General features: G+C 67.1%; 98 protein-coding genes, 1 pseudogene and 1 riboswitch (1 of these 100 cut by a window edge). Of the genes and pseudogenes, 54 read left to right on the top strand and 45 right to left on the bottom strand.

Going from position 1 to position 111820, the window contains the following annotated elements:
• On the top strand, positions 1-1091 hold the 3' portion of the coding sequence (gene prpF / locus AC5P7S_RS12180; RefSeq protein ID WP_095378351.1) for a 2-methylaconitate cis-trans isomerase PrpF. Its footprint begins 88 nt before the window's first position; 1091 of the gene's 1179 nt are visible here — the last part of the coding sequence; the start codon falls outside the window, past its left edge; its stop codon occupies positions 1089-1091.
• Positions 1092-1215: 124 nt separating this feature from the next.
• Complete coding sequence (locus AC5P7S_RS12175) at positions 1216-2676, top strand: bifunctional 2-methylcitrate dehydratase/aconitate hydratase (RefSeq protein ID WP_095378352.1); 1461 nt, start codon at positions 1216-1218, stop codon at positions 2674-2676.
• A 196-nt stretch (positions 2677-2872) separates the two neighbouring features.
• Here the strand turns inward: AC5P7S_RS12175 and AC5P7S_RS12170 are convergent, their stop codons facing one another.
• Positions 2873-3895, bottom strand: a complete 1023-nt coding sequence (locus AC5P7S_RS12170) for a WD40 repeat domain-containing protein (protein WP_141239381.1) — start codon at positions 3893-3895, stop codon at positions 2873-2875.
• 502 nt (positions 3896-4397) lie between these two features.
• Between AC5P7S_RS12170 and AC5P7S_RS12165 the strand changes: the two genes are divergently transcribed.
• Positions 4398-9305, top strand: coding sequence for an alpha-2-macroglobulin family protein (locus AC5P7S_RS12165; RefSeq protein ID WP_095378354.1), 4908 nt, complete (start codon positions 4398-4400; stop codon positions 9303-9305).
• A 49-nt stretch (positions 9306-9354) separates the two neighbouring features.
• Positions 9355-11736 (top strand): penicillin-binding protein 1C, encoded by a 2382-nt coding sequence (pbpC, locus tag AC5P7S_RS12160; RefSeq protein ID WP_095378355.1) that lies wholly within the window; start codon positions 9355-9357, stop codon positions 11734-11736.
• Positions 11737-11851: 115 nt separating this feature from the next.
• Here the strand turns inward: pbpC and AC5P7S_RS12155 are convergent, their stop codons facing one another.
• Entirely contained in the window at positions 11852-12427 is a 576-nt protein-coding gene (locus AC5P7S_RS12155) for a ferritin-like domain-containing protein (protein WP_005418343.1), read from the bottom strand.
• Positions 12428-12456: 29 nt separating this feature from the next.
• On the bottom strand, positions 12457-12939 hold the full coding sequence (locus AC5P7S_RS12150) for a peroxiredoxin (protein WP_005418341.1): 483 nt from the start codon (positions 12937-12939) through the stop codon (positions 12457-12459).
• A gap of 261 nt (positions 12940-13200) precedes the next feature.
• Between AC5P7S_RS12150 and AC5P7S_RS12145 the strand changes: the two genes are divergently transcribed.
• A complete protein-coding gene (locus tag AC5P7S_RS12145; protein WP_005418339.1) occupies positions 13201-14088 on the top strand; it encodes a DnaJ C-terminal domain-containing protein in 888 nt (295 codons plus the stop codon).
• A gap of 80 nt (positions 14089-14168) precedes the next feature.
• Here the strand turns inward: AC5P7S_RS12145 and pilH are convergent, their stop codons facing one another.
• Both pilH and AC5P7S_RS12135 read right to left on the bottom strand, forming a co-directional pair.
• On the bottom strand, positions 14169-14540 hold the full coding sequence (pilH, locus tag AC5P7S_RS12140) for a twitching motility response regulator PilH (protein WP_005410644.1): 372 nt from the start codon (positions 14538-14540) through the stop codon (positions 14169-14171).
• A gap of 88 nt (positions 14541-14628) precedes the next feature.
• Positions 14629-15624 carry a YhdH/YhfP family quinone oxidoreductase gene (locus tag AC5P7S_RS12135; RefSeq protein WP_053498913.1) on the bottom strand — a complete coding sequence of 332 codons (996 nt, stop codon included), beginning with the start codon at positions 15622-15624 and terminating at the stop codon, positions 14629-14631.
• Positions 15625-15777: 153 nt separating this feature from the next.
• Here AC5P7S_RS12135 and hflK point away from each other — a divergent pair, with 153 nt between their 5' ends.
• From hflK to AC5P7S_RS12110, 5 genes are all read left to right on the top strand, one after another.
• Positions 15778-16911, top strand: coding sequence for an FtsH protease activity modulator HflK (gene hflK / locus AC5P7S_RS12130; protein ID WP_005418335.1), 1134 nt, complete (start codon positions 15778-15780; stop codon positions 16909-16911).
• A complete protein-coding gene (hflC, locus tag AC5P7S_RS12125) occupies positions 16908-17771 on the top strand; it encodes a protease modulator HflC (RefSeq protein ID WP_005414169.1) in 864 nt (287 codons plus the stop codon). Before hflK ends, hflC begins: the two co-directional genes overlap by 4 nt.
• A gap of 67 nt (positions 17772-17838) precedes the next feature.
• Positions 17839-18024: a DUF2065 domain-containing protein gene (locus tag AC5P7S_RS12120; protein WP_005418333.1), complete on the top strand. Its 186-nt coding sequence runs from the start codon at positions 17839-17841 to the stop codon at positions 18022-18024.
• Positions 18025-18298: 274 nt separating this feature from the next.
• Positions 18299-19591 (top strand): adenylosuccinate synthase, encoded by a 1293-nt coding sequence (locus tag AC5P7S_RS12115; protein ID WP_005418326.1) that lies wholly within the window; start codon positions 18299-18301, stop codon positions 19589-19591.
• 132 nt (positions 19592-19723) lie between these two features.
• A complete protein-coding gene (locus AC5P7S_RS12110) occupies positions 19724-20392 on the top strand; it encodes a hypothetical protein (RefSeq protein ID WP_095378356.1) in 669 nt (222 codons plus the stop codon).
• On the opposite strand, the gene AC5P7S_RS12105 is transcribed toward AC5P7S_RS12110, so the two are convergent.
• A complete protein-coding gene (locus tag AC5P7S_RS12105; RefSeq protein ID WP_095378357.1) occupies positions 20322-21002 on the bottom strand; it encodes a M23 family metallopeptidase in 681 nt (226 codons plus the stop codon). The genes AC5P7S_RS12110 and AC5P7S_RS12105 overlap by 71 nt on opposite strands.
• Positions 21003-21006: 4 nt before the next feature.
• Positions 21007-21969, bottom strand: coding sequence for a L,D-transpeptidase family protein (locus AC5P7S_RS12100; RefSeq protein ID WP_005418319.1), 963 nt, complete (start codon positions 21967-21969; stop codon positions 21007-21009).
• Between the two features lie 233 nt (positions 21970-22202).
• On the opposite strand from AC5P7S_RS12100, the gene AC5P7S_RS12095 reads away from it, so the two are divergent.
• Positions 22203-24329, top strand: coding sequence for a methyl-accepting chemotaxis protein (locus AC5P7S_RS12095; protein ID WP_095378358.1), 2127 nt, complete (start codon positions 22203-22205; stop codon positions 24327-24329).
• Positions 24330-24417: 88 nt separating this feature from the next.
• On the opposite strand, the gene AC5P7S_RS12090 is transcribed toward AC5P7S_RS12095, so the two are convergent.
• Both AC5P7S_RS12090 and AC5P7S_RS12085 read right to left on the bottom strand, forming a co-directional pair.
• The gene (locus AC5P7S_RS12090; RefSeq protein WP_032954416.1) at positions 24418-24708 is read right to left on the bottom strand and encodes a hypothetical protein; all 291 of its coding nucleotides are present in this window, start codon (positions 24706-24708) and stop codon (positions 24418-24420) included.
• A gap of 14 nt (positions 24709-24722) precedes the next feature.
• Complete coding sequence (locus tag AC5P7S_RS12085; RefSeq protein WP_231111973.1) at positions 24723-25235, bottom strand: hypothetical protein; 513 nt, start codon at positions 25233-25235, stop codon at positions 24723-24725.
• Positions 25236-25402: 167 nt separating this feature from the next.
• On the opposite strand from AC5P7S_RS12085, the gene AC5P7S_RS12080 reads away from it, so the two are divergent.
• A complete protein-coding gene (locus AC5P7S_RS12080; RefSeq protein ID WP_095378359.1) occupies positions 25403-26143 on the top strand; it encodes an alpha/beta fold hydrolase in 741 nt (246 codons plus the stop codon).
• Positions 26144-26152: 9 nt separating this feature from the next.
• On the opposite strand, the gene AC5P7S_RS12075 is transcribed toward AC5P7S_RS12080, so the two are convergent.
• Positions 26153-26557, bottom strand: coding sequence for a hypothetical protein (locus AC5P7S_RS12075; RefSeq protein ID WP_095378360.1), 405 nt, complete (start codon positions 26555-26557; stop codon positions 26153-26155).
• Between the two features lie 22 nt (positions 26558-26579).
• A pseudogene (locus tag AC5P7S_RS12070) lies at positions 26580-28613 on the bottom strand (catalase); the annotation flags it as partial.
• Positions 28614-28771: 158 nt separating this feature from the next.
• Here AC5P7S_RS12070 and AC5P7S_RS12065 point away from each other — a divergent pair.
• The 3 genes from AC5P7S_RS12065 to AC5P7S_RS12055 all read left to right on the top strand — a co-directional run bounded on the left by AC5P7S_RS12065 (position 28772) and on the right by AC5P7S_RS12055 (position 31541).
• Positions 28772-29494, top strand: coding sequence for a helix-turn-helix transcriptional regulator (locus AC5P7S_RS12065; RefSeq protein WP_005418296.1), 723 nt, complete (start codon positions 28772-28774; stop codon positions 29492-29494).
• Between the two features lie 82 nt (positions 29495-29576).
• A complete protein-coding gene (locus tag AC5P7S_RS12060; protein WP_053500677.1) occupies positions 29577-30944 on the top strand; it encodes an amino acid permease in 1368 nt (455 codons plus the stop codon).
• 186 nt (positions 30945-31130) lie between these two features.
• Positions 31131-31541, top strand: a complete 411-nt coding sequence (locus AC5P7S_RS12055; protein WP_005418291.1) for a VOC family protein — start codon at positions 31131-31133, stop codon at positions 31539-31541.
• A gap of 92 nt (positions 31542-31633) precedes the next feature.
• Here AC5P7S_RS12055 and gcvP read toward each other — a convergent pair whose 3' ends face one another.
• Positions 31634-34501: an aminomethyl-transferring glycine dehydrogenase gene (gene gcvP / locus AC5P7S_RS12050; RefSeq protein ID WP_095378362.1), complete on the bottom strand. Its 2868-nt coding sequence runs from the start codon at positions 34499-34501 to the stop codon at positions 31634-31636.
• A 62-nt stretch (positions 34502-34563) separates the two neighbouring features.
• Positions 34564-34666, bottom strand: a riboswitch (glycine riboswitch).
• A 299-nt stretch (positions 34667-34965) separates the two neighbouring features.
• On the opposite strand from gcvP, the gene AC5P7S_RS12045 reads away from it, so the two are divergent.
• The 3 genes from AC5P7S_RS12045 (at position 34966) to AC5P7S_RS12035 (ending at position 37694) form a co-directional block, all read left to right on the top strand.
• Positions 34966-36192 (top strand): multidrug effflux MFS transporter, encoded by a 1227-nt coding sequence (locus AC5P7S_RS12045; RefSeq protein ID WP_053500685.1) that lies wholly within the window; start codon positions 34966-34968, stop codon positions 36190-36192.
• A 144-nt stretch (positions 36193-36336) separates the two neighbouring features.
• Positions 36337-37233 (top strand): siderophore-interacting protein, encoded by an 897-nt coding sequence (locus AC5P7S_RS12040; protein WP_005418287.1) that lies wholly within the window; start codon positions 36337-36339, stop codon positions 37231-37233.
• 68 nt (positions 37234-37301) lie between these two features.
• Positions 37302-37694 carry a hypothetical protein gene (locus AC5P7S_RS12035; RefSeq protein WP_095378363.1) on the top strand — a complete coding sequence of 131 codons (393 nt, stop codon included), beginning with the start codon at positions 37302-37304 and terminating at the stop codon, positions 37692-37694.
• A gap of 114 nt (positions 37695-37808) precedes the next feature.
• Here AC5P7S_RS12035 and AC5P7S_RS12030 read toward each other — a convergent pair whose 3' ends face one another.
• The 4 genes from AC5P7S_RS12030 to AC5P7S_RS12015 form a co-directional block, all read right to left on the bottom strand.
• Entirely contained in the window at positions 37809-39773 is a 1965-nt protein-coding gene (locus AC5P7S_RS12030; protein WP_262232995.1) for a M2 family metallopeptidase, read from the bottom strand.
• Between the two features lie 681 nt (positions 39774-40454).
• A complete protein-coding gene (locus AC5P7S_RS12025; RefSeq protein ID WP_095378365.1) occupies positions 40455-42104 on the bottom strand; it encodes a phosphoethanolamine transferase in 1650 nt (549 codons plus the stop codon).
• Entirely contained in the window at positions 42101-42868 is a 768-nt protein-coding gene (locus AC5P7S_RS12020; RefSeq protein ID WP_032954399.1) for a phosphatase PAP2 family protein, read from the bottom strand. The genes AC5P7S_RS12025 and AC5P7S_RS12020 overlap by 4 nt, the downstream gene beginning before the upstream one ends.
• Positions 42869-42979: 111 nt before the next feature.
• Positions 42980-44683 (bottom strand): ArnT family glycosyltransferase, encoded by a 1704-nt coding sequence (locus tag AC5P7S_RS12015; RefSeq protein WP_005418279.1) that lies wholly within the window; start codon positions 44681-44683, stop codon positions 42980-42982.
• Between the two features lie 130 nt (positions 44684-44813).
• Here AC5P7S_RS12015 and AC5P7S_RS12010 point away from each other — a divergent pair, with 130 nt between their 5' ends.
• The 3 genes from AC5P7S_RS12010 to AC5P7S_RS12000 all read left to right on the top strand — a co-directional run bounded on the left by AC5P7S_RS12010 (position 44814) and on the right by AC5P7S_RS12000 (position 48171).
• Entirely contained in the window at positions 44814-45527 is a 714-nt protein-coding gene (locus AC5P7S_RS12010; RefSeq protein ID WP_005418278.1) for a response regulator transcription factor, read from the top strand.
• The gene (locus tag AC5P7S_RS12005; RefSeq protein ID WP_005418277.1) at positions 45514-46800 is read left to right on the top strand and encodes a sensor histidine kinase; all 1287 of its coding nucleotides are present in this window, start codon (positions 45514-45516) and stop codon (positions 46798-46800) included. Before AC5P7S_RS12010 ends, AC5P7S_RS12005 begins: the two co-directional genes overlap by 14 nt.
• A 120-nt stretch (positions 46801-46920) precedes the next feature.
• Complete coding sequence (locus tag AC5P7S_RS12000; protein ID WP_005418276.1) at positions 46921-48171, top strand: DUF819 family protein; 1251 nt, start codon at positions 46921-46923, stop codon at positions 48169-48171.
• Between the two features lie 221 nt (positions 48172-48392).
• Here AC5P7S_RS12000 and AC5P7S_RS11995 read toward each other — a convergent pair whose 3' ends face one another.
• Positions 48393-48617, bottom strand: a complete 225-nt coding sequence (locus AC5P7S_RS11995; RefSeq protein WP_005410613.1) for a YbdD/YjiX family protein — start codon at positions 48615-48617, stop codon at positions 48393-48395.
• Complete coding sequence (locus AC5P7S_RS11990) at positions 48617-50698, bottom strand: carbon starvation CstA family protein (RefSeq protein ID WP_005418274.1); 2082 nt, start codon at positions 50696-50698, stop codon at positions 48617-48619. Before AC5P7S_RS11990 ends, AC5P7S_RS11995 begins: the two co-directional genes overlap by 1 nt.
• Before the next feature lie 215 nt (positions 50699-50913).
• On the opposite strand from AC5P7S_RS11990, the gene AC5P7S_RS11985 reads away from it, so the two are divergent.
• Positions 50914-51765 (top strand): pirin family protein, encoded by an 852-nt coding sequence (locus AC5P7S_RS11985; RefSeq protein ID WP_095378366.1) that lies wholly within the window; start codon positions 50914-50916, stop codon positions 51763-51765.
• Positions 51766-51893: 128 nt separating this feature from the next.
• Here AC5P7S_RS11985 and AC5P7S_RS11980 read toward each other — a convergent pair whose 3' ends face one another.
• The 4 genes from AC5P7S_RS11980 to AC5P7S_RS11965 form a co-directional block, all read right to left on the bottom strand.
• On the bottom strand, positions 51894-52352 hold the full coding sequence (locus AC5P7S_RS11980; protein ID WP_032954397.1) for a hypothetical protein: 459 nt from the start codon (positions 52350-52352) through the stop codon (positions 51894-51896).
• 196 nt (positions 52353-52548) lie between these two features.
• Positions 52549-53268, bottom strand: coding sequence for an aquaporin Z (gene aqpZ / locus AC5P7S_RS11975; protein WP_032954396.1), 720 nt, complete (start codon positions 53266-53268; stop codon positions 52549-52551).
• A 121-nt stretch (positions 53269-53389) separates the two neighbouring features.
• Positions 53390-54253, bottom strand: coding sequence for a pirin family protein (locus AC5P7S_RS11970; RefSeq protein WP_005418267.1), 864 nt, complete (start codon positions 54251-54253; stop codon positions 53390-53392).
• Between the two features lie 660 nt (positions 54254-54913).
• Positions 54914-56977 carry a 3-hydroxyacyl-CoA dehydrogenase NAD-binding domain-containing protein gene (locus AC5P7S_RS11965; RefSeq protein WP_095378367.1) on the bottom strand — a complete coding sequence of 688 codons (2064 nt, stop codon included), beginning with the start codon at positions 56975-56977 and terminating at the stop codon, positions 54914-54916.
• Positions 56978-57212: 235 nt separating this feature from the next.
• On the opposite strand from AC5P7S_RS11965, the gene rpoE reads away from it, so the two are divergent.
• The 9 genes from rpoE to recO all read left to right on the top strand — a co-directional run bounded on the left by rpoE (position 57213) and on the right by recO (position 65865).
• Positions 57213-57833 (top strand): RNA polymerase sigma factor RpoE, encoded by a 621-nt coding sequence (rpoE, locus tag AC5P7S_RS11960; RefSeq protein WP_005418256.1) that lies wholly within the window; start codon positions 57213-57215, stop codon positions 57831-57833.
• Entirely contained in the window at positions 57830-58711 is an 882-nt protein-coding gene (locus tag AC5P7S_RS11955; RefSeq protein WP_065179471.1) for a sigma-E factor negative regulatory protein, read from the top strand. The genes rpoE and AC5P7S_RS11955 overlap by 4 nt, the downstream gene beginning before the upstream one ends.
• A gap of 74 nt (positions 58712-58785) precedes the next feature.
• Positions 58786-60318: a DegQ family serine endoprotease gene (locus AC5P7S_RS11950; protein ID WP_065185459.1), complete on the top strand. Its 1533-nt coding sequence runs from the start codon at positions 58786-58788 to the stop codon at positions 60316-60318.
• A 182-nt stretch (positions 60319-60500) separates the two neighbouring features.
• The gene (gene lepA / locus AC5P7S_RS11945) at positions 60501-62294 is read left to right on the top strand and encodes a translation elongation factor 4 (protein WP_005418237.1); all 1794 of its coding nucleotides are present in this window, start codon (positions 60501-60503) and stop codon (positions 62292-62294) included.
• A 54-nt stretch (positions 62295-62348) separates the two neighbouring features.
• A complete protein-coding gene (gene lepB, locus AC5P7S_RS11940; RefSeq protein WP_095378368.1) occupies positions 62349-63143 on the top strand; it encodes a signal peptidase I in 795 nt (264 codons plus the stop codon).
• A gap of 37 nt (positions 63144-63180) precedes the next feature.
• Entirely contained in the window at positions 63181-63564 is a 384-nt protein-coding gene (locus tag AC5P7S_RS11935) for a DUF4845 domain-containing protein (RefSeq protein WP_014038086.1), read from the top strand.
• Complete coding sequence (rnc, locus tag AC5P7S_RS11930; RefSeq protein WP_005418230.1) at positions 63554-64234, top strand: ribonuclease III; 681 nt, start codon at positions 63554-63556, stop codon at positions 64232-64234. Before AC5P7S_RS11935 ends, rnc begins: the two co-directional genes overlap by 11 nt.
• Positions 64231-65127, top strand: a complete 897-nt coding sequence (era, locus tag AC5P7S_RS11925) for a GTPase Era (RefSeq protein WP_005410599.1) — start codon at positions 64231-64233, stop codon at positions 65125-65127. Before rnc ends, era begins: the two co-directional genes overlap by 4 nt.
• A gap of 18 nt (positions 65128-65145) precedes the next feature.
• Positions 65146-65865, top strand: coding sequence for a DNA repair protein RecO (recO, locus tag AC5P7S_RS11920; RefSeq protein ID WP_095378369.1), 720 nt, complete (start codon positions 65146-65148; stop codon positions 65863-65865).
• Between the two features lie 539 nt (positions 65866-66404).
• Here the strand turns inward: recO and AC5P7S_RS11915 are convergent.
• A complete protein-coding gene (locus AC5P7S_RS11915) occupies positions 66405-67133 on the bottom strand; it encodes a response regulator (protein ID WP_005418228.1) in 729 nt (242 codons plus the stop codon).
• A 127-nt stretch (positions 67134-67260) separates the two neighbouring features.
• Here AC5P7S_RS11915 and rlmD point away from each other — a divergent pair, with 127 nt between their 5' ends.
• The 9 genes from rlmD (at position 67261) to AC5P7S_RS11870 (ending at position 74617) form a co-directional block, all read left to right on the top strand.
• Positions 67261-68595 carry a 23S rRNA (uracil(1939)-C(5))-methyltransferase RlmD gene (gene rlmD, locus AC5P7S_RS11910; RefSeq protein ID WP_005418227.1) on the top strand — a complete coding sequence of 445 codons (1335 nt, stop codon included), beginning with the start codon at positions 67261-67263 and terminating at the stop codon, positions 68593-68595.
• 34 nt (positions 68596-68629) lie between these two features.
• The gene (locus AC5P7S_RS11905) at positions 68630-69115 is read left to right on the top strand and encodes a CYTH domain-containing protein (RefSeq protein ID WP_005418226.1); all 486 of its coding nucleotides are present in this window, start codon (positions 68630-68632) and stop codon (positions 69113-69115) included.
• Positions 69116-69228: 113 nt separating this feature from the next.
• A complete protein-coding gene (locus AC5P7S_RS11900) occupies positions 69229-69924 on the top strand; it encodes a DsbA family oxidoreductase (RefSeq protein ID WP_005418225.1) in 696 nt (231 codons plus the stop codon).
• 164 nt (positions 69925-70088) lie between these two features.
• Positions 70089-71096, top strand: coding sequence for a beta-N-acetylhexosaminidase (gene nagZ / locus AC5P7S_RS11895; protein ID WP_005418224.1), 1008 nt, complete (start codon positions 70089-70091; stop codon positions 71094-71096).
• Positions 71096-71650 carry a hypoxanthine-guanine phosphoribosyltransferase gene (locus AC5P7S_RS11890; RefSeq protein ID WP_005418223.1) on the top strand — a complete coding sequence of 185 codons (555 nt, stop codon included), beginning with the start codon at positions 71096-71098 and terminating at the stop codon, positions 71648-71650. Before nagZ ends, AC5P7S_RS11890 begins: the two co-directional genes overlap by 1 nt.
• An 81-nt stretch (positions 71651-71731) precedes the next feature.
• Positions 71732-72478: an S-methyl-5'-thioinosine phosphorylase gene (locus AC5P7S_RS11885; protein WP_005418222.1), complete on the top strand. Its 747-nt coding sequence runs from the start codon at positions 71732-71734 to the stop codon at positions 72476-72478.
• 88 nt (positions 72479-72566) lie between these two features.
• Entirely contained in the window at positions 72567-72773 is a 207-nt protein-coding gene (locus tag AC5P7S_RS11880; protein ID WP_005410590.1) for a cold-shock protein, read from the top strand.
• Positions 72774-72898: 125 nt separating this feature from the next.
• Entirely contained in the window at positions 72899-74167 is a 1269-nt protein-coding gene (locus AC5P7S_RS11875; protein WP_095378370.1) for an FAD-dependent oxidoreductase, read from the top strand.
• Positions 74168-74347: 180 nt separating this feature from the next.
• Positions 74348-74617: a hypothetical protein gene (locus AC5P7S_RS11870; RefSeq protein ID WP_005418216.1), complete on the top strand. Its 270-nt coding sequence runs from the start codon at positions 74348-74350 to the stop codon at positions 74615-74617.
• Position 74618: 1 nt separating this feature from the next.
• Here AC5P7S_RS11870 and pdeM read toward each other — a convergent pair whose 3' ends face one another.
• The 4 genes from pdeM to AC5P7S_RS11850 are packed head-to-tail and all read right to left on the bottom strand — an operon-like array spanning position 74619 to position 80308.
• The gene (gene pdeM / locus AC5P7S_RS11865) at positions 74619-75260 is read right to left on the bottom strand and encodes a ligase-associated DNA damage response endonuclease PdeM (RefSeq protein ID WP_095378371.1); all 642 of its coding nucleotides are present in this window, start codon (positions 75258-75260) and stop codon (positions 74619-74621) included.
• Complete coding sequence (locus AC5P7S_RS11860) at positions 75250-77709, bottom strand: ligase-associated DNA damage response DEXH box helicase (protein ID WP_095378372.1); 2460 nt, start codon at positions 77707-77709, stop codon at positions 75250-75252. Before AC5P7S_RS11860 ends, pdeM begins: the two co-directional genes overlap by 11 nt.
• Complete coding sequence (locus AC5P7S_RS11855; protein WP_095378373.1) at positions 77706-79313, bottom strand: ATP-dependent DNA ligase; 1608 nt, start codon at positions 79311-79313, stop codon at positions 77706-77708. The genes AC5P7S_RS11860 and AC5P7S_RS11855 overlap by 4 nt, the downstream gene beginning before the upstream one ends.
• Positions 79310-80308: a ligase-associated DNA damage response exonuclease gene (locus tag AC5P7S_RS11850; RefSeq protein ID WP_095378374.1), complete on the bottom strand. Its 999-nt coding sequence runs from the start codon at positions 80306-80308 to the stop codon at positions 79310-79312. The genes AC5P7S_RS11855 and AC5P7S_RS11850 overlap by 4 nt, the downstream gene beginning before the upstream one ends.
• A 113-nt stretch (positions 80309-80421) precedes the next feature.
• On the opposite strand from AC5P7S_RS11850, the gene AC5P7S_RS11845 reads away from it, so the two are divergent.
• A complete protein-coding gene (locus AC5P7S_RS11845) occupies positions 80422-82059 on the top strand; it encodes an acyl-CoA dehydrogenase family protein (protein ID WP_095378375.1) in 1638 nt (545 codons plus the stop codon).
• A 180-nt stretch (positions 82060-82239) separates the two neighbouring features.
• Here the strand turns inward: AC5P7S_RS11845 and AC5P7S_RS11840 are convergent, their stop codons facing one another.
• The 3 genes from AC5P7S_RS11840 to AC5P7S_RS11830 form a co-directional block, all read right to left on the bottom strand.
• Positions 82240-82650, bottom strand: a complete 411-nt coding sequence (locus AC5P7S_RS11840; RefSeq protein WP_005418205.1) for a hypothetical protein — start codon at positions 82648-82650, stop codon at positions 82240-82242.
• A 154-nt stretch (positions 82651-82804) separates the two neighbouring features.
• Positions 82805-83146: a hypothetical protein gene (locus AC5P7S_RS11835; protein WP_005418203.1), complete on the bottom strand. Its 342-nt coding sequence runs from the start codon at positions 83144-83146 to the stop codon at positions 82805-82807.
• Positions 83147-83270: 124 nt separating this feature from the next.
• A complete protein-coding gene (locus AC5P7S_RS11830) occupies positions 83271-84446 on the bottom strand; it encodes a thiolase family protein (RefSeq protein ID WP_005418201.1) in 1176 nt (391 codons plus the stop codon).
• Positions 84447-84628: 182 nt separating this feature from the next.
• Between AC5P7S_RS11830 and AC5P7S_RS11825 the strand changes: the two genes are divergently transcribed.
• Positions 84629-87472: a S8 family serine peptidase gene (locus AC5P7S_RS11825; RefSeq protein WP_495213633.1), complete on the top strand. Its 2844-nt coding sequence runs from the start codon at positions 84629-84631 to the stop codon at positions 87470-87472.
• Between the two features lie 47 nt (positions 87473-87519).
• Here the strand turns inward: AC5P7S_RS11825 and AC5P7S_RS11820 are convergent, their stop codons facing one another.
• Positions 87520-88617, bottom strand: a complete 1098-nt coding sequence (locus tag AC5P7S_RS11820) for a Glu/Leu/Phe/Val dehydrogenase dimerization domain-containing protein (RefSeq protein ID WP_004153019.1) — start codon at positions 88615-88617, stop codon at positions 87520-87522.
• A gap of 277 nt (positions 88618-88894) precedes the next feature.
• Between AC5P7S_RS11820 and AC5P7S_RS11815 the strand changes: the two genes are divergently transcribed.
• Entirely contained in the window at positions 88895-89971 is a 1077-nt protein-coding gene (locus AC5P7S_RS11815; protein WP_095377663.1) for an HDOD domain-containing protein, read from the top strand.
• Between the two features lie 3 nt (positions 89972-89974).
• Here AC5P7S_RS11815 and AC5P7S_RS11810 read toward each other — a convergent pair whose 3' ends face one another.
• The 3 genes from AC5P7S_RS11810 to AC5P7S_RS11800 form a co-directional block, all read right to left on the bottom strand.
• Positions 89975-91531, bottom strand: a complete 1557-nt coding sequence (locus AC5P7S_RS11810) for a phospholipase D family protein (RefSeq protein ID WP_242441338.1) — start codon at positions 91529-91531, stop codon at positions 89975-89977.
• Positions 91532-91693: 162 nt separating this feature from the next.
• Complete coding sequence (locus tag AC5P7S_RS11805; RefSeq protein WP_005418190.1) at positions 91694-92392, bottom strand: RNA pseudouridine synthase; 699 nt, start codon at positions 92390-92392, stop codon at positions 91694-91696.
• Positions 92393-92439: 47 nt separating this feature from the next.
• Positions 92440-92940, bottom strand: coding sequence for a M48 metallopeptidase family protein (locus AC5P7S_RS11800; protein WP_053499398.1), 501 nt, complete (start codon positions 92938-92940; stop codon positions 92440-92442).
• A gap of 63 nt (positions 92941-93003) precedes the next feature.
• Between AC5P7S_RS11800 and AC5P7S_RS11795 the strand changes: the two genes are divergently transcribed.
• Positions 93004-93561 (top strand): DUF2058 domain-containing protein, encoded by a 558-nt coding sequence (locus AC5P7S_RS11795; RefSeq protein WP_095377661.1) that lies wholly within the window; start codon positions 93004-93006, stop codon positions 93559-93561.
• A 170-nt stretch (positions 93562-93731) separates the two neighbouring features.
• On the top strand, positions 93732-93998 hold the full coding sequence (locus AC5P7S_RS11790; RefSeq protein ID WP_005418184.1) for a DksA/TraR family C4-type zinc finger protein: 267 nt from the start codon (positions 93732-93734) through the stop codon (positions 93996-93998).
• A 522-nt stretch (positions 93999-94520) separates the two neighbouring features.
• Here the strand turns inward: AC5P7S_RS11790 and AC5P7S_RS11785 are convergent.
• On the bottom strand, positions 94521-95114 hold the full coding sequence (locus tag AC5P7S_RS11785) for a mechanosensitive ion channel family protein (RefSeq protein WP_095377660.1): 594 nt from the start codon (positions 95112-95114) through the stop codon (positions 94521-94523).
• A gap of 35 nt (positions 95115-95149) precedes the next feature.
• Positions 95150-95329 (bottom strand): hypothetical protein, encoded by a 180-nt coding sequence (locus tag AC5P7S_RS11780; protein ID WP_005418175.1) that lies wholly within the window; start codon positions 95327-95329, stop codon positions 95150-95152.
• 126 nt (positions 95330-95455) lie between these two features.
• Between AC5P7S_RS11780 and AC5P7S_RS11775 the strand changes: the two genes are divergently transcribed.
• Genes AC5P7S_RS11775 through AC5P7S_RS11765 form a run of 3 tightly spaced genes read left to right on the top strand, consistent with a single transcriptional unit; the run spans position 95456 to position 97457 of the window.
• Positions 95456-96034, top strand: a complete 579-nt coding sequence (locus tag AC5P7S_RS11775; RefSeq protein WP_005418173.1) for an RNA polymerase sigma factor — start codon at positions 95456-95458, stop codon at positions 96032-96034.
• A complete protein-coding gene (locus AC5P7S_RS11770) occupies positions 96031-96564 on the top strand; it encodes a hypothetical protein (protein ID WP_095377659.1) in 534 nt (177 codons plus the stop codon). Before AC5P7S_RS11775 ends, AC5P7S_RS11770 begins: the two co-directional genes overlap by 4 nt.
• A gap of 11 nt (positions 96565-96575) precedes the next feature.
• On the top strand, positions 96576-97457 hold the full coding sequence (locus AC5P7S_RS11765; protein ID WP_095377658.1) for a DUF4097 family beta strand repeat-containing protein: 882 nt from the start codon (positions 96576-96578) through the stop codon (positions 97455-97457).
• 49 nt (positions 97458-97506) lie between these two features.
• Here the strand turns inward: AC5P7S_RS11765 and AC5P7S_RS11760 are convergent, their stop codons facing one another.
• The 3 genes from AC5P7S_RS11760 to AC5P7S_RS11750 all read right to left on the bottom strand — a co-directional run bounded on the left by AC5P7S_RS11760 (position 97507) and on the right by AC5P7S_RS11750 (position 99585).
• Positions 97507-97689: a hypothetical protein gene (locus AC5P7S_RS11760; RefSeq protein ID WP_005410566.1), complete on the bottom strand. Its 183-nt coding sequence runs from the start codon at positions 97687-97689 to the stop codon at positions 97507-97509.
• Positions 97690-97700: 11 nt separating this feature from the next.
• Positions 97701-97994 carry a YkgJ family cysteine cluster protein gene (locus AC5P7S_RS11755; protein ID WP_080104338.1) on the bottom strand — a complete coding sequence of 98 codons (294 nt, stop codon included), beginning with the start codon at positions 97992-97994 and terminating at the stop codon, positions 97701-97703.
• Positions 97995-98223: 229 nt separating this feature from the next.
• Positions 98224-99585: an Hsp70 family protein gene (locus tag AC5P7S_RS11750; RefSeq protein ID WP_005418167.1), complete on the bottom strand. Its 1362-nt coding sequence runs from the start codon at positions 99583-99585 to the stop codon at positions 98224-98226.
• A gap of 179 nt (positions 99586-99764) precedes the next feature.
• Between AC5P7S_RS11750 and AC5P7S_RS11745 the strand changes: the two genes are divergently transcribed.
• Entirely contained in the window at positions 99765-100100 is a 336-nt protein-coding gene (locus tag AC5P7S_RS11745) for a zinc ribbon domain-containing protein YjdM (protein ID WP_005414225.1), read from the top strand.
• A 7-nt stretch (positions 100101-100107) separates the two neighbouring features.
• Here the strand turns inward: AC5P7S_RS11745 and AC5P7S_RS11740 are convergent, their stop codons facing one another.
• Complete coding sequence (locus AC5P7S_RS11740; protein WP_095377657.1) at positions 100108-101259, bottom strand: transglutaminase-like domain-containing protein; 1152 nt, start codon at positions 101257-101259, stop codon at positions 100108-100110.
• A gap of 229 nt (positions 101260-101488) precedes the next feature.
• Here AC5P7S_RS11740 and AC5P7S_RS11735 point away from each other — a divergent pair, with 229 nt between their 5' ends.
• From AC5P7S_RS11735 to AC5P7S_RS11720, 4 genes are all read left to right on the top strand, one after another.
• The gene (locus tag AC5P7S_RS11735) at positions 101489-102091 is read left to right on the top strand and encodes an HD domain-containing protein (protein ID WP_095377656.1); all 603 of its coding nucleotides are present in this window, start codon (positions 101489-101491) and stop codon (positions 102089-102091) included.
• Positions 102092-102140: 49 nt separating this feature from the next.
• The gene (locus tag AC5P7S_RS11730; protein WP_049415754.1) at positions 102141-102314 is read left to right on the top strand and encodes an oxidoreductase-like domain-containing protein; all 174 of its coding nucleotides are present in this window, start codon (positions 102141-102143) and stop codon (positions 102312-102314) included.
• A complete protein-coding gene (locus AC5P7S_RS11725) occupies positions 102311-102928 on the top strand; it encodes a DUF998 domain-containing protein (RefSeq protein WP_005418159.1) in 618 nt (205 codons plus the stop codon). The genes AC5P7S_RS11730 and AC5P7S_RS11725 overlap by 4 nt, the downstream gene beginning before the upstream one ends.
• A 78-nt stretch (positions 102929-103006) precedes the next feature.
• A complete protein-coding gene (locus AC5P7S_RS11720; protein WP_170944908.1) occupies positions 103007-104353 on the top strand; it encodes a virulence factor family protein in 1347 nt (448 codons plus the stop codon).
• Between the two features lie 71 nt (positions 104354-104424).
• Here AC5P7S_RS11720 and mprF read toward each other — a convergent pair whose 3' ends face one another.
• On the bottom strand, positions 104425-106989 hold the full coding sequence (mprF, locus tag AC5P7S_RS11715; RefSeq protein ID WP_005418156.1) for a bifunctional lysylphosphatidylglycerol flippase/synthetase MprF: 2565 nt from the start codon (positions 106987-106989) through the stop codon (positions 104425-104427).
• Between the two features lie 193 nt (positions 106990-107182).
• On the opposite strand from mprF, the gene AC5P7S_RS11710 reads away from it, so the two are divergent.
• On the top strand, positions 107183-107530 hold the full coding sequence (locus AC5P7S_RS11710) for a RidA family protein (protein WP_005418155.1): 348 nt from the start codon (positions 107183-107185) through the stop codon (positions 107528-107530).
• Positions 107531-107580: 50 nt separating this feature from the next.
• Here AC5P7S_RS11710 and rnfB read toward each other — a convergent pair whose 3' ends face one another.
• From rnfB to AC5P7S_RS11690, 4 genes are all read right to left on the bottom strand, one after another.
• Positions 107581-107994, bottom strand: coding sequence for an Rnf electron transport complex subunit RnfB (rnfB, locus tag AC5P7S_RS11705; RefSeq protein ID WP_005418154.1), 414 nt, complete (start codon positions 107992-107994; stop codon positions 107581-107583).
• A 24-nt stretch (positions 107995-108018) separates the two neighbouring features.
• On the bottom strand, positions 108019-108609 hold the full coding sequence (locus AC5P7S_RS11700) for an HAD family hydrolase (protein WP_005418147.1): 591 nt from the start codon (positions 108607-108609) through the stop codon (positions 108019-108021).
• A gap of 78 nt (positions 108610-108687) precedes the next feature.
• Positions 108688-110760 (bottom strand): methionine--tRNA ligase, encoded by a 2073-nt coding sequence (metG, locus tag AC5P7S_RS11695; protein WP_095377654.1) that lies wholly within the window; start codon positions 110758-110760, stop codon positions 108688-108690.
• Positions 110761-110859: 99 nt separating this feature from the next.
• Positions 110860-111303 carry a DUF2147 domain-containing protein gene (locus tag AC5P7S_RS11690; protein ID WP_065179246.1) on the bottom strand — a complete coding sequence of 148 codons (444 nt, stop codon included), beginning with the start codon at positions 111301-111303 and terminating at the stop codon, positions 110860-110862.
• Between the last annotated feature and the right edge of the window lie 517 nt (positions 111304-111820).

Raw genomic sequence — 111820 nt, 5'->3', positions numbered from 1 at the left:
CCGACGCCGCGCAGGTGCCGGGCGCCGCACGCGATGCGCTGCTGATGCGCGTGATCGGCTCGCCCGATCCGTATGGCAAGCAGACCGACGGCATGGGCGGCGCCACCTCCAGCACCAGTAAATGCGTGATCATTTCCACCGCGTCGGTGCCGGACCACGATGTGGACTACCTGTACGGCCAGGTCTCGATCGACACCGCCTTCGTCGACTGGAGCGGCAACTGCGGCAACCTCAGCACTGCGGTGGGTCCGTTCGCGATCGCCAACGGCCTGATCGATCCGTCCCGCGTGCCACGCGACGGCCTGTGCACCGTGCGCATCTGGCAGGCCAACATCGGCAAGACCATCATCGCCCACGTGCCGATGCGCGATGGCGAAGTGCAGGAGACCGGTGATTTCGAGCTGGATGGCGTGACCTTCCCGGCCGCCGAGATCCAGCTGGAGTTCATCGATCCGTCCGATGACGGCGATGCGGGCGCGATGTTCCCGACCGGCAACCTGGTCGACACCCTGGACGTGCCGGGCGTGGGCAGTTTCGAGGTGACCATGATCACCGCCGGCATTCCGACCATCTTCCTCAATGCGGCCGACCTGGGCTACACCGGCACCGAACTGCAGCCTGCGGTCAACGAGGACAAGGGGGCGCTGGAGCGCTTCGAGAAGATCCGCGCCTACGGCGCCTTGCGCATGGGGCTGATCAAGAACCTGGAAGATGCGGCGACCCGCCAGCACACGCCGAAGGTGGCCTTCGTGGCACCGGCGCAGGACTACGTGTCGTCCAGTGGCAAGGTCATTCCGGCCTCGGCGATCGACCTGCATGCGCGTGCGTTGTCGATGGGAAAGCTGCACCACGCGATGATGGGTACCGCTGCCGTGGCGATCGGCACCGCGGCAGCGATTCCGGGCACGCTGGTCAATCGCGCTGCTGGAGGCGGCGAACGCGAAGCGGTGACCTTCGGCCATCCCTCCGGCACGTTGCGCGTGGGTGCGCAGGCCGGTCTCGTTGACGGCCAATGGACGGTGACCAAGGCCATCATGAGCCGCAGCGCCCGCGTGCTGATGGAAGGCAAGGTGCGGGTACCGGTCGAGTGATGCGTTGGTGAACGCCAACCAAGGTTGGCGACTACCGGGCCGCAGAGACAGATTGCTTTGGTAGATGCCAACCTTGGTTGGCATGGTGCACGGGCGACCGTGCACCGCAACGAGGAGATCGATAATGTCCGACAGCCACACCCCATCCAACGAGCGTGCAGCGTGGGATGCGCTGCTGGTGGGCATCGTCGACTACGTGCGCGACGCGCGCATCGACTCACCCCTGGCGTTCCAGATCGCGCACCACTGCCTGCTCGACACGCTGGGCTGCGGCCTGGAAGCGCTGTCGTTCCCGGCCTGCAGCAAACTGCTTGGTCCACTGGTGCCGGGCATCAGCGTGGTCAACGGCGCGCGCGTTCCGGGTACGCATTACGTGCTGGACCCGGTGCAGGCCGCCTTCAACATCGGCGCGATGGTGCGCTGGCTGGATTTCAACGATACCTGGCTGGCGGCCGAATGGGGGCACCCTTCGGACAACCTGGGTGGCATCCTTGCCGTCTGCGATTGGCTGGGGCGCAACGCGGAGGCTCTGCGGCGCCCACCGCCGACCGTGCGCGACGTGCTGCTGGCAATGATCAAGGCGCACGAGATCCAGGGCGTGCTGGCGCTGGAGAATTCCTTCAACCGGGTCGGGCTGGACCACGTGGTGCTGGTCAAAGTGGCCACCACCGCTGTGGTTGCGCAGCTGCTCGGCCTGGATCGCGAGCGCATGCTCAATGCGTTGTCGCTGGCCTGGGTCGATGGTCAGTCCCTGCGCACCTACCGGCACGCACCCAACACCGGCTCGCGCAAGAGCTGGGCAGCTGGCGATGCGACCAGCCGTGGCGTGCGCCTGGCGCTGATGGCGGCCAGTGGCGAGATGGGCTACCCCAGCGTGCTCAGCGCGCCGACCTGGGGCTTTGAAGCGGTGTCGATGCATGGCAAGGCACTGACGCTGGGGCGACCGCTGGGCAGCTACGTGATGGAGAACGTGCTGTTCAAGATCAGCTACCCGGCCGAGTTCCATGGCCAGACCGCAGTGGAGGCGGCCATCATGCTGCACCAGCAGTTGCGTGCGATGGGGCGGCGGGTCGAGGACATCGCGCATATCGCGATCCGGACCCAGGAAGCCTGCATCCGCATCATTGACAAGCAGGGCCCGCTGCATAACCCGGCCGACCGCGACCATTGCGTGCAGTACATGGTCGCCATCGCGCTGCTGCACGGGCGGCTGGTGGCCGAGGATTACGAGGACGACGTTGCCGCTGATCCACGCATCGATGCCCTGCGGGCGAAGATGGCCTGCCATGAGGATCCGCAACTCAGCGCCGACTACCTGGACCCGGACAAGCGCAGCATCGCCAACGGCCTGGGCGTGCGCTTCAGCGACGGTACTGAGCTGCCCGAGGTACTGGTGGAATACCCGCTCGGCCATGCCCGACGCCGGGAGGAAGGCATTCCGCTGCTGATGGACAAGTTCCGCCGGCACCTGGCCCACCGCTTCCCGACAGTCCAGCAGCAGCGCATCCTGGCGGCATCACTGGATCCGGTGGCGCTGGCGGCAATGCCGGTGACCGACTATGTGGACCTGTACCTGCCGGGGTAGCAACGCTTTGGTGGATCTGACACCACGCCTGCTTGCCGGGCATGTGGCTCGACCCGCTTTGGTAGGTGCCAACCTCGGTTGGCACGGCCGACGCCAACCAAGGTTGGCATCTACCGGGATGCTTTGGTCCGCGCTGCAGTCCGCTGAGGTTCCGCAGAGATAGTGTAATCCCGCGATAGCGATAGGCTCAGCCGGATCAGATCACATATGTGGAAAGGCATCCGTAGTCGGTTCGCACCGAGATGGCATTGTCTCCTGTCCATGCAATATGCGCGGTACGCACCACATGATCGACGGGAAAGCGTCGAATTTCCCTCATGTCTGCAAAGTCATAAAGTGCAATATGACCGCGGTGCATGACGGCCAATCGCTTGCTATCGCAGTCCAGTGCAAAGTCAGTTCGTGTCATATCAGTGAACTCCGGCCACCCGGGGCGGGATTCGCCTGTTGCCGCGTCCAGGCACAGTAGGCGCCACCGTCCATACTGTTCCAAGGCCAACAACCAGCGTCCATCCGCGCTCCACTCCATCTTGACGATCATTTCAAAATCAGCCTGATGTCGGCGCACAGTCTTGGCCTGGGCGACATCGATGTACTCGATCTCCCCCGGATTGGCACAGCAGGCAAGCATCGTGGCATCCGCTGAGAGCGTGCTCATCATCTGCTCGGAATGCCCGCCAACCATCGCAGGGGAGCGCACCAGCTGCATGATGTGCCTTCCATCGTCGAGTCTCATTACCGTTAGCTGCTCACCGTCATACCATGCGGCATGCCCGTTGGACCTTGTCAGGAAGGGCGATGACAGTATGGATGCATCGCTGATCCGCTGGGGAGGACTGCCATCTGAAGTCCAAAGGTAAATTCCAGAGTCGAATCGAATCAGGAATCCTGTCCGGTCATCCGTAGGTAGTGCCGACCAGGCAAGGTCCGTCTTGCTTGATCGCCAACCATGGATGATCTCAGTGTCTTCACCAATGAGCAGCAACATGTCGGTTGCCGCACCATGCGTGTCTTCGTCCTGGTGCTGATTGGTCGCCAGCTTCCCATTGCAACCCGCAATCATCAGGGCTCCCGTGTAGCCCCCGCCAATGTAACGATGCATGCAGGGTTCGCCTGCGGCAGCAGCAGGGTTCACGAGTACGAAGCCCTTTTTCAGCCGCGACCACTCCTGTTTGATGGCCCATTTCAGTGCCTCGTCGGGACTCGGGAAGTCTTTCAACTGTGACTTCAGCTTCCCCGGGTTTCCGGAGGTGACTTCGACGGTACCTCGGTCACATCGCGTACCCCAGACCTTACCGGTCGCTGGATCCTGAATCATACGTACTCGTGTCATTGCAATGTTCACTGCTGTCCAGAAGGCCTGATGCCGATGCTACAGCGGCGACTGAAGGCCGATTGGGAAGTCGCTCAATCGAGGGTTGAACCCGTCACTTTGGGGCGGCTTAGCCTTCTCTCCGCCGGGACATTGCGCGCCACGATTGGGGGGCGCCTGATCCCAAGCCAGACAGGTTGCCGGCATCGGCCTGTGCCTGGCGCAGCGGGGGAGGGGCGCTTGGGTAGGTGCCAACCTTGGTTGCCACGGCTATCGCCAACCAAGGTTGGCGGCTACCGGTCCAGCCGGCCGGCGGCCGGCACTACCCGCGCCCGGGCAATTGCCGAATCCGCGCCAACGCCTTGACGCGGCCTGCCTATAATGGCCACCTCGATCAAGGAGTGACGACATGAGCGGTCCGGCACGGCGGAAGCGGTGGGGATGGGCGGCGGCGGTACTGGCAGGAGGCCTGTTGCTGGGCCTGGCCGGCTGCCGCAACGACAGCGGGCAGTTGCCCAAGGCCAGTGGCGAGGCGATCACCACCAAGGCCGAGCAGGTGAAGGAATTCACCCTGCTGCGGGCCTACCCGGACCAGAAGAATGACGGCCTGTCGCTGGCGCTGGAGTTCTCGCGCCCGCTGGTCGGCACCCAGGATTTCGACACGCTGGTGCGCTTCGAGGAGAAGGTCGGCACCGAAGACAGCAGCTGGACGCTGTCCGATGACGGCCTGACCCTGCGCTACCCGTTCGTCGAGGCCGGCAAGGAGTTCAGCCTGGTGGTCTCGCCGGACCTGCTGGCCGCTGATGGCAGCCGCCTGGGCAAGGAACTGAAGCAGAAGGTCTTCAGCGGCGAGCTGAAGCCGGTGGTCGGCTTCGCCTCGCAGGGCAGCGTGCTGCCGGCCAAGGACAGCCGTGGCCTGCCGGTGGTCTCGGTGAACGTTCCGGAAGTCGACGTCGAATTCCTGCGCGTGCGCGAGAAGGATCTTCCGACCTTCTTCAGCCAGTACCAGCGCGGCGGCCGCCGTGGCAGCTGGGAGCTGAGCAGCGACTACGAGCGCAGCCCGATCAACAAGCTGGCCGAGCCGGTCTACGTCAACCGCTTCATCCTTGGCGGCAAGCAGAACGAGCGGGTGCTGACCTACCTGCCCACCCAGGACATCAAGGAACTGCAGGAGCCGGGCCTGTACTTCGCCCTGCTCAAGCGTACCGGTGACTACGAAGGCGAGTTCGACACCGCGTTCTTCTCGGTCAGCGACATCGGCCTGCATACCCGCGCCTACAAGGACAAGCTGTTCGTGCACACCGCCGGCCTCAAGGACGGCGCGCCGCTGAAGGGCATCGACCTGCGCGTGCTCGACGCCAAGGGCGAGGTGGTGCTGAAGGGCAGCACCGACGGCAATGGTAATGCGCTGCTGAACTACACCCTGGATGCCACCCACGTGCTGGTCGCCAGCAGTGGCAAGGACACCAGCTTCCTGCCGTTCAACCAGCCGGCGCTGGACCTGAGCGAATTCGCCGTGGCTGGCCGTGACAACGCCTGGTTCGACGTCTATGCCTGGTCCGGGCGCGACCTGTACCGGCCGGGCGAGACCGTGCGCCTGTCCGCGCTGCTGCGTGACAACGACGGCAAACCGGTCAAGGCCCAGCCCGTGTTCCTGCGCCTGAAGCAGCCCGATGGCAAGACGTTCCGCGAGACCCGCCTGCAGCCAGGCGACCAGGGCTACATCAATTTCGAGCAGGTGATCCCCGCCGAGGCGCCGACCGGCCGCTGGCAGATCGAGTTCCGCACCGACCCGGCCAGCAAGGAAGCGATCCAGGGCATGACCCTGCGCATCGAGGAGTTCCTGCCCGAGCGCATGAAACTGGACCTGGACAGCGCGCAGAAGACGCTGAAGCCGGGTGAGGACCTGCGCCTGCAGGCCAATGGCGCCTACCTGTATGGCGCACCGGCCGATGGCAACCGCTTCACCGCACGCATGGCGGTGGCCGCCGAACAGAAGCCGGTGGAAGGCCTGCCGGGCTATTTCTTCGGTGACCCGACCCTGCAGCTGCCGCGCGAGGCCAAGGACGTGATCGATACCACGCTGCCGGGCAATGGCCAGCTGCGTGAGGATGTGGCGTTGCCGGAAGAGGCGGCCAAGGCCAAGGCGCCGATCGCCGTGGTGCTGTCCGGCAGCCTGTATGAAACCGGCGGCCGCACAGTCACCCGCACCCTGAAGCGGGTGATGTGGCCGGCCAATGCGCTGGTCGGCGTGCGACCGCTGTTCAACCCGGACGATGGCGCCGATTCCAACGGCAACGCGCGCTTCGAGCTGATGCGCGTGGATGCCGCTGGTACGCCGCAGCCGGCCAAGGGCCTGAAGATCACCCTGGTGCGCGAGCTGCGCGACTACCACTGGACCTTCAACGACAACCGCTGGGACTACGACTTCACCCGCCGTTTCGAGAACAAGGAAACCCGCACCGTCGATGCCGGCAACAGCGCGGTCGCCTTTGATTTCCCGGTGGAGTGGGGCGAGTACCGGGTGGACGTGTTCGATCCGTCCACCGGCCTGACCAGCCGCTATCCGTTCCGTGCCGGCTGGAGCTGGGGCGATGACAACCGTGGCCTGGATGCGCGCCCGGACAAGGTCAAGCTGGGCCTGGACAAGACCGGTTACAAGGCCGGTGACACCCTGGAGGTGACGGTGACCCCGCCGCACGCCGGCAAGGGCATCCTGATGGTCGAGACCGACCGCATGCTGTATGTGCAGGACATCGAGGCCAAGCCGGGTTCGACCTTCAAGATCCCGGTCACCGCCGACTGGGAGCGCCACGACGTCTACATCACCGCGCTGGTGTTCCGTGGCGGCAGTGCGCCGAGCAAGATCACCCCGGCCCGCGCGGTAGGCGTGGTGCATGTGCCGATGGACCGCAAGGGCCGCACGGTGGCCGTAGGCCTGGTCGCGCCCAAGCAGATGCGCCCGGAGCAGGACCTGCCGGTAACCGTCAGTGCGCCGCAGCTGGCCGGCAAGACCGCGCACGTCACCGTTTCGGCGGTGGACGTGGGCATCCTCAACATCACCCGCTTCCCGGTGCCCGATGCCGGTGCACACTTCTTTGCCCAGCGTCGCCTCGGTATCGATGCCTACGACATCTACAGCCGGGTGATCGAGAGCTTCGATGGTGGCAGCGGCAAGCTGAAGTTCGGCGGCGACATGGCGCTGCAGGCATTGCCGCAGGCCAAGCGCCCGACCGCGCGCGTGCAGACCGTGGACCTGTTCTCCGGCCCGGTACAGCTCGATGCCAAGGGCAATGCCCGCATCCGGCTGAAAGTGCCGGACTTCAACGGCACCCTGCGCGTGTCGGCGCTGGTCTACAGCGATGACCAGTACGGCAAGCGTGACGTGGAAACCATTGTGCGCGCCCCGATCCTGGCCGAAGCCAGCATGCCGCGCGTGCTGGCCCCGGGCGACCGCAGCACCGTGACCCTGGACGTGCAGAACTTCACCGGCAAGCCGGGGCAGTTCAACGTGAAGGTGGAGAGCGAAGGCCCGTTGAACCTGGGCGAGGGCAGCCGCAGCGTGCAGTTGAATGCCGACGCCAAGACCACGCTGAGCTTCCCATTGTCGGCTCGCGAGGGCCACAGCGTGGCCAAGGTGCGGGTGCGGGTGGACGGCAACGGCTTCAAGGCTGATCGCCGCTACGACCTGCCGGTGCGTGCGGCGTGGCCGCAGGTGCTGCGTTCGCAGGTGCGCACGCTCGATCCGCTGGCCGCGGTCAGCCTCGACAACAGCCTGACCGAGGGCCTGATGTCCGAGTCGGTGAATGCCCGCCTGCTGGTCAGCCCGCTGCCGCCGATCCCGTTCGCCAGTGCACTGCAGGGCGCGCTGAACTATCCATATGGCTGCGCCGAGCAGACCACCAGCAAGGGTTACGCCGCGCTGATCCTGGACCAGGCCACCTCGTCGATGCTCGGCGCCGATGGCCTGGATGCCAAGACCCGTAGAGAGCGCATGGAAGGTGCGTTCGGACGCCTGGCGTCGATGCAGGTGGCCAACGGCAACTTCTCGATGTGGGGTGACGACGGCTACGTGAACCCGTGGCTGACGCCGTACATCACCGAGTTCCTGCTCGACGCCAAGGACGCCGGTTTTGCGGTGCCCGACAACGTGCTGCAGAAGGCGCTCAACCGGCTCAGCGAGGATCTGCTGTCCGGCGGCAATCAGTTCTATGGCCAGGAGGATCGCGAGAAGCTGAAGTTCGCCAACCAGGCGTATTCGGGCTACGTGCTGGCCCGGGTCAATCGTGCACCGCTGGGTACCCTGCGCACGCTGTACGACAACGAACGCAGCAAGGCGGTCGGTGGCCTGTCGCTGGTCCACCTGGGCGTGGCGCTGTCGCTGCAGGGTGATGCCAAGCGTGGCCAGGCCGCGCTGGCGGCGGCCTTCGCCAAGTCCAGCAGCGAACGTCCGTCGTACTTCGGCGACTACGGCAGTGCGATCCGCGATGATGCACTGATGATCGCGCTGACCCACGAGAACAAGCTGGCCAAGCCCGCCTGGGATGCGCGTGCGGTGGATCTTGGCCGTGGCCTGGATGCGCGCCGCAATGCCGGCTGGATGTGGCTGAGCACGCAGGAACAGGTGGCGATTGCCCGCCTCGGCAAGGCCCTGGCCGCCAACCAGAAGGCGCTGGTGGCCGGTGAGCTGGTGATCGGTGGCAGCACCGAAGCCATCGGCGAGCGCAAGCTGTTCGGCCGCAACTTCAGCGCCAGCGAGCTGGCCAGCGGCGTGCGCTTCACCCCGCAGGGGCAGCCGCCGATGTTCGCCAGCATTGATGTGGCCGGCATCCCGCGCAGTGCGCACGCACCGGACAACAGCGTAGTGGGTATTGAACGTAGCTACTTTGGTACCGATGGCAAGCCGTGGTCGCCGCGCCCGCTGAAGGAAGGCGAAGCGCTGATCGTGCGCGTCACCGTCACCGCCGACACCACGATGCCCGATGCACTGCTGACCGACCTGCTGCCGGCGGGCCTGGAGATCGAGAACTTCAACCTGGGCGATGCCAAGCAGTGGGCCGACGTGGTGGTCGATGGCATCACCATCAGCGACCGTGGTGAGGCCGCCGATACCAAGCACGAGGAGTTCCGCGACGACCGCTACGTGGCCGCGCTGAAGCTCTCGCGTGGCAGCAAGGCCAACGTGTTCTACCTGGTCCGCGCGGTGACGCCGGGAACCTACTCGGTGCCGCCGCCGCTGGTGGAGGACATGTACCGGCCGCAGCTGCGCGGCGTCGGCCGCAGCAACCCGACCACGATCACGGTGGTACAGCCGTGACCGCGCGGACGGGCCGCGACGGCGCGGCCCGTCCTGCTGGCAACCCGCAATGAAGAACACGATGACGAACCGGCTGGCAGCCCTGCGCCGCCGGCTGCGGCCACTGTGGCCGTGGCTGCGCTGGGGCACGGCCGCCACGCTGGCGCTGCTGCTGGTGCTGGATTTCGCCTTCCCGCCGCCGCTGCCGAAGCAGCGTGATACCAGCACCCTGGTGGTGGCTGCCGACGGCACGCCATTGCGCGCGTTTGCCGATGCCGAGGGCGTGTGGCGCTATCCGGCCTCGATCGACAGCGTCTCACCGCTGTACCTGCAGGCGTTGCTGACCTATGAAGACCGCTGGTTCTGGCGCCATCCGGGCATCAACCCGCTGGCGATCCTGCGGGCCAGCGGCCAGCTGCTGCGCGGCGGCCGCATCGTGTCCGGCGGTTCGACCCTGACCATGCAGGTCGCGCGCATTCTCGATCCGCACTCACGCACCCCGTGGGGCAAGCTGAAGCAGATGCTGCGTGCGGTGCAGCTTGAGGTGCACCTGAGCAAGCAGCAGATCCTGGCCCTGTACCTGGAGCGTGCACCCTACGGCGGCACCATCGAAGGCGTGGAAGCGGCCAGCTGGGCCTATCTGGGCAAGCCGGCGGCGCAGCTGTCGCATGCCGAGGCTGCGCTGCTGGCGGTGCTGCCACAGGCGCCCAGCCGGCTGCGCCCGGACCGCCATCCGGAAGCTGCGCAGAAGGCGCGCGACAAGGTGCTGTCACGCATGGCCGAGCTGGGCGCGTGGACACCGGAAGAAGTGGAGGATGCGCGCGTCGAGAACGTGGTGGCGCGTTCGCTGCGCCCTCCCTTGCACGCCGCGCTGCTGGCGCAGCGCCTGCACTCGGCGCATCCGGGCCAGGCACGCATCCAGAGCAGCATCGACATCGGCCTGCAGCGCACGCTGGAAGAGCGCGTGGCCAGCTATTTCTCGACGCTGCCCGAGCGTACCTCGGCGGCCCTGCTGGTGGTCGACAACCGGACCCTGCAGGCACGCGCCTATGTCGGTACATTGTCCTTCGGTGACCGCCAGCGGCTGGGTCACGTGGACATGGTGCAGGCCTGGCGTTCGCCAGGCTCCACGCTCAAGCCGTTCCTGTACGCGATGGCGCTGGACGATGGCCTGATCCATTCGGAAAGCCTGCTGGTCGATGCACCGCAGAGTTTCGGCAGCTACCGCCCCGGCAACTTCGACATGGCCTTCAATGGGCCCATCGGTGCCTCCAGCGCATTGCGGCTGTCGCTCAACGTGCCGTCGGTGGATCTGCTGCAGCGGGTCGGCGCGGCGCGCTTCGCTGCCCGCCTGTCGCACGCCGGGATCCAGCTGCGCTTCCCGCCGGGCAGTTCGCCCAACCTGTCGCTGATCCTGGGCGGCACCGGCGCGCGTCTGGAAGACCTGGTCGGCGCGTTCGCCGCCTTCAACCGGAGCGGTATCGCCGGCCGCGTGCGTTACACCGACGACGAGCCGATGATCGAGCGGCGCCTGGCCTCGCCGGGCGCCAGCTGGATCGTGCGCGAGATGCTCGAATCAAACCCGCGCCCGGGATACAGCGCCGGGACGTTCGATGTCGGTGGCCGCCCGCGCGTGGCGTGGAAGACCGGCACCAGTTACGGGTACCGCGATGCATGGGCGATCGGCAGTACCCGCCACTACACGGTGGGCGTGTGGGTGGGCCGGCCGGACGGTACTCCGTTGCCGGGCCAGTACGGCGCGGTCACCGCGCTGCCGCTGATGTTCGAAGTGGTGGACAGCCTGCCGCGCCAGCGTGGTGATTCGGCGGCCGCGCCGATGCCGGCCAGTGTCAGCCAGGAAGACATCTGCTGGCCCACTGGCGAACGTGCCGAGGGACTGCCGGCCGCACTGTGCCAGCGGCGGATGCCAGCCTACCTGCTCGATGGCGCCGCACCGCCGACCTTCCCCGAACGCGAGGCGCGGCGCTGGCAGCCGGGCCGGCAGCGTTACCTGGCCGATGCCCGCAGCGGACTGCGCGTGTCTGCCGATTGCCGCTTGCCGCACGAAGAAGTCGCCCGCGAGATCGCGCGCTGGCCGGCGTTGCTGTCACCGTGGCTGCCCAAGGCCACGCGCGAGGCTTCGCAGTTGCCGGGACTGTCGCCAGACTGCCGCGACGACGGGCGCGAGGCCAGCGTCGCGCTGCATGTGGACGGGCTCAATGACGGCGCCACGCTGGCGCGCGCGCCTAATTCGGAACACGGCGTGCGCCTGCAGCTGCGCGCGCTGGGCAGCGAGCAGGCGGTGGACTGGTTGCTGGACGGCCGCTGGATCGCGCAGACCCACGGCGCGCAGTTGATGCAGCGCGAGTTCGCCGATCCCGGTGCGCATACCCTGACCGCCTTGGCCGCAGACGGCGCGTGGACGCATGTACGGTTCACTGTCCTCCGGTAGGCGCCGGGCCATGCGCGGCGCGCGGTCCAGCGCCAACGACACCGCCGTGCTCTGGTAGGTGCCAACCTTGGTTGGCACGCGGCAAAGGCGCCCACCAGGGTGGGCATCTACCGGATCACTCCCCGATCCACCCATCCAGCAGATCGGCGAACTCGTCGGCGTGTTCCTCTTCCTGTGCCAGGATCTCTTCGAGGATGCGCTTGGTGGTGGTATCGCGGTCGCCGATGAAGTTGATCATCTCGCGGTAGCTGTCGATGGCGATGCGTTCGGCCACCAGGTTCTCGCGGACCATGTCGCGCAGGTCGCTGCCTTCCTTGTATTCGGCATGCGAGCGCGCGGTCAGCGTATCCGGGTTGAAGTCGGGCTCGCCGCCGAGCTGCACGATGCGCTCGGCCAGCTTGCCGGCATGCGCCTGTTCCTGCTGTGCATGTTCAAGGAATTCAGCTTTCACCGCGTCGGCCAGCATGCCCTTGGCCATGAAGTAGTGCCGGTAGTAGCGCAGCACGCACACGTACTCGGTGGCCAGTGCGTCGTTGAGCAGCTTGATCACCACCTTGCGGTCGGCGCTGTAGCTGTCGGTGATCGCACCGTCCTCGATGTTGCGCCGGGCACGCTCGCGCAGGGCCGTGCGCTCGCTGATGCCGGGAATCTGCGCAGTGGGCTTGGGGGCTTTGGCTGGCTTGCTGGACATGGCTGGCCGTTTCCTCTTGCGGTGGGAGATCAGGTGGGCAGGTGCTCCAGCACGTAGTCGGCCGAAGACACTTCGAATTGACCGGGCTGTTCAACCCAGGCGGCGCGGACCACGCCGTCGACCACGAACAGGGCGAAACGGCGCGAGCGGATGCCCATGCCCGAGGCACTGGCGTCGAGCTCCAGGCCGAGCGCACGGGTCAGTTCGGCATTGCCGTCGGACAGCATCAGCAGGCCGTCGGGCACGTGCTGATCGGCGGCCCAGGCCTTCATCACGAACGGGTCGTTGACGGCCATGCAGTAGACATCGATGCCGCGCTGGCGGAAGGCCTCGAATTTCTCGACGTAGCCGGGCAGGTGGCGGGCCGAGCACGTCGGCGTGAACGCGCCGGGCACAGCGAACAGCACCACCTTGCGCGCGTCGAACAGCGAATGCGTATCGAGCGTTTCAATGCCCTCGCGGATGCGCTTGAGGGTGACTTCCGGAATGCGGTCGCCGACATGGATGGTCATGGGGAACTCCTTGCTGGGGCAGCGTAGTGGGCCGGATGGGACAGGGACGTCAAGACATTGGAAAACCGGCGTGCAGGGCCCATCTTCAGGCTTTGCGGAGCGGGCTTCCAGCCATAGCCTGGGGCAGGGCGATGGCAACCGCATTGCGCAGGATCAGTCGGCCTCACCGGGGCCGCACGAGCGACGGCGTAGCATCGCCGGCGCGTAGAATGAACCCGGGGCGGCGCCACCGGCGCGGCCGAAGCAGATCGAGGTAGCTGGATGGAATTCAAGGATTACTACGCCACCCTGGGGGTGGAACCGAGCGCGGGCGAGGCGGAGATCAAGACCGCCTACCGCCGGCTGGCACGCAAGTACCACCCGGACGTCAGCAAGGAGGCCGGGGCCGAAGACAAGTTCAAGGCGGTCAACGAGGCCTATGAGGCGCTGCGCGACCCGGAAAAGCGTGCAGCCTACGACCAGCTGCGCGCGCAGGGCTATCGCCCGGGCGAGGAGTTCAACGTGCCGCCGAACTACGGCGGCGCCGGTGGTTTCAACTTCGAGGAAGTGTTCGGGGGTGGTGGCGCCAACGGCGGCTTCAGCGACTTCTTCGAAAGCCTGTTCGCGCGCCAGCGCGGCGGTGCCGGCCCTGGCCCGGGATTCAGCAGCCAGGGCCATGCGCCCAACCGCGACACCCGCGCCAAGCTGTCGGTACCGCTGGAAGCGGCCTACAGCGGCGACAGCCTGCGCATCACCGTCAACGGCAAGCAGCTGGACGTGCGCGTGCCCAAGGGCATCCGTCCGGGCCAGGTGATCCGCCTGGCGGGGCAGGGCAACCATGGCGGCAACCTGCTGCTGGAAGTGGAGTACGCCGCACACCCGCAGTTCGAGGTCGATGGCCGCAACATCCTCTACACCCTGCCGGTCACGCCGTGGCAGGCCGCGCTGGGCACCAGCATCAGCGTGCCGACCCTGGGCGGCGCGGTGGAACTGAAGATTCCGGCCGACTCCGATGCCGGGCGCAAGCTGCGCCTGCGCGGGCGTGGCCTGCCGGGCAATCCGGATGGCGACCAGATCGTCGAGATCGAGATCGTGGCCCCGGCCGCGACCGACGAGGCGCAGAAGAAGGCCTACCGGAACCTGGCCAAGGCGTTTGGCGAGACGATCTGAGCACGCCTTCCGGTAGTGCCGGCCGCTGGCCGGCAATCACACATCATTGCCGGCCAGCGGCCGGCACTACCGCGCGCGTCTCAGCCCTGCCCGGCGAACACGCGCTCCAGCACTTCGGACAGCTCATCTTCCGAGAACGGCTTGGTGATGTAGGCCTTGGCGCCTTGGCGCATGCCCCACATGCGGTCGGTATCCTGGTCCTTGGTGGTCACCAGGATCACTGGAATATGCCGGGTTGCCTCGTCGCGGGCGAGGGTGCGGGTGGCCTGGAAGCCGTTGAGATTGGGCATCACCACGTCCATCAGGACCAGGTCGGGCAGCTCGGCCTTGGCGGTTTCGACCCCGGCGGCGCCATCGGTGGCGGTCAGGATCTGGTGCCCGAGCTTCTCGACGATGCGCTGTATCCCCAACAGCTGCGACGGTGAGTCGTCGACGATCAGAATGCGTGCCATGTTGTTCCCCATGTAATGCCCGCAGTGTAGTGCGGGCTCATTACCGGCGGGAGGGGCGCATCTGCCGTCCGTCGCCTGCCTGCTACGTTCAGTCGATCCGCACCACGGTGCGGCCCAGCGAGCCGCCCGCCAGCATCCGCTCGAACACGGCCGGCAGGCCATCAAGGCCAACCTCGGCGGTACAGATGCGGTCCAGGTGCTGCGGTTTCCATTCGTTGCCCAGCCGCGCCCAGACATCCTCGCGCAGCCCGCGTGGCGCATTGGCCGAGGACACGCCCAGCAGCGACACGCCACGCAGGATGAACGGCATCACGGTCATGTCCAGCGCCGGGCTGGCCGCCAGGCCGGCACTGACCACGCTGCCGTAGGGCGCGGTCTGCGCCAGCAGGCTGGCGAGCATGGCGCCGCCGGCATTGTCCAGGCCCCCACCGAAACGCGCCGATTGCAGTGGGCCGGTGTCGGCCAGGGCCTCACGCGGCAGCACCTCGGTGGCGCCGATGGCGTGCAGGAAACCGGTCTGGTCGGGTTTGCCGCTGATCGCATGCACCGTGTAGCCGGCGCGGCTGAAGATCGACAGTGCCAGCGCGCCGACGCCGCCACTGGCGCCGGTGACCGCCAGCGGTCCAAGTTCCGGGCTCTGCCGGTTGTCCTGCATGCGCAGCAGCGCCAACGCCGCGGTGAAGCCGGCGGTGCCCAGCACCATCGCCTCGCGTGGGCTCAGCCCGGCCGGCTGGGCGATCACCGCACGCGATTCCAGCCGCACATACTGGCTGTAGCCGCCGTCGCGGGTCTCGCTGAGGCCGCAGCCGGTGGCCAGCACCGCGTCGCCTTCACGCCATTCCGGATCGGTGCTGGCGACCACGGTGCCGGCTACGTCGATGCCCCCCACCAGCGGGAAGCGGCGCAGGATCTTTCCCTTGCCGGTGCCGGCCAGGGCGTCCTTGTAGTTGACCGAGGACCAGTTGGCGCGGATCAGAACCTGGCCGGGGCTGAGGTCTTCGACCTTGAGCTGGGCCAGGCCGCTGCGGTAACCGGCGTCGTCGTTTTCGATGCGGAAGGCGGTGAACGGGGTGGTGGGGGCCATCGGCATTGCCTGACTTCGAGGAAAACGCCACCTTACCCCGTTGCCCCCCTTTCGATCCTGCCGATCCGCCCCATCTTGTATGATCGGTAATGGTTTCACGGCTGGCGCCGCGGGAAGGGCCCGCGCCGCAGCCCACATCTTGATGGAGCGTGCATGGCCTGGAATACACCCGGCGGCAACAAGGGCGGACAAGGCCCCGAGGACAATCGACGCGGGCCGTTCGGGTCACGCGGCGGTGGCAATGGTGGTGGCTGGGGCGGTTTGCCCGGGCCGCTGAAGGACCTGTTCGACGGCGGCATCGTGCGTTGGGTGGTGGCGGCCGTGGTGCTGCTGGTGCTGTTCTCCAGCTTCCAGTTGATCGGCGAACAGCAGCGTGGCGTGGTCCTGCGCTTCGGCCAGTTCTCGCGCATCCTGCAGCCCGGTCCGAACTTCAAGCTGCCGTGGCCGATCGAATCGGTCACCAAGGTCAACGCCACCGAGATCAAGACGTTCTCGATCCAGGTACCGGTGCTGACCCGCGACGAGAACATCGTCAACGTCTCGCTGAACGTCCAGTACCGCATCGACGACCCGCAGCAGTACCTGTTCGGCACCGTCGATGCCAACCAGGTGCTGGAGCAGTCGGCGCAGAGCGCGGTGCGCGAGGAAGTCGGCCGTGCCGACCTCAACGCCGTGCTGAACAACCGTGGCCCGCTGGCCGTGGCCGCCGAGGAGCGCCTGCAGGCGCTGCTGAAGGCGTTCAAGACCGGCCTGACCGTGACCGGCCTGACCCTGCAGGACGCCCGTCCGCCGGAAGAAGTGAAGCCGGCCTTTGACGAGGTCAACGGTGCCCAGCAGGTCAAGGAACGCCTGATCAACGAGGCCCAGGCCTACGCTGCCAAGGTCGTGCCGGAAGCCCGGGGCCAGGCCTCGCGCGCCCGTACCACCGCCGAAGGCTACAAGCAGGCCGTGGTGTCCAAGGCCGAGGGTGACGCGCAGCGCTTCAGCCTGTTGCAGGCCCAGTACAAGGACGCCCCGGAAGTGACCCGCAAGCGCCTGTGGCTGGAGACCGTGCAGCAGGTGCTGAGCGAGAACCGCAAGGTGATCGGCGGCGATGGCCGCCAGCTGATCTACGTGCCGATGACTGGCGATACCCGTCCCACCACCTCGGCCCCGGCCGCAGTGGCGAACCCGGACGTGGTGATGCCGTCGCTGCCGGGTGCAGCGGTGGAAGCTTCCCGTGATCCGGGCCGGCCGGTGGGCCGCCCGACCGGGCGACCGAGCGGCCGTGAGGAGGGCAGCCGATGAAGAGTCCTATCTGGATCGCCGTGATCGTGGCGGTGGTGCTGGGCCTGCTCGGCTCGGTGTACGTGGTCCGTGAGGACCAGACCGCCATGGTGCTGAACCTGGGCAAGGTGGTGCGTTCGGACATCAAGCCGGGCCTGCATTTCAAGGTGCCGGTGGTGGAAACGGTGAAGGTCTTCGACCGCCGCTTCCAGGTGCTCGACACCGCGCCGGCGCGCTACTTCACCGCCGAGCAGAAGGACGTCAGCGTCGACTTCTTCGCCATCGGCTACATCTCCAACGTAGGTGACTACTTCCGTGCCACCGGCGGCGATCCGCGCATCGCCAATGCCCGCCTGGCACCGATCATCACCGACTCGCTGCGCAACCAGATCAACTCGCGCACCCTGCAGCAGCTGGTGTCCGGCGACCGCAGCGAGCTGATCGCCGAGCAGCTGAAGGGGATCAACGAGGCGGTGGCCGGCCTCGGCATGCAGATGATCGACCTGCGCATCAAGCAGGTGGACCTGCCGACTGACAGCCAGGTGATCAACGACGTGTACGAGCGCATGCGCGCCCAGCGCAAGCAGGAAGCGGCCAAGCTGCGTGCGGAGGGCGAGGAGCAGTCGCTGACCATCCGTGCCCAGGCCGACCGCGACAGCACCGTGCTGATCGCCGAGGCCGAGCGTGATGCACAGCGCCTGCGCGGTGAAGGCGATGCCGAGGCGGCCCGCATCTACGGCAAGGCTGGCTCGGCTGATCCGTCGTTCTATGCGTTCTACCGCAGCCTGGAGGCCTACCGTGGCTCCATGACCGACGGCAATGGCGTGATCGTGCTCGACAAGAACGACCCGTTCCTGCAGTACCTGAAGAACGACCGCTGAGGTCGCAGGGCACTACCCCACGGGGCCCGGCCAGACGCCGGGCCCCGTGCTTTTTCCGGAGTCCCCCATGAAAGATCTGTTCGCCGCCGTCTGCCTGGTCGCGGTGCTGGAAGGCCTGTTCCTGTTCGTGGCGCCGTTCGCCTGGAAGCGCATGGCCGAGCGCCTGCTGGACCTGCCCAGCCCGGCCCTGCGCAGCTTCGGCGGGCTGGTGCTGCTGGCCGGCCTGGGCCTGCTGTGGTGGGTGAGGCATTAGCAGGGGTCAGATCCCTTTCCGCAGGAAAGGGATCTGACCCCATTTCGGTCCCCTGACCGGCCGGTGAAGCCGTCCGTCGGAAAGGTGGCAGCGGACCCCGGAAACCCGGATAATGCACAAAAGCCGGACGGGCCTCCCCGTTCGGCTTTTTCCGTGTCTGGGCCTTCCATCGCCGGCCGCTCCCCGTCTGGAGCCGCCCTCCAGGTGCTGGCCAGCCCCGCCACGGTTTACCCGTCCGCGGCCCCGATGGCCGCAACAAATCGAGGAGCCCGTCATGGGTCAGTCTGTCGTAGTGTTGGGTGCCCAGTGGGGCGATGAAGGCAAGGGCAAGATCGTCGATCTGCTCACTGAGGAAATCGGCGCCGTCGTGCGCTTCCAGGGTGGCCACAATGCCGGCCACACCCTGGTCATCAACGGCAAGAAGACCGTCCTGCACCTGATCCCGTCGGGCATCCTGCGTGACGACGCGCTGTGCCTGATCGGCAACGGCGTGGTGATCTCGCCGGCCGCGCTGCAGAAGGAAATCGCCGAGCTGGAAGCCTCCGGCGTGGAAGTACGTTCGCGCCTGAAGATCTCCCCGGCCGCGCCGCTGATCATGCCGTACCACATCGCCCTGGACCAGGCGCGCGAACGCGCTGCCGGTGGCAAGGCGATCGGCACCACTGGCCGTGGCATCGGCCCGGCCTACGAAGACAAGGTGGCGCGTCGCGGCATCCGCATCGCCGACCTGCATTACCCGAAGCAGCTGGAAGAACTGCTGCGCACCGCGCTGGATTACCACAACTTCGTGCTGACCAAGTATCTGAACACCGATGCGGTCGACTTCCAGAAGACCTTCGACGAGGCGCTGGCCTTCGGCGAATACGTGCAGCCGATGAAGTCCGACGTGGCCGGCATCCTGCACGACCTGCGCAAGCAGGGTAAGCGCGTGCTGTTCGAAGGCGCGCAGGGCGCGCTGCTGGACATCGACCACGGCACCTACCCGTACGTCACCAGCTCCAACACCACCGTCGGTGGCGCGCTGGCCGGTTCCGGCGTTGGCGCCGATTCGATCGACTACGTGCTGGGCATCGCCAAGGCCTACGCCACCCGCGTCGGCGGTGGCCCGTTCCCGACCGAACTGGACGACGAAGTCGGCCAGGGCATCCGTGACCGCGGCGCCGAATACGGCGCATCGACCGGCCGCCCGCGTCGTTGCGGCTGGATGGACATCGTCGCACTGAAGCGCGCCGTGGCCATCAACGGCATCAGCGGCCTGTGCATCACCAAGCTGGACGTGCTCGATGGCATGGAAAAGCTGAAGGTCTGCATCGCCTACGAATACAACGGCAAGCGCACCGAATATGCTCCGCTGGATGCGCAGGGCTGGGAAGAGTGCACCCCGGTGTACCTGGAGTTCCCGGGCTGGAGCGAGAACACCCACGGCATCACCCAGTGGGACGAGCTGCCGCCGGCGGCACGCGCTTACCTGCGTTCGCTGGAAGAACTGGCCGGCTGCCCGATCAGCATCGTTTCGACCGGCCCGGACCGCGACCACACCATGGTCCTGCAGGATCCGTTTGCCTGAGTGAGAGACCGGTAGCGCTGGGCCCTGCCTGGTGTTGCTGAAGGAAAAGCCCCGCGCAAGCGGGGCTTTTTCGTTTTCGGTACTGTGGCGGCACAGCCGGCAGGGCAGCGCAGCGATGACGGAGACTTCGGTATGAAGGGCGAGACGGTCGCACGGGTGACTCTGTGGCTGCTGTGGAGCCTGTGGACGCTGGCCTGCATCGTGCTGGTGCTGGGCGCGCTCGCCAATTACCTGGCTTCGCGCACGCAGACCCTGCCGCTGGTGCTGCAGCCGGGCGCGACCGCCGAGATCACGGTGTACCGCTTCATCGACGACCCGCTGCGACTGCGTCTGCGTTATGCGGATGACGGCGCCGATCCGGCGGTCGATCCCGAGCTGCGCCTGCGCGCGGAAACCCCAACCGATCGCACCGAGTTCCGCGCGGAGAGCCGCTCGGCGGTGACCGATCCGGAGATCCATCGCGCACTGGAATCGGTCGAGCGAGACCGGTTCGCCGCCTCGTACTTCGGCTACGGCCGCAGTGACGCACTGCCGCGAGGCCGTTCCTCGCTGCGGCTGACCGTGCTGGAGGTCGATCCGGCGTTGGCCGGCCGTGCGGCCTCGGTGGACCTGCTGCCGCCGATGGACGTGCTGAAGCTGACCGACCTCGACTACCTCTGGCTGTGGCCGTTCTTCTTCTGGAAGATGGCGGCGCTGTTGCTGATGATTCCAGGAGCTGCGTTGGCCGTCTTTACTGTGGCATTGCGACGCTGGCAGCGCCGGGCATCATCGCTGCCGACTTCAGCAGCGGATAGGGATTGATCGACTCCCCCTTCCACCACTGCCTCTCCGGCCCCAGCACGTGTACCTCAAAATGCAGATGCGGCGCGTCGGCACTGGCGTTGCCGGTGCTGCCTACATAACCGATCACCTCGCCGCGCTTGATCACCTGCTTCTCGGCCAGGCCATCGGCGTAGCGCTGCAGGTGCGCGTAGTAGTAGCACCAATGCCCGCTGGGCTCGAACTGGTAGATCGTCAGTCCACCGCGCTCGCTGTCGAACAGTTTTTCCACCGTGCCATCGGCCACCGCCAGTACCGGCGTACCTGCATCGGCCATGATGTCGATGGCATCGTGTACGCGGCCCTCGCTGCGTGCATCGGTGAAGGTATCGCGCAGCTGCGAGGGCAGGATGCCCTGCACGGGCAGCAGCAGGCCGGACGGTGCACCGGCAGCCTGCGCGGCCGGCGGCGCGGTGGAGGCGGGTGGGGCTGTTGCGCCTGGCGCTAACGGTTCCGTCACCGGCGCGGCGGCCACCGTCGATGGCGCTTCCGGCAGCGCGTCGGTCACCGGCTCATCCATTTCGCGGTGCAGCCACCAACCTGCACCCAATCCCAGCAGAACACCCAGCACGATCAGTTGCGAAAGACGCATCGACTCACTCCTGCATCACGACAGGCACCGAGGTGTCCACTGCGTCGGCCACGCGCAGTGCATCCCAGTTGGTCATGCGTACGCAGCCATGCGACTCGGTCTTGCCCACGTGGCCGGGTTCAGGCGTGCCATGCAAGCCGTAATGCGGCTTGGACAGATCGATCCAGACCCGGCCGACCGGATTGTTCGGGCCGGGCGGCAGCGTGGCTTTCTTTTCCCCCTTGCGGGCATCCCAGAACAGCTTGGGGTTGTAGTGGAACGGCGGGTCGCGGTAAACGCCCAGGATCTTCCATTCGCCGATCGGCAGCGGGTCGTGCTGGCTGCCGGATGACACCGGCACCTGCGCGATCAGCTTGCCCTGCGCGTCCAGTAGCTGCAGCGTGGAGTCGGATTTGTCGACCACGATCCTGGCGGCCTTCGGCAATGCGGCCGGGGCGATGTTGGGGACCTGGATGCGGCTGCCAGCCCTGGTCAGATCCACGCCGGGATTGAGCATCTTCATCAGCTCTGGGGACGCGTGGAAGCGCTCGCCCAGGGCTTCTTCCACATTGCTGTAGCCCAGCGATTTCAGCTTGGCCTGGGCGGCGGGTCCTTTCGGTATCGGCTGGAACGGGCCGGCGACATCCTCAGCAGTCAGCGTGTAGCTGGCCAGCGGCGTGATCGTATCGGCCTGCAGAGCCTTCCAGGTGGCGTCGTCCAGCTCACCCGTTACGGTCAGGCCGTGTGCCGTCTGGAAGCCTGACACCGCCCGCCGCTGGTTGCTGCCTACCTCACCATCAATCTGGCCCGGAGAGAAGTTCGCACGATCCAGCAGCACCTGGGCATGCAGTGCGGAGCGCACTGCGGTGTCCGGGCCAGCCTTCTCGGCAATGGGGGCGGGCAGGTTGGGCGGCGGCGCCTGCGCGAAGGCCGGCGACGCCAGCAGCGAGATTGCGAGCAGGGTGGATCGAGACACAGATGAGCGCATTGGGATCTCCAGCAGGTACGCCGCCACCTTGCCCGCAGGCGGCGCCGAGCCGCCGTGAAAGGGATCTGATGCCCGCATGAGCAGGCATGTCATTGCGGCCGGTTGCCAGCGGCAGGTGTCGCTGGGACGGGGGCTCACCAAGGTGAACGGTGGCCGACGCCGTCGATGGGCGGCGATCAAGATTGCCTGCCGTGCCGCCGATAAGGCCACATCCCCCCGTTTTGGATACCCCCATGAACTACTTGAGGAACGTCAGGGTTGCCTGGCGTCTTGGGCTGGGCTTTGGCCTGTTGCTGCTGCTGGTTGCCGCCGTAGTGGCCACCGGCGCCACCGCCAGCGTCGTGCAGAAGCGCGCGATGCAGCAGGTGGTCGACGTCAGCGTGGCCAAGGTGCGCCTGTTGTCGCAGATGCTCGACGCCAACAACCAGATGATGGTGGTGCGGCGCGAGATGCTGATCCGCCAGGGCGAAGACCGCGGCAGCGATGAGAAGCGCATTGCCGATCTGGTCAAGCGCTATGAGGCCAGCTGGACCGCCTACCAGGCACTGCCAGGCGATGCGGAGGGCAAGGCCATCGCGGAAACCATCGCGGCCAAGCGTGCCATCGCGCGCCCGCTCAACAAGCAGACCAGCGAACTGATGGAGCAGGGCGACTACCCGGGCGCCGTGGCGCTGACCCTGGGTCCGGTGCAGGAAGCCGCCAACGGCTGGAACAAGGCGCTGTCCGATGGCGTGGACTTCGAGGAGAAGGAAAGCCGTGAGGCTGCCGCCGAGGCGATCCGCCTGGGCGAGCGCAGCCTGCTGCAGCTGCTGGTGCTGGGCGGCGTCGCGCTGCTGGTGGGCATCGGTGCCTCGGTGATGATCGGCCGCAGCCTGACCGGTCCGCTGGCGCGCGCGGTGAACCTGGCCGAGCGCCTGTCCAAGGGACAGCTGGACCAGGAGTTCCGCCTCGGTGGCCGCGACGAGCTGACCCAGCTGGGCGAGGCGATGGCCAGCGTGCGCCAGAGTGTGCAGGCGGCGATCGGCGCGCAGTTGCAGATGGCCGAGCAGCACGAGGCCGGTGCAATCCGCTATCGCATGGACGCCAGTGCGTTCCCCGGTGATTTCGGCCGCATGGTGCAGGCCACCAACAGCCTGGTCGAATCGCACGTGCAGGTGGAACTGCTGATGGCCGAGGTGATGCAGCGTTACGCCATGGGTGACCTCAGCCGCGACCTGCCGGACTACCCGGGTGAGAAGGGCACGCTGACCCGCACCCTGGCGGCGGTGAAGCAGAGCCTGATGGCGATCAACGCGCAGATCGATGAACTGGCCCGTGCCGCACGCGCCGGCGATTTCAGCATGCGTGGCGATGCCGCTGCGTTCCAGTACCAGTTCAAGACGATGGTCGAGCACCTCAACGGCATGATGGCCAGTTCGCAGGCCAGCATCGCCGATGTTTCCGACGTGCTGCGCGCGATCTCGCATGGCGACCTGACCGCACGCATGGAGGGCGAGTACGACGGCGTGTTTGCGCGCATGCGCGACGATGCCAACACCACCACCGCGCAGCTGACCGGCATTGTCCGCGGCATCCAGGTGGCTGCCGACAGCATCAACAACGCGGCCCAGGAACTGGCCGCCGGCAACAACGACCTGTCGCGCCGCACCGAGCAGCAGGCCGCGAATCTGGAAGAAGCGGCCGCGTCGATGGAGGAGCTGACCTCCACCGTACGCCAGAACGCCGAACTGGCGCGTCAGGCCGACAGCGAAGCGCATGCCGCCGGTGCCGCCGTGCGCGAGACCGAGCAGGCGATGGCACAGATGGCATCGGTGATGGGCGAAATCGATCAATCCTCGGCGCGCATCTCGGAAATCTCCACGGTGATCGACGGCATCGCGTTCCAGACCAACATCCTGGCGCTGAATGCCGCAGTGGAAGCTGCGCGTGCAGGCGAGCAGGGCCGTGGCTTTGCCGTGGTCGCCAGCGAAGTGCGCACGCTCGCACAGCGTGCCGGTGTCGCCGCCAAGGAGATCAAGGAACTGATCGAGGACGCCGCTTCCAAGGTGAAGAGTGGCCTGGCGGTGACCGTTGAATCGGAAGCCGCGATCGCACGCGTGGCGCAGGCCAGTTCGCGCACCACCCAGCTGATGAGCGACATCGCAGCGGCCAGCAAGGAGCAGGCCGCCGGCATCGAGCAGGTCAACCAGGTGGTGGTGCAGATGGACCAGGTGACCCAGCAGAACGCCGCGCTTGTGGAAGAAGCCACTGCCGCGAGCCGCGCGCTGGAAGAACAGGCGCATGCACTGACCACGTCAGTGGCGGTATTCCAGCTGGAGCAGGGGCCGCGCATGCCGGTCATGCCGGCGCGGGCGGCGTAAGCGACCTGTAACTGGATACTGGATGGCGCCCTGCCTGCGATGTCCCGCATGCAGGGCGTCGATGCGCCCACCGGAACGATGCCGCGGGCTAGCGCCCGCGGGCTGAGCGTTCGATCAGCCAGCCGGCTGCGTACAGCAACAGCAGTGTTGGCGGAACCAGCACTGCATATGCGGTCGACCAGGGCTTGCCACGCAGCAGGCCGCCTGCGCCGATGGCATCGAGTGCGGCAGACTGCAGGGTGATGGGGAGCGCCATCAGGATATAGGTACCCTTCGGGTCCCCCTCCGACTGCGCGCCGTGAACCAGCCATGCGGTCAACAGCAGGTAGACCACGCAAAGCGCTAGACCGGTCCAGCTCAGGAGTCGCCGCATCTTCATCCGCATGCCCCGGTTCAACGGACGTCGAAGCGGGCCTGCAGCGGCAGGCTCACCTTCCGCAGCAGATCCCGGACCACCACCTGCGCAGTCCACGTGCCTTTGGGATCACCGGCCTCAGCGACGAACTTCAGGTGCAGGTTGGTCATGTACAGCAGGTTTGGCGGGCCGGTCAGGGCGGCGGTGAAACAGGGAACATCGCGTTCGTCGATACTGGTACTGCCGTCCGGGCGCAGCATGCGCAGATCGCAGTGCACCTTGGGTACGCGGTTCTCGTCCAGTTGCGGGTTGGAGAGGAATGTCAGCAGGAACAACTCACCGCCCAGGTGGACTTCGTTGGCCTCGTTGAAGCCGGGAGTGGTCTCCGGCGGGGTCTCCCACTTGGCCCGCCAGTCGGCATCGGAAGTGACCAGCAGCGATGCCGCGAAGCCGCCGCTGGATTTCATGGCATCGGTCTCCGTCAACGCCTTGCCATCCCCATTTATCCAACCATCGCTGGCGGAGCTGTTCAGTGGCAGCATCATGGCCATCATGGCCAGCGCGCAGGTCCATCGCATCAACGGCTCTCCCAGGTAGCCGCGTCCCGCGGCAGAGCGGGTAGTATTGCCCAACATTGGCCGGCAAAGCAGCAGGACAGCCGGAGCAGGGGTTCCGTTGCCTGCCGATGTGGGTGATGCTTGCCGGCAAAGGAGGTGGCATGGGAATCGGGAGCGAGGAAACGCCGATCTGTATCCCTGCATCGGCCGCGCCGCAGCACGTGCTGATGCTGCCCGGTCTGGATGGCTCCAGCAGGCTGTCGCCCCCGTTCCTGTCGGCACTCCAGGCTTACGGTCTGACAACGCAGGCGATCACGCTGCCCGCGCAGGGACCGCAGGATCACGCCACGCTTGCCCAACGGCTGTGGTCGCAGCTGCCCAGTCGTCCCTTCATCCTGCTCGCCGAGTCTTTCTCGGGCCCGTTGGCTGTTGAACTGGCCACGCGGCATCCCACCGGGCTGCGCGGACTGGTGCTTGCAGCGACCTTTGCGCGTCGGCCGGTGCCACTGCCGGCAGCCAGCGCAGCCCTGCTGTCGCCGGCCTGGCCGCTGCCTCCCGTGGCATTGCTGGCGCGCCTGTTGCTGGGGCCGTGGTACACCCGCGGGCACACGTCGATGCTGCGCGAAGCGTTGGCCAGGACTCCGACGAGCACGTTGCGGCAACGCGCCGCAGCGACCCTGCGGGTCGACGTGCGTGCATTGCTGCCAGCAATCCAGGTGCCGACGCTGTGCCTGCACGCGTGCCACGACCGCCTGCTGTGGCCGCCCAGCGTGGCCGAGCTGCAGGCCCTGTTGCCCGATGCCCGCCATGTGTCGTTGGAGGGGCCACATCTGCTGCTGCAGGCGCGTGCCGACGCAGCTGCAGCCGAAGTGGCCGCGTGGATGAGGACGTTGCCGCGTTGAACGATGCGCTCAGCTGCGGGCGCGGGTACGTGCCGCTTTCCTGGCCGCCACCTTGCGCACGGTCTTCTTCGCCGCACGGGTCTTGGCCGCCTTCTTCGCTGCAGCACTGCGCGAGGCGGCTGTACCGGCCTTCTTGACCGCTGTCTTCTTTGCGGCCTTCTTGGTGGCGGTCTTACGAGCCGGTGCCTTCTTTGCCGCCGCCTTCTTCGCAGGCGCCTTCTTGCTCGCCGCCTTCTTCGTGCCCTTGCGTGCGCTGCCGCTACGTTTGCCGCCACCGTCCTGCTTGTTCACGGTGGCCCAGGCGATGCGCTCGGCGGTGCCTTCACTCGCGCCGCGCTCGCGCTCGCTGTCCTCGATGTGCTCGGCCTGGCGCTTCTGTTTCTCGGTATATGCGGATTTGTCACCACGGGGCATGACGGATCTCCTGTCGTAGTAGTCAGGCCAGCAGGCGCAGCTTCGGTTCACGCGCCCATTGGCGGGTGGCGGCCGCCGCCAGGAAGGCCTTGGCGTCTTCCGCTTCGACGATGCCGGCATCGTTGCCGACCCGCGCCGCCTTCAGCAGCGTCTGGCCGCCTGCGTCGCTGGCGATGGCCTTCAGGTGCGCCCACGCCTGGCTGACGAATTCGACGGCTGCACTCTCTTTCGACAAGGCCTTCGCGGCTTCCGGGCTGAGCACCACGGCCACCGCATCGAACACAGCCGATGGCGTGCCCGCCAGTTGCCCATCCGCCGCCTGCATCGCCCCATCGCTCAGCGTGGCGCCTCCCACTTTTGGTGCCACCAGCTTCACCTCCGCACCTGCCTTCCGAGCGGCCTTGCTCAGGCTGGCGATCACGCGGGCATCGGAGCCCTCATCGAACAGGACGCCGATGCAGCGACCCTGCAGGATGGGCTTGTTGCGCCCGATCACGCGCACCTCGGGAGCGGGGGGCATGTCCCGCACCGGGGTAGCAGTCGGCGCCGCGTCGGGCAGTGCAGGCAACGCCAGACCATCGGCCACGCGCCGGGCCAGCGATTCGTCGATGTTGCGCAGGTGGCTGACGGTGCGCACCCGCACCTTCAGCGTTTCCACCTTGGACAACTCGAATACCAGCGCCGATGCCAGGTGCGCCTGCTCCGGCTTTTCAAGGCTGCGGAAGAACATCCGGGCCTGGCTGTAGTGGTCGGCGAAACTCTCCGCACGCGTGCGGCCCTTGCGGCCATCGTCGGCGCTGGCGTGGCTGCGGAAACCTGCGGGCGTCTCGCGCGGCGAGTCCTCCTGCAGCGAGCTGGGATCATAGGCGACGCGGCCCTTGGGCACCTGCATCTGCATGTGGCCGTCGCGCTGGTGATTGGCGAACGGGCACTTCGGGGCATTCACCGGGATCTGGTGGAAGTTCGGGCCGCCAAGCCGCAGCAGCTGGGTGTCCAGGTAGGAGAACAGGCGGCCCTGCAGCAGCGGATCGTTGCTGAAATCGATGCCCGGCGGCACGTTGGCCGGGCAGAACGCCACCTGTTCGGTCTCGGCGAAGAAGTTGTCGGGCCAGCGGTCCAGCACCATGCGCCCGATCACCTGCAGCGGTACCAGCGATTCAGGGATGATCTTGGTCGGATCCAGGTGATCGAACGGAAATGCCTCGGCGTCCTCTTCCGTGAACAGCTGTACCGCCAGTTCCCACTCGGGGAAATCACCGCGCTGGATGGCCTCGAACAGGTCGCGGCGATGGAAGTCATTGTCAGCCGATTGCAGTTTCAACGCTTCGTCCCAGACTGTTGACTGGATGCCCAGCTTGGGTCGCCAGTGGAATTTGACGAAGGTCGACTCGCCCGCCTCGTCCAGCAGGCGGAAGCTGTGCACACCGAAGCCCTCGATCATCCGCAGTGAACGCGGGATGGCGCGGTCGCTCATCGCCCACATGATCATGTGCATCGACTCGGGCATCAGCGAAATGAAGTCCCAGAAGGTGTCATGGGCCGAGGCGGCCTGCGGGAACGCACGGTCTGGTTCCATCTTCACCGCATGCACCAGGTCCGGGAATTTCATGGCGTCCTGGATGAAGAAGACCGGGATGTTGTTGCCGACCAGATCCCAGTTGCCCTCCTTGGTATAGAACTTGACCGCGAAGCCGCGCACGTCGCGGGGGGTATCCACCGAGCCCGCGCCGCCGGCTACCGTCGAGAAACGGGTGAACACGGGCGTCTTGACGCCTACCTCGGTCAGGATACGCGCCCGGGTGTGGGCGGCCAGAGACCGGGTCAACTCGAAGTAGCCATGTGCCGCGCTGCCACGTGCGTGCACGATGCGCTCGGGAATGCGTTCGTGATCGAAGTGGGTGATCTTCTCGCGAAGGATGAAGTCTTCCAGCAGCGTGGGCCCTCGAGTTCCCTGCCGCAGGGAGTTCTGGTTGTCTGCCACCGGGATGCCCTGATCGGTGGTCATCGCCGGGTGGCTGCCGCCGGCGCGCGGGTGCAGTTCATCGCCATTGCCGCGGTGGTGGTTTTCGGTTGCGCGCTTGCCGGTCGGCTTGCTGGCGGCCATGGGGGGCTCCGGATCATCAAGGGAACCACGACACTGGAACCGAGCCCGTTAAACCCAGGTCCGGCAAAGGTGAACGTACGGGCAAAAGCAGGCTCGGGTATGCTTGCCCCATGCGAGTCGAGCCTGCCGACATCGAAGCCCTGTTCGACGCCATCCCGGACGTGCTGTTCTTCATCAAGGACCGCCAGGGGCGGTACACCCACGTCAACCAGACCATGCTGCGACGGCTGGGCCTGCGCGCGCGCAAGGACGTGATCGGGCGCACGGCGGCCGAGATCTACCCGACCGGCCTCAGCGCGGACTATGTCGACCAGGACGCCCGCGTGCTGTCCGGCGAGGTGATCGAGAACCTGATGGAGCTGCACCTGTTCGCCAACCGCGAACCGGGCTGGTGCCTGACCTGCAAGCGACCGCTGCTGGTCGATGGCGCCATCGAGGGCCTGATCGGCATTTCCCGCGACCTGGGCCAGAAGGATAGCCTGGGCGCCCAGTACGAGCAGCTGCGGCTGGCCCTGGCCCACCTCAACGCGCACTACGCCGAGAACGTGCGCATGCAGACCCTGCTGGACATCACCGGCTTCTCGCTGTCCAAGCTGGAACGCAGTTTCCGCAAGGTGTTCCAGATGACCCCGCAGCAGGTGCTGACCCGGCTGCGGATCCAGATGGCCATGCACCTGTTGCATGGCGACGACAGCATTGCCTGCATCGGGCAGGCCTGCGGTTTCAGCGACCAGAGTGCCTTCACCCGCAAGTTCAAGGCTGAAACCGGTTTCTCGCCGCGCGCCTATCGCGCCCGTATCGGCGGCAACGTCGGCGAGCCCGCACTGGCCTGAGCCGCCTGCTGCGCTGTGCCTATCCCCGTGGGCACGGGACAGGGTAAGGTGTCGCCCCTGTAGCCCGCCGCCAGCCCCGCCGATGCCCAACTCGATTCCGACCGCTTCGCCGTCCCGCCTCGGACATTCGCTCAAGCCCCGCCAGCTGATCATGATGGGCCTGGGCAGCGCCATCGGCGCCGGCCTGTTCCTCGGCTCGGGCGTGGGTGTGCAGGCGGCCGGCCCGGCGGTTCTGGTCTCGTATCTGGTCGCCGGCGCGCTGGTGATCATCGTGATGAACGCACTGGGCGAGATGGCGGCGGCCAAACCGACCAGCGGCGCGTTCTCGGTGTACGCCGCCGATGCCATGGGCGCCACCGCTGGCGCCACGGTCGGCTGGTTGTGGTGGGTGCAGCTGGTGATCGTGATCGCCGCCGAGGCGGTGGGTGCGGCCGGGTTGCTTGCCACGGTCTGGCCGGTGGTGCCGGTGCCGATGGCTGCGTTGGCCTTCATGCTGTTCTTCACTGCGATCAACCTGCTCGGGGTGAAGAACTTCGGCGAGTTCGAATTCTGGTTCGCCATCCTGAAAGTGGCGGCGATCCTGGCCTTCATTGCCATCGGCGTGGCACTGCTGATGGGCTGGCTGCCGCAGGTCACCTCACCTGGCCTGAGCAACTTCACCGAACACGGTGGTTTCGCACCGAAGGGCCTGGCCGGGATCGGTGCGGCGCTGCTGGTTGTCGTTTTTGCCTTCGGTGGCACCGAAATCGTTGCCGTTGCGGCGGCCGAAACCGAAGATCCCGAACGCAGCATCGCCCGTGCCATCCGTACCGTGGCCTGGCGCATCCTGGTGTTCTACATCGGCTCGCTGAGCGTGATCATCGCCGTGGTGCCCTGGACCAGCGAAGCACTGAAGTCACCCTTTGCCGCCGTGCTGGACATCGCGCGCATTCCGGGCGCCGGCACTGCGATCACCCTGATCGCGGTGATCGCGCTGCTGTCGGCACTCAATGCCAACCTCTACGGCGCCTCGCGCATGATGTATTCGCTGGCGCAGCGCCGCGAGGCGCCGGCGGTGCTGGGCTGGACCGATCCGCGCCAGGTGCCGGTCATCGCCGTGCTGGCCAGCGTGCTGTTCGGTTTCGCTGCGACGGTGATGGAACTGCTGTTCCCGGACCGGGTGCTGCCGGTACTGCTCAACATCGTCGGTTCCACCTGCCTGCTGGTGTGGACGTTGTCGCTGGTTTCGCAGCTGGTACTGCGCCGCCGCGCCGATCGCCTGGGTACCCGCCTGCCGTTCCGCATGGCCGGTTTCCCGTGGCTGACCTGCTGCGCGCTGGCGATCCTGGCGTTGATCTTCGGCCTGCTGCTGAGTGAGTCGCACACCCGCCTGCAGTTCCTGTCGATGGTGGCGTTGACCGCCACGATTGCCGCCGGCAGCGCCATCGCACGGCGCATGCGCCAGGCGTGACTGCCGCTGTAGAACCGGCCCCACGGTCGGTTGCGGTCGCCGAATGTTCTGTAGAGCCGACCCTACGGTCGGCTGCTGTTCGCGTGGCCGCCAGCCGAGCGCGGGCTCGGCTCTACAGCAGGCATACATCCGCCGTGCCATCCTGATCGCGTGGGCCGCCAGCGGCCCGTCGACCAGGAGTACCGCATGCTGCGCAGCCGTCCCTTCCTGATGTTCACCGGCCAGGCCGAGGCCGCCCTGGCCCTGTACGCCGAAGCCTTCGCCGATTTCCGCCTGCTGGCCCTGCAACGCCACCCCGAGGGGGCCGGCGCCGGCGTGCCCGGCCAGGTCCGCCAGGCGATCTTCCTGCTCGGTGGCACGCATTACCTGTGCTTTGACAGCCTGGATGTGCACGACTTCACCTTCAGCCCGTCGATCTCGCTGTTCGTCGAGTGCTCCGGTGCCGAGCAGTTCGAGCGTGCGGCACGCGTGCTGGGCGAGGGCGGCCATTGGTTGATGCCGGTGGGTGATTACGACTTCAGCAACCGCTATGGCTGGGTGCAGGACCGCTTCGGCGTATCGTGGCAGTTGAGCCTGGGACAGATGCCGGACCCGTGATCGGGTAATTGTGGGTGTGGACCTTGGTTCACACGCCCTCATGAAAACGGCCCGCTTGCGCGGGCCGTTTTCTTTATCGATGCAGTGAGGAATCAAGCCTCGACTTCATCATCCTTGTAGGCATCGACCGGGATGCAGGCGCACATCACGTTCTTGTCACCGTACACGTTGTCGACGCGTGCCACCGGCGGCCAGTACTTGCTCTGCTTCAGGCTGGCCAGCGGGAAGGCGGCCAGTTCGCGCGGATAGGCGTGGGTCCACTCGCTGGCGGTCACCGCGGTGGCGGTGTGCGGGGCGTTCTTCAGCGGGTTGTCCTCGCGGTCCAGGCGACCGTCTTCGATCGCGCTGATTTCCTCTCGGATCTGGATCATCGCGTTGATGAAACGGTCCAGCTCGTGCAGCGACTCGCTCTCGGTTGGCTCGACCATCAGCGTGCCGGCCACCGGGAAGCTCAGGGTCGGGGCGTGGAAGCCGAAGTCGATCAGGCGCTTGGCGACGTCCTCGGCACCGATGCCGCTGGTCTTCTCCAGCGGGCGCACGTCCAGGATGCACTCGTGCGCCACCAGGCCGTTACGGCCGGTATACAGGGTCTTGAAGTGCGGAGCCAGGCGCTTGGCAATGTAGTTGGCGTTGAGCTGCGCGACCTGGGTGGCCTTGCGCAGGCCTTCGCGGCCCATCATCGCGATGTACATCCAGCTGATCGGCAGGATCGAAGCACTGCCGAAGCTGGCCGCGCTGACCATGCCGACCGGGCCGCTGTCACCCAGCTTGCCCGGCAGGAACGGGGCCAGGTGCTCCTTGACCGCGCACGGGCCCACGCCCGGGCCACCACCGCCGTGCGGGATGCAGAAGGTCTTGTGCAGGTTCAGGTGCGAAACGTCCGAACCCCACTTGCCCGGCTTGGCCACGCCGACCAGGGCGTTCATGTTGGCGCCGTCGGTGTACACCTGGCCGCCGTGCTTGTGGATGATCTCGCAGATCTCGACCACCTCTTCCTCGAACACGCCGTGCGTGGACGGGTAGGTCATCATGATCGCGGCCAGGCGGTCGCTGTACTTCTCGGCGTTGAGGCGGATGTCCTCGACGTCGACGTTGCCGTTGGCATCGGTCTTGGTCACCACGACCTTCATGCCGCACATCTGCGCCGAGGCCGGGTTGGTGCCGTGCGCCGAGTCCGGGATCAGGCAGATGTCGCGGTGGCCTTCGCCGCGCGAGCGGTGGTAGGCACGGATCGCCAGCAGGCCGGCGTACTCGCCCTGCGCGCCGGAGTTCGGCTGCAGGCTGACCGCGTCGTAGCCGGTGCATTCGACCAGCATCGCTTCCAGCGTGTCGATCAGTTCCTTGTAGCCCAGCGCCTGGTCGGCCGGCACCAGCGGGTGGATCTGCGAGAACTCCGGCCAGGTCACCGGGATCATCTCGGCGGTGGCGTTGAGCTTCATGGTGCACGAGCCCAGCGGGATCATCGTGCGGTCCATCGCCAGGTCCTTGTCGGCCAGCGAACGCAGGTAGCGCAGCAGTTCGTGCTCGCTGTGGTGGGTGTTGAACACCGGGTGGGTCAGGAACGCGGACTGGCGCAGCAGGCCCGCCGGCAGCGCGTCGGCGGTGCTGGCGTCCAGCGCCTCGACGTCAGCCTGCGCGCCGAACACGGCGGCCAGCGCGACCACGTCGGCGCGGGTGGCGGTCTCGTCCAGGCTGATGCCGACCGAGTCGCTGTCGATCGCGCGAAGGTTGTAGCCGGCGGCGCGTGCCTTGGCGTGGATCTCATCGGCATGCACGCCGGTGATGTGCAGGGTGTCGAAGAAGTCGCCACCGACCTGCACGCCGGCGTTGCGCAGTGCCGCAGCCAGGATCGAGGCCAGGCGGTGGGTGCGCCGGGCGATGCGGGTCAGGCCTTCCGGACCATGGTAGACCGCATACATCGAGGCCATCACCGCCAGCAGCACCTGTGCGGTACAGATGTTGGAGGTGGCCTTCTCGCGGCGGATGTGCTGCTCGCGGGTCTGCAGGGTCAGGCGGTAGGCCGGGTTGCCCTGGGCATCGACCGAAACGCCGATCAGGCGGCCCGGCATCGAGCGCTTGTAGGCGTCACGGCAGGCCATGAACGCGGCGTGCGGGCCGCCGAAGCCGAACGGCACGCCGAAACGCTGGCTGTTGCCGACCACGATGTCCGCGCCCCATTCGCCCGGTGCGGCCAGCAGGGTCAGCGCCAGCAGGTCGGTGGCCACGGCCACCAGGCCGCCGCGTGCGTGCACGGCCTCGACCAGCGCCTTGTAGTCGCCGACCTGGCCGAAGGTGTCCGGGTACTGCAGCAGCAGGCCGAAGGCTTCCGCTTCCAGTGCTTCGGCCGGGGTGCCGACGCGCAGCACGATACCCATCGGTTCAGCGCGGGTACGCAGCAGTTCCAGGGTCTGCGGGTGCACGGCGTCGTGCACGAAGAAGGTGTCCGACTTCGACTTGGCCGAACGCTTGGCCAGGGTCATCGCTTCAGCGGCGGCAGTGGCTTCGTCCAGCAGCGAGGCGTTGGCGATCTCCATGCCGGTCAGGTCGGCGCACAGGGTCTGGAAGTTGATCAGCGCTTCCATGCGGCCCTGCGAGATCTCGGCCTGGTACGGGGTGTAGGCGGTGTACCAGGCCGGGTTTTCCAGGATGTTGCGCAGGATCACGTTCGGGGTGTGGGTACCGTAGTAGCCTTGGCCGATGAAGCTGCGCAGCACGGTGTTCTTGTCGGCGATCGCGCGGATCTTCGCCAGTGCCTGCACTTCGGTCATCGACTCCGGCAGCGCCAGCGGCGCCGGCGACTTGATCTTGGCCGGCACGATGGCATCGGTCATCGCATCCAGCGACGCGTGGCCGACGACGTCGAGCATCTGCGCGATCTCGGCATCGTTGGGGCCGATGTGGCGCTCGACGAACGCATTGTGGTGCTCGAGCTCACGCAGGGAAGGGGTGTTCTGGGACATGGCGAAGGATCCGTCAGGAAAGGGCACACGCACGGGCACAAGCCGCCGGTCGGCGGTCTGCGGGGCGCCCCTCTGTCCTTTTGCCTGAGAGTTTGGAAGCGCGGAAAACCGCGGCTTCGTGCCCCTTCGGCGCCGGATCGAACCGGTCTCTCCAGAGTTCTGTTACGGGTGGTATCGGGCCTGAGCGATTACGGGCGTTGCGCCTTCGGCAGCGGTGTTCCGCTTCTCCCACCGTGTTGCCCGCCGATTATAGCCCGTTGCGGGCCCGCTGGCCGTCTACGGGCCTGGCCGCTGCGCCTGAATGGCCGATGGCCCGGACGTGCGTTTTGTGCATCGCTGCATGGCATCAGGCGCAATCCCCACCTATGATGGCCAGATACCTGAATTCATCTGGCGCCCTCCCTGCAGACGGGGACCGGCGCCCGCCGTGCGTGCCACGCATGGCCCTGCCGGACGCCCTTCCCATGACCGCCGCTGTTGCTCCCTCCACCCGCCGCATGGCCCTGCTGCTTGCCGGCCTGGCCATGTTCGGCCCGTTCTCGATCGACACCATCTTCCCGGCCTTCCCGCAGCTGGCCCGGCGCCTGGCGGTGGACGAGGTGGCGGTGCAGCAGACCATCAGCGTGTACCTGCTGTTCTACGGCCTGATGAGCCTGGCGCACGGCCCGCTGTCCGACGCCTGGGGCCGCAAGCGGGTGATCCTCGGTGGACTGGTGGTGTTCGTCGGCGCCTCGGTGGGCTGCGCACTGTCCACCGACCTGACCACACTGCTGGCCTTCCGCGCCCTGCAGGGCCTGTCGGCGGGTGTCGGCATGATCGTCGGCCGCGCGGTGATCCGCGACCTGTACCACGGCCATGACGCGCAGCGGCTGATGAGCCAGGTGTCCATGCTGTTCGGCATCGCCCCGGCCATCGCGCCGATCATCGGTGGCTGGATCCTGCTCAGTGGCGCGGGATGGCCGCTGATCTTCTGGTTCCTGGTGGTGTTCGGGCTGGTCCTGCTGGCGGCCACTGCACGCTACCTTCCCGAGACCCATCCGGTCGAAGCGCGCGTGCCGTTGTCACCGCGCGCGTTGATGCGTGATTACGTGCGCATCGGTTTCAATCCACGCTTCCTGCGCCTGGCGCTGGCCGGCAGCATCGGCTTTGGTGGAATCTTCCTGTACATCTCCTCGGCGCCGGTGTTCGTGATGCAGCACCTGCACCTGGGCGAGGGCGGGTTTGCCTGGTTGTTCATCCCGACCATCGGCGGCATGACCACTGGCTCATTCCTGTCCGGGCGCATGGCCGGGCACACCACGCCCACCCGCCAGGTCTCCATTGGTTTCGGCCTGTGCGCATTGTCGGTGCTGTTGAACGTTGGCTACGTGGTGCTGTCGCCACAGTTCGTACTGCCATGGGCGGTACTGCCGATCTTCCTGGGGGGCATGGGCATGGCGCTGATCTTCCCGATCCTGGCGCTGGCGGTACTGGACATGTACCCGCATCAGCGCGGCCTGGCCTCGTCGCTGCAGGCCTTTGTGCAGCTGATGATCAGCACCGTGGTGGCCGGCGTGGTGTCACCACTGCTGAGCGGTAGCCCGCTGCACCTGGCACTGGGCCAGGCGGCGTTCTTCGGCGCCGGTTTCGTGTTCTGGTACTGGGAACACCAGCGCGAGCGTGCGGCGCAGGCAGCCTGCACGGGTCACTGAGCAGCGCGCAGGGGTAGGGCGGGCCACGATGCCCGAAACACTTGCGGCAGAGAACGGCCGGACTAGGCTGGGCACTCCAGCCAGCCGGTGCGTGGATGCACGACAGCCAGCCGATCCGATGTCGTTGCATGAGGTTTCCCCCAAATGGCTGCGCAGCAGACCTACCGCCTGTTCGAGGTGGCGCTGAAGGAGCGCCGCGTTCTTTCCCCTTCCCTGGACCGCATGGTGTTCACCGGCGCCGACGTGGCGCGGATGAAGACCGAAGGCCCGGACCAGCGCATCAAGGTGTTCTTCCCCTTGCCTGGCCAGGACCTGCCGCAGGTGCCCTGCGGCGAGGACTGGTATCCGCGCTACCGGGCGCTGCCGGACGATCAGCGCCCGCCGATGCGCACCTACACCATCCGCCAGCTGCGTGCAGAGCTGGGCGAGGTCGATGTTGATTTCGTGCTGCATGGCGAGACCGGGCCGGCCTCACGCTGGGCCATCCATGCACGCCCCGGCGACCGTGTGGTGTTGCTGGCTCCCGATGCCGACTGCGCCGACAGCAGTGAAGGTTGGGAATGGAAGCCGCCGGCCGGCGTCGGCCAGGTGCTGCTGGTGGCCGATGAAACCGCGTTACCGGCGGTGGCTGGCATTCTTGAGGAACTGGCGGCCATGGTGGATCCGCCGCGTACGCTGGCCTTGCTGGAAGTGGCGCAGGCCGGCGACGCGGTGCCGCTGAAGGCACCGGCTACCGCCGAGCTGGTCTGGCTGCCGCGCGGGCGCGCGGCGTACGGGGCGCCTCTGTTGCAGGCGGTGCAGGCGCGGCTGGCAGCGGCCTCGGGCGTGGTTGCCGGCGATGCGCCGGAGGAGATCGACGTCGATACGCAGATCCTCTGGGAACAGGCCGATGCCAGCGTGGCAGGGCCGCTGTATGCCTGGGTGGCAGGCGAGGCGGGGGCGGTGATGGCGATCCGTCGCCATCTGGTCCGTGACTGCGGGCTGGACCGCCGCGCGATCACCTTCATGGGCTACTGGCGGCACGGCAAAGTGCTGGATTGAGCGGGTGTGAAGCGGCGTGGCGGGTGGGGTGCGCTATCCTTGCGCCCCCCTCGCAGCGGTATTGCACCATGTCCACCAGCTCCAAGACCCGCCGCGACCAGCGCCGTCGCCAGGAAAAGCAGGCCGTCAACAAGGCCGCTGCCCAGGCTTCGCCGGTGGAGCCGCATGCCGAACTGCGCGACGCGCAGCGCACCCTGCTGGCCGGTGTCGTGCGCCGCGACGGCGAATGGGTGCTGGGCATGGACGGCCGTATCGCCGGCCACAGTGACTCTGCCGCACAGGTACTGGCGCTGATCATGCAGGCCGGTGAACTGCACGAGCGCAACGGCACGCCGGTGCGCCTGATGTACTCCGATGCGCTGCGCGACGCCGCGCACGCCGAAGCGAAAGAGAAGGGCCAGACCTTCGAGGAATTCAAGGCGGAACTGGCCGCGGCGATGGCGGCGAAGAAGGACAGCTGATCCGCCGTGGGTAGCGCCGGGCCATGCCCGGCGAGCGCAGCGGTGCGATGAAGAGCCGCCGGGCATGGCCCGGCGCTACATCAGGGGCGGATCCTTGCGGACCCGCCCCTTTTCTCATTTCGCCGCCGGGGCGGCGTTGGCCTGCCAGCCACACATCTGGCCTTCGTTCTGCTGCTTCAGCCACTCGTTGACCGGAGTGAAGTACTCGATCATCGGGCCGGCATCGAGCTTGTCGGTGCCGGTCAGCTCCTTCAGCGTGGCCTGCCACGGCTGGCTGGCACCCTTGCTCAGCATCGCCCAGTATTTCTGGCCGGCTTCCTTGTTGCCGTAGAAGGTGCACTCGTGCAGCGGGCCCTTGTAGCCGGCCGCATCGCACAGGCCCTTGTAGAACTGGAACTGCAGGATGCGGGCCAGGAAGTAGCGGGTGTACGGGGTGTTGCCCGGCACGTGGTACTTCGCGCCCGGATCGAAGAATTCCTCGCCACGGGTGCTGGCCGGGGCCACGCCCTGGTACTTGGCCTTCAGGTCCCACCACGCCTTGTTGTAGTTGTCGGCGGTGATCGAACCATCGAACACGCCCCAGCGCCAGCGGTCGATCATCAGCCCGAACGGCAGGAACGACACGCCCGACAGCGCCATGCGCATCTGGTTGTTGATGACCGCTTCGCGGCTCTCGGTCGGTGCATCGACCAGGCCGATCGAGCTGAGGTACTTGGGCGTCATCGCCAGCACGATGGTGTCGCCGATCGCCTCATGGAAGCCATCGTTGGCACCGCCCTGGAACAGCGGCGGCAGCGGGTTGTAGGCCAGGTCGTAATAGATGTGGCCCAGCTCGTGGTAGATGGTGGTGAAGTTCTCTTCGTTCGGCTTGATGCACATCTTGGTGCGCACATCGCCTTCCATGTTCATGTCCCAGGCGCTGGCGTGGCAGACCACATCGCGGTCGTCGGGCTTGATGAACTGGGTGCGTTCCCAGTACGACTGCGGCAGCGACGGCATGCCCAGCGACACATAGAAGTCCTGTGCGCGTTCAGTCATCTGCTTGGCGGTACGCAGTTCGGCTTCGCGCTGCGCCTTGTACTGGGCCGCTACGTTGGCGTCCTTGCCGGCCTTGGCCAGCGCCGCGCTCAGGTTGGTCTGGTACTGCTTTTCCAGTGCAGCGGTGATGTCCAGGCTGCCGGCACCCGGGTACGGTTCCAGCTGGTCCCACAGGTTCGACCAGTCCTGCTGCCACATGTTGCCCAGCAGGTGCGCGGCGATCAGGCCGTTGCCCACTTCGGCCTTGTCCTTGCCGTAGGTCTTGTCCAGCTTGCCGCGTGCGTAGCAGTGCAGCTGCTCGTACATCGGCTTGACCTGTTCCCAGAGGCGGTCGGTTTCCGGGCCGATCTGTTCGGGCGGCATGTCATAGCCGCTGCGCCACATCTGACCGGCATCGGTAAAGCCCATGCCCTTGGCGCCCTCGTTCACCAGGCCGACGAACTTCTGGTAGTCGCCGCGCATGCTCTTGGTGGTGCTGTGCCAGCCCTGCCAGGCGTCGAGCTGCTTGTCGTAGTCGCGGCTGCGCGCCAGCACCTGTTCCAGCTCGCCCAGCTGGCGGCAGGAGCTCGGATCATTGGCATCGGTGCAGTACTTGCCGGCACCGTAGCTGCCTTCCATGCGGGTGGCGATCTGGGTCAGCTCGGCCAGCTTGGCCGGGTCGCGCGGCGCCGGCATCGACGACATCAGCTTCAGCAGGTGGATCGCGCGCTTGCTGTCCTCGCTCATCGGCTTGCCGTCGAACTTGGCGGCCTGTTCGATCCAGCTGTTGAGCTGGGTGAGCGAACGCTCGTTGGCTTTGGCCGCAATGCGTTCCGAATCACCGTTGATGTAGGTGGAGGACAGCCACTGCGCCGAGGTCATCTCCGGGTAAGCGGCCTTGAATTCGGCATTGATGCGGGCCACGAACTGGTCGGCGGTTTCACCGGCCGGAGCGCTGCTGCTGGCGGTATCGGTGCCTGGGGCAGCTTCCTTCTTGCAGGCGGCCAGGGCCAGCGTGGCGGCGGCGATTGCCGAGGCCAGCAGGAGATGACGGTGTTTCACGGGCGGTCCTTGGGTGGTGAACGACGGCCGAAGGCTAGTGGGCCGTCGCTGCCACCGCAAGTGGCGGAAGTCGGCCGGGCGGCGCCCGGCACCCGCAGAGGCTTTCAAGCAAGGGCAAAGGCCGAAGCAGCAGCAACAGCGTGCATTCCGAAGGATGGCGGGGCGGTGTGGGCTTGCAGGACACGCCGTAAACCCCCCCTCCGGGGGTCCGGCCCAGCCGCTGGCGGCTGTGCGTTCGGGCGCTTGCGAAGCAGTGCTTCGCAAGCAAGGCGCCCTCACCCAAGGGGGCTCGATGGCGCCGTCCATGGCGCCAACGGTCCTGCAAGCCCACACCGCCCCACGTCTGACAGATCGTGGCGGCTGTTGGTAGGTGTCGACCTTGGTCAACACATCTGTCAGGTATCGACAATCAGAATGGGGTCAGATCCGTTTTCCTCCGGAAAACGGATCTGACCCCAAGGTCATTCCATCAGATCGCGAAAAACTGTCGAAGGCGGGGTGGGTCCGGTTGCGGGGGCGTGAGCCGCATGGATGCGGCGACCGAGCTTACATGGACGTACTTGCAGCGTCCCCCGCAACCGGACCCACCCCGCCACCCCTCAGGAAACCCGCTTCTGCTGTTGCTTCGGCCGTTGCCGTTGCCCCTGCGGGTGCAGGGCTGCAAGCCCCGCCAAACCACCCTCAAACTTCGCAGTTGGCGAACACGTCGCGATCGCGCTCGTACAGCGCCGTCTTCACCTGCATCAGGCCCAGCACCGACGGGAACAGGTTGTCGTGGTCGGTATACGCCGCCGAACGCTTGCGCACGCACTGCAGATCCAACCCACGGCTGCTGGCGAAGCCCGGCGAGAACCACATCGTCATCGGTACGCGGGTCTGCTCGGCCGGTGCGATCGCATACGGCACGCCATGCAGGAACAGGCCCTTCTCGCCCAGCGATTCACCATGGTCGGACAGGTAGATCATCGCCGTGTCGTAATCCTGCATGCCCTGCAGGGTACCAATGGTCTTGCTCAGGAAATGATCGGTGTACAGCACCGCGTTGTCATAGCTGTTGGTGATCTCTTCGCGCGAGCAGCGGCCGATGTCACGGGTGTCGCAGGTCGGGGTGAAGCGGCGGAACGCGGGCGGATAGCGCTCGAAATAGGCCGGGCCGTGGTTGCCCAGCTGGTGCAGCACCACGACCCGGTCGCCGGGCTTGGCCCGCACTTGGGTGGCCAGGTCCTGCAGCAGGATCTCGTCCATGCAGCGGCCATCGGCGCACAGGCCGGATGTGGTGGCGTCGGACAATGACTGGAAGTCCAGGCCCTCGCACACGCCCTTGCAGCCGGACTGGTTGTCACGCCACAGCGGCGCGATGCCGGCGCGGTTCAGTACGTGCAGCAGCGACTGGTGCGCACGGATCTTCTTCTCGTCGTAGTCGTGGCGGCCCCACGGCGAGAACAGGCACGGCAGCGAGACCTCCGTGCTGGTGCCGCACGAATGCATGTCCGGGAAATTGATCACGCTGGCCTGCGCCAGTTCCGGAGTGGTGTTGCGGCCACCGTTGAGGCCCCAGTTCTGCGCACGCACGGTCTCGCCCATGACGATCACCAGCAGGCGCGGCTTGCTGGCCGGCGCTCGCGGAGTGGCCTTGGCGTCGGTGCCGATCGGCAGCTTCGGTGCGCGCTGCACCGGGTTGTCGCCACGCAGCGCACGCGGCATGCCCAGCAGCACGTTGGCCGGGGTGGCGAGGTAACGCACTTCGCGCTGGTTGCGCATCAGTGCCGAAACATCCTGGAACGAGATCAACGCGCCGCCGACGGCGGTCACCGCGGCCACCGCCAGGAACCCCAGTCGCCACAGCAGGCTGCGGCCCCAGCTGCGGCGACGCAGCTGCACGCGCCACAACACCGCCATCGGCAACACCGCCAGCAACAGTACCGGCCACAGCAGCGACACGGTCATCAGCTCGCGGCTTTCCTTGGGGTCGGTCGCCAGTACGTTGCGCAGCATGTCCGCATCCAGGTAGATGTGGTAGCGGCTCATGTAGTGCGCGGCGAATGCGGTCACCAGCAGCAACAGGCTGATCACCACCTTGGCGTTCCAGCGCCAGACCAGGATGCCCAGCAGCACGCCGTGAGCGCCCAGCAGCAACAGCAGCAGCGAAAGCGCGTAGCGCAGGCTGCCTGGATGGCTGGCCATCGCGCTGTGCCAGAACAGGCCATTCCCGGCTACCGCGAAGAACAGGCTGGTCAGCGCGATCAGCGCTTCGGTGGACAGCTGCGGCCGCCAGTGGCGCAGACCCGCAAGGGCGGGGAGGCGGGCGGGCCGTTGGACCGATGCACTCATGCGTTTGCCTCCTGGCGGTTGGGACGGTCCCGCTGACGGCGTGTCAGGACGCGTTTGACGATCAGATACAGGCCGAGCGAAAGCAGCCAGCAGATCAATGCGGTGGCGACGTCATGCGAGAGGAAGTGCGCGCCGCGCAGCTGCTGGCTGATGCCGAACACCAGACCGGTGCCAAGACCGATCCACAACCCGGCCCAGCGCCATGAAGGGCGCCACAGCAGGGCAAAAAAGTAAAGGGACAACCATGCATAACCCGCGCTGGCGTGGCCCGCCGGGAAGCAGGCCTGCGCGGCCATGCCTGCGGGGCGCGCCGTGAAAAGCCCGATGAAAGGCTGGTGGCCACCGTAGCGCAGCAGATCCCAGGGGCATTCCATCGGCACCAGCGACTTCAGCAGGGAGATCACGCCGGTGCCCAGTGCAATGGCAATTACGACATAAAGCAGCGCCCACTGCAGGGTGCGATCGCGACCCTTACGCCAGTGATGGAAGCACAGCAGGAGCACGACCAGCGCCGCCGCAGTGCTCAACCATTTACCGGCCTTGTGCACGACGCTGCGGGTGATCCAGGCGTCCTGCAATGCCCAATGGGCGCCCTCAAGACGGAACAGGTGGTCGGCCACCCACTGATCGCCGCCGAATCCCATCAGCAGCGCAAACACGGGCAAACCGATTGCGACAGGCAGCCAGATGTGCGTTACGGCAAATTTTGACGCCAGTGGCGATGTCGCAAGCGGTGCTATCGCATCAAGGGGACGGACGGGCATGCGGGGAAGGGGCGGTTCGGGAATCCGCGGTCATGCTCGTCACCTCGATGTCGGAGAAGGGTCGGACGCTCGTTCGTGCCTGGTTAATGCTTGCCCGGCACGTGTCAGCGTTCAGTCTTCTTCGGCGGTCGATCCTGTCCGCTCGGCATGGCATTCCGGGTTCCATGCAGTACCGGGAAGCAGTTGCCAACGATTCCTGTTGGCAACACCGATATCGATCACCTTGGCCGGATCCACGCAGGGACTCATCGCCTCGTCCAGCACCAGCAACCAGCGCTTTTCCGGCGCTTCGGCGAGCCAGGGGCCGGCATCGTGCCATTGCTCGGCCCAGGGCCGCTTGAAGCCGAACTCGCGTACCGGGCGGTCAGCCTGCAGCAGGTTCTGCTCGCGCCAGGCGACCAGCGCCAGTTCGGCGTCCGGACCGATCCGTGCGCCGACGCGGCGCATCAGCGCCGATGCCGATGCGTAGGGATCCAGTGCCGGAATCAGCACCAGGCCGTAGAGCATCCACAGCATGCCGTGGGTCAACAGCACCAGTGTCGTGGCGCGGCGCACCCGCAACCAGACGACCAGCGTGGCCAGCGCGATGGCGAAGGTCAGCAGGCCATCACCCAGCACCGGCAGCAGCGCATCGGGCATGGCCCGGCGCTCCAGTTGCGCCAAGGCCCACGGGTGCTCGGTCATCAGCATCACGCCGAGCACGCCGGTGGCCAGCATCAGCACCACGCTGTAGCCGAACAGATAGCGGCGCACGCACAGCCGGCGCAGCAAGCCGGGCAACAACGGCGCAACCGCCAGTGCCATCGCAGGCAGCATCGGCAGCACATAGACCTCGCGCTTGCCCGGGCTGGCGCTGAAGAACACCAGCACCAGCAGCGCCCAGCCCAGCAGCAGCCACTGCCGGCGGTCGCCCCGGCGGATGCGGCGCCACCACGGCTTGAACAGCAGCGGCAGCAGCAGGCTGCCCGGCAGCCATAGGGTCAGGATCACCTGCAGGTAGTACCAGGCCGGTTGGCGATGGTGCCAGGCGTTGGCATAGCGGGTACCGGTCTGCTTGAACAACAGTTCATGCGCGTAGGCCTGCAGTTCGGCGCTGGGCGTGTGCAGCAGCGCCCAGCCCAGCGGGGCAAGCCACACCGACACGCCCAGCAGGAAGGCCGGGATCAGCCACAGCAGCGTTGCCGGGTGGGGGCCGTCCACGCTGCGACCGCGGCGACGCTGGTACAGCCACCAGCCGAACCACGGCAGGACCATCAGCAGCGGCAGGAAACCCACGCCTTTGGTCACCGTGCCGAGGCCAGCGGCGAACCCCGCCAGCCACAAGGCAGCCAGGTTGCGGCGTTCGCACAGGTGGCGCATCAAGCCCCACAGGGCCACCGTGGTCATGCCGACCAGCACCATGTCGATCTGCGCGCGCTTGGCCATCAGGCCAAACTGCAGGGTGCAGAACAGCGCCGCCAGGGCGTACAGGGAATGCCGCGGTGACCACAGTCGGCGTGCCAGATCCGACACCAACCACAGGCTGAGCAGGGCGCCCAGCAGCGACGGCAGCAGGAACGACCACTGCCAGCTGCCGACGATCTCGTAGGCCGCCGCCTGCAGCCACATGAAGACCGGCGGCTTCTCCGCATACAGCTCCACGCCCCGGTGCGGCAGCAGCCATTGCCCGCTTTCGACCATGGTGCGGGCCGCCAGCACGAAGCGCGGCTCGTCCGGTGGCTGCGGCTGCCGAAGGCCGATCCCCGCTGCCAGCGCAGCAACGATCAACAGCCACAACAGGGGCAGGCGCCAACGGCGGGGCAGGGCTACGGGCACGGCAGGCTCCGGGAGCAAAACGGCCATTCTGAGGTGGCGGGGGTTGGAAAAGCGTCAGAGGAGGCCGGGGCGACCGCATTCCGACATGCGCAGCGCTACCATGGTACGAACTTCCGTGGATGTTTCGTGCATGCGTCTGTTGGTGATCGAGGACAACCGCCAGCTGGTGGCCAACCTGTTCGACTACTTCGAGTCGCGCGGGCATGTGCTCGACGTGGCCCCGGACGGCATCACCGGCCTGCACCTGGCCGGCAGCCACCCCTACGACGCGGTGATCCTGGACTGGATGCTGCCACGCATGGAGGGGCCGGAGGTGCTGCGTCGCCTGCGCGCCGAGCACGCTTCGGAGGTGCCGGTGATCATGCTGACCGCGCGCGACGAGCTGCCGGACAAGATCACCGGATTCCGCGCAGGTGCCGACGACTACCTGACCAAGCCGTTCGCCCTGCCCGAGCTGGAAGTTCGGCTGGAGGCGCTGCTGCTGCGTGCGCAGGGCCGGAACCCGCGCAAGCGCCTGCAGGTGGGCGACCTGGTGCTGGACCTGGCGACCCTCGAAGCCCAGCGGGGGGGGCAGGTACTCCACCTGTACCCGGCCTGCCGCAAGCTGCTGGAGGTGCTGATGCGTGCCAGCCCCGGTGCGGTCACCCGCCAACAGCTGGAGTTCGCCCTGTGGGGCGATGAGCCACCGGATGGTGACCTGCTGCGCTCGCATGTCTACGAGCTGCGCCGCAGCGTCGACGGTCCGTTTGCCGACAAGCTGATCCACACCCTGCCGCGGGTTGGTTACCGTCTTGCGGTGACTGCGGCCGCCGGTGCAGGCAAGGATGATGATGAAGGCGCGTAGGCCGGGCCCGCTGTACCGGCGCGTGGTGTGGTGGTTGCTGGGCTACCTGGCCCTGCTGTCGATCGCCGTGTTCAGCGTCGGCAACTACGTGCACGAACACGCCGAACATGCCGCCTGGCGCGCGCTGCTCAATTCCGAACTGGACAGCATCGTCGAGCACGTCGAGCATGAGCCGCACTATCGCTGGCAGGATTCGGACACGCTCAGCCTGTACCGCTTCGATGCAGTCAACCTGCCTGACAGCCTGCGTACGCTGCATCCGGGCCTTCACGACGGCGTGATGATCAAAGGCCGGGAGACGGCGGTGATGGTGCGCGAGACCCGGTCGATGGGACGTGTCGCGCTGGCGCTGGACATCTCCGACTTCCATGACCTGGAGCAGTTCGCCACGCGCTGGGTGATGCTGGCCGGGGTGATCATGATCTTCGTCACCGTGCTGATGGCGTCCTTCGGTATGGAACGCATGGTGCGCCCGTTGAGCCTGCTGGCCCAGCACATCGGCGCATTGCGGCCGGGCGTTCAGGGCCAGCGCATCGAGGTCGACCCGCGCGGCAGTTCCGAGCTGCACACCATCGCCGATGCGCTGAACGACTACCTGGACCGCAACGAGCAGTTCGTCGAGCGTGAGCGGGTCTTCATCAGTACCGCCAGCCACGAACTGCGCACGCCGATCGCAGTGATGACCGGTGCAGCCGAGCTGGCGCTGGAGCAACCGGGCTTGCCCGAACGTGCCCGCCAGCAGATGCAGCGGGTCCTGCGCACGGCACAGAGCGTGGAGCAGCTGATCGAGCTGCTGCTGGTGCTGGCGCGTGATCCTGCGCGCCTGGCCGCGCGTGCCGAGCGCATCGCACTGGACCAGCTGCTGCCGGAGATCGTCGACGACCATCGACACCTTCTCGGCGACAAGGACCTGAGCATCGGTATCCAGGCCGCGCCGGTGGATATCGTCGCGCCGCTGGCGGTGGTGCAGGCGGCGATCGGCAACCTGCTGCGCAATGCCATCGAAAACAGCGGCCGCGGCCATATCGAGCTGCAGCTGAGTTCGTCGGCGGTACTGACGCTGCAGGACCCCGGGCATGGGATGAGCCCGGAGGAGATCGCGGCGATCCACGCGCGCATGGCCCGCGGTGAGCGTGCCGATCGAGGCAGTGGCATCGGCCTGGACCTGATCGCGCGGCTGTGCGAGCACCTGGGCTGGACGCTGCAGTTGCAGCCCTGCCAACCGCGCGGGACGCGTGTCACCCTGGACTTCGGCGCTTCGCGCCCCGCCTGATCGGACGGCCGACCTGCTCCGCGCTGCGGCATGACCCGGCGTGAAGACAGTGTTAATCTCGACCTGCGCCGCTTCATGCGGCGCTTTTTTTTCCCGCTCTTTCGATCGACAGAGGATCCCATGCCGACCGAACCCGCTACTGCCCTGATCAGCAACGATATCGTTGGACTGGGCCTGATTGCCGCCACCCTGGCCCTGATCTTCTGGGCCGCCAGTGGTCCGACCCCGCTGTTGAAGAAGATCTTCGCCTGGGTGCCGGCACTGCTGCTGTGCTATTTCATCCCCGCCATCTACAACACCGCCGGTGTCATCGATGGCCACAACACCTCGCTGTACAACCCGGTCGCGCGTGACGTGCTGCTGCCGGCCGCGCTGGTCCTGCTGACGCTGTCGATCGACCTCAAGGGCGTCATCAAGCTGGGGCCGAAGCTGTTGCTTGTGTTCTGTGCCGGTACCGCTGGCATCATGCTCGGTGCGATCGTCTCCTTCCAGCTGATGAAGCTGATCCATCCGGAAACGGTGGCCGGTGATACCTGGGCCGGCATGGCCGCACTGGCCGGCAGCTGGATCGGTGGCGGCGCCAACATGGTCGCCATGCGTGAGGTGTTCGGCACCGACGCCACCACCTTCGGCCAGTTCGCCGTGGTCGACGTGGCCTGCGCCAGCCTGTGGATGGCGATCCTGCTGTTCCTGGCCAACCGCGCGCAGCAGATCGACACCCGCAACGGGGCCGATACGCGCGCCATCGACGAGATGAAGGCACGCATCAGCGCCTACGAGGCACAGAACGCGCGCATTCCCAGCATGACCGACCTGATGGTGATCGTCGGCGTGGCACTGGGGGGCGTCGGCCTGGCCCACGCCATCGCCGCACCGCTGTCGGGCTGGTTCAAGGCCAACGTCAGCTGGGCCAGCCAGTTCAGCCTGGACAGCCAGTTCGTGTGGGTGATCCTGCTGTCCACGGCGATGGGCCTGGGCCTGAGCTTCACCCGTGCGCGCCGGCTGGAAGCCGCAGGCGCTTCGCGGTTGGGCACGGTGTTTCTGTACTTCCTGATCGCCTGCATCGGCATGCAGATGAACCTGCTGTCGCTGCTGGATCGGCCGTGGCTGTTCCTGCTCGGCGCGATCTGGATGGCCACGCATGTGCTGGTGCTGTGGGTGGTGGCCAAGCTGCTGCGCGCGCCGCTGTTCTTCTTCGCGATAGGTTCGCAGGGCAACATCGGGGCGGCCGCCTCGGCACCCGTGGTAGCCGCGGCCTTCCATCCGACGCTGGCGCCGGTGGGGGTGCTGCTGGGTACGGTGGGCTATGCCACCGGTACCGGGTTGGCTTATGTCACCGGCCTGATCCTGAAGTGGATGGCCGGCGCCTGAGTTCTGACCGGACGATCCTGTTGCGGGTTCGCGGCGTGCGCCGCGAACCCGCTCTGCCCGTGTAGGGCCGAGCCCGCGCTCGGCCTTTTTCAAAGAAGGGGTCAGATCCGTTTCCCGGAGGAAACGGATCTGACCCCGGACACCATTCGATCAGCGGCGGTCTTCATCCACGCATGGCGTGGATCTACTGAAGGCCGCTGCAGCGCTGTCGAACCTGAGCATCAACAGCAGCGGCCACCATTGCGTCCGCCGTAGCGCGCTTCCTGGCGCTCGCGGAAGAACGTCTTGTAGTCCATCGGCTCCTGGTCCGGATGCTTTTCCAGCATATGCCGGACGTAGTTGTCGTAATCAGGAATGCCACAGCACAGTCGTGCGGTCTGCACCAGGCGCCGCCAGATGCGGCGGTGCGCCTGGTACTGGCCGGCGGGAACCAGTTGCGTACTCATCACAGATCCACCATTTCATGCGGCTTCAGCGCCACGTAAGGGGTCTCGCGGTCGCTGCGCTGCGGATTGCGGCGTGCCGCCAGGATGGTCTTGATCGAATACACCAGGACTGCGCCCACCACCAGCAGGAACAGCGCGGTCAGGCCGGTATTGACGTAGGCGTTGACCACGATCTGCTTCATCTGCGCCACCGACTTGGCCGGCGCCGTGATCGTGTCGCTGGCGAGCGCGGCCTGGAACTTGTGTGCCTGTGCCAGGAAACCCTGCGCCGGGTTGCTGTCGAAGATCTTGATGAAGCCGGCATAGGTGGTGCAGATCAGCAGCCACACCGCCGGTACCGCAGTGACCCACGCATAGCGGTCGCGCTTCATCTTGAACAGCACTACCGTGCCCAGCATCAGTGCGATACCGGCCAGCATCTGGTTGGAGATGCCGAACAACGGCCACAGGGTCTGGATGCCGCCGAACGGATCGACCACACCGGTGTAGAGCAGGTAGCCCCACAGCGCCACGCAACCGGCGGTACCGATGATGTTGGCGGTCCACGACTCGGTCTTCTTCAGCGCCGGCACGAAGTTGCCCAGCAGGTCCTGCAGCATGAAGCGTCCAGCACGGGTGCCGGCGTCCACCGCGGTCAGGATGAACAATGCTTCGAACAGGATCGCGAAGTGGTACCAGAACGCCATCATTGCGTCGCTGCCACTGGGGATTGCTTCGTGCAGGATCTGCGCGATGCCCACCGCCAGTGTCGGCGCGCCACCTGCACGATGCAGGATGGTCGGCTCGCCGATCGCCGCCGCGGTCGCGGTCAGCTGCTCCGGCGTGATGGTGAAGCCCCAGGTGTTGGTGATGTAGTGCGCCGCCGACGCAGCATCGGCACCGATCACCGCAGCCGGGCTGTTCATCGCGAAGTAGATGCCCGGGTCGATGATCGATGCGGCCACCAGTGCCATCACCGCCACGAACGATTCCATCAGCATGCCGCCGTAGCCGATGTAGCGCATGTGCGCTTCATTGGCCAGCAGCTTCGGCGTGGTGCCGGAGGAAATCAGCGCATGGAAACCAGAGACCGCACCGCAGGCGATGGTGATGAACAGGAACGGGAACATGCCGCCCTTCCACACCGGGCCGTCGCCACTGGCGGCGAACTGGGTCAGCGCCGGCATCTTCAGTTCCGGCATCACGATCAGGATGCCGACGGCCAGCGCGATGATCGTGCCGATCTTGAGGAAGGTCGACAGGTAGTCGCGCGGGGCCAGCAACAGCCACACCGGCAGCACCGATGCGACGAAGCCGTAGCCGATCAGCATCCAGGTGATCTGGGTGCCAGTGAACGTGAACGCCGGGCCCCACACCGGGTCGGCGGCGACCTTGCCGCCGTACCAGATCGCGGCCAGCAGCAGGATCAGGCCGACCACCGAGATCTCGCCGATCTTGCCGGGGCGGATATAGCGCATGTACACGCCCATCAGGATGGCGATAGGCATCGTCGCGATTACCGTGAACATGCCCCACGGGCTTTCGGCCAGCGCCTTGACCACCACCATCGCCAGCACCGCCAGGATGATGATCATGATCAGGAACGCACCGAACAACGCAATGGTGCCGGGTACCTGGCCCATCTCTTCTCTTACCAGGTCGCCCAGCGAACGGCCGTTGCGACGGCTGGACAGGAACAGCACCATGAAGTCCTGCACCGCACCGGCCAGCACCACGCCCACCACCAGCCACAGCAGTCCAGGCAGGTAGCCCATCTGCGCGGCCAGGACCGGGCCGACCAGCGGGCCGGCGCCGGCGATGGCGGCGAAGTGGTGGCCGAACAATACGTGCTTGTTGGTCGGCACGTAGTCCAGGCCATCGTTGTTGATCACCGCCGGCGTGGCCCGGGTCGGATCGAGCTGCATCACCTTGTTGGCGATGAACAGGCTGTAGAAGCGGTAAGCCACCAGGTACAGCGACACCGCGGCGACGACGATCCACAGCGCATTGATGTGTTCGCCGCGGCGCAGGGCCACGGTGCCCAGACAGAAGGCGCCGAGCAGGGCGAGGACCGCCCAGCCTATTTTGGAAAACCCTTTCATGAGGTGCTCTCTCCCGGAAAGACAGTCAAAGAGTCCCGCGTGCCCTCGACAGGGTCAATTGGCACAGGACGAATCGGCGGTAGTACTTTGGTCGTACGCTTGTTGTGCTGACGTGCAGCGAACATCAGGGATGGAACAATCGGTTGCGGCGCCGTCCATTGGCGTGTGGCCGTGCGGCGTCCATCTTCAGTGGCATCCATCCAACAGGAGTCGCCATGAGCTTTCCCGAACCGGTCCGCGTGCTGCGGACCATCCGTGGCATGCCCACCTCCGACGGTGCCGGAGTGCGCCTGACCCGCGTCATCGGTGGCCCGACGCTGCCCGACCTCGATCCGTTCCTGCTGCTCGACGAATTCGGCACCGACCGCGCCGAGGACTACATCGCCGGTTTCCCGGAGCATCCGCACCGCGGATTCGAGACCGTCACCTACATGCTCGACGGGGGCATGCGGCATCGCGACAACCATGGCAACGAAGGCCTGCTGACCCCGGGCAGCGTGCAGTGGATGACCGCTGGCCGCGGCCTGGTGCACTCGGAGATGCCCGAGCAGGAAAGCGGGCAGATGCGTGGCTTCCAACTGTGGGTGAACCTGCCGGCGAAGGAGAAGATGACCGAGCCGAAGTACCAGGAGTTCGCGCCTGAGCGGATTCCGGTGGTGCACCCGGAAGCGGGCGTGGGGGTGAAGGTTATTGCTGGCACGGTCAATGGCACCCGCGGCCCGATCGTGCAACCGGCCACCGACCCGCTCTACCTCGACATCACGCTGGCGCCCGACCGTGCCTGGACCTATGCGCTGCCGGAAGGGCACAACGCCTTTGCGTACGTGTTCGAAGGTGGCGTGACCGTGGGTGAGCAGGACGCCGCGCGCGACGTCGCCCGCCAGGAACTGGCGGTGCTGGGCGGTGGCGAGCAGTTGCACATCTCGGCCGGCAATGAAGGCGCGCGCCTGATCCTGGTGGCCGGCCGTCCGCTGCGCGAACCGGTGATGCGCCACGGGCCGTTCGTGATGAACACGCGGCAGGAACTGATGCAGGCCTTCGTCGATTTCCAGGAAGGCAAGTTCTGACGTAGTACCGGCGGCTGGCCGGCAACTGCCTCGCATGTAGGCGGATCGGGGTGCCGGCCAGCGACCGGCACAACCGTTGGATGGGGTCGCGCTGCGGGGATGCTGCCAGGCAGTCATCCCAGTCATCCTCAGCGCCCGGCGGCCACGGCCGACGGGGTCAGGCTCATGCCCTGCGCCAGCTGTTGCAGTGACCCCAGCTCCTGCGCGCTGTCCGGATACAGCGAAATCTGCGCGTAACGCCCCTTGTCGAGCTTGACCACGCTGATGCGCCGTTCGGCATACCCCGGCGGTTGCTGGCCGCCCAGGTCGGGCTGGTACCAGTACAGCGATTCACCGCCGAAGCTGCCTTTTTCCTGCCGCAGCGAGCGGTTCAGCGGAATGGACGGGTCACGCGCGCTGAGCATCAGGCTCAGCACTTCGCGGCCATCAGGGGTGCTGGCGCGGCAGACCAGGAAATCGGCCTGCACCTGCTGCTGCCACTGCAGACCGCTGCTGGCCGGCAGCGAAGGACATTCGGACGGCGCCTGCGCGGCGGCGTGGGCCGCAGCGAAAAGCAGGCTCGACAACATGACAGGCACGAACTTCATGCATCCCCCAAGGTGATGAATTGGTTGGCTTCGCCAGCAGAGCCGGCGACCATGGCATCCCATCCCCGGACGCCCCCCATCCGGCATGTGCACGGACGGTCAACTCAACCTTAACGGAACGTGAGCAATCGCACAATTCGCGGTTGCAAGCGCAACCATTGCGGCCGAGGGTCGGCCGCAATGGTTGCTGCGGGGATCAGCGGTCGTTGCCGATCCACTTGTAGATCAGGCCGCCAATCGCGCCACCCAGCAACGGGGCGACCCAGAACAGCCACAACTGGCTGACCGCACCGCTGCCGGCGAAGAAGGCCACGGCCGTGGAGCGGGCCGGGTTCACCGAGGTGTTGGTGACCGGGATGCTGATCAGGTGGATCAGGGTCAGCGACAGGCCGATCGCCAGCGGGGCGAACCCGGCCGGTGCCTTGCCGTGGGTGGAGCCCATGATCACGATCAGGAACACCGCGGTCAGGACCACTTCGCACAGGAAGGCCGCAGCCACGCTGTAACCACCGGGCGACAGCGCGCCATAGCCATTGCTGGCGAACGCTCCGGCCTGGCTGCCATCGATGGCGAAGCCGCTGGCGCCGGAGGCGATCTGCAGCAGGATGAAGCCGGCCAGCAGGCCGCCCGCAACCTGGGCGATGATGTACGGCACCAGGTCCTTGGTCGGGAAACGACCACCGGCCCACAGGCCGACGCTGACCGCCGGATTGAAGTGCGCACCGGAGATATGGCCGAACGCATAGGCGCCGGTCACCACGGTCAGGCCGAAGGCGAGCGCCACGCCGAGGAAGCCGATACCCAGCGGATTGCCGTCACCACCGAACTTGGCGGCCAGCACTGCACTGCCACAGCCACCCAGAACCAGCCAGAACGTGCCGAGGAACTCGGCGGACAAGCGTTTACCCATGCTCATGTGTTGCACTCCTTTGACGGTCGAAAGTGTGATTTATGTCACATTTCAATGATCAGCGGGTGACTGTAGCGTCAACGCCGGGTGCAGGAATACACCCTAGGATGTGTGCAACACGCGATGCTCAGTACTGCGGCAGCGGGATGAACTCCTTGTCGTCGCCGGGGATGGTGCCGAAGCGACCGGCTTCCCAATCGTGCTTCGCCTGCTCGATACGCTCTTTCGAGCTGGACACGAAGTTCCACCACAGGTGGCGCGGGCCATCCAGCGGCTCGCCACCGAACAGCATCGCCTTCACCGGTGTCTTTGCGCGCAGGCGGCCGCGTGCGCCGGCTTCGGGGATGACCAGGTGCTGTGCGGGAATGTCCACGCCATCCAACTGCGCGTCGCCCTCAAGGATGTACAACGCGCGCTCGCGGTGACCGTCGTCGATGTCGATTTCCGCGTCCGGGTCCAGATCGATCGCCACATTGAGCGTATCGGCGAACACTTTCACCGGCGATTCCTCGCCATAGGCGCGGCCAGCGATCACCCGAAGCCAGGCACCCTTGCGGCGCTGCTCGGGCAGGGTGGCAGCGGCATGGTGATAGAACGCCGGCTCGATTTCCTCATGCGACTTCGGCAACGCGACCCAGGTCTGCATGCCGTGGATCGGGTTGTCATGGTCGCGGTCCGATTGTGGCGTGCGTTCGGAATGGGCGATGCCGCGGCCGGCGGTCATCCAGTTGACGTCACCGGGACGAATCACCTGATCCGAGCCCAGGGTGTCGCGGTGGCCGATGGCGCCCGACCACAGATAGGTAACCGTGGCCAGGCCGATGTGCGGATGCGGGCGCACGTCGATGGCGGTGCCGGGGTGCATCAGTGCCGGGCCCATCTGGTCGACGAACACGAACGAGCCGATGCTGCGCGCCTGCAGGGTGGGGACGGCGCGGCGGACTTCGAGGCCGCCGATGTCGTGCACGCGCGGGGCGATGATGGTGGTCATGCGGGCGTTCTCGCTGGCAGGGATCAGGTGGTCAGCATCGCATGCGGCTGTGACGGGGACATGCCTCGTATGGGTAACAGGGTGTTCCAGCCAACGGCGCAGCCCCTCGTGGCTGTGGGGTTGGTCGCTGAAGGCGGAAGCAAGATCAAAAGCCGCGCTTGGCCGGGCGGGTGGGTGGCGCAGGGAACGCTGCAAGTACGTCCATGTAAGCTCGATCGCCGCATCCATGCGGCTCACGCCCCTGCGCCACCCACCCGCCCGGCCTCTGACAGTTTCCGTGTGCGTCCAGCCACGGAGAAGAAAATAGAAAATCAAAATCAAACGCCGGTCGCTTCGCTCTTGGTGTCGACCAAGGTCGACACCCGCCAGTTCGTAATGATCCGTGCTGAACAAGGTCGACACCTACAGCCATCGCAGTTCACCCACCGTCACCGGGAAACTGTCAGGGGTGGGGCGGTGTCGGGTTGCGGGGTGTCCGTGGCATGGATGCCGCGGCCAAGCCCCCAAGGACGGGTTTACGGCGTCCCCGCAACCCGACACCGCCCCGCCCAACAAACAGAAAAGCCAGAGCCGGCTGTTGCTCTGGCTCTGGCTCTGGGTTTGGCTTTTCCTTCGGCGGTTGCCTCTGCGGGTGCCGGGCCGCAGGCCCGGCCGATCAACTCAAACCACTGGTTCGCGCAGGGCGGGGTTGTCCCAGCCCGGGCGCGGGGCGAAACGGTCGCCGTGGCGCTGCTGCAGCGCCTTCAACCGCTCGACGATCGCATCGGCTCCCACTGCGCGGATGTGCTGGATCGGACCGCCGCGGAACGGGGCGAAACCAGTGCCGAAGATCACGCCGGCATCCAGCAGGTCCGCATCGGCCACCACGCCTTCGTGCAGGCACGCCACGGCCTCGTTCAACAGCGGCAGGATCAGGCGGTCTTCCAGGTCGGCCGGGGCCTGGTAGTCGCTGGCCACGTCCGGCTTCATCGGCTTGCCGTTTTCCCAGGTGTAGATGCCCTGGCCATCCTTCTTGCCACGCTTGTCCGGTTCCACCGTCTGCAGCGCGGCCGGAATCTGCAGGCCCAGGAACGGTGCCAGTTCGCGGCCGACTCCGGCGGCCACGTCCAGGCCGACGGTATCGATCAGTTCGATCGGGCCCATCGGCATGCCGAACTTCACTGCGGCCTTGTCGATCACCGGGCCCGGGACGCCTTCGGCGTAGGCGGTGGCCGCTTCCAGCATGTACGGGAACAGCACGCGGTTGACCAGGAAGCCCGGACTGCCGGCCACCGGCACCGGGAACTTGCCCAGCGCCTTGCAGAACGCGGCCAGGCGGCGCTCGGTCTCCGGCGCCATGCCATCGTGGTGGATGATTTCCACCAGCGGCATCTGCGCTACCGGGTTGAAGTAGTGCAGGCCGGCGAACTGCGCCGGGCGCTGGATGTGATCGCGCAGTTCCACCAGTGGGATCGACGAGGTATTGGTGGTCAGCAGGGCGTCCTGCTTCATCTTCGGTTCCAGCGTCTGGTACAGCGCACGCTTGGCTTCCGGGTTCTCGATGATCGCCTCGATCACCAGATCCGCTTCGGCAACCCCATTGCCTTCCAGGTCGGCACGCAGGCGTGCGGCCACGGCGGGGCGCTTGCTTTCGTCGCGCACCTTCTTGGCGAACAGCGCCTGCGCGCGTTCCATGGCCGGGTCGATGAAGCGCTGCTCGCGGTCCTGCAGGGTCACCTCGAAGCCCTTGTAAGCGGCCCACGCGGCGATATCGCCGCCCATCACGCCGGCGCCGACCACGTGCACGTGACGGATGCCGGAATCACCACTGCCCAGGCCCTTCAGTCGCTCGGTGAGGAAGAAGATACGGATCAGATTGCGCGCGGTCGGTGTACTGGCCAGCTTGACCACGGCGCGCCGCTCGGCGTCCAAGCGGGCCTGGATGGGCTTGCCGCCACTGCGTTGCCAGGTGCTGATCAGCGCGTACGGCGCCGGGTACTGGTCCTTCTTCGCCTTGCGTGCGACCTGCTTGACCATCTGCGGCGCCAGCAGCCTGCGTGCCAGCCAGGTGTTGGTGGCCCATGCCGTCGCGCGCTGCTTGAACGGGCGGGTGGTGCCGGACAGCGCCAGCGCGACGGCGGTGTCGAGCACCACCGCTGGCGCCACCACCTTGTCGACCAGGCCGATGCCACGCGCGGCCGAGGCCGACAGGGTGCGGCCGGTCAGCATCAAGTCCATTGCCGCCGGCGCGCCCACCAACTGCGGCAGGCGGGCGCTGCCGCCCCAGCCCGGGAAGATGCCCAGCTGGGTTTCCGGCAGGCCGATGCGGGTGCTGCTGTCATTGGACGCCACGCGGTAGCGGCAGGCCAGCGCCAGTTCGGTGCCGCCTCCCAGGCAGTGGCCGTGGATCGCCGCAACGGTGGGGCAGGGCAGCTCGGCCAGCTTCTGATAGGTGGCCTGGCCACGACGGATCGCGTCATTGACGGTGCCGCGACGGTCGAATTCCTGGAACTCCTTCAGGTCGGCACCGGCAATGAAGCCGGCCTTCTTCAGCGACTGGACCACCACGCCCCTGGGTGGGTCCAGCGCGATGCGCTCAAGCAGGTCGCCCAGCTCCAGCAGCACGTCCTGCGACATCGCGTTGACGCTGCTGTCCTGACGATCCAGGGAGAGAACCACCACGCCGTCGTCGCGGATCTCGGGGTGCCAGTGGCTGAAGCGGAGACCATCGAAGCCTGAAAGCATGGACGTTCCATCCGGTTGTGTATGGAGAAGCGGCTATGATCCAGAGGTTGTTTCCCTCGCGTCAAATCCCAATAGCAGGGGAGTGGCGCCCCCGGATCCATGGCCGTGGACCGGGACGCTAACGGAACGGTGGTTAAAAGCTGGTGCGGCGCCAGGTGATCGGCGACTGAACTTTTCCCGGGATTGGCAGTCTCATTGCCCGACGTCGGTTGGGCTGACAGGAGTGCGGCCCCTCATGGCCGAGGTTGATACACCACAGGAGCTGGATCTGGAACTGGTCCGGCGCGTGCAGCACGGCGAGAGTGCCGCCTTCGATGTCCTGGTGCGCAAGTACCAGCATCGGGTGGTGGCCCTCGTCGGTCGCTACATCGCCGACTGGAGCGAATGTCAGGACGTCGCCCAGGACACTTTCATCCGTGCCTACCGCGCGATCGGGAGTTTCCGTGGCGATGCCCAGTTCTCAACCTGGTTGCATCGAATCGCCGTGAATACCGCCAAAAACTACCTGGCTTCACACAATCGACGGCCGCCGACCGATGACATCGACATCGGCGATGCCGAACAGTTCGACAGTGGTACGCGTCTGCGTGACACCGACACGCCCGAACGCGAGTTGATGCGCCAGGAGCTGGAACAGACGGTGATGAAGGCCGTCAACGCGCTGCCGGAAGAACTCCGGTCAGCGATCACCCTGCGCGAGGTGGAAGGCCTGAGCTACGAGGATATCGCGCAGAAGATGGGGTGCCCGATCGGCACGGTGCGTTCACGGATCTTCCGGGCGCGCGAGGCGATCGACACCGAACTCCGGCCGCTGCTGGACATCGGCAGCGCCACCCGTGAGAAGAGCCGCGTATGACCAGTAACCCGTTCAACGAATCGCAGAACCATCAATCGCCCGCCGGGCAGCGCCTGGACCAGCGCCATCGCGAGCAGCTGTCGGCCCTGGTCGATGGCGAGCTGGGCGCCGATGAAGCGCGTTTCCTGCTGCGCCGGATGGAGCACGACCCCGAGCTGGCCGGTTGCCAGGAGCGCTGGCAGCTGCTGGGCGACGTGATGCGCGGGCAGGCGTCGGCACTGGCTCCGGCCGGGTTCAGTGCCGCCGTGGCTGCCGCCATCGCGGCCGAGCCGACGCCGCAGGCCGAGCCGCGTCGCCAGGTACGTCGCAGTGGCTGGCGGGCCTGGGGCGGCGGCGCGGCTCTGGCCGCATCGGTTGCTGCGGTCGCCCTGTTCATGGGGGGCGAGAAGCTGAAGGAGGCCACTCCCGGCGAGCCATTGGCCCCCCAGGTGATCGCCAGCCAGGCGGAACTGCCGCCGGCGCCGACCTCGCCGGCCCCGGTGACCGAAGCATCGGTGGATACCGCCGCGATGGCCGTGGCGGCGGCGCCGGCTGTGGCGATGGCTGCTACCAGCCGTCGCCAGGACGCCCGCCGCGCCAGTGCAACCCGCAGCCAGCAGGCCGCGCGTGCCGCCCAGCGCGATGACGCTCCGCAGCGCGCCATCGCCGCCGTGCAGGCACCGCTGGCTCCGACCGTACCGGCCAACGCCAACCGCAACCTGCCATTCGGCGAGGTCGGCGGGCTGCAGGCCCGGCCGTGGCCGCGCTCCAGCCTGGCGCCGACCGCAGGTGGCGCGCTCAATGCCAGTTTCCCGGCCCGCGCCGGCGGTGCCGCGTTCTACCCGTTCGAGCCGCGCCTGCAGGACGACCTGCCGGTGCCGCCGCGCCCGCGCGACTGAGCCGGGCGCCTTCACGCCCCGCCGTCGGCGGGGCCCGTATTCCTCTTTCCATCCGACCCGGAGGTTGCCGTCCGATGACTCCCCGACTTCGCACGCAGGCCATTGGCCTGCTGGCCCTGACCCTTCCCCTGGTGGCCTGCGCGCAGGCGCCGGCGCCTGCCGCCCCGGCCCAGCCTGCGCCGGCCGCGGCGCCGCGGGCGCCTGCACAACCGCTGGTCAGCGGCCTGCCCGACTTCACCAACCTGGTCGAACAGGTCGGCCCGGGCGTGGTCAACGTCGACACCACCATCGTCCGCAACAACCGCCAGGCCTCGCGCGGCCCGATGGGCGACGATGACATGCCCGAGTTCTTCCGCCGCTTCTTCGGCCCTGACTTCCCGATGCCGGGGCAGGGGCCGGGTGGGCAGGATGGCGGTCCCAGCATCAAGGGGCGTGGCATGGGATCGGGCTTCATCATCTCGCCCGATGGCTATGTACTGACCAACTACCACGTGGTGGCCGACGCCAGCGAGGTGAAGGTCAAGCTGGGCGACAGCCGCGAGTTCACCGCCAAGGTGGTGGGCAGCGACCAGCAGTACGACGTGGCCCTGCTCAAGATCGATGGCAAGAACCTGCCCACCGTGCGCGTGGGTGATTCCAACACCCTGAAGCCGGGCCAATGGGTTGTCGCGATCGGCTCGCCGTTCGGCCTCGACCATTCCGTTACCGCCGGCGTGGTCAGCGCCGTCGGTCGCAGTACGGGGGGGCCTGACCAGCGCTACGTGCCGTTCATCCAGACCGACGTGGCGATCAACCAGGGCAATTCCGGCGGTCCGCTGCTGAACACCCGCGGCGAAGTGGTCGGCATCAACTCGCAGATCTTCTCGGCCTCCGGCGGCTACATGGGCATCAGCTTCGCGATCCCGATCGACCTGGCGATGAGCGCGGTCGAGCAGATCAAGAAGAGCGGCAAGGTCACCCGCGGCCAGCTCGGCGCGGTGGTCGAACCGATCGATTCGCTGAAGGCGCAGGGACTGGGCCTGCCGGACAGCCGCGGCGCGCTGGTCAACCAGATCGTGGCCGGCAGTGCGGCCGCCAAGGCCGGCGTGCAGGTGGGCGATGTCATCCGCTCGGTCAACGGCAGCGCGGTCAACAGCTGGTCCGACCTGCCGCCGCTGATCGGTGCGATGGCGCCGGGCAGCAAGGTGAACCTGGTGGTTTACCGCGACGGCAAGCCGCATGAGCTCAGTGCCACGCTGACCGCACTGAGCGAGGACGGGCAGGGCAATGCCCGCGGGCCGTCGGCTGGCGCTGGCGAGGCGGCTCCGCAGACCGGTGCCAACGCCCTGCTGGGGCTGGACGTCAGCGACCTGAACGCGGCCCAGCGCAAGCAGCTGGGGCTCAACGGCAATGAAGGCGTGCGCATTACCGGGGTCAAGGGCCAGGCAGCACGCGATGCCGGCCTGTCGCCGGGCATGGTGATCCTGCAGGTCGGCCGCACTGCGGTCGGCAGCGTCGATGCCCTGAACCGGGCGTTGTCCAGCTTCAAGAAGGACGACGTGGTGATGCTGCTGGTCCGCACGGCCAACGGCAACAGCGCCTTCGTGGCGGTGAAGGCCGGCCAGTAAGGCCCCTGCCAGGGCCGCTTCGGCGGCGCCGGCGCCGCCCCCGAAGCCCCGCCCCGGCGGGGCTTCGTCCGTTCTGGCCCCGGTCCGATGAGGCAGTTTTCGCGGCCGGGCGCCGGGCATGCGATAATCGACCGTTACCCTGACGACGCCGCGCGCCGCCGCCACCTATGTCTTCTGATTCGATGCGGAACATCCGCAACTTCTCCATCATCGCCCATGTCGACCACGGCAAGTCCACGCTGGCCGACCGCATCATCCAGCTCTGTGGTGGCCTGCAGGCCCGCGAGATGGAAGCGCAGGTGCTCGACTCCAATCCCATCGAGCGCGAGCGTGGCATCACGATCAAGGCGCAATCGGTGTCACTGCCGTACCTGGCCAAGGACGGGCAGACCTATCACCTGAACTTCATCGACACCCCCGGCCACGTCGACTTCTCGTATGAAGTCAGCCGCTCGCTGGCCGCCTGCGAAGGCGCGCTGCTGGTGGTCGATGCGGCGCAGGGCGTGGAAGCGCAGTCGGTGGCCAACTGCTATACCGCAGTGGAGCAGGGCCTGGAAGTGGTGCCGGTGATCAACAAGATCGACCTGCCCACCGCCGACATCGAGCGCGCCAAGGCCGAGATCGAGGCCGTGATCGGCATCGACGCCTCCGACGCCGTGCCGGTCAGTGCCAAGACCGGCCTCAACGTGCAGGACGTGCTGGAGGCGATCGTCCATCGCATCCCGCCGCCGGTGCCGCGCGACACCGACAAGCTGCAGGCGCTGATCATCGACTCGTGGTTCGACAACTACCTGGGCGTGGTCTCGCTGGTGCGCGTGATGCAGGGCGAGATCAAGGCCGGTGACAAGCTGCAGGTGATGTCGACCGGCCGCAACCACCAGGTCGACAACGTCGGCGTGTTCACTCCCAAGCGCAAGGTGCTGCCGGCGCTGCGTGCCGGTGAAGTGGGCTGGGTCACCGCCAGCATCAAGGACGTGCATGGTGCGCCGGTCGGCGACACCCTCACCCTGGCCGGCGATCCGGCGCCGAAGCCGCTGCCGGGCTTCCAGGAAATGCAGCCGCGCGTGTTCGCCGGCCTGTTCCCGGTCGATGCCGAAGACTACCCGGACCTGCGCGAAGCGCTGGACAAGCTGCGCCTGAACGATGCCGCGCTGCGTTTCGAGCCGGAAAGCTCCGAAGCGATGGGCTTCGGCTTCCGCTGCGGCTTCCTGGGCATGCTGCACATGGAGATAGTGCAGGAGCGCCTGGAACGCGAATACAACCTGGACCTGATCAGCACCGCGCCGACGGTGGTGTATGAGGTCCTGAAGACCGACGGCTCGGTCATCAACATGGACAACCCGGCCAAGCTGCCGCCGGTGAACCAGGTCGAGGAGATCCGCGAGCCGATCATCCGCGCCAATGTGCTCACTCCCGAGGAATACATCGGCAACATCATCAAGCTGTGCGAAGAAAAGCGCGGCAGCCAGATCGGCATCAACTACCTGGGCAGCCAGGTGCAGATCAGCTACGAGCTGCCGATGGCCGAGGTGGTACTGGACTTCTTCGACAAGCTCAAGTCGGTCAGCCGTGGCTATGCCTCGCTGGATTACCACTTCGTGCGCTTCGACGCGGGCCCGTTCGTGCGCGTTGACGTGCTGATCAACGGTGACAAGGTCGACGCACTGTCGCTGATCGTGCACCGCAGCCACGCCGACCGCCGCGGCCGCGAGCTGTGCGAGAAGATGAAGGACCTGATCCCCCGCCAGATGTTCGACGTGGCCATCCAGGCTGCCGTCGGCTCGCAGATCATCGCCCGCACCACGGTCAAGGCGATGCGCAAGAACGTGCTGGCCAAGTGCTATGGTGGCGACGTCTCGCGCAAGAAGAAGCTTCTGGAAAAGCAGAAGGAAGGCAAGAAGCGCATGAAGCAGGTCGGCCGCGTGGAGATCCCGCAGGAAGCGTTCCTGGCCGTGCTGCAGATGGACAACAAGTAAGCCCGCACCGGCCTCGCGGGGCCGGTCGTCTGGTGACGTTGCAAAGGACCCTGAATGAAACTGTTTGAGATCCTCCTGGTCGTGCTGACCCTGGCCTCGGGCCTGATCCTGCTCGCCAACAAGCTGTACCTCGCCAAGCGCCGCGCCCAGCGCGCGGGCCTGCTCGACACCGAGCCGGTGCTGGTGGACTACTCGCGTGCATTCTTCCCGGTGCTGGCGATCGTGCTGATCGTGCGCAGTTTCATCGCCGAGCCGTACAAGATCCCGTCCAGCTCGATGATGCCGAACCTGCTGATCGGCGATTTCATCCTGGTCAACAAGTTTTCCTACGGCCTGCGCCTGCCGATCAGCAACACCAAGATCGTCCCCTTCGGCGAGCCGTCGCGCGGCGACGTGGTGGTGTTCCACTTCCCCGGCCACAGCGACAACGATCCGGCCAAGGGCGAGAACTTCATCAAGCGCGTGATCGGCGTGCCGGGTGACACCGTGGTCTTCGAAGGCGACGGCGTGATCCTCAATGGCGAACCGCTGAAGTACGACAACAAGGGCATCTATGCCGGGCACAAGGGCCAGGGCGAGGGCGCCAACCTGCTGGTCGAGCACCTGCCGGGCCGTACCCATACCGTGCTGGAGACCGACTATCCGCGTGGCCAGGGCCAGTGGACCGTACCGGCCGGCAAGTACCTGGTGATGGGCGACAATCGTGACAATAGCGACGATGGCCGCTTCTGGGGCCTGCTGCCGGAAGAAAACCTGCGCGGCAAGGCCTTCCTGATCTGGCTGAACTGCCAGGGCTGGTTCTGCAAGGATGGCTTCGAGCCTTCGCGAATCGGCTCGAGCATCAACTGAGTACCTTCACATCCAACGCGTATCTGGGGAGAACGCAATGAAGACGATGAACACGCAGCGTGGCATGACCCTGACCTCGTTCCTGGCGGTCCTGATCGTGGTGGGTTTCTTCCTTTACATCGGCATGAAGCTGTTCCCGATGTACCAGGAGTATTACGCGGTGCGCTCGGCGATGAAGAGCCTGGCCAAGGAGCCGGGCGTGGGCAGCATGGAGCCGGCCCGGATCCAGGATCTGTTCTTCAAGCGCCTGTACATCAATTACTCGGAAAACGTGAAGCCGGCCAACGTGAAGTTCGACCGTCGCGACAATGGCTGGACCCTCAAGGTCAACTACGAAGTGCGCCGTCCGCTGGTCGGCAACCTGGACGTGGTTGGCAAATTCGATTCATCCCAGGACCTGACCCGAAGCGGTGCCGAATAAACCTTTCCAACGTGGTGACCTGATCGGTCATCCCTTCCGCGACCCGGCGCTGCTGAAGCAGGCGCTGACGCATCGCAGTGCCGGTGCGCCACACAACGAGCGCCTGGAGTTCCTGGGCGACAGCATCGTCAACATGATGGCGGCCGAGGCGTTGTACCGACGCTGGCCCAAGGCCGACGAGGGCGCGATGACCCGTGCCCGCGCCGAACTGGTGCGTGAGGGCGCGCTGGCGGTGATTGGACGCAGCCTGGAGCTGGGCGAGCGGCTGATCCTGGGCCCGGGCGAAATGAAGTCCGGTGGCCACCGTCGTGATTCGATCCTGGCCGACGCGGTGGAAGCCGTGGTGGCTGCGATCTACCTGGATGCCGGTTTCGAGGCCTGCCGGGCGGTGGTACTGCCCTGGTTCAGCGCTTCGATCGAGGCACTGCCGGCCTCCGGCCGGCCCGAGAAGGACCCCAAGACCCGCCTGCAGGAATGGCTGCAGGCCCGACAGAAGGCGTTGCCGCAGTATGAACTGGTGTCAGAATCCGGTGACGACCACGCCAAGCACTTCCGGGTACGCTGCAACGTAGCCGACCCGGCCGCCAGCACCGAGGGCGAAGGCGCCTCGCGGCGGCTTGCCGAACAACAGGCGGCTGCGGCCGTCCTAGAACAACTGGATTCCAAGTGAGCGAACAAACTCCCCATCATTGCGGCAGCGTGGCCGTCATCGGCCGCCCGAACGTGGGCAAGTCGACCCTGACCAATGCTCTGGTCGGCGCCAAGGTCAGCATCGTCTCCAACCGTCCGCAGACCACGCGCCATCGCCTGCTGGGCATCGCCACCTATCCGGAAGGCCAGCTGGTGCTGGTCGACACCCCCGGCCTGCACAAGGTGCAGAAGCGGGCGATGAACCGGGTGATGAACCGCGCCGCGCGTGGCTCGCTGGAAGGCGTCGATGCCGGCCTGCTGGTGATCGAAGCCGGTCGCTGGGATGAAGAGGACAGCCTGGCGTTCAACGTGCTGCGCGACGCCGGCATCCCGGTGGTGCTGGTGGTCAACAAGATCGATCGCCTGAAGGAAAAGGGCGCGTTGCTGCCGTTCCTGCAGCAGGTGACCGAGGGTCGCGACTTCGCCGCCGTGCATCCGATCTCCGCGCAGAAGCGCAATGGCCTGGAAGCGCTGGTGCGCGACGTGCTGAAGCTGCTGCCGGAAGCCCCGCCGATGTTCGGCGAGGATGAGATCACCGACCGCAGCCAGCGTTTCCTGGCCGGTGAACTGGTGCGTGAGCAGCTGATGCGCCAGCTCGGCGAGGAACTGCCCTACGCCACCACTGTCGAGATCGAGCGCTTCACCGAGGACGGCAACCTGCTGCGCATCGGTGCGGTGATCTGGGTCGAGCGTGAAGGCCAGAAGGCCATCGTGATCGGCAAGGGCGGCGCCCGCCTGAAGGAGATCGGCGCCAAGTCCCGCCTGCAGATGGAGCGTCTGTTCGGGGCCAAGGTGTTCCTGGAAACCTGGGTGCGCGTGCGTGAAGGCTGGTCCGACGACGAGGCCGCGCTGAAGGCCTTCGGTTACGAGTAAGGCGTTGTAGTCGCTTCGATGATGATCGAGGACGACACCGGCTTCGTGCTGCACGCACGGGCCTACCGCGAGACCAGCCTGCTGGTCGAAGTGTTGAGCGCACAGCATGGCCGTATCGGGCTGCTTGCGCGTGGCGTGTCCACTGCCAAGGGCCAGGTGCTGCGCGCCGCCCTGCAGCCGTTGCAGTGGATCCGCTTCAGTGCCCAGCAGCGGGGGGAACTGGCCCAGCTGCGTAGCGCCGAGGCGCTGGATGCCGCGCCACGCCTGGTCGGGCAGGCCATGCTGGCCGGTTTCTACCTGAGCGAACTGACCCTGCGCCTGGCCCCGCGCCAGGACCCGCTGCCGGAGCTGTACCTCGCCTACGGCGAGGCGCGTGCGCGGCTGGCGGTGGGCGCTGGCCTGGCCTGGACCCTGCGCCGTTTCGAACGCGAGCTGCTGTCTGCGCTGGGCCTGGGTTTCGAGCTGGACAGCGCCAGCGATGGCCAGCCGATCGACCCGGCGGCGTGGTACGAACTGGACCCGCAGGAGGGTGCGCAGCGCCTGTTGAGCGAGCGCGGCGGGGAGCGCCGGGCAGCCGCCACCGGGTCGGCGCTGTTGGCGCTGGCGACTGACGAAGAGCCGGATGCCGCCGATCTGGCCAGCCTGCGCCTGCCGATGCGGCGGGTGCTGGCCCATCACCTGGGGCCGCGCGGCCTGAAGTCCTGGGAAATGCTCGAGCAGCTGGCGCCCCGCAGGTAGGGGGTGTTGAGCAGGGCTTGCAGCCCTGCACCTGCCTAATCAACGTCAACGTCAAAAGCAAAAGCTGGTTATCCGTGGGTTGGCGGGGTGGGTCCGGTTGCGGGAGACGCCGTAAACCCGTCCTTGGGGGCTTGGCCGCGGCATCCATGCCGCGGACACTCCCGCAACCGGACCCACCCCGCCTTCGACAGATTCTTGCGAGCTGTCGGACATGCCGACGGGGTCAGATCCGTTTTCTTTCGGAAAACGGATCTGACCCCAGATTGATTTCGACATCTGACAGAAATTCATCCACGCATGGCGTGGATCTACCAGCCGTCACCGGGAATCTGTCGGGGGTGGGGCGGTGTGGGTTGGCAGGACCGTTGGCGCCATGGATGGCGCCATCGAGCCCCCATGGACGGGTTTACGGCGTGTCCTGCCAACCCACACCGGCCCGCCCAACAAGCAGAAGGCCAGAGCCGCTCTGGCTCTGGCCTTTGGTGTTGCTCTGGCTTGAAGCATCTGCGGGTGCAGGGCGCAGCCCTGCCGAGCAACCCTCAGTGCAGCAGGGCAGCCACCGCGTCGCGGAACCCCGCCTGGGCCTGCCCGGACTCGGGCGCATGATGCAGCTGGCGCACCGCCCGTCCCAACCGTGCCGCCCCCACGAAGCCACAGCTGGCCTGCAATCGGTGCAACTGGCTGCGCAACTGGCGCTCGTCGTGCTGGTCGACCGCCTGCTCGACCGCGTCGCGCACGCCCGGCAACTCGGCCAGGAACAGTTCGCGCAGTGCGATCAGGTGGTTGCGCTGGCCATTGAGCGCTGCCAGGGCTGCGGTCTCGTCCCAGTCCTGTACGGCCAGTTCGACCGCGGCCGGGGCCTGTGCCACGAAGATCCCCGCCGGGCTGTTGACCAGCGCTCGGCGCACGGCCTTCAGCAGCTGGTCGCGGCCCAGTGGCTTGACCAGGGTGTCGCTGAAACCAGCTTCGCGCAGGCGGGCGTGAATGGAGGCATCGCCGTCGGCGGTATGTGCCAGCGCCGGCGTGTCGGGATGTGAACGGCGCAACTCACGCAACAGCTGCGCGCCATTGCCGTCCGGCAGGTTGACGTCGATCAGCCACAGGTCATGCGAGCCGGGCTCGGCACTGGCCAAGGCACTGGCCAGTGAATCTGCGGTGTCCACGTCCGCCGGTAACGTTTCCAACGCCGCCTTGAAAAAACCGCGGCTGATGATGTCGTCCTCGACAAGCAGGAAGCGGGGCCGTGCGGCCCGCGGGGTCATCTGCATCAGGGCTGCCTCCATGTCAGCTGTCCCAATCATCAAGCACGGCGGCCACGGGCGCAAGCGGGTCCGGGCCCCATCGGTCAGGATCTGCGACAATACGCCCCCATTTTTGCCCGCAGCCTGTTGCCACGTGGCCCGATCCCGCTCCCGCACCGACCGTACCCCGTTCCAGACCGAGATCCTCGACCTCAGCCATGATGGTCGCGGTGTCGCCCGCCGTGAAGGCGAGGGCGGCAAGGTCACCTTCGTCAGCGGCGCCCTGCCCGGTGAGGTGGTGATGGCTGAACAGACTGCCCGCAGCCGCCATTTCGACGAGGCGCGCACGCTGGAGGTGCTGCAGGCCTCGCCGCAGCGGGTGATCCCCAAGTGCCCCCATTTCGGTACCTGCGCCGGCTGCGTGCTGCAACACCTGGACGAAGACCAGCAGATCGTCGCCAAGCAGCGCGTGCTGATGGATAACCTGGAGCGGATTGGCCATGTGAAGCCGGGCACCGTGCTTGCGCCGCTGGTCGGCGAGAGCTGGGGCTACCGCCGCAAGGGCCGCTTCTCGGTGCGCCGGGTCGAGAAGAAGGACAAGACCCTGGTTGGCTTCCGTGAACAGGATCCGCGTTTCGTCGCCGACCTCAGCCAGTGCCTGACCGTGATTCCGGAGATCGGCACCAAGGTCGAGGCGTTGTCCACCTTCATCGAAACGCTCGATGGCAAGCGTGACATCCCTCAGATCGAATTCATCGCCGGTGACCAGGCCGTGGTCCTGACCGTGCGCCACCTGCAGCCACTCAGCGATGCCGACCGCGCGGCCTGGGCCGCCTTCGGCCAGCAGCATGGCTTCGTGATCTACCTGCAGTCCGGTGGCGTGGACACCGTGCAGCCGCTGGACGGGCAGGGCGTGGCGCTGTCGTTCCGGCTGGCGCCGTGGGATGTCGAGCTGGCGTTCCGCCCGCTGGATTTCATCCAGGTCAATGCCAAGCTCAACGAGAAGATGATCGCCCACGCCCTGGACCTGCTGCAGCCGGGTGAGGACGAGCGCGTGCTGGACCTGTTCTGCGGCCTGGGCAACTTCACCCTGCCGTTGGCCCGCCGTGTGCGTGAAGTGGTGGGTGTGGAAGGCGATGCCGGCCTCGTCGCGCGTGCGCGTGAGAACGCGGAGCGCAACGGCCTGGCGAACGCGCAGTTCTTCAGCGCCGACCTGACCCAGGACCAGCGCAGCACGACGTGGATGCGCCAGGGCTTCGACAAGCTGCTGCTGGATCCGCCGCGCTCGGGCGCGATCGAAGTGCTGCAGCAGCTGCCGCTGAAGCAGTTCAAGCGCATCGTCTACGTCAGCTGCCACCCGGGCTCGCTGGCGCGCGATGCCGGCTATCTGGTCAACGAACAGGGCTTCACCCTGGTCAGCGCCGGTGCCATGGACATGTTCCCGCACACCGCGCACGTGGAAAGCATCGCGGTATTCGAAAAGCGCTGAGCAGCTGTCATCACCCGTGGCGCATAATTGCGCCATGGGCATCGAAATCGAACGCAAATTCCTGGTCAGCAGCGATGGCTGGCGCACCGCCGCGCATCGGGTGATCCCGATGGCGCAGGGCTACATCAACGACATGGGCGCGCTCGACCGCGGCACCCAGAACGCCTCGGTGCGCGTACGCATCGAAGGCGACCACGCCGCGCTGAACCTGAAGTCGCGCACCCTCGGCCATACCCGGCAGGAGTTCGACTACCCGATCCCGGTGGAGGACGCGCGCGCACTGCTGGGGCTGTGTGTCGGCGGCCTGATCGACAAGCGCCGCCATCTGGTCGAACACGCCGGCCTGACCTGGGAAGTGGACGAATTCCTCGGTGACAACGCCGGTCTGGTGGTGGCCGAAGTCGAACTGGAAAGCGCCGATCAGGCCATCGACCTGCCGGACTGGGTCGGCGCCGAAGTGACCGATGACGCCCGCTACTACAACGTTGCCCTGGCCAGCCGCCCGTATTCACAGTGGTGAACCCCCAAAAAGGGGACGGAGGGGATTAAGTCGTCTTTACCCCGCCTGTGCGGAAAGCGACTTAATCCCCTCCGTCCCCTTTTATCGAGGAAGGCGGTCCCCATGTCGGGGACATGAGAATCGACATCTACTCCGACGTGGTCTGCCCCTGGTGCTGGATCGGCAAGCATCGTTTCCAGCAGGGCGTGCAGTTGCTGGGCGCCAATGCGCCTGAACTTGATATCCACTGGCAGCCGTTCCAGCTGGACCCGGATGCGGACGACACCCCGGTGTCGCTGCGCGAGGCCTATGCGCGCAAGTTCGGGGGCGTCGAGCGCACCGAGCAGATCCTCGGCCAGACCCAGACCACCGCGCGCGCGGAGGGGCTGCCGATGGATTTCAACCAGGGCCAGGTGCGGGTGACCACACTGCCGGCGCATCGGGTGTTGTGGCTGGCCGGCCAGCATGGCGTGCAGGATGCGGTGGGTGAAGCGCTGTTCCGCGCCCACTTCGAACATGGCCAGAACCTGGCCGACAACGCTGTACTGGTGAAGGCCGGCGTGGCGGGCGGCCTGGACGGTGGTGAAATCGCGCAGATGCTGGCCTCCGACCGCGGCCTGGCCGAGGTCGAAGCCAAGCTGGCGCAGGCCCATGCACTGGGCATTTCGTCGGTGCCGACCTTCGTGATCGATGGGAAGTGGGCGATTTCCGGGGCGCAGCCACCCGAGGCGTTCGCCCAGGCCCTGCGGCAGATCGCGGCAGAACAGGGCGCCCCGGCTACCCCGACTGACGGCGACGAGGCCTGCGGCCCGGACAGCTGCAAGGTCTGACCGGCTCCTCAAAAGGGGACGGAGGGGATTAAGACGTATCCAGCCCCTTGGGGCCGATTGCGCCTTAATCCCCTCCGTCCCCTTTTTCTGACCACTGCGCCTGTCGGCCGGTTCTGCGACAATGCGGCACTGCGCCATGCGGGCGCGCGTTGTGGAGATCGACCATGCTGCTGATCGGCGTTGCCGGCACCGAACTGACCGCCCAGGAACGTGACTGGCTGCAGCACGACGCCGTGGCCGGAGTAGTGCTGTTCAAGCGCAACTTCGCCTCGCGCCAGCAGGTGACCGATCTGAGCGCGGCCATCCGTGCCGCTGCCCCGCGCCCGCAGCTGATCTGCGTGGACCAGGAAGGCGGCCGTGTGCAGCGCTTCCGCGAGGGTTACAGCGATCTTCCGCCGCTGCAGGACATTGGTGCCCTGTACGCCACCGACCCGCAGCGGGCCCTGGCGCTGGCCGAGCAGCATGCCTGGCTGATGGCCAGTGAAGTCCGCGCCAGCGGCCTGGATCTCAGCTTCGCCCCGGTGGTCGACCTTGGCCGCGGCAACCGCGCCATCGGCAACCGCGCCTTCAGTGAAGACCCGCAGGTCGTGGCCGCGTTCACTGCAGCCTATGTGCGCGGCATGCACGCGGTCGGCATGGCCGCCACGCTCAAGCATTTTCCTGGTCACGGCACCGTGCTGGAAGACACCCACGTCGATACCGCGATCGATCCACGCGCGCTGGACGAACTGCGCGCGCAGGACCTGGTGCCGTTCCAGGCCGGCATCGCCGCCGGTGCCGATGCGGTGATGATGGCGCACGTGATCTATCCGCAGGTGGCAGCGGAGCCCGCCGGCTATTCCCCACGCTGGATCCAGGACGTCCTGCGCGGCGAACTCGGCTTCCGCGGCGTGGTGTTCTCCGATGACATCGGCATGGCCGCCTCGCACAGCGCCGGCGGCGTGCCGGCACGCGTGCACGCGCACCTGGACGCCGGTTGCGACGTGGTGCTGGTCTGCCATCCGGAACTGGTCGATGAAGCCCTGCATGCGGTGCAGGGACGTTCCCTCAATACTGCTGCGCTGCTGGGCCTGCTTGGCCGCGGCGCGCTCGGCTGGGACGGCCTGCTGGCCGATGCCCGCCATGGCGACACCCAATCCCGTCTGCTTGAAACCCTTGGAAGAACCGTCTGATGCCCAACCTCACCATTTCCCAGGCCCTGGCCCAGGCTGACCTGCTGGTCGACCGCCCCACCATCGACAAGGCCATCGCTGCAATCGCCGACGCCATCGCGCGCGATTACAAGGGCGAGGTGCCGTTGTTCCTGTCGATCATGCATGGTGCGCTGCCGTTCGCCGGCCAGCTGGCGCTGGAACTGGGCGCGCGCGGCCAGGACGTGCAGTTCGATTACCTGCACGCCACCCGCTACCGCGGCGAAACCACCGGCGGTGACCTGGTCTGGAAGCACAAGCCGGCCACCTCGCTGTTCGGCCGCCGCGTGCTGCTGGTCGACGATATCCTCGACGAGGGCTACACCCTGCAGGGCGTTCGCACCTGGTGCCTGGAACAGGGCGCGACCGATGTGCGCATCGCTGCGATGACCGTGAAGAAGCACGACCGTGCGCTGCCCGATGTGACCGCCGATTACGCGGGCATCGAGCTGCCGGACCGCTACGTGTTCGGCTTCGGCATGGACGTCAACGAGACCCTGCGCTGCGTGCCGGCCATCTACGCAATGAAGGAATAACGGCGCGGCCGCCCGCGGCGCGTCTTTTCCATCGCCGGCATCCTCGGGTGCCGGCGTTCGTCTTTTCATGGAGTGCTTCTAATGCAACAGATCGCCCTGGCCGTGATCGGCGGTACCGGTGTCTACAACCTGGCCAAGCTTGACGACGTGCAGACCCACGAGGTCGACACCCGCTTCGGCCGCCCATCGGGCCCGGTGCGCGTGGGCACGCTGCTCGGCCATCGCGTGGCGTTCCTGGCGCGGCATGGCGAGGGGCATTCGCTGCCGCCGCACAAGATCAACTACCGCGCCAACCTGGCTGCGCTGCAGCAGCTGGGCGCGCAGCGGGTGCTGGCATTGAACACGGTGGGGGGCATCACCGAGAACTTCGGTCCGCGCGTGCTCGCCTGCCCGGACCAGATCATCGACTACACCTGGGGCCGCATCAGCACGATCTGTGAAGAAGAAGGCTCCGACGTGGTCCACGTCGATTTCGGCCATCCGTACACGCCGATGCTGCGCAGCAAGATCCTGGCGGCAGCCAAAGTGACCGGTGTCACGGTCCATGACGGTGGCTGCTATGGCGCAACGCAGGGCCCGCGCCTGGAAACCATCGCCGAAATCGCCCGCATGCGCCGCGACGGTTGCGATCTGGTGGGCATGACCGGCATGCCGGAAGCCGCACTGGCGCGGGAGCTGGGGCTGGATTATGCCTGCCTGGCGATCATCGCCAACTGGGCCGCCGGCTGCGGTGATGGCGAGGAGATTACGATGGCCGAAGTGCTGGCCAATGTGCAGGCGGCCAGCAACGGACTTCCGGAACTGGTGGGCGAATTGGCGCGGGGGTGATTGTCTTCCCTGAGCAAGCTTTGCATACTCAGCTTGTGCGCGGGTTCAGCGTACACCACCCATTCATTGCATAAGGTCTCGCATCACCATGCCGAACGGTACCGTCAAGTGGTTCAACGACGCCAAGGGATTTGGCTTCATCTCGCCGGAGGATGGCAGCGCCGACGTGTTCGCGCACTTCTCCGCCATCAACTCCAAGGGCTTCCGCAGCCTGCAGGAAGGCCAGCGTGTCACCTATGACGTGACCCAGGGCCCGAAGGGCGCCCAGGCTTCGAACATCACGCCGGCCGAGTGATCCACTCGACAGTGCGTTGAAAACCCCGCTCCGGCGGGGTTTTTTTTGCGCTGCGACAAGAATTGCGCTGCCGTGGGCGGAGGCCCCGCTGGGCATCCGGATTTGCGCTCGGGCACAATGCGCCCATGAAGGAACGACTGCGCATCGCCGTGATCGGCTACGGCACCGCTGGACAGGCATTGTCCATCCTGCTCTCCCGTGATGGCCACGAGGTGGAGATCTTCGAACGTGTGCCCACGCCGGGACCGGTTGGCGCCGGTTTCCTGCTGCAGCCCAGCGGCTTGCAGGTGCTGTGGCAGATGGGCCTGCTTGACGCCGTGCGCGCGCATGCCGCGCCGGTGCATCGCCTGTATGGCGATACGCCGTGCGAACGCGCAGTGATGGACATGCGCTACGCCGGCCTGGACGCGCGCCTGCACGGCCTTGGCATGCAGCGCGGCACCCTGTTCTCGTTGCTGGATGACGCGCGTGCTGGTGCGGGCCAGCTGCATGCCGGCGTCAGCATCGCTGCAGTGGATGCCGAGCATGGTCGCCTGCGTGACAGCGAAGGGCGCCTGCACGGTGCGTTCGACCTGGTGGTGGCCGCCGATGGTGCGGCCTCGACGCTGCGCGGCACGATCAAAGACGGTAACGGACTGGATCGCGTGTATCCGTGGGGTGCGCTGTGGTGCCTGTTGCCGGCCGAAGACTGGCCACACCTGCAGGAGCTGCGGCAACGCTACGTGGCCGCGCGCAAGATGATCGGGCTGTTGCCGGTCGGTACGCGGCCCGGTGATGACACGCCGCGCCTGAGCTTTTTCTGGAGCCTGCCACGCGACGATTTCGAACGTTGGCAGGCCGACGGCATGACGCCCTGGCTGGACGAACTGCATGCGCTGTGGCCGCAGGCCAGTGCACGCTTCGCGCATCTGCGTGACGCCGGCCAGCTGGCACGGGCCGTCTACCGCGACGCGGTGATGACGCGCTGGTATCACGGCCGCATGGTGCTGGCCGGCGATGCCGCGCATGCGATGAGCCCACAGCTGGGCCAGGGCGTGAACATGGCGCTGCTCGATGCGCTGGCGCTGCGCGATGCCTTGCGCGCGCATGGTGGCGGTGCCGCGGCATTGCAGGCCTACCAGGCGCAGCGCAGGGCGCACGTTGCGGTCTACCAGCGCTGGAGCCGTTGGCTGACGCCGCTGTTCCAGTCTGATCGCGATGCCTGGGCCAAAGCGCGCGACGTGCTGCTCGGCCCGATGGGGCGCCTGCCGGGTGGGCGTGGTCACATGCTGCGTGTGCTCAGCGGTACCCAGCATGGCTGGTTCGGTTCGCTCGCGCTGGATCCGGCTTTCGTCGACGCGCTGGCCACTGCGGCGCAGGTGCCTCGCATCAACGCGATCACGGCCACTGCGTGAAATGCGTCGTCACGTGAATTAACGGTTGCCTCACTGCGCATATGCGAGAAGTAGGTTGCACGCGATTGCGCGTCGCCCGTTTTCCTTTCCGTGATCAACATCGCGCGTGGCCCGGGAGGCGCTGCCGTCGCCGCCTGTTGCGGCCCGGATGTGCCGCCTGTTGTCGAAGAGGAGGATGCCATGTTGTTCGCGGTCGAGGAGCTGGAATCGGAAATCTGCAAGCTGCGCGGTCTGTTGCAGATGCTGCACGAGGACCAGCCCGACGTACTGGAGGACGTGTTCGAGTTCCATGTCGGCAGCCTGATCAGTCATGCGTCGCCGGAGCACCACACGCGCATCCGCATTTGCGCGCAGGAGATGCTGGCGGCGATCCAGGCCCTGCCGCGGCGACGGGAAGAGGACACGCCTGAGTTCCAGCTGATGCCGCAGCTGGATATCCGTCCGGCCTGATTCAAGCCAGGGGCAGCACAACCAGGCCGTTGTCCACGCAGGCGACCATCTGCTCGCCGGCAGCGGGAACAGGAACGATTCCGGCGGTGAACGCGGAGAAGGCCGGCAGGAGCGTCATCCTGTCACGCAGCCAGAATGCGGGGAAGCGCCGCCGCAACGCAGGCAAAGCGATCTGTGGATGCAGATGCCCGGCGATCACATGCAGCTCCGCATCGGGCACCGGCTCATGCCGAAGCAGGAACGGTGGCAACCGTACCTCGTCGTGTATCTGCACCTGCAGCTCGGCATGCGGCAGCTGCCGGTCATGATTTCCGCGCAGGACATGCACGTCCAGTGCGGCATTGCGTTTGCGCCATGCCAACCATTGCTGGTACCACGCAGCGCGATGCGCCGGGCCATGCAGGATGTCGCCCAGGATCCACAGCTCGCGGCAGGCATGCCTGTCCAGCAGCCCCTGCAGGCGTTGCAGGTCCTTGCCGGTACCGCCGCTGGGCAGCGCGATGCCTGCGCGGCGGAATACATCGGCCTTGCCCAGGTGCAGGTCGGCGAGCAGCAGTGCCTGCCGCGCGGGCCAGTAGAGTGCACGCGCGCCAAGCAGAACCAGCGACTCGCCTGCGCGCGGCAGTGGCAGTTCATCGGCCATGCCGACGCTCCAGCTGCTGGGCCGCGCGTTGTACCCGGGTACGCCAGTCTTCGTTGCTGAACTGCCCGCGCAGGCGTTCGGCCCACAGCGGGAAACCCAACGGCGTGAGTGACGCCGGGCGCTGCACCGAGAGGGTCTGCATCCGAATCCTGGCCAGTACCTGTTGCAGCCCCGGCATGTCGAGGCTGTCATTCAGCACTTCCTGTTCCGCCAGCGCCAGCAGCAGGTGATCCGGGTCGTGCTCGCGCAGTACGTCGTAGAGCAGTCCCGCGGATGCCTGCAGCTGGCGCAGTGCCCGTGGCATGCCACCGGGCAGGCTGGGGACCAGCAGGCCGGCGACGCGTGCGATGCCGCGGAACTGGCGACGCGCCAGCTCGCCCAGGTTCACTGCAGCACGCAGATCATCCAGCAGCTGATCGGTGGAGAACAGCGCCCGCCATTGCGCCGCATCCAGATCGATGGCCTGTGCCGGTGCCAGCACCAGGCCGTGATCGTTCACCGCATAGCCGATGCTGTTGCGCTGCCGGCGGGTACAGCGCAGCGCCAGCAGGGCGGCCAGCGCCTCATGCACGTGGCGGCCGGCAAAGGGATAGACGAACAGGAACTGGCCTTCGCGACGACGCACATCCTCCACCAGCAGATGGGCTGGGCCGGGAAGCGCCGACAACCGCTGCTGCAGTGCCAGCAGGGGTGACAGCCAGCGTGACTCGGCGCTGTCGTCAGCACCGGACAGTACCCACTCCAGCTCGCGGCCCAGCGGCATCGACAGCGGCAACTGGCCGCCCTGCCAGCGCGGCACGATCCCCTCACCGCGTCCTCGTGCCAACCGGACGAAGGCAGTCATGTCGCGCAGCTGCACCAGCTCCAGCAGGCGCCCGGCGAACTGGAAGCGGTCGCCACGGCGCAGGCGGCTGGCGAACTGTTCCTCCACGGCGCCCAGGCTGCCGCCGCGCAGGAACTGCACGCGCACGCTGCCATCGCTGCTGATGGTGCCGATCGACAGCCGATGACGCAGCGCCTGGCGACGGTCGTGCATGCGGTACCACCCATCGGCATCACGCACGACCTTGTGGAAATCGGGGTACTGGGCCAGCGCTTGGCCACCCTGCACGACGAATGTGAGCACGGCCTGCCACTGGTCGTCGCCGAGCGACGCGAAGGCATGGGTACGCCGCACCTGCGCCAGCAGGTCGGCGCTGTCGAAGCCGCCCGCCAGGGCGCGGCTGACCGCATGCTGGGCCAGCACATCCAGCGGCAGCGTCGGCGGCCTGCGCGCTTCGACCACGTTCCCGGCCAACGCACGGCGCACGGCGGCGTACTCGGCCAGTTCCAGCGCATGGCTGGGCACGCACAGGATGGAACCGCTGGCACCCGGGCGGTGCCGTGCGCGTCCGGCGCGCTGGCGCAGGCGCGCCACGCCCTTCGGGCTGCCCAGCTGCAGTACCTGCTCAACCTCGGGGAAGTCGACGCCGAGGTCGAGGCTGGAGGTGGCAACCACGCAGCGCAGCGCGCCCGCGCGCAGGCCATCCTCCACCTGCTGGCGCAGCACCGGGTCCAGCGAGCCGTGGTGCAGCGCAAGCGTGTCCGGTTCTTCCGGCCAGACTGCGGCCAGCGCCTGATGCCACAATTCAGCTTGCGCGCGCGTATTGGTGAACAGCAGGCTGCTGCGTGCCTGCATCAGTGCATCCAGCACGCGTGGCAGCTGCGCCAGGCCCAGATGCCCCGCCCATGGGAAGCGCTCGCCGGGGTCTGGCAGCAGGCTGCGCACGCTCAGTGGGCGCGGCCGTACGCCCTGCACGATCGGTGCTTCCGGTCGCCCGGGCAGCAGCACGTCGCGCGCCTCGTGCAGATTGCCCAGGGTGGCTGACAGTCCCCACAGCTGCGATGCAGGCGCGGCCTGGCGCAACACTGCCAGGTTCAACTGCAGCAGCACACCGCGCTTGTTGCCCAGCAGTTCGTGCCATTCGTCCACCACCATGCAGCGCAGCCGCTGCATGCGCGGCAGCGTATCCGGATAGCTCAGCAGCAGCGCCAGTGATTCCGGCGTGGTCACCAGTACGTCGATGCGGCCCTCGCGCGCCTGGCGCCGCTCGCGGTTGCTGGCGTCACCACTGCGCAGGCCGACACGCCAACCCAGCCCCAGCCCATCGACCACGGTCTGCAGCGCGCGCGCGGTGTCGCTGGCCAACGCGCGCAAGGGGGTCACCCACAGCACCTGCAGCGGGCGGACCGCGCTGGCGCGGCGGGGGGAGGGTGGCGGGTCGATCATGGCCTGCAGCAGCGGCCCGCCGAACATCGCCAGTGTCTTGCCGCTGCCTGTGGGTGTATGCAGCAGCCCGGATTCGCCGGCGAGATAGTGACGCCACATCGCGCGCTGGAACGGCAGTGAGCGCCAGCCTCTGGACGCGAACCAGTCTTCCAGCCGGCGCAGTGCCTGGCTGCGGTTCATCGTGCCAATGCCTGCAGCGTGGCCAGCTGATCGGCTTCGCTGGCGGGCTTGTCGTGGCGCCAGCGCAGGATGCGCGGAAAGCGCACAGCGATGCCCGACTTGTGCCGGCTGCTGCGGTTGACCGCCTCGAAGCCCAGCTCGAAGACGTGTTCGGCGCGAACGCTGCGCACCGGGCCGAAGCGCTCGCGGGTGTTGGCGCGGATCCAGCGATCAAGCGCGAGGATTTCCTTGTCATCCAGGCCCGAATAGGCCTTGGCCACCGGCACCAGCGTGTCGCCGTCCCAGACGCCGAAGGTGTAGTCGGTGTACAGCGTGCTGCGCCGCCCATGGCCGGCCTGCGCGTACAGGAGCACCGCATCGATGGTGAGCGGATCGACCTTCCATTTCCACCAGTCACCGCGGCGGCGTCCGGCCTGGTAGGGCGAGGCATGCCGTTTCAGCATCAGTCCTTCCACGCCGCGTTCGCGTGCCACGTCGCGCATTGCCGCCGCCTGGAGCCAGTCGTCGGCGTCAACGCCCGGTGAGAGCTGGATCCGTGCATCGTTCAGTGCACCGACGACCTCGGCGAGACGCGCGCGCCGCTGCTGCAGCGGACGTTCGCGCAGGTCTACGCCATCGAGTTCAAGCAGGTCATAGGCGAGCACCCGCACCGGCGTGTTGCGCAGGGTGGCCGCACCGGGTTTTCGGCGCTGGATGCGCGTCTGCAGCGCAGTGAAGGCACGCGGCAGGTCCGCGGCTTCGTCCCAGGCCAGCAGCTCGCCGTCCAGCACGCAGCCATCGGGAAGCGCCATCGCTGCCTGTTCGATCTCGGGGAAGCGGCCATCCAGCCGCTCTTCGCCGCGTGACCACAAGGCGACCTCGCCGCGCCGGCGCAGCAGCTGCAGGCGGATGCCATCCCACTTCCATTCCAGCAGCCAGTCATCGATCGGGCCGAGTCGTTCGGCAGGGGATCCCTCCAGTGGCGAGGCCAGGAAGAACGGATAGGGCTGCTGCCGGTCCAGCGGCAGCTCATCCGGCGACAGCAGCTGGGTCAGCAGCCCGGGCGAGGGCACCCACTCGCCCAGCATGCGCTGGGCGATGCGTGCGATGTCCAGGCCGGACCACTCGGCCAGCGCCTGCTGCACCAGTCGCTGCGACACGCCAACGCGCAGGGCGCCGGTCAGCAGCTTGTTGAATACCAGGCGTTCGCCGCTGCACAGTTGCTGCCAGCCGGCGACGATCGCCGCGCGACGCACCGCCTCGGGTTGGTTGGCGACCGCCAGCAGGTGCTGTTCGATCCATTCGGCCAGGGGCCGGTCAGGCGAAGGGTGTGGTGGGTCGTCCAACAGCAGGGTCAGCGTTTCGGCCAGGTCACCCACCTGCGCATAGCTGTCTTCCACCAGCCACGGTGGCAACCCTGATTGCTCGGCGATCCACGCGCGCAGTTCGCCACTGGCGGCGATCTTCCTGCGCGCGCCACCCACCTTGCCACCACTGAGCAGGTACAGCGCCCACGCCGCATCGTGTGCGCCTGCCTGGCGGAAGTAGTCGACCAGCGCTGCGCGCTTGTCCAGCGTGGCAGTGCTGCGGTCCAGGCGTTGGTAGAGCGCTGCGAAGGACTTCATTCCTCGCTCCCGAAATCGGTACGGAAGGCTTCGGCAGCCACGCCGCGCTCGCGCAGGAACAGAATCAACGCATCGGTATTGCCATGGGTGGCGATCACCCGCTGCGCGCCGGTCTGTTGGATCGTTTGCAGCAGTGCTGGCCAATCGGCGTGGTCGGAAATGACGAAGCCTCGATCGACGTTGCGGCGGCGACGGTTGCCGCGCAGTTGCATCCAGCCCGAGGCGAAGCCCAGCTGGTGACGGCCGAAGCGGCGCATCCAGGGCGTGCCCGCAGCCGAGGGCGGGGCCAGGATCAACTGGCCGGCGGCATCGGGCTGGCGGCCCTGTTCGGCCACGGTGAGCGTCTCCAGCATCGGTACGCCGGCCTGCCGGTACACCGCCACGCCATTGGCGATGGCGCCATGCAGCCAGGCCGGCCGATCGTCCAGTGGCCGCAGCTCTGCCAGCACCCGCTGTGCCTTGCCCAGCGCATAGCACAGCAGGATCGCAGCCTCGCCGCGTTGTTCGCATTCGCGGCGCCACGCCACGATTTCGGCAGCAACGGCCGAAGTGTCCGGCCAGCGGTAGATCGGCAGGGCGAAGGTGGCTTCGGTGATGAAGGTATCGCAGGGCACCACTTCGAACGGCGCACAGGTTGGGTCAGGCTGCCGCTTGTAGTCGCCGGAGGCGACCCAGACCTGCCGCCCGTCGTCGATGCGCACCTGCGAAGATCCCAGGACGTGACCGGCTGGATGCAGCGATACCTGTACCCGGCCCAGGCGGAACGGCACGCCCTCGACGTGCGCCTGCACCGGAACATCGCCCAGGCGCCAGCGCAGGATCGGCAGGCTGCCTTCGCTGCAGTGGTACTCGCCCATGCCCGGGCGGGCGTGATCCCCGTGGCCATGCGTGATGACCGCGCGCGCTACCGGTCGCCAGGGATCAATGTGGAAATCGCCGGCGGCGCAGTACAGCCCTTCCGGGCGCAGCACCACCAGATCGTCGTTGGCTGCCATGCGATCACTGTGGCCTGCTGCTCGTGCAGACGGTGAGAACCGGCCTGAACACGGGCTTGGCAAGTCATGCGGCACAATCGGGCCGCATACCTCTTGCCGCCAGGATGGACCGGATGAGTGGACCAAGCTTCAGCAGCGACGCGCCCTACGAAACCCATGTGGTGTTGAACCAGCCGCCACCGTTCGCGGGGCGCCAGTTGTGGACTGACGACGTGGCGCTGATGGAAGCCGTGCAACGCGAAGGCGCTGGCAGCTTCGCGCCACGCCTGGCGGTCTATGGCGCGCTGGCCGGCGACGAGCTGTACCGGCTCGGCTTCGATGCCAACCGCGATCGCCCACGCCTGCGCACGCATGATGCGCAGGGTCATCGCATCGATACGGTGGAGTTCCACCCGGCCTATCACCAGTTGATGGAGACGGCGAAATCGCACGGTGTCGCCGGCTTGTCCTGGCATGAACCGCAATCCGGCGCGCATGTCGCGCGTGCGGTGTTGAGCTACCTGCACCACCAGGCCGAGGCCGGCACCAGTTGCCCGTTGACGATGACCCATGCAGCAGTAGCGGTGCTGCACACGCAGCCGCATCTGGCCGAGTGGGCACGCAAGGCCGCAGCGCCGGTCTATGACGCGCGCGACGTGCCGGTGGCTGACAAGGCCGGCATCACCCTGGGCATGGGCATGACCGAGAAGCAGGGCGGCTCGGATGTGCGCTCCAACAGTACGCGCGCCGAACCGATCGATGGTGAGCGCTATCGCCTTGTCGGCCACAAGTGGTTCTTTTCCGCACCGATGTGCGATGGCTTCCTGGTGCTGGCGCAGGCGCCGGGAGGACTGACCTGCCTGCTGATGCCGCGCCGGCTGGCCGACGGTGACCGCAACGCATTCCGGTTGATGCGGTTGAAGGACAAGCTTGGCGACTGGGCCAATGCCTCCAGCGAAGTCGAGTTCTGCGGCGCGCAGGCATGGCGGGTGGGCGAGGAGGGGCGTGGCGTGGCCACCATCATCGGCATGGTGATGATGACCCGCCTGGATTGCATGCTGGGCGCAGCGGCGGAAATGCGCATGGCGTTGGCGCAGGCGTTGCACCACGCACGCCATCGCCGCACCTTCGGCAAGCTGCTGGTCGAGCACCCGTTGATGACCAATGTGCTGGCCGACCTGGCACTGGAATCGGAAGCGGCCACGGTACTTTCGATGCGCATCGCACGCGCGGTGGATCGCGCCGCCGTGGATGCCAACGAAGCTGCGCTGGCACGGGTGGGAACGGCGCTGGGCAAGTACTGGCTGTGCAAGCGCGCGCCGGCCTTCGTCAACGAAGCGCAGGAATGCCTCGGCGGCGCAGGCTATGTGGAGGAATCGATGCTGCCGCGGCTGTACCGGCAGGCGCCGTTGAATTCGATCTGGGAAGGCAGTGGCAACATCCAGTGCCTGGACGTGCTGCGCGCGCTGGCACGTGAACCGGAGGCACTGGCGGCGCTGCGCGCCGAGCTGGCAGCGGTGGCCGATCATGATGCGCGCTACGCAGCGGCATTGCAGCGTTGGGCAGCGGCACCGGCACCGGATGAGTCGCAGGCGAGGCTTTTCTGCGAGCGCACTGCGCTGCTGTTGCAGGCAGCGTTGATGTTGCGGGCGGGCAGTCCAATGGCTGAAGCGTTCGTGCGCAGCCGGCTGGAAGGGGAGCATGGGCTGGTGTTCGGGACGCTGCCGGCGGGTGTGGATCTGTCGGCAATGCTGGCGCGCGCGCTGCCTTAGGGGCGGCCAACGGCGATGGCGCCTACGCCCCTGCGCAACCTACCCGCGCGTCCTTGGACACTTTCCGTACGCGTCCAGCACGGAATCAACAGAAAGAGCAGAGAGCGAAAAGCAGAAAAGCCGCGGCAGTGCCGCGGCTTTTCCTGTAGCGCCGAGACGATGCCCGGCTGCCGGTAGGCCTTAGTGCTTGGCTTCTTCCTTGGCGGCGTTGGCCTTGGCGTCATTGGCGACATCACGGGCCTTGTCAGCAACCTTCTGTGCGGCGTCCGCAGTGGCGTCGCTGGCATGTGCAGCGGCGTCGGTGGCCGCAACCTTGGCCTTGTCTGCGGCGTTTGCGGTGGCGTCTGCGGCCTTGTCCAGTGCCTGCTGGGTATCGGCGGCGGCCTGCTCGGAAGCGGCAGCGGTCTTGTCGGCAGCGTTGCGGGTGGCTTCGGCGGCCCTGTCCACGGCGTCACGGGCGGCAGCGCCGGCGCTGTCGGCGGCCTGCTGCGCGTCCTGCTTGGCCTGTTCGGCTTCCGGACCCTTGCAGGCGGCCAGGGCCAGCAGCAGGGAGGCGGCCAGCAGCGTGGTGGTGATCGGGCGAATCTTCATGGCGGTCTCCGGTACTGCAATGGATGGGGACGCCAGCCTATTCATGCCGTTGTGAAGACGGGGTCGCGATCCGAGGCGCGCGCAGGCAGCAGGCCAAAGAAAAAGCCGCTGGCGAACCAGCGGCTTTTCCAGAACAGCCTGAAGAAAGAAGTTATTACTTCTTGGCTTCTTCAGCAGCGTCCTTGGCCTGCTCAGCGGTAGCTTCGGCAGCCTTGGCAGCGTCCTTGGCTTCGCCAGCAGCAGCGTCGGTCGCGGCAGCAGCGGTGTTGGCAGCAGCGTCGGTCGCAGCGTCAGCAGCGGTGGCGGCGGTGTTGGCAGCCTGCTGGGCAGCGTCGGCGGTCTGGGCGCCGGCAGCGGCGGCCTGGTCGGCAGCAGCCTGGGCTTCGGTGGCGGCTTCGTTGGCCGAAGCAGCGGCGTCCTGGGCAGCTTCCTGCTTCGAGCAGGCGGCCAGGGCCAGAGCCAGGGACATCGCGACCAGCAGCTTGTTGATGCTCATTGTGTAAATCCTCGTCGTTAGAATTAGGCAACGCGCATGCTGCGCGCCGACAACATGATGACAAGCCAAGATTGGGTGTCAAGCGATCCCGCATTCATTTTTGCGAAATCGTCGTTAAATCTTTTTAAATCAATTCGATGGCGATGGCTGTTGCTTCACCACCGCCGATGCACAGGGTGGCAATGCCGCGCTTGCCACCGCGCGTGCGCAGGGCGTTGACCAAGGTCACCACCAGGCGTGCACCGGAGGCACCGATGGGATGGCCCAGTGCGCAGGCCCCGCCATTCACGTTGAGCTTGTCGTGCGGGATGCCCAGTTCACGCATCGGTGCCATCGCCACCACGGCGAAGGCCTCATTGATTTCGAACAGGTCGATCTGGTCCAGCGACCATCCGGTCTTGGCCAGCAGTGTGTGGATCGCGCCGATCGGGGCGGTGGTGAACCATTCCGGTTCCTGCGAATGGGTGGCGTGGCCGACGATGCGCGCCAGCGGGGTAATGCCACGTGCGTTGGCGTCTTCCTCGGTCAGCAGGACCACCGCAGCGGCGCCGTCGGAGATGCTGGAGGAGCTGGCGGCGGTGACGCTGCCGTCCTTCTTGAAGGCCGGGCGCAGGGTCGGGATCTTGGCGATGTCGGAGCGGCCGGGTTGCTCATCGGTGGCGACCTCGACCTCACCCTTGCGGGTGGCCACCTTCACCGCGACGATCTCATCGGCGAATGCCCCATTGGCCTGTGCGGCCTGTGCGCGCTTGACCGATTCGATCGCGTAGGCGTCCTGTTCCTCGCGGCTGAACTGGTACTTGTCCACGGCGCATTCGGCGAACTCGCCCATGGCCTTGCCGTCGTAGGCGTTGACCAGGCCGTCGTGGGCCATGTGGTCGATCGCCTGGAAGTTGCCGAAGCGGTTGCCCGTGCGCGAGTTGGGCAGCAGGTGCGGGGCGTTGGACATCGATTCCATGCCACCGGCGACCACGATGCTGGCCGAACCGGCCTTGATCAGGTCATGGCCGAGCATGATGGTCTTCATGCCCGAGCCGCACACCTTGTTGAGGGTGGTGGCACCGGTCGACAGCGGAATGCCGGCGGCGATCGCCGCCTGGCGGGCGGGCGCCTGGCCGAGGTTGGCCGGCAGCACGCAGCCCATGAGGACTTCAGAGACGTCGCTGGCCGGCACGCCCGATTGTTCCAGGGCGGCCGCGATGGCGGCCGCGCCGAGGGTCGGGGTCGGCACGCCGTTGAACTGGCCGAGGAAGGAGCCGATGGCGGTGCGCTTGGCGGCGGCGATGACGATGTTGGACATGGCAATCTCGTTGATGCGTAAGCAATGTTCGGAAAGGAGACCGAGGACGTTGGAAGCGCCGCGATTTCCCGGCAGACTGCGTGGGGGTCGACCCAAGTATAGAGGGTCGGGGAGGGCCGCCGCTGGGCGGCACCGCACGCCTGCCGGGATGTAGGCAGGCCAACGTTCATGGGAAGGAATCGATGGAACGCACGATGATGGTGAGGTCGGCGCTGGCGTCGGCGCTGGCGATGGCATTGACGGCATGTGGTGGCGGCGGAGGCGGCGGCAATGTCCGCATCGATCCACCCCCGACCACCCCGACGCCCCCGACCACGCCCCCGCCGACCACACCGCCTCCGGCCAAGCCGCAGGAGCCGGCCTTCGACGCGCACCTGTCCGTGACCAATGCGCGTGCCGCACAGGCCGCCGGCCTGACCGGGCAGGGGGTGCGCATCGGCATCGTCGATTCGGGCGTGCAGCGCAACGCAGTGGCGCTGAACGGGCGCGTGGTCGCCAACCTCAATTACATCGACCCCGCCCGCAACAACCTGCAGGTGGACGACGTGGTGGGCCACGGCACGGCGGTGGCCAGCCTGGCCGCGGGTGCTTCGGTGGGGTCCTGGCCGGGCGGCATCGCCCCCGGCGCACAGATCGTTTCGGCGCGGATCATCGCCGACAAGCCGCCCGTCGATGACGGCAGCGGCAAGGGCAATTCCTTCAGCGGCCCACTGGGCGTGGCGCAGGTCCACCAGGACCTGATCAGCTACAACGTGAAGGTGATGAACAATTCGTGGGGCGGCCTGTACTGGACCGACCTGCCGACCACCGCGCAGGTGGCGGCCGAGTACCGGCCGTTCGTCATCAACCATGGCGGCCTGGTGGTGTTCGCGGCCGGCAACGATGCGCGCCCCGAGCCGAGCAGCCTGGCCGCGCTGCCCAGCCAGCTGGGCGTTGCCGGCTCGCTGCCGGCGGCCGATCTGGAGCGCGGCTGGCTGGTGGCCACTGCGGTGGATCCGTATGCACCGGGCACGCTGGCCAGCTACGCCAATGCCTGCGGCCAAGCCGCGCGCTACTGCCTGGCGGCGCCGGGCAGCGCGGTCTATCCCGATGCCAACGGCGGCAGCTATTACTGGAACTACGGCACGTCCTTCGCCGCCCCGCTGATTTCCGGCGCCGCCGCCCTGGTCTGGCAGCGCTACCCGTACTTCGACAACGACCTGGTGCGGCAGACCCTGCTGGGCACCGCCAAGGACATCGGTGCGCCCGGCGTGGATGCGGTGTTCGGCTACGGCCTGCTCGACATCTCGCGGGCGATCAAGGGGCCGGGGCGCTTCGACTGGGGCGATGTGGTGGCCAATGTCGATGCGCCATCGAGTGGCTCGCTGTGGAGCAATGACATCCTCGGCAGCGGTGGCTTGGTCAAGCAGGGCGGGGGAACCCTGGTGCTGGGGGGCAACAACAGCTACAGCGGTGCCACCCGCATCGAGCGCGGCATCCTGTCACTGCAGAACGGCAGCGTGATCCGCTCCAACGTGACGATCCTGGCGCAGCCCGATCCGGATTCGACCGGCCTGCAGTTCAATGGCGGTACGCCGCGCGTGATCGGCAATGTGGTCAACGGCAGCAGCGTGTTCCTGACCACCGGCAACACCACCGGCACCATCGAGGGCAACTACACCCAGCAGGCCGGCGCGCAGCTGATGATCGCGCTCGGTGCCAATGCGCTGCAGGTCACCGGCAACGCCACGATCGACGGGGGCGTGCGCGTGCACGGCTTCGTCTCCGGCTATGTGCCGCAGAACGGCAGCCGCCAGGACCTGATCCACGCCGCCGCCGGCCTCAGCGGTACCTTCAGCAGCCCGGCCACCTCCAGCGGCCTGCAGGGCCTGTCGCTGCTGCAGAGCAGCTATGGATATGACAGCAACAACGCTTGGTTGAACCTGACCCAGGTCAGCGTCACGGCGGCCGCGACCGGGCTCACGGCCTCGGCGCAGTCGGCTGCGCAACGCGTGGACAGTGCGTTCAGCGCGCTTGATGGCGATACGACGCTGCAGGGCTCGGCCTTCGGTACGGCCGCCGGTGCGCTGCAGTGGACCGGCGGTGGCAGCAAAGGCCTCGAGGCCAGTTTGCAGAGCCTGTCCGGACAGGCGCATGCGCGGGCCGAGTCGGCCACCTTCGACAGCATCGACATGTCACGCCGCGCGATCGCCGAGCGCTTTGATCGCGTGCAGGCGGCGCCGCGCCTGCGCGGGGCCTGGCAGAGCGCGCTCGGCGAAGCCGGGCAGGGCAGTTTCGCCGGCAATGCCGCCGACAGCCGCGGTTGGATGGCCGGCCAGGACCTGCCACTGGGCAGCAATGGGCTGATGGGCGTGGCCTTTGGCGAAACCCGCAGCAATGGTGGCAGCAGCGTCGGTGGTGATCGTGGGCGTGATCGCCAGACGCAGGCGCAGCTGTATGCCGGCTGGAACCTGGGCCGGGGCTATGCGCTGGCGCAGGTCGGCAGCGGCCAGTTCACCCGGGCGCTGGATCGCCAGTTGCTGCTGGGCGCCGGCGCCTACGGTGTCTCTGCACGTTACGGCGGACGTTTCAGCAGTGCCAGTGTCGAAGGCGGCTATCGTTTCGGCCGCGCGGGTGCGTCGTTCACACCCTACGTGGGCGCCAGCAGCACGCGCGTGGATACCGATGCCTTCAACGAACTGGGCGGGTTCGGCTTCGGCCTGCGTGGCGATGCCAACCGCGTACAGCGCAGCCAGATGCTGGCCGGTATCCGCGGCGAACGTGGCTGGGGGCGCTGGACCCTGCGCGGGCATGCCGAATGGCAGCAGCGGCTCGATGGTGCCGATGCGGACTGGCAGGCCAGTTTCGTCGGCGTTGATGCATGGGCGCCACTGGCGGGCTGGAACGCGCCGCGCGGCAGTGCGCTGTTCGGCGTGGCGCTGGAGTCGTGGTGGGGCCGCAACGGCCGCCTGAGCCTGGGCTTCGACCAGCGCGTCGGCGGCGAAGGCGCGCGCCAGGCGGCGTTGCGCTACAGCACCGGGTTCTGAACGGGCGGTCGCGCCGGGTCGAAAGGCCCGGCGCGACATCGGCAGGCTCAGCCGCCGCGCAGGTTGCCCAGGCGCGGGGTGCTGCGACCCAGCGGCATCTTCAGCTTGCCGATCGACAGGATACGGCTTTCGGCGATGCGGTCGGCTGCCCGCTGCGGCGCGATGTTCTCGCGTTGCGACAGTTCGAAGATGCGGGTGAGGTTGTGGTAGATGCTGCGGATCAGGCGCATCGCACGTTCGCGGTTGTAGCCATCGATCTCCAGCGACACGTTCATCACGCCGCCCGCGTTGACCGCGTAGTCAGGTGCATACAGGATGCCGCGCGCATGCAGTTCATCGCCGATTTCCAGGCTCGACAGCTGGTTGTTGGCGGTACCGCAGATGATCTTCGCCTTGATCCGCGGCAGGGTGTCGGCGTTGATCGCGCCTTCCAGCGCGCACGGTGCGAACACATCGGCGTTCACTTCGTGGATCTCGTCGGGCTTGACCGCTTCGGCGCCGAAATCGCTGACCGCGCGATCAACCAGCGCGCTGTCCAGGTCGGTGACATACAGTTTGGCGCCGCGATCGCGCAGCAGCTTGACCAGCTCCATGCCGATGTGGCCCAGGCCCTGCACTGCGATGCTGGTCTTGCCCACTTCCTCATGGCCGAACTTGAAGCGCATCGCCGCCATCAGCGCCTGCAGCGCACCGTAGGCGGTGAACGGGGCCGGATCGCCGGAGCCGCCATGGACCTGGTGCACGCCGGTCACGAACTGGCTCTCCAGGTAGATGTTCTCCATGTCGTTGACGTCGGTGCCGACGTCCTCGGCGGTGATGTAGCGCCCTCCCAGCGAGTCGACATAACGGCCGAAGGCGCGGAACAGTACTTCAGTCTTGTCCACTTTCGGGTCGCCGATGATCACCGCCTTGCCACCACCGACGTTGAGGCCGGCCAGCGCATTCTTGTAGGTCATCGTCCGGCTCAGCCGCAGCACGTCGGCCAGCGCCTCGTCGGTGCTGGCATACGGACGCATGCGCACGCCGCCCAGGGCCGGGCCCAGGGTGGTGTTGTGGATGGCGATGATCGCCTGCAGGCCGGCATCGTGGTTGTGGCAGAACACCACTTGTTCGTGGCCGGTGGTGGCGAGGGTTTCGAATAGCATGGCGTCTCCGATGGCGCGAACAGCGGCGAACTGCAGCGAACGGCCAGTGAACGGTAGGGTCCCAAAACAAAAAAAGCGACGTCGTCATGGCTGGGGGACGGGTCGCGCGGCGCCATTCTAGTCCATTCCCCCGGCCGGTGCCGTCGACATCGCATGCCTTGCAGTTAAAGAAGATGAAAATGCGGCCGATGCTGCGACGACGGCGGGTGGCCGGATTCGCGTGAAGAGGCAGGCGGTCAGTGACGGCAAGGGCACCACAACGACAGGGCAGGCGGCGATGACAGCGGCCTGGTGGCGATCGCTGCGCGGCTGGCTGGCGCGTTCGACCGGGGCGGCACCGTCGCGGCTGGTTGCTGCGTCCCGCCAGGCGGTGGCCGCCGCAGCGGCGAGCCTGCAGGGCGAGGCGCTGCCCCCGGCCGAGATCGCTGCACATCTGCACCGTGGCCTGCATGCCCTGGCCCTGTACCCGCGTCTGGCCGGTGAATCCACGCCGGTGCAGGCCGCAGCGCTGGGCGAGGCGGTGGCGCGCGCGCTGCAGGACCGCAACTGGGCGGCCAGGCAGCTGCCCCGCCGGCCGCAACTGCTGCCGCAGCTGATCCAAACCGTCAACGACGATGCCGCCTCAGCGCGGGTGATGGCCGCGATCATCGGCCAGGACCCGGTACTGACCGGCAACCTGCTGCGCATCGCCAACAGCCCGGCCTACAAGGTGCATGAGCGCCCGGTCGAAAGCCTGCAGCGGGCGGTGACACTGGTGGGTACCGAAGGCGTGCGGCAGATCATCAGCGCGGTACTGGTGCAGCCGGTGATGCAGGTGCAGTGCGAAGTGTTCCCGCAGTTCAGCGCGATCATCTGGGAGCACGCGCTGCTGGCCTCGCGCGCGGCCGCCGATCACGCACGTACGGTCACCTTCGGTGATGCCTTCGCTGCGCAGTGGCTGGGCCTGGTGCAGGGACTGGGCGCGTCACTGGTAATGCGCCAGCTGCTGCAGGAAGCGCAGGCCCGCGGCGAGGCCGTGGAGCCGGCGTTGGCCCTGCAGCTGCTGCAGCAGTGGTCGTTACCGTTGGCGCAGCGGGTCGCCGCCGCATGGGAGCTGCCTGAGCCGGTTCACCAGGCCCTGGCCGTGGATGCAGAAGGGGCGCTGGCCGACAGCCTGCGCCTGGCCAGCGCCGCCGCAGCGGCCAGCCTGTTGTGCCGCCATGGGCATGCCAGCCAGAGCCGCATGCTGGCGCTGCTGGAGCAGCTGCCTTCAGCGCCGCCGCATGCTTTGCGCTGGATCTGGCGGCGCCTGCATGGGCGCAGCGTGGAAACTCTGGATGAGGCCGGACAGGACCAGGCCGGCCCGGCGGCCTGAGTACTACAGCTGCGATTCGACCGGCAGCCAGCTGATGGCCCGTGCGGTCCAGCGCTTGCCCAGGCTCGCGCCGGGTTCGGCCTCCACCCAGTGCGGTGGCGGTTCACGCTCCAGCCAGCGTAGCCGGCCTCGGTCGTCCAGCGCCAGCCACCAGCTGTGCCTGGGGTCCGCCAGGCGCAGGTACTCATCGCGCAGCTGCGCCCCCAGCACCGGGTCGTCGAACAGTACGCCCATTTCGGTGTTGAGGTAGGCCGAGCGAGGGTCGAGGTTGAACGAGCCGACGAAGCCGCGGCGGTCGTCGACCACGAACGCCTTGGTGTGCAGGCTCGCGCCGCTGCTGCCGAACATGCCGGCATCGCCGGACTGCCCCTGCGCCTTCAGTTCGTACAGGTGGACGCCCGCTTCGAGCAACGGCACGCGGTAGCTCATGTAGCCGCCGTGCACGGCGGCGACGTCGTTGGCAGCCAGTGAGTTGGTCACCACGCCGACCTGCACGCCCCGCCCGGCCATGGCCGAAAAGCCATCCAGGCCTTCGTTGCCTGGCACGAAGTAGGGTGAGATCAACAACGTTTTGTGCCGGGCGGCCTGCAGCTCGCTGATCAGTGTCGACACCAGCCAGGCAGCGCGATCATCCCTGCGATGCTTCATCGGCGGGTCCGAGACGATGCGCACTGCACTGCTCCAGTGCAATGGCTCGGGACTCGGGCGTTGCCGCTGGCGCGATTCGGCCACGCGCGCAAGGTAGGGCCGGGCCACGTCCCGCTGCGCCTCATGATCCGATTCGCGCACCAGCAGGCGCAGCTGTGCATCGGTATGGAAGGCAAGCGCGGATACCGGAATGGCGGCCTCGCTGTTCCAGTAGTCGTCGAAGATCCGGTTGGCCTGCTCCACGGCAGGGCCGGCGACCAGCAGGTCCAGATCCTGGAAGTTCACATCGGTGCGCGCGCTGAAGTACTCCTCGCCGATGTTGCGGCCGCCGACGATCGCGACGCGGCCATCGGCGATCCAGCTCTTGTTGTGCATGCGGTGGTTCACGCTGAAGAAGCGTTGCACCATCTCCACCACGCGCAGGATGCCGGTCCGGTTGCGGAACGGGTTGTAGAGACGGATTTCAATGTTGGGGTGCCGGTCCAGCGCCATCATCAGCGCGTCCTTGTCCTTGGCGTTCATGTCATCGAGCAGGATGCGCACGCGCACACCGCGCTCGGCGGCGTCATGCAGCGCCTTGGCCATCAGGTGGCCGATCAGGTCGTCGTGCCAGATGTAGTACTGCAGGTCCAGGCTGCGGCCAGCGTGCGCGGTGATCATCGCGCGCGCGGCGAAGGCATCCATGCCATCACTGAGAAACGCCACGCCCGATTGCCCGGGATGCGCGTCCTGCAGCGGCACGATCTGCTGGTCGATGCGGGTCTGCGCCGGCTGCAATGGCAGTGCATGCGAGGGCGCGCCCTGTGCCTGTGGCGTGAGATGGTCGGCCAGCAGCAGCCCGGACAGGACCAGCAGCAACAGCGCGGCGAGGATGATTGCAGCGACGCGCAACAGGCGTCGCCACAGGGGCATGGGCAGGCTCATGCCTCGATGGTAGATCCACGCCCTGCGTGAAGGAATGCCTGCAGGATCGATAGGGCATCAGCGCGCTTGCCTTCGGCAACGGATCCGACCCCGGGGCGTCAGGATGGGGGCGGACCCGTTTCTGCAGGAAAGGGCCCTGACCCGCAGGCCTCAGAACCGCTCGTCGCTGCCCAGGTAACGCCACTGCGCCGGCGGCAGCGGCCCCAAGGCCACGCGGCCGATGCGCAGCCGGCGCACGGCCAGCACCTGCAGCCCGGCGGCGGTCACCGCCACGCGCAGCCCCTTGGCGGTCAGCCCCTTGCCGGCAAAGCGCAGGCGCTGCTCGCTTTGCCAGCTGACCTTCGCGCCGCCGGATTCCTGCTGCAGCCGCGCCAGCAGCCACGGTCCTCGCTCGGGGCCGCCTTCGGCCACTTCGATCAGGTATTCCTGTTCGGTGCGGCCCAGATTGCGCTGTAGATGGGCCAGCGTGGCCGGATCCTGGCTGACCACCACCAGGCCGCTGTCGCTGGCCGGAAGTGCAGCGGCCAGCTGCAGGCCGTGGAAATGGCGCTGCAACGGACGGATGTCGCTGGCATCAAGTTCGCTGCGGCTGTCACTGCTGACCAGCGCACACAGGGTCTCAGCAGCAACGCCGGCCGGCTTGTGCAGCAGCATGCTGACCCGCTCGGCCTTTTCATCACTGGCCTGCTCGGCCACGACGATCACCACGCTGTCATCGACCGGGCGCTGTGGCTGTTCCACTACTTCGCCGTCGACCGTTACCCAGCCGCCTTCGATATAGCGCCGCGCTTCGCCGCGGGGGATGCCGAGCAGGGCGGACAGGCGTTTGTCGAGACGGATCGGTTCCATGGCGGGCAGGTCGGGCAGGGGGCGCGCAGTGTAGCTGCTGCGGCCGGTCAGCGTTGGCTGCGGTTGGCCAGCTCGGTCAGGTACAGACGGGTATCGAACTCCAGCTGCAGGTAATCCGGTTCCATGTGCTGGCACAGCTGGTAGAAGGCCTTGTTGTGGTCGGCTTCCTTCAGGTGGGCCAGCTCATGCACCACGATCATGCGCAGGAACGCCGCTGGCGCCTGGCGGAATACCGTAGCGATGCGGATCTCGCGGCTGGCCTTGAGGCGGCTGCCGTGCACGCGGGAAATGGCGGTATGCGTACCCAGCGCGTGCTTGATCACTTCCAGGGTGTTGTCGTAGCAGACCTTGTTGAGCGGCACCGACTTGCGCAGGTAGCGATCTTTCAGCGCCTGGGTGTAGTCGTACAGCTGGCGGTCGCTGCGCACCTCGTGCGGGTCGGGATAGCGCTGCTGCAGCCAGGGGCCGAGCTTGCCCTGCGCCAGCAGTTCGCTGACCTGGGCGACCAGGGGTTCGGGGTAGCCGGTGAGGTACTTCAGGACTGCCATGCAGGGGCGGCGGGGCGTCGGTAGAATGGAAGCATCCAAGATTACACGCGGTATGTACCAACCATGGCAAAGCCCAACGCGCTGCAGGAACAATTGCTCAAGGCAGGTCTGGCCAAGAAGTCGCAGGCCAGCGCCGCCGCGCGGGAGCAGGCCAAGGCCCGCCAGGGCAAGGCCGAATCGGCCTCGGCCGAGGTCCAGCGTGAGGCTGAACGTGCCCGTGCCGAGAAGGTCGAGCGCGACCGTGCGCTGGCCGCCGAGCGCAATGCCCAGGCCAGGCAGGCGGAACAGAAGGCACAGGCGAAGCAGATCATCGCGGCCCATGCAGTACCCCACAAGGGCGATGACGAGTATCGCTTCAGCGATGGCGCGGCGATCCGCACCCTGCTGATCGACCCCAAGCTGCGCAAGGCGCTGTCGGTGGGCGTGCTGGTCATCGTCGCCAATGGCGAGGGTTACGCCCTGCTGCCGCGCGCCGCCGCCGAGAAGGTGCGCGAGCGGGCCCCGGAGGCGATCATCGTCGACCACGGCCAGCCGGGCTCGAGTGCCGAGATCTCCACCGGCAACGCCGAGGACGACGCCTACTACGCCCAGTTCCAGGTGCCGGACGACCTGATCTGGTAAGCAAAAAGGGGACGGAGGGGATTAAGTCGCGATCGCCCCGATTGGATCCGTTGGCGTTCTGCTCAGCTTGCTGAAGGCGCACCGGGCACGGCTCGGCGCAACACTGGCCTGCTCCTTTGTGCGCGGGTGTATCGTCCCCATATCAGGCGACACACCTGCGGAGGAAGACCATGGCCACCGGTTGGGCGGGAGATGGCGCGGTCCAGGACCAGATCGACGCCACCGTCGACGATGCGATCGCCCGCGCGCGCCGCCAGCTGCGGCAGGGCCCGGGCCTCGAGCACTGTGAGGAATGTGAAGCGCCGATTCCGTTGGCGCGACGTCGTGCTGTGCCGGGAGTTCGCCTGTGCGTGGCGTGCCAGCAGGCGCATGACGAAGAAGAGCAGGCGCATGCCGGTTACAACCGGCGTGGCAGCAAGGACAGCCAGCTGAGGTAAGGGGTGCTCGGCAGGGCTGCGCCCTGCACCTGCTTGGAGCAACGGCAACGGCAACGGCAAAAGCGTGCTATCCGTGGGATGGCGGGGTGGGTCCGATTGAGGGGGACGCTGCAAGTACGTCCATGTAAGCTCGGTCGCCGCATCCATGCGGCTCACGCCCCCTCAACCGGACCCACCCCGCCTTCGACAGATTTCCGCGATCTGTTGGAACCTGCTGCTGATGGTGGGTGCCGACCGTTGGTCGGCACGGGGTCGGATCCAATTCTGACTATCGATATCTGACAGATGTGCCGACCAACGTTCGGCACCCACCAACAGCGCGCGGAATCTGTCAGAGGTGGGGCGGTGTGGGTGGGCAGGACCGTTGGCGCCATGGATGGCGCCATCGAGCCCCCATGGATGGGTTTACGGCGTGTCCTGACCACCCACACCGCCCCGCCATCCCACGGAATGCCGCTCTTGATCTTGCTTCGGCTTCGGCCTCTGCATGTGCAGGGCGCAGCCCTGCCGAAAACCCCACCCTCAGCCGTCGCCCTGGATGCCGCCGGGTGCCTGCGCCGGGTCGCGCCAGCGGCGCACCGTGCGCTGGAAAAACAGGTTGTTCGGCAGCTGCAGCACCGTACCCTCATGGCCGTCGCCGGTTTCCTGCAGCGTGGTGTAGATCAGGTTCACGTCGATCACCCGCCCCTTCAGGCCCGGCTTCTCGCCGTTCTCCAGCACTTCGATGTAGTCATGCAGGCGGAACGGGCGAGTGGTGAAGATCAGCAACGTGCAGAAGATGTTGGAGAGCACGCTCCAGGCCGCGAAGAAGGCCACTGCGCCCACGGCCGCGAAGCCCGTGAACGCGGTCCACAGCACTGAAGGCTTCGCGCCGAGCAGGCTGAGGACATACAGCAGGGCGCTGAAATAGACCACGAAACTGGTGATCCGGCGCGCGCCCATCACCATTTCAGGTGGCAGCGTGTAGTGCTCGGCAAAGCGCCGGATCAGGCGACGGGCCAGTACCCGCAGCAGCCAGGCGACCAGCAGCACCAGCACGATCTGCAGGGCCACGCCCGCGTAGTTCAGCCATGGGTGGCTCCAGGCCGGCAGATGATCCTTCAGCGACAACATCATGGGGGCGAAAACAGGTGGCGGGAACGGCCTCGATGTTACCCGGCGCGTGCCGGGGTTTCGACCATCGGCGACCACGCCAGGCAGACCAGCTCCTGTCGATGCTGCTGCAGGCAGGCGCGGCCGTTGTCGGGGCACAACCGCAAGGACAGGCCCGATGCCTGCAGCACGACGCAAGCGACGATTACCAGCAGGGCGGCGCAGGACGAGCTGGACATGGCGGAACTCCCTGGAGGTGTTTTCTCGAATGACCTTCCATGGATGCAGCCATCGTCGAAAAGGTTGCATGGCCTTGATCGGCGATCGGCTCTAAACCTTTTTCCGGGTCGCCGCATCCAAGCGATATGCTCGACACCACCATGCCAGCGCCGCCTGCCGCCCACGCCCCTGTCGACGAACCCGCCCTGGTGCGGGCGGCCGCCGCCGGTGACACTGCGGCCTACGAACTGCTGTACCGGCGCCATGCGCCGCGCGTGTTCGCCGTACTGTGGCGCCTGTGCGGGGGGCAGCAGGCGCGTGCCGAGGATGCCCTGCAGGAAGCGTTCCTGCAGGCATGGAAGGCGCTGCCGGGGTTCCGGTTCGAAAGCAGCCTGTCGACCTGGTTGCACCGGTTGGGCGTCAACGCCGCACTGATGGAACTGCGCGGGCGCGCCGCCGGGCAGGACCACGACAGTCTGGAGGAGGTCGACGGCGGCCTGCAGGAGCTGGCGGTGCACGACCGTTGTGCCGGTACCGAGCGCGACCTGGAGCGCGCACTCGCGACGCTGCCTCCGAGGGCGCGTGCGGTACTGGTACTGCACGACATCGAAGGCTGGAAGCACCAGGAAATCGCCGAGCAGCTGCAGATGGCCGTCGGCAGTTCAAAGGCACAGCTGCATCGTGCGCGCGGCCTGCTGCGCGCACGGCTGGGAGACATGACATGAGTACACACGAACACGATTCCGATCACGATCTGCTGGCCCGGCTGCGCGCGTTGCCCAGCGAGCGAGATGTTCCCGCCGATGGCTGGGCGCGCCTGTCGGCGCAGCTGCCGCCGCGCGAGCCGCAGGCGGCGCCTGTGCCGGCCGACAACGTGGTGGTGCTGCCAGCGCGTTCGCGGCGCCGCGGGTGGTTGCCGGCCGGCGCTGTCTTGGCGGCCAGCCTGGCGCTGTACGCGGTGGCGCCATGGCGCCACGTGCAGCCGGATGCGCCGGTGCCGTCTACCCTGCAGTTGCAGGCTGCGGCGATGACCGAGCAGTACCGGCAGGCGGTGGCCTCGCTGCCCGCAGGCCGGGCACCGGAATGGCAGCCGGCCCTGCACGAACTGGATGAAAGCGCGGCACAGATCCAGGCCGCGCTGGCGCAGGATCCACGTGCGCCTCACCTGCTTGGCCAGCTCAAGCGCACCTATGCGCTGCGGCTGGAACTGACCCGGCAGGCGGCCTATGCCGCCGAGTCCGGCCTGACGACCTGAGGAGACCCCCGATGACACGAACCCTGATGACCTGCTGCTGCGCGCTGTTGCTGCTGCCCGCAGTGGCCCTGGCTGACACCCGGATCGACGAGCGCCACAACCTGGCCGCCGGCGGCCGCATCGAACTGAGCAACGTGGCCGGCAAAGTGACCGTGCGTGGCTGGGACCGCAACGACGTGCAGCTCACCGGTACGCTCAGCGATGGTCTCCAGCTGCGCCAGGAGAAGAGTGCCAACCGCGTACGCTGGGAAATCGAGTATCCGCGTCGCAACAACAACGGTGGCGCGACGCTGGTGCTGAACGTGCCGCGTTCGGTGGAACTGCTGCTGAGCACGGTCAGTGCCAACCAGGACATCAGCGGCATCGATGTGCGTCGCCTGCAGGCCGACACGGTCAGCGGCAGCCTGAGCGCCTCCGGTCGCAGCGGCGACAGCAAGCTCAATACGGTCAGTGGCGGTGTCAGCGCGCGCCTGCAGACCCCGAAGCTGGATGTGAACACGGTCAGCGGCCGGATCGAAGCCGGTGGCGGCGTGTCCGGTGACATCGGTGCACAGACGGTATCCGGCCGGGTCGAGGTCGATGCCGGGCGGGTGCAGCGGTTGGCGGTGGAAACCGTATCGGGCAGCATCGATCTGTCGGCGGCCGGGCTGGCGCCGGGGGGCCGGATCAATGTCGAATCGGTGAGTGCGTCGGTCAACCTGCGCCTGCCACGCGCGGTTTCGGCGCAGCTGTCGGTGAACAGCTTCAGCGGGTCGATCAACAGCGATGCCGGCCAGGTGGAGCGGCCGCGCTACGGCCCCGGCAGCCATCTTGATACGCGGCTGGGCAGCGGCGACGGTGATATCCGCATCCAGTCGCATTCGGGCAGTGTTCGGGTAAGCCTGGAACGCTGAGCGCGATCCGGCAGGCCGCGGCGGCAGCGCCGCCGCGGTCGGTACTGGGTCAGCTGGCTTTCTTCAGCGCCCAGGTGGTGCCGAGGACTTCGATCTTGCCACCGGCCTTGCGGAACGCTGCCAGGTCCGAAGCGATCGAGTCGCTGCTGACCACGGTGCTGGCGGCCGCGCCCTTGCGTTCGCTGCGGATGCTGTTGCTGGCCTTCGCGGGGGTCTTTGCCTTGCGGGGCATGGTTGCTCCTGTCAGGTGGAAGGGGAGGAAAGCGCCCAGGCGTCGGCCTGGCGCAGGTAGTCCTGCCGCTCACGGCGGCAGTCACTGCCGCCCATCGAGAACTGGCGGCAGATCGCCGGGCGCTGCGAATAGATCGTGCAGCGCAGGTGATAGGGATCGATCGCCGCACACCAGCCTTCCTCGTTGCGCGCCATCACGGCACGGCCGTGGGTGTCGCGTGACAGGAACTGGCCGGGCACGTGGTCGCCGGGCTGCAGCAACACGGGCAGCCGGCAACAGACCGCGTCACAACGGCGGCAGTCGATGGGTGCATGTGCTGCGTCAGGTTGTAAGGCCTCAGGGGCCTGGCGGGTGCCCAAAGCGGGTCTCGATGGCGGCTCCGGTGGTACGCGGACCATGAACGAGCCAGGAAGGCATGGCCGCTAGGCCCGCAGGGCGGGCCAGGCTGCACCGTGGACACACACCGGCGTGGCCGGTGGAAGGTGCAGCAGGGTTCTAGCCGACCAAGAGTAACTTAGATCGCGTAACGTTTTGTTAATCCTGGCTTGCTGCCGCCAAAGCAAGGCCCTGGACCACGCCCAGCGAGGGCTCGCCGTGGACCATGCGGGCGCGCGGGAAGGCCTCCGCAACGGCCTGGCGCAGATACCCGGCGCGGGACATGCCGCCGGTCAGGAACACCGCGTCCGGGTCGCCGCCGATGTCGCTGCGGACCTGGGCCAGCAGCTCCCGAAGCTGCTCCAGATAACCATGCGCGGCTGCGGCCAGGCCGTCGGCGCTGCTGTCGGCATGCAGGTCGCGGGCGATGTAGTCCAGCGTGCTGCGATGTTCGCTGGCGGCGCTGAGGGCGATCTTGGCGCGCTCGACGTCGCGGTACAGGCGGGCGGTATTGCCGGTGTCCTGCAGGGCCTGCAGGCGCGCGCCCCACGGATTGTCGACATGGTCATACTTGTGCTGGCGGAAGTCGCGCTGGCGGGTCATGTCCTGCACGGTGGCCGCTTCCACATAGTGGTGGGCGGGCACGCGGGTGATGCCGCGGCCGAACAGCGGCATGTAGCTGGACAGGCTCAGCGCCAGGTCGATGTCGGTACCGCCGCGGGCGATGCCCCAGGCGCGGTGGATGCGCGGGGCGTCGTCGCCGCCGACTTCGGCGTGGGCGATATCGGTGGTACCGCCGCCGATGTCGACGATCACGGCCTGGTGCCGTTCGCGGCTTTCGGCGTGATAGTGCATGGCCGCCGCGGCCGGTTCCTCGAGGAAATCGATCTGGTCGAAACCGGCCTGGCTGGCGGCTTCGCGCAGGATGTCCAGCGCCTGGTCATTGCCGGCCGCACCGATCGAGCTGCGGAACTGCACCGGACGCCCAAGCAGGGCCGCTCTCAGCGGCTGGCCGAGCTGGGCGCTGGCGGTCAGGCGGATGTGTTCGAGGATGTGCGCGGCGATGCCGGTGATGGTCTGCTTGGCGCGCGGGTGCAGGTTGTAGCCGAGCATCGATTTCGGGCTCTGCACCAGGTTGCCTTCGTGTTCCTCGAAATAGGCTTCCAGCGCTTCGTCACCGTAGACCGCATTCTGCAGCAGGTCGCTGGCACTGCGTTCCTTGCCGGCACGGGCTTCCATCCATTCCCGGCGCAGCGCGCGCAGGGCTTCGCGGCGCAGCGCCTGCGGCGTGCGTTGCTGGCCGGCGGCGCGCGCCGCACGCGCAGCGCTGTCGATCATCTGCTGCAGCTGGTGCTCCTGGCCGTCATCGAGCTGGAAGTCATCCGGGTCGGGCACCACGCCGGGGAAGTACACGCTGGTACGGAACTGCTCGGCGTCGCCGAAGCGGATCGGCAGCAGTTTTCCTTCATGCACGATGGCGGCGGCGGAGTTGCTGGTACCGAAGTCGATGCCGAGGCGCATGGGGAGTTCCGGGGGCGATCAGGGGCCGCGCACTCTGCTGCAGTTCGCCGCTGACTGCAAGGTCCCGCGGTTTCCTGTTCCGGGCCGGGTCAAGGAGGTCGCGGCGTACTGCCCGGAAAATGCCGGGGGAGCCGGGCGGTTACAATGGCAGCTGTTGATTCACTTTGAGGTACTTGCTGATGTCTTCTGTCCCTGCCTGCCCGCAGTGCACCCTGGAAAACACCTACGCCGATGGCGCGCTGTGGATCTGCGCCGACTGCGGCTTCGAATGGACCGCCGAGGAAAGTGCCGGTTCGACCCTGGTCGTGCGTGACAGCAACGGCAATACCCTGCAGGCCGGTGACACCGTCACCGTGATCAAGGACCTGAAGGTGAAGGGCTCCTCGATCCCGCTCAAGCAGGGCACCGTGATCCGCAACATCCGCCTGGTCGAGGACGATGCCGAGCACATCGAAGGCAATTCGGACAAGATCAAGGGCCTGGTCCTGAAGACCTGCTTCCTCAAGAAGGCCTGACCGGCCTTCAGCGCCGGGCCTGCTGCTGTGCGCGCCAGCGGGCCAGGCTGTCCAGCTTGGCCTGGTAGCGCGCCTGCTGCGGCGCCCCGCCCAGTTCCTGTGCACGCAGCAGCTCACGATCGGCGTGCTTGAGCTGGCCCGCCAGGAAATAGACCCGCGCCAGCCCGAAGTGGAACTGGTGCGCGGTGTCGTACAGGCGCACGGCCTGCCGGTAATAGCGGATCGCCTGCTGCAGTTGCCCGGCGCGTTCGGCCTCGGCACCGAGCATGTACTGCGCGAATGGGTCTTCGCGCTGCACCGATTGCAACCGCTGCTCCAGCGCCTGGGCCTGCGCAATCATGCCGAGCTTGCGGTAGAGGGCGCTGGCGTTGGTGAGTGCAGCATCCTGGCGGCCGTCCAGTCGCAGCGCCCTTTCCAGAGCCCGGCGTGCAGCGGCGGTATCGCCCGTGCGGTTTTCCAGCACGCCCAGGTTGTTCCAGGTGGCAGCGAAGCTGCCGTCCTGCGCCAGCGCGGTATCGAAGAAGGTACGTGCGCCCGCCAGGTCGCCGCTGGCCATGCGTTCGGCACCGCGATTGTTGTAGAAGTGCGCCAACGCCCGCGCCTGGCTGATCGGCAGCGGCCCGCGGCGGTCGTACAGCACATTGCGATCCAGATCGACGGTGGCGAAGCGGCCGGCAAAGCCGACCCCGGCATTGACGTGGCCTACGCTGTAGACCAGGCCCTGGGCCTGGTTCTGGTACCACGACACCACCTGGCCAACTTCCTGCACGCGCGCCTGGATGCCGGCTTCGCGTGCCAGTGCGACGAACATCAGGGTGAAGGCCAGGCAGTTGGCGCGTCGCTGCTGCCAGATCTCGCTGACAGTAAGGGTCGCGTCGGCGTCGTACTGCAGGTCCATGCCATGGCGGTCGAAGATCATCTCCACCAGCGCCTGCAGGCGCTGCTCGCGCGAATAGCTGCGACGGGTCACCTGGGTGTGCAGCATATCGAGCATGGCCGGTGGAATCGCGAACACCTGCTGCGGTGTTGGAATCGTCGGCGCGGTGGTGCTGGCAGCGACCGCAGGGGCTTCGCTCGCGTCAGGGTTCAGTGCGATCGCGGAGGGTGCCGCCAATGCGGCCAATGCGAGCAGAACGGATCGGGCGGCAGGACGGTACATGACGGCTCCCGGCAGCGGCGGGCGCTCCCGCCTGAGGCGAGTGTAGACCTGTGCGCGCACCCCTGCAGTGACCGCTGGTCGGTCCGCGCGTTCATCCACAGCCGGTGTGGACCAGCGCTCGACAAAGCTGTGGACAACCGCGTTGGGGCCCCGTGCGGAGAGCGTTGTGACGGTGTGGTGAAAAAATGGCCGGCTTGCCCGCTACCGGCGCAGGCGGGATGATCCGGTCATGGACTTCTCCCCGCTGACGCTCGCTCCGGCGCAGTGGCAGGCGCTGCAGGACAGCTATGCAACGCCACCACGTGCCTACCATCACTTCGGCCACGTGCGTGCGGTGCTGCAGCACTGCCAGGAGGTTGCCGACGGTCCAGGCTGGCAGCAGCCGGCCGAGGTCTACCTGGCCGCGCTCTACCACGATGCGATCTATGTGGCGGGGCGAAAGGACAACGAAGCGCGTTCGGCGCAGCTGGCCCTGCAGGCGATCGCGCAGGCGCCGGAACTTGCCATGGTCGACGCGGCCCGGGTCGAGCAGCTGATCCTGCTGACTGCCCGCCATGGCGAGCTCGCCCCGGACGATGTCGATGCCGAGGCCGCGTTGTTCCTGGACTGCGACATGGCGATCCTGGCCGCGCCGGAGCCGGTGTTCAGCGCCTATGACCGCAGCGTGGCCGAAGAGTACAAGGGCGTGGTGCCAGGCTTCCTGTATCGCGCCGGCCGCCGCCGTTTCCTGCAGGGCCTGCTGCGTGCACCGCGCATCTTCCTCAGCGAATTCTTCCACCAGCGCCTCGACTCTGCCGCGCGCGACAACCTGCGCCGGCAGCTGGGCCGCTGAACCAGCCCGGTACACTGGGGCCCGTTTCCATCGATTGCCGCTTCCAACCGTGTCCGTCCCTGATCCCGATCCCCGTCCGCTGCCGCCGGAAGAGCCCGGTCCGAACGAATGTTGCGGCAGCGGTTGCCCGCTATGTGTGCTGGACCTGTATGCCGACGAGCTGCAGCGCTATCGCAAGGCGTTGGCCGAATGGCTGGCGCGGCACCCGGAGGCGTCCACATGAGCCGCGCGCGCCCAGCGGCACTGCTGGCGCTGGCGGCGCTGCTGCTGTTCGTGGCCACCGCGCTGTGGACCCAGTTCGCACGCACCGATCTGGACTGGGTGCGGGCCACGCTCAGCCTCTATCTGCACGGGCCGTGGGGGCTGGCATTGCGCGCGGCCTACTGCCTGCTGGCATTGGCGATCGCCCTGCTCGGCATCAGCCTCTACCGGGGCAGCGTCGGCCCGCGGCGCAGCGCGGCGGCGCCGCTGCTGTTCACTGTCTCGGCACTGGGCCTGGCCACGGTCGCCATCGGTGACAGCTGGCTGCCGGAAGCGACGCCGCTGCTGGCACCGTTCATCCATGGGCTGGCGGCCAACACGGCGTTCCTGTGTGCCAGCGTCGGCATGCTGCTGCAGGCCTGGTACCTGCGCCGCGAACCGGGTTGGCAGTCCGCCGCGAGCCTGCTCTGGGGCTGGGCCTGGCTGGCGTTCGTACTGTTGTGGCTGCATGTGTTGTGGCGCGCCGGTCCGCCGCGCGGGCTGGGCCAGAAGGTCGTGATCGTGGTGATCGTAGGCTGGCTGCTGTACCTGGCGCTGGCACTGTACCGGCGCAGTCGGCGTACCACGGCCGACTGAATCGCCAACGGCCTGCACCGGTACGTGCCGTGCACGCGGTGGCGGCGTATCGTGTGCGCATTCCATCGGGGATGCGATATGAAGCGTGCAGGGCTGGGCAGGGCAATGGGTGTGGTTCTGGCGCTGGCGGCGCTGCCGGCAATGGCGGCGGCCAACGTGCAGCAGTTCAGCCACGGGCGGTTCGAGCAGATTCCGGTGCACATGCCGGCCGGCACGCCGCAGCGGGTGGTGATCTGGTTCCACGAGCCCACCCCAGGGGGTGACACCAGCCGCCTGCCGATCGAAGCCCTGCGTGCCGACGGCGCCATCGTTGCCGCTGTGGACATCGCGCACCTGCGCGGGGTGCTCAAGCGCGAGGGTGATCCGACCTGCTCGTTCGGCGCCGGTGACGTCGAGAACTTCTCGCGCTGGCTGCAGGCGTCCCTGCATCTGCCCGGCTACCACCTGCCGCTGGTCGGCGGTGACGGCGAGGGTGCCGAGATGGCCTATTCGCTCGCGGCGCAGGCCGACACCCAGGTGTTTGCCGGCCTGCTGACCACCGGCTTCTGCCCGGACCACAACCATGAGCGCATGGTCTGCGGCGATGGTGTGAAGCACAACACGCTGCAGCCCGCCGAACTGAATTTTCCGTGGTTGAGTGCCGCTGGCGATCACGGCTGCAAGGTGGGCGAGGCCAGCCGGTTCGTTCAGCAGGTCGCCATGGCACGCGAATTCAAGCGAACCGCGCGCGGTGATGCCTCACCCGGTCTGGTGGCCGCGGCGCGGGTGATCGGCGCGCAGGCCGGGGTCAGTCTGGCACCGCCGCCGGCCGCGCTGAAAGGCCTGCCGGTGGTGGAAGTACCGGCGACCGGTAGCGGCGATACGCTGGCGGTATTCGTTTCCGGCGATGGTGGCTGGGCCGGCCTGGACAAGGACGTGGCGTCGTCGCTCAACGAGCACGGCGTGGCCGTGGTCGGCATCGACTCATTGCGCTACTTCTGGAGCGAGCGCACGCCGAAGGGCTTCGCCGCTGACCTGCAGAAGATCATCGACCACTACCGCCAGCAGTGGCACCGCGACAAGGTGATGCTGATCGGTTTCTCGCAGGGCGCCGACGTGCTGCCGGCGACCATCAACCAGCTCGATGCCGATACCCGCGCAGCGCTGGATCGTATCGTGCTGCTGTCGGTAGGCAGGAAGGCCGACTTTGAATTCCACGTCAGCAACTGGCTGGGCGGTGGCGGCGATGGCCTGCCGATCGCTCCGGAAGTGGCCAGGCTGCCGACGGAAAGAACCCTGTGCGTATATGGCGACAAGGACGAGGACGCACTGTGCCCGGACCTGCCGGCCAATGACGGCGTGAAGCGGGTGAAGCTGCCGGGCGACCACCATTTCGGCGGTGACTATGATCGGCTGGCCGAGGTGATCCTCAAGGGCGGGGCGTAGCGTCAAGCCATGCCCGACCACTGTCGCCGCCGTGTCGACCAAGGTCGACACCTGCCGGGTGGCGCGGGTCGTCAGTTGCGCCGCGGGTCCAGAGAGATCAGGCGCGTGGCGTCCAGCAGCGCCGCCGGCAGGTGCATGCCGCCGGGCGCGGCGAGATAGCGCGGCCGCCACTGCGGATCGAACTTCGACTTGAAGCGGCGCAGGCCACTGAACCCGTAGAAACGTTCGCCATGCCGCGCCAGCAGGCCGGCCAGCCGGTTCCAGCGGCCAGCCAGACGATGCTGTGCCAGCCCGGAAAGCGGCGCCATGCCCAGCGAGAAACGTGCATAGCCCTGTGCGCGGCCCCACAGGAACAGCTCGATGAAGAGGAAGTCCATCGTGCCCTTCGGTGCTTCGCTGACGTGGCGCATCAGGTCCACCGACAGTTCGGCGCCGGCCGGTGCCTGCCACAGGTTGGCGAAGGCCACGATCTGGCCTTCGGCCTCGACCAGCGCCACCGGGAAGCGCACCAGGTAATCCGGGTCGTAGCTGCCGAGCGAGAAGCCCTTTTCGTCGCCGGCCTTGTCTTCCAGCCATGCGTTGGAGATCGCGTGCAGGCGCGGCAGCAGGCTGGGAATTTCCTCCACGGGCGCCACGCGGAAGGACAGGCCACCCCGCTTGCCCCGGTTCCAGGCCTGGCGCAGGTCGGCGCGCTCGCGCCCTTCCAGGCCGAAATCATGCAGCGGCACCATCGCTTCTTCGCCCAGCTTGACCAGCCCCAGGCCAAGGTCGAGATAGGTCTGCCAGTAAGTCTCGCCGACCTGGTAGAAGACGGGGCGCAGGCCGAGGCGGTCGGCTTCCTCGCGGAAGCGCCAGATCAATGCGCGGGCGACGTCCGGCGGGCCGACCGGGTCGCCCATCGCGATCAGCGAACCCCCATAGCGCTGCATCATCACGAAGCCGAGTTTCGCTTCATCGCGCAGCACTGCCTTGTCAGCGGTCAGCACCAGGCAGGCCTGGGTGTCGGTGGCACCGGCCAGGACCGGCGCCAGCGATTGCAGCGTCGCTTCATCGGCGGCGGGCAGCGGGCTACGCGTGCTGTGCAGCAGCCGCGCCAGGCCGAACATCACCAGCGCGATGGCCACCACCAGCAACGCGCGCAACGCGCGCGGTGCGTTGCCGGAGACCGCGAACTGCCACCACAGCTCGTTCTGGTATTCGACATGGCTGTAGGTGAAGAACAGCAGCCAGGTCACCGCCACCAGCACCAGCCCCAGGTTGCGCAGCCACGGCCACGACCAGGCTTCATCCAGCAGCGCACCCTGGCGGTAGAACTCGCGGCGCGCAGCCCACAGCGCCATCGCCACCAGCACCGCCGAGACGGCGATCAACGGTTGGCCACCGCGCAGCCACAGCGGCAGCGGGGTGACCACGCACACCGCCATCGCCAGCATCCACGCCGCGTGGCTGCGACGGGCCAGGCCCTGCCCGATCAGCAGCAGCGCGACACCACTGAGGCTGCCGATCAGGTGCGAGGTTTCCAGGATCGGCAGCGAAGCATTCACCAGGTGCCGGCGTGGCGTGGGCAGCGTGCCGTCGATGACCAGCGCGGCGCCGATGCTGAACACCGCCAGCGCGATGATCTGCGGCAACCATGGGCGCAGTGCGTTCCAGCCTGCGCGGGTTGCCCCGGCACTGGCCTGCAGCGGCTGGCGCAGCGCGGGCGCAAGGGCGAGCAACGTGGCCAGCACCAGCGGTAGTACGTAATAGGTCACGCGGTAGATCAAGGCGGCCGCCAGCACCGCCGCCGGTGCCACCTGGGGCAACAGCTTCAACAGGCTCCATTCGAACACGCCCAGGCCGGCCGGCACGGTCGAGACCAGGCCGGCCAGTACCGCGACGAGGTACAGGCCGACGAAGCCGGGCAGGCCGGTGGGCGTCGAGTCCGGCAGCAGCACATAGAACGCGGCGCTGGCCAGCACCAGCTCGATCACGCTGAGCACGGTGACGCCGAGCATGGTGCGGCGGTCGGGTAGCCACAACGCATGGCCGAACACGCTGAACTGCCGTCCATCGCGACCGACCAGCAGCACGGTACCCAGATAGGCGAGCAGGGCGACGATGCCGACGATGCGCACGGCATCGGGATTCAGTGGCAATGCCAACGCCGCTGCCGCCGGTTCCATGCAGAGCGCCACGCTGATCAACAGCCACGCACCGAACACGAAACCGAGCGTGCTCATCAGCACCACCTGGCCGATCTGCGCCAGGTCCAGGCCGGCGCTGCGGTAGCCACGCAGGCGCACTGCGCCACCGGTCAACGCGGCAAAGCCCACCGTCTGGCCCAGCGTATGCGCAAGGAAGGCGGTAATGCCGATGCGTGCCGGATGCACGCGGATGCCGCTGCGGCGCAGGCCGATGGCATCGAAGCCGATCAGGCAGGCGTAGCTGGCCAGGCCGAGCATCACGGTGAGCGTGATCTGCAGGCCACTGAGCTGGCGGAACGCCTGGCGGATGGCGCGGTAGCCGTGCTCATCGAATTCACTGGCCAGGCCATGCAGGGCCAGCGAGAGGATCAGCAGGGGAACGACAATGGTGAGGACCCGCTTCCATGCCGGGGTGGAGGAAGCGGCGGCGGGGTTGGTGGCTGCGGTCATCGGCGCAAGGGTGCGTCAGGAGGGGCGAGTGCGGTGTCAACGCGGGGCGTGGCGCATCGTGCGCCTGTCGCCGCCATTTGACCAGCAGATGTGTCGGAGCCCGGTAGTGACGCGTCGCGCGGGGGACCCGTGCACCCACCGTTGACCGGATTGGAGGACAATGCGGGCCTGATCACCCGCAGGAGCCACGCCCATGATGGAGCGTTACGACGTCGGACCGCGCATGTCCGAAATGACCGTGTACAACAAGGTCGCCTACCTCTCCGGCCAGATTCCGGAAGACACCAGCCAGGACATCACCGGCCAGACCCGGCAGGTGCTGGCGGAGATCGACAAGCTGCTGGCGCTGGTCGCCAGTGATCGCCAGCACGTGCTGCGTGCGGAAGTGTTCCTGGCCGACATCGCCGACTTCGACGGCATGAACAAGGCGTGGGACGAGTGGGTGGTCGAGGGCGCGACTCCGGCCCGCGCAACCTTCGAAGCCAAGCTCGCCCACGCCGAGTGGAAGGTCGAGATCGTGGTGACGGCAGCGGTGCCGTAACTGCGGGATGGGGTCAGATCCCTTTCCTGCGGAAAGGGATCTGACCCCTGTTACAGGCGCACCAGCTCGATGCAATCCACCGGGCACGGGGGGATGCACAGCTCGCAGCCGGTGCACAGGTCGGCAATGACCGTGTGCATGTATTTGGCGCCGCCGACGATGGCGTCCACCGGGCAGGCCTGGATGCACTTGGTGCAGCCGATGCAGTCGGCTTCCACGATCAACGCCACCTGGGCCGCCTTGTGCTCGCCGCGCGAACGATCGAACGGAATCGCCGGTACGCCGAGCACCTGTGCCAGCGCCCGTGCACCGGCGTCGCCACCCGGCGGGCAGCGGTCCACACCGGCCTCGCCACGTGCCATTGCCTGCGCGTACGGGCGGCAGCCGTCATAGCCGCATTGCCCGCATTGGGTCTGCGGCAGCAGGCGGTCGAGGCGTTCGGTCAGGGGCGGGATCAGGCTCATGCGTGGCGAAGGCTGCGCGTTGGGTTATTTCAGGGGCTTGCCGCGGAACCAGCGCTCGTGGGCCAGCGCCAGCATCGGCTTGTCTTCGGAACTGTCACCATAGGCATGGATGCGCACGTAGCGCGACAGATCGAACTGGCGGCGGATGTGCTCGACCTTGCGCGGGCCGCAGTCGCCACCAGCGTAACGGCCGGTCAGGCGGCCGTCCTGGCTTTCCAGCCGGTTGCAGATCAGCTGCAGGCCCAGCTGCTCGCACCACGGCCGCAGGTACAGGTCCAGCGAGCCGGACACGATCACGACGGTGTGCTGCTGTTCCTTGTGCCAACGGATCTGCTCCAGCATTTCCGGGCGCACCACGTCGGGCAGGAACTCGCGCGAGAAGCCTGCGGCCAGCGTGGCGATGTCATCGCTGTGGCGGTCACTGAAGGTCAGGCGGGTGACGCGTGCACGGATGCGTTCGGCCGAGATCAGCTTCAACCTGTACGCGGCCAGCCACGGCCCGACTTTCCACCATGCCTGTGCCAGCTGTTCGGCGGTGGCCACGCGGCGCAGGAAGCGGCCATAGGTATCGCAGGTGGTCACGGTGTGGTCGAAGTCGAACAGCGCCAGTTCCATTGCGTTGCTTCCCATCGCGTTGCCTCCCGGGGCCGGAGCTGCCGGCGGGCGTGGCCGTAACCACGCCCGCTGCAGGCATCAAAGAACCGGCATGCCCGGCTGCGCGCCGCTGTCGGCGTCCAGCAGCGCCAGTGCGCCACCGTCGAAGCCGGCCGACAGGATCATGCCTTCGCTCAGGCCGAAGCGCATCTTGCGCGGGGCCAGGTTGGCGATGAACACCACGCTGCGGCCCACCAGCTTCTCCGGTTCGCCGTAGCTGCCACGGATGCCGGAGAAGATCTGGCGCTTGCCCAGCTCGCCGGCGTCCAGTTCGAAGCGCAGCAGCTTGTCCGAACCTTCCACGAACTCGCAGACCAGCACCTTGCCGATGCGCAGGTCGAGCTTGGTGAAATCGTCGATGCCGATGTAGGCCGGCGCGTCGGCGCTCTTTGCTTCGTCCTTGGCCGGGGCCGGGGCCGGGGCGGCCGGCTTGGCAGCGGGGGCAGCGGCAGCCGCCGGCTGCAGGGTGTCCTTGGAGGCGTCGATCATGGCGTCAATCTTCTTCGGGTCAATACGGGTGAACAGCGGGGTGTACTCGGTGATGCGGTGTCCCAGCAGCGGTTGCGCCAGCTCGGTCCAGTCGTTCACCGGCGCGGCCAGGAAGGCCTCGGCCTGCGCGGCGGTGGCCGGCAGCACCGGCTTCAGGGCGGTGACCAGCACGCGGAACAGGTTCAGGCCCTGGCTGCACACGGCCTGCAGCTGCGCATCGGCGCCTTCCTGCTTGGCAATGACCCACGGCTTGACGTCGTCGATGTAGCGGTTGGCTTCGTCGGCCAGGGTCATGGTCAAGCGGATCGCCGCAGCCGGGTCGTTGCGCTCGTAGGCTTCACGGATCGGCGCCAGCCCATCGACGAAGCGCTGGTACTGCGCCGCGTCGGGCAGCTGCGCGGCCAGCTGGCCGTCGAAGCGCTTGCTGATGAAGCCGGCGCAGCGGCTGGCCAGGTTGACGAACTTGCCGACCAGGTCGGCGTTGACGCGGGCGATGAAGTCGCCCAGGTTCAGGTCGAGATCGTCGACGCCACCGCCGGACTTGGCGGCGTAGTAGTAGCGCAGCGCTTCCGGCTCCAGGCCGGCATCGAGGAAGGTACGGGCCATCACGAAGGTGCCGCGCGACTTGCTCATCTTGGCGCCGTCCACGGTCAGGTAGCCGTTGACGTGCAGGCGGGTCGGCGCGCGGTGGCCGGTTCCGTGCAGTACCGCCGGCCAGAACAGGCCATGGAAGTTGACGATGTCCTTGCCGATGAAGTGGTGCAGTTCGGTGGCGGTGCCGGCACGCAGGTGCGCTTCGAAGTCCTCACCGATCCTGCCGCACAGGGTCTGGAAGCTGGACAGGTAGCCGATCGGTGCATCCAGCCAGACATAGAAGTACTTGCCCGGCTGGCCGGGAATCTGGAAGCCGAAGTACGGCGCATCGCGCGAGATGTCCCACGCGCGCAGGCCACCCTCGGCATTGAGCCACTCGCCCAGCTTGGCCTTCACGCCCGGCAGGGCGACATCGCCGGCCAGCCATTCGCGCAGGAACGCATCGAAGTGACCCACCTCGAAGAAGAAGTGCTCCGAATCGCGCATTTCCGGCGTGGCACCGGAGATGACCGAACGCGGTTCCTTCAGGTCGGTCGGTGCGTAGGTCGCGCCGCAGACTTCGCAGTTGTCGCCGTACTGGTCGGGACTGCCGCAGTTCGGACAGATGCCCTTGACGTAGCGGTCGGGCAGGAACATGCCCTTGGCCGGGTCGTAGAACTGCGCGACCGAACGGCGGCTGATGTGGCCGGCCGCTTCCAGCTTCAGGTAGAACTGCTCGGTCAACGCCTTGTTGGCCGCCGAATTGGTCGAGTCGTAGTGGTCGAAGGCCACGCCGAAGGCGGCGAAGTCACGTTCGTGGCTGGCCTGGATGTTGGCGATGAAGGTTTCCGGGGTGACCCCGGCCTTTTCCGCGGCCAGCATGATCGGTGTGCCGTGAGTGTCATCGGCGCAGACGAACCAGGTCCTGCCGCCGCTCATTCGCCGCGCACGTACCCAGATGTCAGCCTGGATGTAGCCGACCAGGTGGCCCAGGTGCAGCGGGCCGTTGGCGTAGGGCAGGGCGGTGGTGACGAGCGCGGTACGGGTCATGGTCGCGGGTGGATCCGAGGGGAACCGCAGATTATCGCATGCCCGCAACGACGTGACCCGGCCGGGGCCGGGTCACGGGTTGACGGAGGTGCGGGGCGCTTATTCGCGCTGCCAGGTCTGCGCGCGGCAGATGAAGGCGATGCAGCCGGACACGTCCAGCCGGGTGCCGCCGGGCTGCAGTTCCATCTTCGACTTGTAGGTCTTGCCGTTGGCCGGGTCGAGGATGGTGCCGCCGGACCACTTGTTGGCGCCGTCGGCCTTCAGGTTCCAGAGGATGGTCATGCCCTTCACCGGCTTGTTCCTGTTGGCGCCTTCACAGCCGTCACAGACCGGGTTCGGGCCCTTGTCCGAGTGCAGGATGTCGACCACCTTGCCGGTCAGCGTGCCGTTGGGGGCCTGGGTGATCTCGACGATCGACTTCACCTTGCCGGTCTTGTCGTCGATGGTCTTCCAGCGGCCGGCGGCGCCGTCGGCGGCCTGCGCCGAGAGTGCGGCCAGGCACATCGGCAATGCCAGCAGCAGGGTCTTGAAGGTCTTGCGCATGGTCCCCTCCCAGGGTTCATTCCGGCACGGTGCCGGCATGGGTCGACTGTATACCCATTCGGCGGAGTATGGGGAAGGGGGCGTTGCAGGGTTGCGCCCTGCACCCGCGGTAGTGCCGGCCGCTGGCCGGCAACCTCAACGGCGGGATTCCTTGGGATGGCGGGGCGGTGTGGGTGGGCAGGACACGCCGTAAACCCATCCTTGGGGGCTCGATGGCGCCATCCATGGCGCCAACGGTCCTGCCCACCCACACCGCCCCACCTCTGACAAATTCCTTCGGCTGTTGGTAGGTGTCGACCTTGGTCGACACGGTAGATCCACGCCATGCGTGGATGATGTTTCCGGTGGCGGCGATGGGGTCGGCGATGGGGTCAGATGATCTGGCCCCCCGTCAGCGGACGCCAAGAAGCGATACTTTGATCGCACTTGGAGGTCCCTTATGTCCCGTATCACCCGTCGTAGGTATACCGATGAGTTCAAGCACCAAGCCGTGGAGTTGGCCGAGTCGCTCGGGCCT

The sequence above is a fragment of the Stenotrophomonas sp. YJH_SMC_32 genome (genome assembly GCF_059369975.1).
This window is presented reverse-complemented; position numbering and strand designations above follow the sequence as displayed.

Bases quoted from the DNA above. Each gene is read 5' to 3' on its own strand.
- metG (WP_095377654.1), bottom strand. From the start codon at position 110,760: ATGACCCGTACCGCGCTCGTCACCACCGCCCTGCCCTACGCCAACGGC.
- AC5P7S_RS11935 (WP_014038086.1), top strand. From the start codon at position 63,181: ATGAAGACGATGAACACGCAGCGTGGCATGACCCTGACCTCGTTCCTG.
- AC5P7S_RS12115 (WP_005418326.1), top strand. From the start codon at position 18,299: ATGGGTCAGTCTGTCGTAGTGTTGGGTGCCCAGTGGGGCGATGAAGGC.
- hflK (WP_005418335.1), top strand. From the start codon at position 15,778: ATGGCCTGGAATACACCCGGCGGCAACAAGGGCGGACAAGGCCCCGAG.
- AC5P7S_RS11810 (WP_242441338.1), bottom strand. From the start codon at position 91,531: ATGCCCCTGTGGCGACGCCTGTTGCGCGTCGCTGCAATCATCCTCGCC.
- AC5P7S_RS12065 (WP_005418296.1), top strand. From the start codon at position 28,772: ATGCGAGTCGAGCCTGCCGACATCGAAGCCCTGTTCGACGCCATCCCG.
- pbpC (WP_095378355.1), top strand. From the start codon at position 9,355: ATGAAGAACACGATGACGAACCGGCTGGCAGCCCTGCGCCGCCGGCTG.
- AC5P7S_RS11735 (WP_095377656.1), top strand. From the start codon at position 101,489: ATGGACTTCTCCCCGCTGACGCTCGCTCCGGCGCAGTGGCAGGCGCTG.
- gcvP (WP_095378362.1), bottom strand. From the start codon at position 34,501: ATGTCCCAGAACACCCCTTCCCTGCGTGAGCTCGAGCACCACAATGCG.
- AC5P7S_RS12090 (WP_032954416.1), bottom strand. From the start codon at position 24,708: ATGAAGATGCGGCGACTCCTGAGCTGGACCGGTCTAGCGCTTTGCGTG.
- AC5P7S_RS11800 (WP_053499398.1), bottom strand. From the start codon at position 92,940: ATGGCAGTCCTGAAGTACCTCACCGGCTACCCCGAACCCCTGGTCGCC.
- AC5P7S_RS12025 (WP_095378365.1), bottom strand. From the start codon at position 42,104: ATGAGTGCATCGGTCCAACGGCCCGCCCGCCTCCCCGCCCTTGCGGGT.
- pdeM (WP_095378371.1), bottom strand. From the start codon at position 75,260: ATGGCCGATGAACTGCCACTGCCGCGCGCAGGCGAGTCGCTGGTTCTG.
- AC5P7S_RS12020 (WP_032954399.1), bottom strand. From the start codon at position 42,868: ATGCCCGTCCGTCCCCTTGATGCGATAGCACCGCTTGCGACATCGCCA.
- AC5P7S_RS11890 (WP_005418223.1), top strand. From the start codon at position 71,096: ATGCCCAACCTCACCATTTCCCAGGCCCTGGCCCAGGCTGACCTGCTG.
- AC5P7S_RS11790 (WP_005418184.1), top strand. From the start codon at position 93,732: ATGGCCACCGGTTGGGCGGGAGATGGCGCGGTCCAGGACCAGATCGAC.
- nagZ (WP_005418224.1), top strand. From the start codon at position 70,089: ATGCTGCTGATCGGCGTTGCCGGCACCGAACTGACCGCCCAGGAACGT.
- AC5P7S_RS12075 (WP_095378360.1), bottom strand. From the start codon at position 26,557: ATGCCCCGTGGTGACAAATCCGCATATACCGAGAAACAGAAGCGCCAG.
- AC5P7S_RS11965 (WP_095378367.1), bottom strand. From the start codon at position 56,977: ATGCTTTCAGGCTTCGATGGTCTCCGCTTCAGCCACTGGCACCCCGAG.
- AC5P7S_RS11850 (WP_095378374.1), bottom strand. From the start codon at position 80,308: ATGGCAGCCAACGACGATCTGGTGGTGCTGCGCCCGGAAGGGCTGTAC.
- AC5P7S_RS11710 (WP_005418155.1), top strand. From the start codon at position 107,183: ATGATGGAGCGTTACGACGTCGGACCGCGCATGTCCGAAATGACCGTG.
- AC5P7S_RS12150 (WP_005418341.1), bottom strand. From the start codon at position 12,939: ATGACCATCCATGTCGGCGACCGCATTCCGGAAGTCACCCTCAAGCGC.
- AC5P7S_RS11885 (WP_005418222.1), top strand. From the start codon at position 71,732: ATGCAACAGATCGCCCTGGCCGTGATCGGCGGTACCGGTGTCTACAAC.
- pilH (WP_005410644.1), bottom strand. From the start codon at position 14,540: ATGGCACGCATTCTGATCGTCGACGACTCACCGTCGCAGCTGTTGGGG.
- AC5P7S_RS12040 (WP_005418287.1), top strand. From the start codon at position 36,337: ATGGCTGCGCAGCAGACCTACCGCCTGTTCGAGGTGGCGCTGAAGGAG.
- recO (WP_095378369.1), top strand. From the start codon at position 65,146: ATGATGATCGAGGACGACACCGGCTTCGTGCTGCACGCACGGGCCTAC.
- AC5P7S_RS12085 (WP_231111973.1), bottom strand. From the start codon at position 25,235: ATGGCCATGATGCTGCCACTGAACAGCTCCGCCAGCGATGGTTGGATA.
- AC5P7S_RS11760 (WP_005410566.1), bottom strand. From the start codon at position 97,689: ATGCCCCGCAAGGCAAAGACCCCCGCGAAGGCCAGCAACAGCATCCGC.
- AC5P7S_RS12100 (WP_005418319.1), bottom strand. From the start codon at position 21,969: ATGCGCTCATCTGTGTCTCGATCCACCCTGCTCGCAATCTCGCTGCTG.
- AC5P7S_RS11870 (WP_005418216.1), top strand. From the start codon at position 74,348: ATGTTGTTCGCGGTCGAGGAGCTGGAATCGGAAATCTGCAAGCTGCGC.
- AC5P7S_RS11740 (WP_095377657.1), bottom strand. From the start codon at position 101,259: ATGTACCGTCCTGCCGCCCGATCCGTTCTGCTCGCATTGGCCGCATTG.
- AC5P7S_RS12120 (WP_005418333.1), top strand. From the start codon at position 17,839: ATGAAAGATCTGTTCGCCGCCGTCTGCCTGGTCGCGGTGCTGGAAGGC.
- AC5P7S_RS12095 (WP_095378358.1), top strand. From the start codon at position 22,203: ATGAACTACTTGAGGAACGTCAGGGTTGCCTGGCGTCTTGGGCTGGGC.
- AC5P7S_RS11980 (WP_032954397.1), bottom strand. From the start codon at position 52,352: ATGAAGTTCGTGCCTGTCATGTTGTCGAGCCTGCTTTTCGCTGCGGCC.
- AC5P7S_RS12155 (WP_005418343.1), bottom strand. From the start codon at position 12,427: ATGTCCAGCAAGCCAGCCAAAGCCCCCAAGCCCACTGCGCAGATTCCC.
- AC5P7S_RS11765 (WP_095377658.1), top strand. From the start codon at position 96,576: ATGACACGAACCCTGATGACCTGCTGCTGCGCGCTGTTGCTGCTGCCC.
- AC5P7S_RS11830 (WP_005418201.1), bottom strand. From the start codon at position 84,446: ATGTCCAACATCGTCATCGCCGCCGCCAAGCGCACCGCCATCGGCTCC.
- AC5P7S_RS11770 (WP_095377659.1), top strand. From the start codon at position 96,031: ATGAGTACACACGAACACGATTCCGATCACGATCTGCTGGCCCGGCTG.
- AC5P7S_RS11805 (WP_005418190.1), bottom strand. From the start codon at position 92,392: ATGGAACCGATCCGTCTCGACAAACGCCTGTCCGCCCTGCTCGGCATC.
- AC5P7S_RS11720 (WP_170944908.1), top strand. From the start codon at position 103,007: ATGAAGCGTGCAGGGCTGGGCAGGGCAATGGGTGTGGTTCTGGCGCTG.
- rnfB (WP_005418154.1), bottom strand. From the start codon at position 107,994: ATGAGCCTGATCCCGCCCCTGACCGAACGCCTCGACCGCCTGCTGCCG.
- AC5P7S_RS11950 (WP_065185459.1), top strand. From the start codon at position 58,786: ATGACTCCCCGACTTCGCACGCAGGCCATTGGCCTGCTGGCCCTGACC.
- lepB (WP_095378368.1), top strand. From the start codon at position 62,349: ATGAAACTGTTTGAGATCCTCCTGGTCGTGCTGACCCTGGCCTCGGGC.
- AC5P7S_RS11840 (WP_005418205.1), bottom strand. From the start codon at position 82,650: ATGAAGATTCGCCCGATCACCACCACGCTGCTGGCCGCCTCCCTGCTG.
- AC5P7S_RS11860 (WP_095378372.1), bottom strand. From the start codon at position 77,709: ATGAACCGCAGCCAGGCACTGCGCCGGCTGGAAGACTGGTTCGCGTCC.
- AC5P7S_RS11875 (WP_095378370.1), top strand. From the start codon at position 72,899: ATGAAGGAACGACTGCGCATCGCCGTGATCGGCTACGGCACCGCTGGA.
- AC5P7S_RS12110 (WP_095378356.1), top strand. From the start codon at position 19,724: ATGAAGGGCGAGACGGTCGCACGGGTGACTCTGTGGCTGCTGTGGAGC.
- AC5P7S_RS11955 (WP_065179471.1), top strand. From the start codon at position 57,830: ATGACCAGTAACCCGTTCAACGAATCGCAGAACCATCAATCGCCCGCC.
- AC5P7S_RS11880 (WP_005410590.1), top strand. From the start codon at position 72,567: ATGCCGAACGGTACCGTCAAGTGGTTCAACGACGCCAAGGGATTTGGC.
- AC5P7S_RS11690 (WP_065179246.1), bottom strand. From the start codon at position 111,303: ATGCGCAAGACCTTCAAGACCCTGCTGCTGGCATTGCCGATGTGCCTG.
- AC5P7S_RS11990 (WP_005418274.1), bottom strand. From the start codon at position 50,698: ATGAAAGGGTTTTCCAAAATAGGCTGGGCGGTCCTCGCCCTGCTCGGC.
- AC5P7S_RS11725 (WP_005418159.1), top strand. From the start codon at position 102,311: ATGAGCCGCGCGCGCCCAGCGGCACTGCTGGCGCTGGCGGCGCTGCTG.
- AC5P7S_RS12045 (WP_053500685.1), top strand. From the start codon at position 34,966: ATGACCGCCGCTGTTGCTCCCTCCACCCGCCGCATGGCCCTGCTGCTT.
- AC5P7S_RS11820 (WP_004153019.1), bottom strand. From the start codon at position 88,617: ATGCTATTCGAAACCCTCGCCACCACCGGCCACGAACAAGTGGTGTTC.
- AC5P7S_RS12135 (WP_053498913.1), bottom strand. From the start codon at position 15,624: ATGGCCCCCACCACCCCGTTCACCGCCTTCCGCATCGAAAACGACGAC.
- AC5P7S_RS11905 (WP_005418226.1), top strand. From the start codon at position 68,630: ATGGGCATCGAAATCGAACGCAAATTCCTGGTCAGCAGCGATGGCTGG.
- AC5P7S_RS11745 (WP_005414225.1), top strand. From the start codon at position 99,765: ATGTCTTCTGTCCCTGCCTGCCCGCAGTGCACCCTGGAAAACACCTAC.
- AC5P7S_RS12165 (WP_095378354.1), top strand. From the start codon at position 4,398: ATGAGCGGTCCGGCACGGCGGAAGCGGTGGGGATGGGCGGCGGCGGTA.
- AC5P7S_RS12145 (WP_005418339.1), top strand. From the start codon at position 13,201: ATGGAATTCAAGGATTACTACGCCACCCTGGGGGTGGAACCGAGCGCG.
- AC5P7S_RS11995 (WP_005410613.1), bottom strand. From the start codon at position 48,617: ATGAGTACGCAACTGGTTCCCGCCGGCCAGTACCAGGCGCACCGCCGC.
- AC5P7S_RS12035 (WP_095378363.1), top strand. From the start codon at position 37,302: ATGTCCACCAGCTCCAAGACCCGCCGCGACCAGCGCCGTCGCCAGGAA.
- AC5P7S_RS11750 (WP_005418167.1), bottom strand. From the start codon at position 99,585: ATGCGCCTCGGCATCGACTTCGGTACCAGCAACTCCGCCGCCGCCATC.
- AC5P7S_RS12080 (WP_095378359.1), top strand. From the start codon at position 25,403: ATGGGAATCGGGAGCGAGGAAACGCCGATCTGTATCCCTGCATCGGCC.
- AC5P7S_RS11700 (WP_005418147.1), bottom strand. From the start codon at position 108,609: ATGGAACTGGCGCTGTTCGACTTCGACCACACCGTGACCACCTGCGAT.
- AC5P7S_RS11785 (WP_095377660.1), bottom strand. From the start codon at position 95,114: ATGATGTTGTCGCTGAAGGATCATCTGCCGGCCTGGAGCCACCCATGG.
- AC5P7S_RS11775 (WP_005418173.1), top strand. From the start codon at position 95,456: ATGCTCGACACCACCATGCCAGCGCCGCCTGCCGCCCACGCCCCTGTC.
- rpoE (WP_005418256.1), top strand. From the start codon at position 57,213: ATGGCCGAGGTTGATACACCACAGGAGCTGGATCTGGAACTGGTCCGG.
- AC5P7S_RS12005 (WP_005418277.1), top strand. From the start codon at position 45,514: ATGAAGGCGCGTAGGCCGGGCCCGCTGTACCGGCGCGTGGTGTGGTGG.
- AC5P7S_RS12000 (WP_005418276.1), top strand. From the start codon at position 46,921: ATGCCGACCGAACCCGCTACTGCCCTGATCAGCAACGATATCGTTGGA.
- AC5P7S_RS12105 (WP_095378357.1), bottom strand. From the start codon at position 21,002: ATGCGTCTTTCGCAACTGATCGTGCTGGGTGTTCTGCTGGGATTGGGT.
- AC5P7S_RS11845 (WP_095378375.1), top strand. From the start codon at position 80,422: ATGAGTGGACCAAGCTTCAGCAGCGACGCGCCCTACGAAACCCATGTG.
- AC5P7S_RS11970 (WP_005418267.1), bottom strand. From the start codon at position 54,253: ATGACCACCATCATCGCCCCGCGCGTGCACGACATCGGCGGCCTCGAA.
- AC5P7S_RS11915 (WP_005418228.1), bottom strand. From the start codon at position 67,133: ATGCAGATGACCCCGCGGGCCGCACGGCCCCGCTTCCTGCTTGTCGAG.
- aqpZ (WP_032954396.1), bottom strand. From the start codon at position 53,268: ATGAGCATGGGTAAACGCTTGTCCGCCGAGTTCCTCGGCACGTTCTGG.
- AC5P7S_RS12060 (WP_053500677.1), top strand. From the start codon at position 29,577: ATGCCCAACTCGATTCCGACCGCTTCGCCGTCCCGCCTCGGACATTCG.
- hflC (WP_005414169.1), top strand. From the start codon at position 16,908: ATGAAGAGTCCTATCTGGATCGCCGTGATCGTGGCGGTGGTGCTGGGC.
- AC5P7S_RS11855 (WP_095378373.1), bottom strand. From the start codon at position 79,313: ATGAAGTCCTTCGCAGCGCTCTACCAACGCCTGGACCGCAGCACTGCC.
- AC5P7S_RS11780 (WP_005418175.1), bottom strand. From the start codon at position 95,329: ATGTCCAGCTCGTCCTGCGCCGCCCTGCTGGTAATCGTCGCTTGCGTC.
- AC5P7S_RS11835 (WP_005418203.1), bottom strand. From the start codon at position 83,146: ATGAGCATCAACAAGCTGCTGGTCGCGATGTCCCTGGCTCTGGCCCTG.
- mprF (WP_005418156.1), bottom strand. From the start codon at position 106,989: ATGACCGCAGCCACCAACCCCGCCGCCGCTTCCTCCACCCCGGCATGG.
- AC5P7S_RS12175 (WP_095378352.1), top strand. From the start codon at position 1,216: ATGTCCGACAGCCACACCCCATCCAACGAGCGTGCAGCGTGGGATGCG.
- AC5P7S_RS11815 (WP_095377663.1), top strand. From the start codon at position 88,895: ATGACAGCGGCCTGGTGGCGATCGCTGCGCGGCTGGCTGGCGCGTTCG.
- AC5P7S_RS12055 (WP_005418291.1), top strand. From the start codon at position 31,131: ATGCTGCGCAGCCGTCCCTTCCTGATGTTCACCGGCCAGGCCGAGGCC.
- AC5P7S_RS11900 (WP_005418225.1), top strand. From the start codon at position 69,229: ATGAGAATCGACATCTACTCCGACGTGGTCTGCCCCTGGTGCTGGATC.
- AC5P7S_RS11985 (WP_095378366.1), top strand. From the start codon at position 50,914: ATGAGCTTTCCCGAACCGGTCCGCGTGCTGCGGACCATCCGTGGCATG.
- AC5P7S_RS11825 (WP_495213633.1), top strand. From the start codon at position 84,629: ATGGAACGCACGATGATGGTGAGGTCGGCGCTGGCGTCGGCGCTGGCG.
- lepA (WP_005418237.1), top strand. From the start codon at position 60,501: ATGCGGAACATCCGCAACTTCTCCATCATCGCCCATGTCGACCACGGC.
- AC5P7S_RS11795 (WP_095377661.1), top strand. From the start codon at position 93,004: ATGGCAAAGCCCAACGCGCTGCAGGAACAATTGCTCAAGGCAGGTCTG.
- AC5P7S_RS12010 (WP_005418278.1), top strand. From the start codon at position 44,814: ATGCGTCTGTTGGTGATCGAGGACAACCGCCAGCTGGTGGCCAACCTG.